The following is a 101,400-nucleotide window of genomic DNA, read 5'->3' as shown; positions in this document are numbered from 1 at the left end:
CTGCGGCACTGACCGCTTGAACCATCATCTCGAAGAATCACAAGACGACCCCGTACACCACGTCCCTGGACTTGACCTCTGGCTCTGAGTCGCCAGGTTGAGAACACGAGGCGAAATCTGCCGAGTGTTCGGACTCCCCTGGTTGGTCGTCCTCTCCAATCATCTCCTGGTCTGTTGGACCAGGATCTGATGTACAGGATCTATTGGGCGGAAGTGCAGCACTTCCGGTAATAACCCCCGAAACTTCCGGTAATCCCGCCTCAGACTTCCGGTAATCCAACTCATTACCGGAACCCCTAGAGTTCCGGTGATCCTGGGAGACTTCCGGTGATCCATTACCGGAAGCCTTAGAGTTCCGGTAATCCCACAGGCTGTACTTGTCAGCGTGGCCAAGGCGTTTGTTGCCTCGCTCGGTCCTAACGATCAGACCCAGCTCTCGGAGCTGGCCAAGGATGTCTCTTACCTGGCGATCACTCTTGCCTATCGTCTCGGCGATCTGCTCCTGCGACGGGTGGGCATTCTGTCCGTCCTCGTTGGTGCGATCGAAGATCACGTCCAACACGTCACGTTGGGTCGCAGTCAGCTTGCGTATCTGCGGTCTGGCTTCCCGAAGCCAAGTCAGCTTGGAGAACTCAGACATCGGCCTGAGCGGCTTTCAGCTCGGCCAGCTCGGTTTGCGCTTCGCGGAACCGATTCCGCCACTTCGCGTTTTCGGCCCTGAGTTGCTGCAGCTCGTTGCGGGTCCTCACCGGGAGCATGTCGACAGCGGGCCGGACTTGCATCCCCTTGCCCTTGAGCTGGACGCGGAGGCGTCCGTTCTCCTGGCGCAGGTCTCGGATGTACTGCTTGACATCCTCGGGGATGTCCCACTCATCCAGCTTCTTGCTTCTGATGTTCATGGTTGGATTCCTTCCTTGGTTGGTTCGTGCCTCCTGGGCACTCCGTTCGCGGCCTGTGTAGGCCACAGACGAACAAACCCCCTACGGGTAGGGGGTAAGTGTGGGGTAGAGCCCTCTCGGGGCTCTCAGGGCCTCTCAGGCCCGTTTGTCAGGCGATCTGCAGCAGCTCTTGGAGCTGCCGAAGCTTCCTGGCATCGCGGCGTATTCCTGCCGCGTATTCACGTTGGCGTTCGCGCCGGCAATGAATGCAACCAGACCAGCGGTCCCGATCCTGGGGGCCGCGCTGGGGATGCTTCGTGCATTTGGCGGGTCCTGGCATGGCGTTGTCCTCTGATTCCCGAGCGCCACAGACGCTCATCGTTGGAAGACCCGCCACTGACGGGTCGATCTACTGAGTTAGGTCAAAAAGGGGGAACCCCCTGGCTGCTGGGGAAGACGCGCACGACCGGAGGTCTGCGCCAGCAACCAAGGGGCGAGAGTCCCTGCTCCGCGTCGGTACTCCGACGCGTCCCTACGCGGCTAAGGAGGTGCCGCGAAAGTTGTCGGACACGGGAGAGAACGTGGAACCGTGCCCGCTCGCTGCTCGACAGGCCAGGAAGGATGCCTGGAGCGGCAAGCAAGGGAGGGGCACGGCTAAGCAGCCAATACCCCTTCATACAGTAGTACGTTAGGGTTCCGCCGAAACCCTAAGTGAGAGCGGTGCCCTGTGAGGGAGATCACGGCGGTAGCGAAGGCAAACCGGGCAGCGAGCAGGGACCCCGTTTCGCCGTACCCCTTCATACGGTAGTAGGTGCGATTTTTCGAAAAAAGCCCACAACTGGACAGTTGTCTATCACGCGCTCGGGCGTGTCCCGCAGTTCAGAGGCTCGTTAGTGATCAGGATCACAGGGGCGTGTCGTTTTTCCTGTGAGCCACAGTCGGCCCGAAGCGGGTATGCCGCCTCGGCCCGCAGCAAACATCCCGTGTTACGGCCTCCACTTACGCGGGTCGCCCGCCAACGCCTCGTAAGTGCCATCGGATCGTTGACACAGGTAGCCCAACTTCACCAGGTGGTCAGCAGCAGGGCGCTGCTCTTCGCCGGGTTGTTTGTCCTGGGCGATCAGTTCGGCGACGGCCTTGTCTTCCGCCGTCGCTGCCGGGTTTCCAGCGACCCACGACACAAAGTCCGCTCTCGGATCTCGACTCTCGGTCACGCGTTCTCCCCATTGCTTCTCGGCCCTTGCGGGTCGCCAACCTCGATCCCGAAACGGTCATCTTCTGGCTTGCTTCGCTCGATCGCGGCTTCCAACAGCTTTTCAAGTAAGGTTCGCGCTTCTCGTTCCAACTCGGGAAGCTCCTCGACGGGGACGTACCCCTCATGGACGAGTGTGCTTCTCTTCTGATAGACAGCGACTGCTCTGCGCTGCAACTCGGCTCGCTCGTCGTCGCTGACTCCGGGCAGGGCAGAAAACAGCTTGCGTATCTGATTCCCGATCGAGTCCCCGCCACGGAAGTCAAGCTCGCTAGAGAGGGCCTGCAGGCTGTAGAACTCTTCCGACGACTTCTGGTATTTGGCCTTCTCCGTCTGAAGTTCCTTCTTCCAGCGGGCCAGGAGATCGAGCGCAACTTGGTGTTTCGGACTTTTCTCGGCGAGAGCCTCCATAGCGATCACCAGCAGGATGAATCTGACACGGGCCTGTTGTTCGGTGAAGTGCGCTGCGTACAGCTCCAACGCAATGCGGTACTTGTCCCCGTACCTCGGATCTGAGTGGAAGTGTGCGACATCCTTCAGGAAGCCGCCGAGCCTTTCCTCATCCAAGGTGTGCCGGTGCTCTACCACTTCAATCTTGAAAGGCAGCGTTAGTTCTGTTTCGTTGTTAGGCAACGTCTCTCGAATCTGAAATGGCATCGCCGGCGTGACGAAATCGCCCAGGCGCAGATTCAGAAGAGCTAGGATTTCGTAGGCTCGCGTGCGTAGGGCTTCAACCAATGCGTCCGGGGGATGTCCGCTGAGTTCGAAACTCAGTCGGATGTCTAGTTCTCCACGACGGGCGGGGCGAGGATCCGCCTGCCCGAGTTGGATTTGCTCCCCGACACGCAGGAGGATGGCATCCCAAACACGGTGCAACCCGGGTTGCTCACCATCCCAGATCCGAGGACCGAGCTGGGTTTCTTCGACCTGATTCAGCTCAGGGCGTGATCTCGGGGCCCAAGCGTCCAGGAAGGTACGCACACGAACAGGAGTTGCGGCACCGTAGTCGATGTCGACGGGTGGAAGTTCGCCAGTCGTTTCGCCGGGCCAGACGTTCCACGTCTTGCATCGAAGAATGCCCTCCCACTTGGAAGTCACTCGGGCAATCTATATCCCGACTGCGGAACCGATGACGACGAAACACCGTCTAATTCCGCATGGACGACGAACGCGACGGGCAGAGCGGAGCTGCTGCCCTCGGGAGCCTCGACCCTGTCGAAGCCGAAGCGATCCGAGCCGAAGGGCTCGACCCCGACGACCCAGCCGTACGAGCGGCGTTGGACCTAGTGCGCTGGGAGCTGGAATTGCTCGCCAGGGCGCGGCCATAATCAGGGCTTATGGCCTGGGAGTGGATCGGCACCAGTGCAGTTGGTATTGCCGGCATCGTCGGTACGTGGTTTACGGGAAAACAAAGTCGGGACCAGGCCCTAGCGACTCTCCGAGAACAGTTGGGCCACGACCGGTTACAGGCACGGGAAGCGAGGGAACAGGAGCGGCTGGAACGCGCCTACCTCGAGCTTCTCAAGATGGCCGAGCGCGTGGGACAGTGGGCCCAGACCGTTTACCCGTTCATTCAGTTCGGCCCTTTGCCGGATACGCCGCTGCCGTCTCTTGAAGTGCAGGCGGATACCGCAGCACTCGTGGCAGCGTTCGGCAGCAACGAGGTCCGCGAGAAGGCGGAAGCTTGGCGCGCCGTAGCGAGGGACATGATCGCACAAGCGGACCTGGTCCCGTGGCAAGATGAGCACCCGGAGTCGCTGCCGCCTGGAGAGCGGATCGCACGGGCAAAGATTCACGAGCTGCGACCGGATGAGAAGCGGGCGCGGGACGCGCTCGGGGCTCAGGTCAGATCCGAGCTGGCCTTCGGCTACCGCAGCACTGGGGAGCTGCGGAGCGGGCAATCGACCCCACGAGAAAGCCCGGAGTTGTGACGGTCTCCGGGGCCTTCGGTCGGCAGGTCGGGGTTACAGCTCTCGGATGTCCGGGTGTGGTGACGGCACATAGCCCCCGTTGGGATGCTCGACCAGCATCCCGTCTCGGACCATGTGTCCAATCAGCTCGTCCACCGACATCCCACACTCGGCGGCAGCGTCCGCTATCGACACCAGTTCGTCGTCCATCTCGTCACCTCTCGTTTGTTGCGAACTGAACTTCATCGCAGGTCATTTCGATCCCGGCTATTCCGTTGTCCCGCATGGCCTCGAACACGGCCAGCCAGTCTGCAGCCGGTCCGGTGGCCTTCAAGTGCTCGGTTAGCTTGAGAACGTCCCCGAGGTCTAGCGAGACCTGGCCCCGTTGGAACTCCAAGCGGACGTTCATGGAACGGAGCCACACGTTGCGTTGTGTTATGTCCTGACGTGCCCACCAGTCTCCGAACAGCTCCCCGGTAGGCTCCCACGTCCAGCCCGCCGGTTTCACGGCCTGAGCGGACAGCTCAGCCTGTCTTTTGGCCAGCTCGGAGATCCTTCGGTTGAGCGTGATCCGCTGGGGCGTCCCTGCTCTGAAGTCACCGGACCCGAGCACCGCCACGAGATCCTCCAGCGTGGCGTCGATCTCGGCCAGCTCTGCGGAGTGGTCCGAGCCTGCGTCCCACACTCGCTCTAAGCGTTCGGACTTCCCGAGCATCCCCAGCAGGATGCGCTCGACCACCTCGTCCGCGTAGTCCATCGGTATCGACGGATTGCCGCATGGCTCTTTGTATTGAGCTGAGGCGCACCGGTATCGGGGCTTTCGTCCAGGGCCACCCTTGAGCCGGTAGGCCGGCCTCCCGCACGTACCGCAGTAGATGATCTGCAGCAGCAGACCGGTGCTGCGCTTGGTCGGTTCCTTCCGGTTCTCCCGCTCGGCCAGCTCGACCGCTAACCGGTCGAACGTCTCCCGAGTGAGTATCGGGTCAGCCCTGATGATCGGAGAGCCATCCTCAGCCCTAACCGGGCTGTCACCGGACATCGCGTAGCCGAGCAGCGTTTCGCTCGTTAGAGAGCGTTTCAGTGGGCTGGAATGCCATGCGTAGCCCCGGACTTCGCGGCCTTGGTGCTGTGCGAACCGGTCACGCGGAGTGAGCACTTTCCGGGCAGTCAGGTCGTGGGCCACTGCCCGGAGCGGTTCACCGGATAGGACCCGCTCCACAACCTCCCGAATCACCTTCACCTGTTCGGGGTCCTGGACTAGCCGCCACTCTCCGGTGGCATCGCTGGGCAGATAGCCCCACGGCGGTATCCCGCCGCGATACTTCCCCGCTCGGATGTTGTACCGAGCTGCAGAAGCGTTCCGTTCCGAGATCGCTGCCAGCTCCATCTCGGCGACCTTTGCCACCAAGAGGGCGACGATGTCGCCGAACGGCGCGGTCAAGTCCAGGAATGCCTCGGATGCACTGACCAGAGCGACGTGATGCTCCTGGCACCAGCGGATTAGGTCCGCGAGGTCAAGCAACCTGCGAACTATCCGGTCCATCCGGTAGACCACCAGAACGTCGAACTCACCGAGGCGGTTCGTCAGCCAATCCCCGAGCTGGGGACGGTTGAATGGGGAAGTAGCCCCCGCCGACACGTCTAGGTCCTCGGCTATGCCGACAACCTCGTAGCCACGACGCCGGCAGAGGTCCCGGCATGTTTCGAGCTGGCGTTCTGGGCTGGTAGTAGCGTCAGTCAATCGGGAGAGTCGAACGATGATGAGAGCCCGGACTGCGGGTCCGGGCCTCTGCGGGGCGTCGGCCAGCTTGGCTGGCCTAGAGGGTCGTCGTTGCACGGGTGTAAAGTTACACTTTCGAGTACTCGACTGTCGACATGCCCGACTCGTCGGCGGCCAGCACGGCGACGCGCGCGGAGATTTCTCGAAACAGGTTCAGCATCAATGAATTCCTCTCTTTTCACAGCAGACCCGATTGCAGCACCTGACCGGCCAGACCGGCCACCACCGGGACGATGCCCAGGCAGACGAACGCCGGGAGGAAGCACAGACCCAACGGTCCGGCGATCAGTACACCGGCCCGCTCGGCGGCCGCGCTCGCCGCGTGTGCGGCATCGTGACGAGACTCCTCGGCCAACTCGGCGACGCCACCGGCAAGCGCCGCACCCGAGGACGCCGATCGCCGAGCCAACCGCAGCAGCGCGTCGATCTGCGGGTCGGCCGAGTCCTGCGGGCCGGACGGAATTGACCATGCGACAGCGGGATCGGCGCCAAGCGCCAGCAGGTCGGCGGCGCGGCGCAGCACCTTGGCGAGCTTCGGCGGCGCGGACGGCGCGGCGGCGGCCGCGGCGCTCGACACCGCCATGCCCGCGGTCAGGCACACGGCCAGCACGTCCAGGCAGGAAGCGACGGCCAGTGGATCCGGGCCGCGCGGCGGCCCGGGGTCGCGCCGCAGCCGACCGCCACGCACCGGCGCCCCGGCGCGACCGCGCACCAGCGCTGGACCGGGACCGATCCACAGCGCCACCGCCAGTAGCACCCCCGCCAGGGTCATGCGCCGCGACGCGATCGGTTCACGACGCGACCCGATCGGCGATGCGGTCCGACCACAGCAGACCCGCGCAGGCCAGCGTCGAGCCGATGAGCAACAACCAGCCGCCCGCGCGCCCGCCCAGCAAAAAGCCCAGGGGCTGGGCCCCGATCAGCTGGCCCAACAGCACACCGACTGCGGGCAGCGCGGCCAGTATCGCCGCGGTCGCGCGGGCGCCGGCCATGCTCGAGGTCACCCGGTCCGAGAACCGTTGCCGCTCAGCGATATCGCGTTGGGCGGCGCGCATCAGGGTGGCTATGCCCAGCCCGTTGTCACTGGCCAGTCGCCAGCACAGCGCCAGGCGCTCCCAATGGCCGGGCAGCGCCGAGGCGCGGCCCGCGGCGGCCAGGCCGGCCGCGACGTCGGCACCCAGGCGGGCCCGCGCCGCCACCGAACGCAGCGACACCGCAACCGCGCCGGCGCTGTCGTCGGCGGCGACGCAGAACGCACGCACCGGATGCGAGCCGGCCCGCAACTCACCGACGAGCACCTCGAGCGCGGTGTGCAGCGCGCGACCCTCGGCCGTCGCGCGCCGGATACGCCGGCTGCGTCGATAGCGCAGCAGCGCGGTCGCCCCGACGACCGCCAGGCACAGCACGGTGGTCGGCGGCAGCGCGATGGCGGCGACGCAGAAGATACCGGCGGCCGTGCAGCCCGCCTCCCGCATCCCGACCGCCGGCGGCCGCCGGTGCCGTGCGGCCGGCAGTCTTCGTCGCGGCGAGGGCGGGGCGACGATGAGTGCGAACGCCAGCAGCAGCGCGCCCGCCAGTGGGCCGTTCATGCCGGCATCCTGCCGCGCAACAGGCGCTGCAGTTGCGGGGCGGCGTCGGTCATGCCGCGATCCGCATGCCACACGGTGACCGCCCGCACCTGGCCTCGATCGTGTTGCAGCGCAGCGATTTCGCCGAGTCGTCGCCGGCCGGCACGGTCGCGCTCGACGTGCAGCAGCACCTGCACGGCGGCGGCGAGCTGGCTGTGCAGTGCGGCCCGATCGAGGCCGCCGAGCGCCCCCAACGCCTCCAAGCGGGCGGGCACCTCGCCGGGATTGTTGGCGTGCACGGTGCCGGCGCCGCCGTCGTGGCCGGTGTTCAGCGCGGCCAGCAAATCCACCACCTCGGCGCCCCTGACCTCGCCGACCACGATGCGGTCGGGCCGCATCCGCAGCGCCTGCCGGACCAGCTGGCGGACCGGAATCTCGCCAACGCCTTCGATGTTGGCGCAGCGCGCGACCAGCTTCACCAGGTGTGGGTGCCGCGGCGCGAGCTCCGAAGCGTCCTCGACGCAGACGATCCGTTCGGCCGGCGATACCGCGCCCAGCATCGCGGCGAGCAGTGTCGTCTTGCCCGCGCCGGTGCCACCGCTGACCAGGAACGCCAACCGGGCGTCGATGATGTCGGTGACCAGGGCGGCCCCCGCGGGCTCGATCGCCCCGGCGGCGATAAGGGCCGACAAGTCCTGGGTGGCCGGCCGCAGGACCCGCAGCGAAAGGCAGGTGCCCCCGGCGGCCACCGGCGGCAACACCGCGTGCAGCCGCACCGCGAGCCCGCCGGCGCCGATGCCGGTCAATTCGCCATCCACCCAGGGCTGCGCGTCGTCCAGACGGCGGCCGGCGGCCAGCGCCAGCCGCTGCGCCAACCGCCGCACCGCCGCCTCGTCGGGGAAGCGAATCTCGCTGCGCCGCAGACCGGTGCCGTCGTCCACCCACACCGCATCCGGGGCGGTGACCAGGACGTCGGTCGTCCCGTCCGCGCAGAGCAGCGGATCGAGGAGGCCGGCGCCGGTCAGCTCGGTCTGCAACACCCGGAGATTGGCCAGCACCTCGGTGTCTCCGAGCATCCCGCCGGACTCGGCCCGGATGGCCGCGGCCACCACCGCCGGTGCGAGCGGGCCGGCCTCGCCGGCCAGCCGCTCGCGGACCCGTTCGATCAGCGAACCGCTCACGCCGCCTTGCCCTTTCGCGTGCCGGCCGGTGGCAGCACGGCGAGCACCTGGCCGGCCGCCACGGCGAGCGCCGAGCGTCGCCCCAGCCGCAGGCCGCCACGGTCGGCCTGTTCGGCGAGGTGCGGCTGCGCTTTGATCGCCGCCAGCAACGGCAATCCGGCGATATCGGCGATCTCGGCCGCTCGCAATCCTCCAGGCGACGGGCCGCGCACCACCAGGCCGACATTGGGATTGACGGAGGCCAACACCGGGGCCAACGCCCCGGTCGCCGCGCACGCGCGCACGTCACAGCGACTGATGACCACGACCAGATCGGCGGCGCTCAGCGCGGCTTGGGTCGCGTCGGTGAAACGACGGGGAAGGTCGCAGATGACGCTGACCGCCCCGCGCCGGCCGGCGTCGATGATGGCGTGCACCGGCGCGGCTTCCAACTCGTAGTCGCGGCGAGTGCCGGACAGCACGCTGACTCCACGGTGGCGTGGCAGTGCATCGCGGACGGCCGACCAGTGGAGCCGTCCGCCCTGCAACGCGAGGTCCGGCCAGCGCAACCCCGGGGCGGATTCGCGGCCCAGCAACAAGTCCAGGCCCCCACCCCACGGGTCGAGGTCCACCAACAGCGCGTCGGCGGCGGCCTGGGCCAGGGCGACCGCGAGCGAGGAAGCGCCCGCTCCACCGCAGCCCCCGATGACGGCGACCGCGTGGCCACGCGACCCGTCGTCGCGCGCGGATTCGGCGGCCTCGGCGAGCGCGCCTACCAACTCCGCTTCCTGCCCGGGCAGCCGCAACACGTGCCCGGCCCCGACCCCGACGGCGGCCGCCCACGTCGCCGTCTCGGGTTGGGCCGGGGTCAGCACGGTCACGTGATCGCGACGCGGCAGCGCCCATCGTTCGCAGCGGGCCGCCGACCGCGCGTCCAGCACGACGGCCGCGGCCGCGGCCCACGTCTTGCGGCTGACCGGAGACGCGTCGCCGGCGTACACCACGCGAACGCCGGCGGCCGCGGCCACCCGGTCCAACTCCGCGCGCAGGTCGGGGTCCGCCACTACCGCCAACACCCCCGCTGCATCGGCTCCGGAAACGCTGGTCACCCGACCACTGTGCGGGGCGGTGACCTTGGCACAACAGTCCCAAATGCGGATTTGTGGATAGAGACGCGAGTGTGCACAAACGCGTCGTGGGGCGACGCCGCCAGCGACGATGGACGTGCTTCCCGCAACGCACCGAGAGCCGCGCCCGGCACCCCGAAGCGCGGAAAACTGACCCTAGAAAAGGGACGACCCCCGCCAGGGGGGGAGGAGGCGAGGGTCGTCGTGCATCAGCCCCGGGGGGTCGGGCTGATACACCCTCGGCTCAGGCCGAGTAATGCTTACTATACACATGACAAGCCGGAGTAACGCAAGAGATCATTTTCCGGAAAAGCAGCTTGAGCCGCGTAAATACCGCTCCACACCGATCCCGAACCCCCTGAGCGGCCATTTCCGGTGCGGGATCGCGGCCGTGCCGCACCGGCGACCTATGCTAGGTCCGTGACCGTCTTCGACCCCACCGCGGAGCAGTCGGCCTCGGAGCAATCGGCGTCAACCACCGCTTCCCATGCCCGCACGGCGGCCTTTTTCGACCTGGATAAGACGATCATCGCCAAGTCCAGCACGCTGGCCTTCAGCAAACCGTTTTTCAACCAGGGCCTGCTCAACCGGCGCGCCGTGCTCAAGTCCAGCTACGCGCAGTTCATCTATCTGCTCTCCGGTGCTGATCATGACCAGATGGATCGGATGCGCGCCCACATGACCAACATGTGCACCGGCTGGGACGTCGAGCAGGTCAAGTCGATCGTCAACGAGACGCTGCACGACATCGTGACTCCGCTGGTGTTCGCCGAAGCCGCCGACCTCATCGCGGCCCACAAGTTGTGCGGGCGTGACGTCGTGGTGGTTTCGGCCTCCGGGGAAGAAATCGTCGCCCCCATCGCCCGCGCGCTCGGCGCCACCCACGCGATGGCCACCCGGATGGTCGTCGAGGACGGTCGGTACACCGGCGAGATCGCCTTCTACTGCTACGGCGAGGGCAAGGTGCAGGCGATCCGCGAGCTCGCCGCGCGCGAGGGCTACCCGCTGGAACACTGCTACGCCTATTCCGATTCGATCACCGACCTGCCGATGCTTGAGGCCGTCGGCCACCCCAGCGTGGTCAATCCCGATCGCGGATTGCGTAGGGAGGCCCTGGAGCGCGGCTGGCCCGTGATCTCGTTCTCCCGGCCGGTGTCCCTGCGCGACCGCATTCCCGCGCCCTCCGGTGCCGCGATCGCCACGACGGCCGCGGTGGGCATCAGCGCCCTGGCCGCCGGCGCGGTGACCTATTCATTGTTGCGCCGCTACGCTCTTTAGCGACCCAGCAACAGGCCCGTCGGGCCATGGGATTTCCTTCGCAATTGGGCCTTGCCGCGCTAAGGGTCTAGTAGTACAAAGGAACCACGGAAGCCCGGTGAGGCCAAGGTCGAGCCGGAAGAGAAGGTTCGTCCTCCCGACCCGGGCGCCCAGCACGGTGCCCGGCACCCACGCAAAGTCATAGCCGCGAAGATGGCAGAAGTGTTGCGGGCCTGCGAGATTGCGAAAATGCGGAAGGTGTCGACGGCCCTTTGGGTGGGGTTGCAACCATAAGCGTCGTGAGATCGCCGAGGCCAACCCACGCAGCCCGAGATGCACGCTTGGTAACCGGGTCCCGTGCTAGCGGGCGGCGGACCGAACATTCGGAACGTCGCCCGCTCTACCTTTTCGTGACCGTTTTCCCGACTTCGGTAACCGGTCAGCTACTTGTTCGACATTGCGTCGGCGATCGACAAAGCCTCCTGCGCACCGGCTTTCGTCGCCCGGCAACACAGAACCAGCCAGGCCCCTACACCCTCGGGCCTGCCGTCGGCGAATCCCTGCGCGGCGTCGCGATACGCGGCGGGTTGACGCATCCAGCTGACCTCGGGCACGCCCAGCCCGTGTGGGTCCAGCCCGCTGGCGATGGTCACCAACCTCGACACCGCGCGGGCCACGACACCGTCGGAGCTGCCGAACGGCTTAAGCGTCAGCAGCTCGCCGTGGGCGACGGCGGCCAGCACCGGCGCCGGCACCTGGGTTCGCCCGTTGACCAAGTCGGCCAACAACTCCAGTCGCGGCCCCACGCCGGCATCGGCGCGCGGGCGGCCCAGCCGCTCGTCGTCGACCTGCTCGGCCGCGGCCAGCACGTGCAGGCGGGCCAGCGCCTGCAGCGGTGCCCGCCGCCAGATGGCCACGACGGGCCCTTCGCCGCCCTCGAGCGCCTGGGCCACCCGGAGCGCGCCCGCGAACACCGGGTCACTGACCTGCCCGGCGTCGGCGAGATCCTCCAGGCGAACGGGACCGCCGTCCAGAACCGAGGACGCGCGCGCCGCCCGCAGCGCCGCCTCGGCGGCCGTCACGCGCCAGCCACGCAGGTTGGCACGGTGCCGGTGGGCACGGCCCAACGCTTCACGGGCGCGGTCACTGGCCTCGGCGACGCCGGGCAGCTCCATCAGGGGGGCCAGCGGATCTGCGGTCACAACCTCACAACCTATCCCCGCCGGCTTCACCGCAGGCGCGGGATCGCATCCAGCAACTGCCGGGTGTATTCGTGCTTGGGGTCGCTGAACAGTTCCTCGGTGGGCGCGTGCTCCACCACGCGGCCCGACCGCATCACCAGAACGTCATCGGCGATCTGCCGGATCACCGCCAGGTCATGGCTGATGAACAGATAGGCCAACCCGAGTTCGGCCTGCAGCTCGGTTAGCAAATCGAGTATCTGCGCCTGAACCAAGACGTCGAGCGCCGACACCGCCTCGTCGCACACCAGCACGTCGGGCCGCAACGCCAGCGCCCGGGCGATGGCCACCCGCTGCCGTTGCCCGCCCGACAGCTCGCGCGGCAACCGGTCCAGCACCGACGATGGCAGCGCCACCTGGTCGACGAGGTCGTGCACCGCTTGTGCGCGTTGCCTGCGGTCACCGACGCGGTGGATGCGCAGCGGCTCCTCGATCGCGCGAAACACCGAGTACATGGGATCCAAGCTGCTGTAAGGGTTTTGGAACACCGGCTGTACGCGGCGGCGGAAGGCCAGCTGCTTGTCCCGGGGCATTGCGTCGTCGATCGGGGTGCCGTCAAAAGCGACGGTGCCCGAGGTCGGTTGGAGCAGGCCCAGCACCATGCGGGCCACAGTCGATTTTCCCGAGCCCGACCCACCGGCAATGGCCAGTGTGCTCGCGCGGCGCAGCCGAAACGACACCGCGTCGACGGCACGCAATTCGCGATGCCGCCACGGCGCCCCATGTGACTCCCGATAGACCTTGGTGAGATCCGAAGCGACGAGGATGTCGTCGGTCCGGGTGGAAGCCGGCCGGCTCCGGCGCGTCAGCGATGGAGCCGCGGCCACCAACCGCCGGGTGTACTCGTGCTGTGGTATGCGCAGGATGGACTGTGCCGCACCGGATTCCACCACGACCCCGCGGTGGACGACGACCACGTGTTCGGCCCGTTCGGCGGCCAGCGCCAGATCGTGGGTGATCAGCAGCAGCGCGGTACCGAGTTCGGCGGTGAGGTGCGCAAGGTGGTCGAGCACCTGCCGCTGCACCGTGACGTCGAGCGCGGAGGTCGGCTCGTCGGCGATGAGCAGCCGTGGCCGCCCCGCCAGCCCGATCGCGATCAGCGCGCGTTGACACATGCCGCCGGACAGCTGATGGGGGTAACGGCCCGCTTGCCGGGCCGGATCCGGCATGCCCGCCGCCGCAAGCAGTTCCACCGCCCGCTGCCGAGTCCGCCGATCGCTCGTGTTGGCGCGCAAGGCTTCCCGGATCTGGAAGCCGACCTTCCACACCGGGTTGAGATTGGTCATCGGGTCCTGCGGGATGTAGCCGATGTGCCGCCCCCTGATCGAGCGAAGCGCTCGACGATCGGCGGTCGAGATGTCCACGCCGTCGAACATGATGCGCCCGCCCGTGATTCGCCCGCCGGGGGGAAGCAGCCCGAGGATCGCGGCGGCGGTGGTGGATTTGCCCGATCCCGATTCGCCCACCACCGCGACGGTCTGGCCGGGCAGCACGCGCAGATCCAGCCCGCACACCGCGGCGTGTTCACCGAACCTGACTTCCAGGCCGTCGACCGACAGCAGCGGCGACACCGCGCCGCTCACGCCCGCCACGCCCTCGAGGCCGGATCGAGGGCGTCGCGCAGCGCGTCGCCCATCATCATGAATGCCAGCACGGTGATGGCCAGCGCGCCGGCGGGGTAGAACAGGATGGGTGAGCCCGCCCGCAGCCGGGTCTGGGCGAGGTTGATGTCGCCGCCCCACGACACCACCGACGGCGGCAATCCCACACCGAGGTAGGACAGCGTGGCCTCGGTGACGATGAACAGTCCCAGAGCGATCGTGGCCACCGCGATCACCGGACCGAGCGCATTGGGCAGCGCGTGTCGCAGCAGGATCTGAAACCTGCTCATTCCCAACGCTTTAGCGGCGAGCACGTAGTCGCTGGCCCGCACCGCGAGCACCGCGCCGCGGGCGATCCTGGCCACCTGCGGCCAGCCGAACAGCGCGAGGATGGCGATCACCGTCCACACCGTACGGTGGTGCAGCACCTGCATGAGGACGATGGCGGCCAGCAGCAGCGGCAGGCCGAAGAAGACGTCGGTGAGCCGAGAGACCACCGCGTCGAGCCAGCCGCCGTAGAAACCGGCCAGGGCACCCAGCGCGCCGCCGACGACGAAGACCAACAGCGTCGCGCCCAGCCCGACCGTCACCGAGGCTCGCGCCCCATAGATGGTGCGCGCGTAGATGTCGTGGCCTTGCAGGTCGGTGCCGAACCAGTGCGCCGCCGAGGGGCCGCGCAAGCTTTGGCTCGGATCGGCATAGCTGGGGTCGGCATGAGTGAACAACGCGGGGAACAGCGCGATCAGGAGAATGACGAGGATCAGCACGGCGGCGATGACGAACTTCGGGCGCCGATGCAGTTTCCGCCAGGTCTCCCCCCAAAAGCCGGAGTGCTCAGCCATAACGGATCCGAGGGTCCAGCGCCGCGTAAAGCAGGTCCACCATCAGGTTGGTGATCAAATAGATGAGCACCAGCACGGTCACGATCGACACCACCGTGGGAGCCTCTTGGCGGGTGACGGCTTGATAGAGCACACCGCCGACACCGTGGATGTTGAAAATGCCCTCCGTCACAATGGCCCCGCCCATCAAGGCCCCGAGGTCCGCGCCCAGGAAGGTCACCACCGGAATCAGCGAGTTGCGCAGGATGTGCACGGTCACCACCCGCGGCCGTGACAATCCCTTGGCGGTGGCGGTGCGCACGTGGTCGGCGTGCGCGTTGGCGGCCACCGCGGATCGGGTCAACCGCACCACGTAGGCGAATGACACCGAGCCCAGCACGATTCCGGGTAACAACAGCCGCGCGAAGCTCGCCCGCTCCCCGACCGTCACCGGCGCGACACCCAACCGCACCCCGAACACGAACTGCGCCAAGAAGCCCAGCACGAAGATGGGAATCGCGATGATGACCAGACCGGTGATCAGCACGCCCGCGTCGAAGAGCCCGCCCTGGCGCAGCCCGGCGATCACGCCGAATCCGACGCCCAGCACCGCCTCGACGACCAGGGCGATCAATGAGAGCCGGAGGGTGACCGGAAAGGCATGTGCGAGAACGTCTCTGACTGGCAACCCGGAATAGGCGCGGCCCAGGTCGCCGTGCAGGACGCCGCCGAGATAGCGCAGGTACTGCACGATGAACGGATCATCCAGGTGATAGCGGGCGCGCAGCGCCGCGGCCACGGCAGGAGTCAGCGGCCGGTCCCCCGCGATGGCGGCCAGCGGGTCGCCGGGCAGCAGGAAGACCATGCCGTAGATCAGCAGCGTCGCACCCAAAAAGACGGGCACCATGACGGCGATCCGGCGTGCGACGTACCAGCCCATGTTCAAGCCTTGACAAGGTTCTCGTAGTCGGGCAGCCCGTTCCAGCTGACCTTGACGGCGCTGACCTGTGGTGACCAGCCGAGCACGGCGATGTAGTACCACAGCGGCACGGCGGGCATGTCGTGCAACAGGATTCGCTGCGCGAGGTTGACCAGCGCGTCGGCCTGCCGCAAGTCGGGTGCCGCCTCGGCGGCGGCCAAGCCGGCATCGAACTCGCGGCTGGAATATCCGACGTCATTGGATCCCGCGCCGGTGGCATACAGCGGGGCGAGGAACTCGATCATCGACGGGTAGTCGCCGATCCAGCCGGCCCGGAACGCGGTGTCCATCGTGCGGTTGGTGATCTGGGTGCGGAACCCGGCGAAGGTGGGCTGCGGAGCGCCGACGGCATCGATGCCCAGCACGTTTTTGATGGTGTTGGCCACCGCGTCCACCCACTCCTGATGGCCGCTATCGGCGTTGTAGGCGATGGCATAGCGCCCGCTCCATGGCGCGATCGCATTGGCTTGGGCCCAAAGTTGGCGTGCCCGCTCGGGATTGAAGTCCAGTGCGTCGCTGCCGGCGATGTTGGGGTCGAATCCCGGCAGCGAGCTGGCGGTGAAGTCGCGCGCCGGGCTGCGGGTGTCGTTGAAGATCTGCCGACAGATCTGCGGGCGGTTGATGGCCGCCGACAACGCCAACCGGCGCAGCCGCCCTTCCTCGCCGCCGAAGTGTGGCAGCCGCAGCGGCGTGTCAAGCGATTGGCTGACGGCGACGGGCCCGCTGGCCCAATTGCCGCCCAGGTCGCGCCGGAATATCGTCAGCGCGCTGGACGGAATGGTGTCCAAGACGTCGAGGTTGCCGGAGAGCAGGTCGGCGTAGGCGGTGTCCAGGTTGGCGTAGAACTCGAACCGCAGCCCCCTGTTGCGTGGCCTGCGGTTGCCGTGGTAAGCGGGGTTGGGCCGCAGGTCAATTCGGACGTTGTGCTCCCATGCGGGCCCGTCGGGACCGTCGGCGAGTTTGTAGGGGCCGTTGCCGATCGGGTGCTGCCCGAAGGCGCTCATGTCCCGAAAGGCCGCCTGGGGCAAGGGATAGAACGCGCTGTGGCCCAGCCGCAGCTTGAAGTCGATGGTGGGTGCCTTCAGCCGGACGGTGAACTCGCGGTCGTTGATCACCTTCAGGCCGGACATGGTGGTGAGGGCCGGCTTGCTGCCACCGGCCGGCCCGGCGACGGCATCGAAGCCCTCGATCGGACTGAAAAAGCTCTGCTGCAGTTGGCCGTTGCTGCTCAACGCCCCGTAGTTCCATGCGTCGACGAACGAATGGGCCGTCACCGGCGAGCCATCGGTGAACGTCCAGCCGGGTTTGAGGACGATGCGGTAGTTGACGTTGTCGGGGGTGTCGACGGATTCGGCGACCTCCGGCCACGGGTTGCCGGCGGCGTCGTAGGACATCAGCCCGGCGAAGAGCCGATCGAGGATGCGGCCACCCAGGCTGTCGTTGGTGCCGGTGGGGATCAGCGGATTCGGCGGTTCCCCGCCGTTGACCACCACCAGATCCGGACTGAGCACACCGCCACCGCATCCGGTCACCGCGGCGATCACGAGCATCGCGGCGGCAACCGGGGCCAGCCAGGCCGACGGGGTCCGCATCGCACGCATGACACCCGACCCTAGGGCCTGACGTCGCGCGACGGTGAAGCGCCGGTACGGTGGATCGTCGGCTCCTGAGTCGCTCAGACCGCGGTGATCGGGTGCACCTGCAGCGCGCAGGCGTCGATCGTCGCCGACACGGTCGCCACATCGGTGGTGTCCGGCGGGTTGACCATCAGGTCGGTATAGGTGGGGCACGGCTTGCCGTCGGCGTCGACGGCGGTGCCCTCGACGATGGCCTGCCCCTGGGTCGATATCGACAAGATGACCGTCGGCGGCTCATTGACGCCGGCCGGCAGCCCGCCGAGGTAGCCGCGCGGCGTGGGCTCCGCGTGAATCAGTGGCCCGCCCGCGCCCGAATCCACCCAGGCGTATCCGGTGAGCGTGCACGGCTCGGCACCGCCCGCGAGGGTGAACACCAACGTCACCGCGCGATGACCCACCGCGCCTTCCGCCGGCGAGGCGGTCACGGCGACCTGCTCCGACCGGCACGGCGTGGCCTGGTCGCCGCTCTCCAACGGCACGGCCGCTGCGGGCCAACCCGGCAAGCCTGCCGCGTAAACCGTTGCGACCGCGGCAAAGTTGGACGCTAGTCGGCGGACACCCCGCCCCTGACCCGGCACACCGGTGATTATCCGGCACGGCGCGCACTTTGACCCCGGATTCGCGCGCACGGCTACCGCTCGCACAGCTACGCCTCACCCGACTAGGCTCGCAGTCGGCCACCGCGCACGGCCGCCGAACGGCGCAGTCTCGACCCAGGAGAGAACTTAGTGACCGCCACCGATTCCGCCGCCCCCTCGTCCTATCCGCCGCCGGCGCAGTTCGCCGAGCAGGCCAACGCGGGCGAGGAACTGTACCGCGAAGCCGAGCAGGACCGGCTGGCCTTCTGGGCCAAGCAGGCCAAGCGGTTGTCGTGGGCGACGCCGTTCACCGAGGTGCTGGACTGGTCGCAGGCACCGGTCGCCAAGTGGTTCGCCGACGGCAAGCTCAACGTGGCCTACAACTGCGTGGACCGCCACGTCGAGGCCGGCCACGGGGATCGGGTCGCCATCCACTGGGAGGGTGAACCCGTCGGCGATCACCGCAGCCTGACCTATGCCGATCTGCAAGCCGAGGTGTGCAAGGCCGCCAACGCGCTGACCGACCTCGGCCTGGTCGCCGGTGACCGGGTCGCGATTTACCTGCCGCTGATTCCCGAAGCGGTGATCGCGATGCTCGCCTGCGCGCGCCTGGGTTTGATGCACAGCGTGGTGTTCGCCGGCTTCACCGCCAAGGCGCTGCAGGCCCGGATCGCCGACGCTTCGGCCAAGCTGCTGATCACCAGCGACGGCCAGTTCCGCCGCGGCAAGCCGGTTTCGTTGAAGGACGCGGCCGACGAGGCCGTCAACGACGACGACAGCCCCATCGAGCACGTACTTGTGGTGCGGCGCACCGGAATTGACGTGTCCTGGAACGACGACCGCGACCTGTGGTGGCACGACGTCGTCGACGCCGCGTCCGCCGAGCACACCCCGGAGCCCTTCGACGCCGAGCGGGCCTTGTTCCTGCTGTACACCTCCGGAACCACCGGCAAGCCCAAGGGCATCGTGCACACCAGCGGCGGCTACCTGACCCATGCCGCCTACACGCACTACTACGTCTTCGACATCAAGGCCGAAACCGACGTGTTCTGGTGCACCGCCGACATCGGCTGGGTTACCGGGCACACCTACGGTGTGTACGGTCCACTGGCCAACGGCGTCACCGAGGTGCTGTATGAGGGCACCCCCGACTCGCCCACCCAGCACCGGCACTTCGAGATCATCGAAAAGTACGGCGTGACAATCTATTACACCGCCCCAACGCTGATTCGCACGTTCATGAAGTGGGGACGCGAGATTCCCGATGTGCACGACCTGTCCAGTCTGCGGCTGCTGGGCTCGGTCGGCGAACCGATCAACCCCGAAGCGTGGCGCTGGTACCGCAAGGTCATCGGCGCCGGCCGCCTTCCGATCGTCGACACCTGGTGGCAGACCGAGACCGGCGCCACGATGATCTCCCCGCTGCCGGGAATCGCTGCGGCCAAACCGGGTTCGGCGATGAGGGCGCTGCCGGGCATCTCGGCAAAGATCGTCGACGACCACGGCGAGCAATTGGTCCCGGGCATCCACAAGGGTGAGCACGTCACCGGCTACCTGGTGCTGGACCAGCCGTGGCCGTCCATGCTGCGCGGCATCTGGGGGGACGCCGAGCGATACGTCGAGACCTACTGGTCCCGGTTCGCCGAGCAGGGCTGGTATTTCGCCGGCGACAGCGCCTATTACGACCGCGACGGCGCCATCTGGGTGGTCGGCCGCATCGATGACGTCATGAACGTCTCGGGGCACCGGCTGTCCACGGCCGAGGTGGAGTCCGCGCTCGTCGGCCACGCCTCGGTCGCCGAGGCGGCGGTGGTCGGGGCGACCGATTCGACCACCGGCCAGGCCATCTGCGCGTTCGTCGTCCTACGCTCCGATTCCCAAGTGCACGACGGGATCGTCGACGAATTGCGCGCCGAGGTCGCCCGGGAGATCTCACCCATCGCCCGCCCGCGCGAGGTGCACGTGGTACCCGAGCTACCCAAGACGCGCAGCGGCAAGATCATGCGCAGGCTGTTGCGGGACATCGCCCAAAACCGCGAACTGGGCGACACCTCGACGTTGCTCGATCCCGGCGTGTTCGACGCGATCAGGGCGGCGAAGTAGTCGCCGCGGTTCAGCCCGGCAGCGGGCTGAACCCCGCGCCGGGCCGGTGTTTGCTGTTGATATCGGCCAGGATCGCGTTGAACGACTGGACCACAGCCGGCGTGTGCAGCGGAATGTACTTGATGACGCAGGTCGGCAGGTTGTCGCTGAAGGCGCCGTGAATCATGCCGACCAGCTGATTGTTGACGGTGACCGGCGCGCCGGAGTCGCCCGGTTGACCGCAGACCTGCATGACGATGGTGCCCGGCGCCTGACCCATGCCCCAGGTGACGCCGCAAGAATTGCCGGTCGTGCGGCCCTGTTTGCAGGCGATCTCGCCGAAGGCGGGGTCCGGACCGATGCCACTGATCAAGAAGCCGTTGAAGTTGGCCACCGGCGTCACCTTGGCCGGGTCGAACTTGATGACCGCGTAGTCGAGGTTGTCATTGCCGGCGACCATGGTGCCCAGCACGCCGGCGTTTTCGGCGCCCTCGGCGGTGACCTGGGCCCCCGGGCCGCCGCAGTGCGCGGAGGTGAAGCCGATCAGCTCGCCGGCGGCGTCGCCGCCGATGGTGGTCAGGGTGCACAAGGTGTCGCCGTTGATGACGATGCCCGCCCCACCGCCTAAAGGGATCCGGACGTCAGCGGCGGCCGAACGGGCATACGAACCCATCGCGGCCACGAGCAGGGCAACCATCGCCACTAAGAAGCATCGGTGCGCCCTCCGCACGGCCCTACTCCTATCGGTCGGCCGGACATCGCGACCGGCTTGGCCGAGTGTAATCGGCCGCGATCCGATGTTCGCCTTCCGGAAGCGCATCGCGCCGGCACGGCGTCGCGACCGCCTGGTGTCCGAACGGAACTGGTTTCGGGATCGTCGAACCCGCACCGCAACACCGGGCCGGGATCGTCTGGCTTCGTCTATTCGGGGGCCGCATGGCAACATAAACCGCGACGACAGCGAGCCGGGCAACGACGAAAGAGGACCGTCTGTGAGCAAAGCCGATGGCAAGAACGGTGTGCCCAGCACCCTGACCACGATTCCGTTGACCGACCCGCATGCCAAATCCGCCGAGCCGTCGATCGGTGACCTGATCAAAGACGCGACCACCCAGGTGTCCACGCTGGTGCGCGCCGAAGTCGAACTGGCGCGCGCCGAGATTACCCGCGACGTCAAAAAGGGGTTGACCGGGAGCGTCTTCTTCATCGCCGCGCTGGTGGTGCTGTTCTACTCCACCTTCTTTTTCTTCTTCTTCGTCGCCGAGCTGCTCGACACCTGGCTATGGCGCTGGGCGGCATACCTGATCGTGTTCGGGGTGATGGTGGTCGTGGGCGCCGTGCTGGCTTTGCTGGGCTTCCTCAAGGTCCGCCGGATACGGGGACCGCGCCAGACGATCGAATCGGTCAAGGAGACACGCACCGCCCTCACGCCGGGCCACGACAAGGCCCCCGGCGCCAAGCAGCTCCCCGAGTCGCACGGCAAACACGCGAAGCCCGGAAACGGCGCCGCCGCCGATCCGTCGGGTTGGTAGATGGCGCCGCCGGATCCGTCGGTGACCCGCATCGACGGGCCATGGCGCCATCTCGATGTGCACGCCAACGGCATCCGCTTCCACGTTGTCGAGGCCCGCGACGATGCCGACGGCTCGCCGGCCACGTCGCGCCCGCTGGTGATGTTGCTGCACGGTTTCGGATCGTTCTGGTGGTCGTGGCGTCATCAGCTGCGCGGACTGCGCGGGGCGCGCGTGGTGGCCGTCGACCTGCGGGGCTACGGGGGCAGCGATAAGCCACCCCGCGGCTACGACGGCTGGACGATGGCCGGCGACGCGGCCGGACTCATTCGGGCGCTGGGGCACTCTTCGGCGACCCTGGTGGGCCACGCCGACGGAGGACTGGGCTGCTGGGCCGCCGCGTTGCTGCATCCGCGGCTGGTGTCGGCGATCGCGCTGATCAGTTCGCCGCACCCGGCGGCGTTGCGGCGATCGACGTTGACGCGACGCGACCAGGGTTACGCGCTACTGCCGACGCTGCTGCAATACCAAGTACCGCTGTGGCCCGAGCGCCTGTTGACCCGCGACGACGGCGCCGAGATCGAGCGCTTGGTCCGCAGCCGCAGCTGTGGCAAATGGCTTGCCTCCGAAGACTTTTCGGAGACCATCGGCCATCTGCGCACGGCGATCCAGATCCCGGCGGCCGCGCACAGCGCGTGCGAGTACCAGCGGTGGGCCGTCCGCAGCCAGCTGCGCGACGAAGGCCGGCGTTTCATGAGGTCGATGAGCCAGCAGCTCAGCGTGCCGCTGTTACACCTGCGCGGTGACGCCGATCCCTACGTGCTGGCCGACCCGGTGGACCGAACGCAACGCTACGCGCCACAGGGACGCTACGTATCCATCTCCGGCGCAGCGCATTTCAGCCACGAAGAGGCGCCCGAGGAAATCAACAAGCACTTGACGAGGTTCCTCGAACAGGTGCACCTGACCCGGGCGAGGTGACCTGGCGGCTCAGCCGACGCAGGACCCCCGCGGCGGCTCAGCTGACGCAGGACCCGGTGCCCACCAGTTGGGTGTCACCGACCCTGGCAAGTTGACCGGCCACCTCGTCGGCGGTCAGCACGAAGCCGGTGTCAGGGTCATCGACCGCCGCGCCGAACACCACCCCGAGCACATGCCCATCGAGATCGATCAGCGGACCGCCCGAATTGCCTTGTTCCACACTGGCTCTGATCGTGTAGACATCACGGGTGACCGGCGCCGGATCACGGTAGATGTCGGGGCCGCTCAGCTTGATCAGCTCGCGAACCCTGGCCGGGGTCGCGGTGAAGTTTCCGCCACCGGGATAACCCAGGACTACGACGCTGGCACCGGTTTTCGCCTCACCCTGGGCGAAAGCCAACGGTGGCGGGGGCAGATTGGGGACGGCCAGGATCGCGATGTCGACCGACGGATCGTAGGACACCACGGTGGCGTCCAGCGGATTGCCGCTGGCGTAGATCTGAACGCTGTTGGAGCCGGCCACCACGTGCGCGTTGGTCATCACTCGATCGGGCGCGATCACAAATCCGCTGCCCTCCAACACTTTCTGGCAACTGGGGGCCAGGCTGCGCACCTTGACCACGCTGGGGGCGGAGGCCTGGACCACCGGGTTGCCGGCCAGCTCGGGATCGGGAGAAGCCACCGGGATGACGGGGGTGCGGCTGAACGGCTCCAGCACCGCGGGCAGACCAGAAGTGTTCAGCAGCGCCGAAAGCCGCTTGGGCACCGTCTTGAGCCAGGGCGGCGCTACGTCGTTGACCTGAGCCAACACTCGAGAGCCGCGAACCGCCGCGGCCAGTTCCGGCTGGTCCTTGGACTGGGTCAGCGGCGTGGCCAGCAACCACGCGGCGGTCAGGACCACGACCAGCTGGACCGCCACCCCGATGACCGAGTCGACCGTACGGATGGAACGGCTGCGGATCGCGCCGCGGACGGCGCGTCCCAGCACCACTCCGGCGACCTCACCGACGACCACCAGCGCGAGGATCAAGAACAGCGCGGCAAACAATTTCGCGCGCGGCGCGGCGATGTGGCTGACCAGATGGGGCGCCAGCAGCACCCCGGCGATGGCGCCCAGTAACACCCCCACGAACGACAGCAACGAGCCCAATGCGCCCGACCGCCAGCCCGAGACCGCCGCGATGAACGCGACCGCCAGGACGGCGACGTCCAACCACTGCGACGGGGTCATCGAATTCATCGCAGCCCGCCCCCCTCGCCGACCAGCGCCATCGCCGCGTCCAACTCGCGCTCGTCGGTGGTGTCCCACGGCTGGGCCCAGCCCGCCACGTCGAGTAGCGCAGAAATCACCTGGCCAGTGAATCCCCATACCAGCATCTCGTTGAGCAGAAACGCCGGGCCGGCCCACCGACGCCCGAGATCGCCGCGGTACACCATCAGCCGGTTGGCCGGATTGACGAAGGCGCGCAATGGAACTCGCGCCACGATCGCCGTTTCGGCCTCGTTGACGACGGCCACCGGACCTGGATCCGGCGAGTACGCCAGCACCGGGACGACGTGGAACTGCGAGGGCGCGATGAACATCTTTTCCATCGTCGCCAGGGGATGCAGCCTGCTGACGTCGATTCCCGTTTCCTCGTGGGCCTCGCGCAGCGCGGTGTCCACCGGGCCGGCGTCGGTCGGATCGGACGCGCCGCCGGGAAACGCCGCCTGGCCGGCGTGGTGGCGCAGCGTCGACGCCCGCACGGTCACCAGCAGGTCGGCGTCGTCGGGGAAACCACCATCGGGCGGGCCCGATTCCGAACCGGAGAACAACACCAGCACAGCGGCGTCGCGGCCGCCACCGCGCAGGGTCGTCACCGCGGACACGGCCTTGCTGGTGATCATCGCCACCACGTCGGCCGGCAGCCGGCGCCGAGCCGCGTCGGGAACGTCATCGACATTGCCGACCAGCGGACGCAGCCAGGACGGGCTGGCGTCGGGCCGCAGCGAAACGGCCCCGCGCGCGGGAGCGGGGTCCCCATTCCGCAGGGGCGAACCCCCAGCACTCACGGCCCCTCCAGTCGGTTCAATTTTTCCGCTTATCCCCTGTCGTTGCCGATCGCAGCCGCGATCTCATCGGCAGTGGTGAAAGCTCGTGGCAGCGTCTGGGCAACGCTACCGTCCGGCCGCAGGACCACCGTCGCGGGCATCACATTAACCACCCGCAGCGCGGCCGCGACCCGGCGACGACCGTCCTGCAGGGTCGGCAGGCGCACCCCGAGCTCGGCCAGCCGCAGCAAGGCCGCCGTCTCGTTTTCGTCTTGATGCACCGTCACCACCGTCACGTCCGAACCTTCCCGACGTTGATACTCGGCCATCGCGGGCAGTTCGGCGGCGCACGGCGCGCACCAATACGCCCACAAGTTGAGGACCACCCGACGCCCGGCCACCGCGCGGCCGACGTTGACAGCCGAACCGTCGGCGGCACACTCCGCCGTAACGCCGCGCAGCGCCTCGGGACCGGGGCCATTTCCGGCCCCGGGGCACGGCGACAGGTTGGCACGCTGCCGCGGACCCGACAATGCGGCGGGCGTGTCGGCGTCGCGGTGTTCCCGGTCGGCCACCGCCGGGTTGCTCGCGGGCGCGGCAGTCGTGTCGGAGTCATCGCGCAGCTGGGCGAGCAGCGCCGCGATCAGCGCCACCACCACCGCCAGAATCGCGATGTGCCAGCGGGCCTTCCGGCTCAACGTCGGCCTCCAGATAGCAATGCGGTCCCCGCGCGTCGGTCGCGGACCGGCTTACAGCCCGGCCAGGGCGAGCAGGTGCTCGGTTTCCGGACCCTTCACCAGGGGCGCGGCCAGCACCGCTTCGGTGGGTCCCAGGCCGAAGGAGGGGCAGTCTTTGGCGATCAGGCAGACGCCGCACGCAGGTTTGCGCGCGTGGCACACCCGGCGGCCGTGGAAGATCACCCGGTGGCTCAGCGTGGTCCACTCGTCGCGTTCGATGAGCTCGCCCACGGCGTGCTCGATTTTGACCGGGTCCTTGTCGGCGGTCCATCGCCACCGGTGCACCAGTCGCGCGAAATGGGTGTCGACGGTGATGCCGGGGATCCCGAAGGCGTTGCCCAGGATGACGTTGGCGGTCTTGCGTCCCACCCCCGGCAGGGTGACCAGTTCGGCCATGGTCGACGGCACCTCGCCGCCGAACCGTTCGATTAGGGTCTGCCCCAGGCCGATCAGCGAGGACGCCTTGTTGCGGAAGAAACCGGTCGGGCGGATCAGGTTTTCCAGTTCGGCGCGGTCGGCTTGCGCGTAGTCCAGCGCCGAGGGGTACCGCTTGAACAGCGCCGGGGTCGTGAGGTTGACCCGCTTATCGGTGCTCTGCGCCGACAGGATGGTCGCGACGGTCAGTTCCAGCGGCGTGGTGAAATCCAGCTCGCAGTGCGCGTCCGGAAAGGCTTGCGCCAGGGTACGATTCATCCGCCGAGCCCGTCGCACCCGGCCGACCCGGGTTTCCTGCGACCACCGTCCGGCATCGATGCCGCCGGAGGGGGCCGGAGCCGATTTCGAATGCCCGGACGACTTTGCCGCTGTCACCTACGACAGAGTACTGATTTCGTGATCTGGCCGAGACCCCGTGTTGATTCAAGGCCATGTTTACTCTTCGTGTGTCGTGGTTGCTGGTGGCCGGCGTTCCGGCGCTGCTGATGCTGGCGGCGCTGGGTCTTGGGCGGCTCGAATCGGAGCTCGCCCCGGATGCGACGGCAGTGGCCGACGTCGACGGATTCCCCGAACTTGCCGGCGCTGTGGACGTGCACACGCTGGCATCCGAAGGCATGCCGGAGGCGCTGGAATACCTGCATCGGCGCGAGCTTGCGCAGCTGCCCGGGGCCCCGGCGAACGGCCGCAACGGCGGCCCTAGGCACGCCGCGCCGTCGTTCGCCGTCGGCTTCATCGACCGCGACGAGCTGACGTTACCGACCCGGATACACGGCCAATCGCACGTCAATCCGCAGTTTGGGGCACCTCGACACGACAATCCTGTGTAGCGTTGGCACGTTGGACACAACGGCGTACCTCTAGACTCATCACCCGAGCGAGGGGTTAGCCTGCCCGTATCACATTAATTTGTTCTGAAAGTTGAAGAGGCAACGTGGACGAGATCCTGGCAAGGGCAGGAATCTTCCAAGGGGTTGAACCCGGCGCAGTCACAGCACTGACCAAGCAGCTGCAACCCGTCGACTTCCCCCGTGGACACACGGTCTTCGCCGAGGGGGAACCCGGCGACCGGCTGTACATCATCGTTTCGGGGAAGGTGAAGATCGGTCGCCGTTCGCCCGATGGGCGCGAGAACCTGCTGACGATCATGGGCCCGTCGGACATGTTCGGCGAGCTGTCGATCTTCGACCCGGGGCCCCGGACGTCCAGCGCCACGACAATCACCGAGGTGCGGGCGGTATCGATGGACCGCGACGCGCTGCGCGCCTGGATCGCCGACCGTCCCGAGATCGCCGAGCAGCTGCTGCGGGTGCTGGCCCGCCGCCTGCGCCGCACCAACAACAACCTGGCCGACCTCATCTTCACCGATGTGCCCGGCCGGGTGGCCAAGCAGCTGCTTCAGCTCGCCCAGCGTTTCGGCACCCAGGAGGGTGGCGCGATGCGGGTCACCCACGACCTGACGCAGGAAGAGATCGCGCAGCTGGTGGGCGCCTCCCGGGAGACGGTGAACAAGGCGCTGGCCGACTTCGCCCACCGCGGCTGGATCCGCTTGGAGGGCAAGAGCGTGCTGATCTCGGACTCCGAAAGGCTCGCACGCCGAGCTCGCTAATCCGCCCGGCCTACCCGTGCGGCCGTAGAACGGCGGGGGCGCCGCTACGCCGATGACTCCGAGCGCAGGAAATCGAGCTGTACCTGCACCGACCACTCTGCGGCATCCCAGAGCTTCTCGTCGACATCGACATAGACGTGTTCGACGATTCGGCGAGCGCTGGCGTCCTCCCCCAGCTCGCGCAGCGCCGAACGTACCTGATCCAATCGCTCCCGCCGGTGCGCGAGATAGCCCTCGGCGACGTTCTCCAGATTGGTCAGCTCGGGGCCGTGCCCGGGCAGCACCGCCCTTCGGCCCAGGCCGCGCAGGCGCCGCAGGGATTCCAGGTAGTCCGTCAGGTTGCCGTCCTCCTTGTCGAGGACGGCGGTGCCGCGGCCCAGCACGGTATCGGCGGTCAACACGGCATCGTCGAGCAGGAACGACAGCGAATCGGCGGTGTGGCCGGGGGTCGCCATGACCGTGATCTTGAGGCCGGCGGCCTCGATCACGTCGCCGTCGGTCAGCTCGCCGCCGAGGCCGCGCAGAAAACCGCTACCCGCCGAGCGCACGGTCGCCCCGGTCAGCTCGACCAGCTTGTCTATGCCGTCGGTGTGATCGCTGTGCCGGTGGCTGATCAGGACCAGGGCGATACGGCCCAGCGCGGCGACCCGCGCGATGTGCTCGTCGTCGTCGGGCCCGGGGTCGACGATGACCAGCTCGTCGCTGCGCGGGCCGCGCAGCACCCAGGTGTTGGTGCCCTCCAGCGTCAGCAGGCCGGGGTTGTCGGCCAGCAGCACCGACGCGGTGTCGGTGACCGCCCGCAGCTTGGCGTACGCGGGGTGGGTCAGCGACTCGGCGGCCTTGGTCACGAGGGTCAGCCAACCTCGACGATCAGCTCCACTTCCACCGGTGCACCCAGTGGCAGCTCGGAGACGCCGACCGCCGAACGCGCATGCGCGCCCCGCTCGCCGAACACCTCCGCGAGCAGTTCGGAGGCCCCGTTGATGACGTTGGGCTGGCCGTTGAACCCCGGGGCCGACGCAACGAACCCGACGACCTTCACCACCCGGGTCACCGCGTCGATGCCCACCAGGGAGTTGACGGCCGCCAGTGCGTTGAGCGCACAGATGCGGGCCAGCGCCTTGCCCTCGTCGGGGCCTACGTCGGCGCCGACCTTTCCGGTGCCCAACAGCTTTCCGGCCTGCATCGGCAGCTGGCCCGCGGTGTAGATCAGGTCGCCGGTACGCACGGCCGGCACGTAGGCGGCCAGCGGGGCAACCACCTCCGGAAGCTCGAGGCCGAGCTCCCCGAGTCGGGCCGAAGCACTCATCGCAGACGACCTTTACTTGGGGCGCTTCAGGTACGCGACGTGCTGCTCGCCAGTCGGCCCTGGCAGCACGGACACCAACTCCCAGCCGTCGGCACCCCACTGGTCGAGGATCTGTTTGGTGGCATGCGTCAGCAGCGGGACCGTGACGTACTCCCATGCGGTCGGTTGGCTCATGCCGCGAGCTTATCGGGTCGGGCTAGCATGCGAAGGTGGCAACCACATCGAGCGGCGGAGCTGCCGTCGGCTGGCCTGCGCGCTTGACTAAGGCCCGTTTACATTTCGTGACCGGCAAAGGCGGTACGGGCAAGTCGACCATCGCGGCCGCGCTGGCACTGACGCTGGCCGCCGGGGGCCGCAAGGTCTTGCTCGTGGAAGTCGAGGGGCGCCAAGGGATTGCGCAACTCTTCGACGTCCCGCCCCTGCCGTATCAGGAGGTGAAGATCGCGACCGCCGAACGCGGCGGTCAGGTCAACGCCCTGGCGATCGACATCGAGGCCGCCTTCCTGGAATACCTCGAGATGTTCTATAACCTGGGCATTGCGGGTCGCGCGATGCGCCGCATCGGCGCGATCGAGTTCGCGACGACGATCGCACCCGGGCTGCGTGACGTGCTGCTGACCGGAAAGATCAAAGAGACGGTGATCCGCGTCGGCAAGAATCGGCTGCCGATATATGACGCGATCGTCGTGGACGCCCCACCGACCGGACGGATCGCGCGCTTCCTGGACGTCACCAAAGCCGTGTCCGATTTGGCCAAGGGCGGTCCCGTGCATTCGCAGGCCGAGGGCGTGGTGAAACTGCTGCATTCCGAGCAGACGGCCATTCACTTAGTCACCCTGTTGGAGGCATTGCCGGTCCAGGAAACGCTGGAAGCCATCGAGGAACTTGCCGAGATGCAACTGCCGATCGGCAGCGTGATCGTGAACCGCAACATTCCGTCCTATTTGCAGCCGGCCGACCTGGCCAAGGCCGCCGAGGGCGACGTCGATGCGGACTCGGTGCGCGCCGGGTTGGATAAGTCCGGAATCAGCTTGAACGACCAGGAGTTCGCCGGCCTGCTGACCGAGACCATCGAGCACGCGACGGTGGTCGCCACGCGCGCCGACATCGCACAACAGCTCGACGCGTTGCATGTGGCGCGGCTCGAACTACCGGCCATTTCCGACGGCGTCGACCTCGGTAGCCTCTACGAGCTTTCGGAATCGCTTGCGCAGCAGGGGGTTCGATGAGCACCACACCCAAACGGCTTGATATGGCCGCCATCCTGGCCGACACCACCAACCGGGTGGTGGTGTGCTGCGGCGCGGGCGGGGTGGGCAAGACCACCACCGCGGCCGCGATGGCGCTGCGGGCCGCCGAATACGGGCGCAACGTCTGCGTTTTGACGATTGATCCGGCCAAGCGGCTGGCTCAGGCGCTGGGCGTCAGCGACCTCGGCAACACGCCGCAACGCGTTCCGCTGGCGGCGGAGGTTCCCGGCGAGCTGCACGCGATGATGCTCGACATGCGTCGCACCTTCGACGAAATGGTGGTGCAGTACTCGGGACCCGGTCGCGCGCAGGCGATTTTGGATAATCAGTTCTATCAGACCGTCGCCAGTTCGCTTGCCGGCACGCAGGAGTACATGGCGATGGAAAAGCTGGGCCAGCTGCTGGCCGAGGATCGCTGGGACCTGGTGGTCGTCGATACCCCGCCGTCGCGCAACGCCCTGGACTTCTTGGACGCGCCGAAGCGGCTGGGCAGCTTCATGGACAGCCGGCTGTGGCGCCTGTTGCTGGCGCCGGGCCGCGGCATCGGACGGTTGGTCACCGGCGCAATGGGTTTGGCGATGAAGGCGATGTCCACGATCCTGGGTTCGCAGATGCTCGGCGATGCCGCCGCCTTCGTGCAGTCCCTGGACGCCACCTTCGGCGGCTTCCGCGAAAAGGCCGATCGCACCTACGCGCTGCTGAAAAGACGTGGGACGCAGTTCGTCGTGGTGTCGGCGGCCGAGCCCGACGCGCTGCGGGAGGCGGCGTTCTTCGTCGACCGCCTGTCGCAGGAGGGGATGCCGCTCGCGGGGCTGGTGTTGAACCGGACGCACCCGCCGCTGTGCTCGCTACCGGCCGAGCGCGCGATCGACGGCAGCGAAATGCTGGACCAGGATGGCGATTCCGAGTCCGCGTCGCTCGCGTCAGCGGTGTTGAAGATTCACGCCGACCGCGCCCAGACCGCCAAGCGGGAGATCAGGCTGCTTTCCCGGTTCACCGGGGCCAACCCGCACGTGCCGGTGATCGGCGTCCCGTCGCTGCCGTTCGATGTTTCCGACTTGGAGGCGCTGCGGGCGCTCGCCGATCAGATCACTTCGGTCGGTGACGATGCGGGCCGGGCAGCGGCCCGCTGAGAAACCGGCCCATCTGGCCACGTCGGTGACGATGCGGGCCGGGCAGCGGCCCGCTGAGGAGCCGGCCCGGTCCGTCGTAACAGAAACGTAATGACGAGCGCCAGACTGTCGGCCCTACCTGCACCGATTGACCGGCGGCCCGTCGGGCCGTTGCAGATCAGCCGACGCTGCGGGTCCGCCTCTTGTCGAAGAAGTCCGCCCAGGAAACCACCTCGGGGTGCTGCTTGAGCAGGGCGCGTCGCTGCCGCTCGGTCATGCCGCCCCAAACCCCGAACTCGACCTTGTTATCAAGCGCGTCTGCCCCGCATTCCTGCATCACCGGGCAGTGCCGGCAGATCACTGCCGCTTTACGCTGGGCCGCTCCGCGGACGAACAACTCGTCGGGATCGGCGGTCCGGCATAACGCCTTCGAAACCCAAGCGATCCTTTCTTCGGCGTCGACGCTGCGGAGTATCCCTTGTGCGGCTGCGATGTTTGTCCTACGCGCCGCCGGCCGTATTGGTGACACGGACTGTTCCCTTCCCTACCGGCCGCCCGTCACGGCCGCCCTCCTCAGGTGCAGATCCTGGCCTAGCGATCTACGCCACACCATGTACTTCGGTGTTACCTGAATCTCACCGTGTGTCTAAGTTAGGTGGTCAGGTGCCAATTGCGCAACAGTCCGATAACGCTTTTTTTGGGACGGGCGTGCCGTCTCGTGCCAAATCGAGAGGCACAGAAGTGGCCTCCCCCGCTCTGCGGCGCGTCAAACATGTGACGCAAGTGCAAATCTGTGGCCGCCGCCGGTCCCGAGAAGACGCAGATTTTCGGAGAACGCGCAGCGTGGCGCCGTGACTGGAGGCCGCTACTGTAGTAGCCATGTCAGACCGCCCCCCGGCCATGCTCACGATCCTCAAGCTTGCGGGGCTCTGTTTGTTGGCCAGCGTCGTCGCCACGGCTCTGCTATTCCCGTTCGCCGGAGGAATGGGACTGGTGTCCAATCGCGCCTCGGAAGTGGTGGCCAACGGCTCGGCCCAGCTGCTCGAGGGCGAGGTGCCCGCCGTGTCGACGATGGTCGACGCCAAAGGCAACACCATCGCCTGGCTGTATTCGCAGCGCCGGTTCGAGGTGCCCAGCGACAAGATCGCCAACACGATGAAGTTGGCGATCGTCTCCATTGAGGACAAGCGGTTCGCCGACCACAACGGCGTCGACTGGAAAGGCACCCTGACCGGGCTGGCCGGCTACGCCCGCGGCGACGTCGACACCCGCGGTGGCTCGACCATTGAGCAGCAGTACATCAAGAACTACCAACTGCTGGTCACCGCGAAAACCGACGCCGAGAAGCGCGCGGCGGTGGAAACCACACCGGCCCGCAAGCTGCGCGAGATTCGTATGGCGCTGACGCTGGACAAAACCTTCACCAAGCCCGAGATCCTGACCCGTTATCTGAACCTGGTGTCGTTCGGCAACGGTTCGTTCGGCGTGCAGGACGCCGCGCAGACCTACTTCGGCATCAACGCGTCCGACCTGAACTGGCAGCAGGCGGCGCTGCTGGCGGGCATGGTGCAGTCGACCAGCGCGCTCAACCCGTACATCAACCCCGAAGGCGCGCTGGCGCGGCGAAACCTGGTGCTGGACACCATGATCCAGAACATCCCGCAGGAGGAGGAAGCGCTGCGTGCCGCCAAGGCCGCGCCGCTGGGGATTCTGCCGCAACCCAATGAGTTGCCCCGCGGCTGCATCGCGGCGGGCGATCGCGCCTATTTCTGCGACTATGTCCAGGAGTACCTGTCGCGGGCCGGGATCAGTAAGGAACAGGTGGCCCGGGGCGGTTACCTGATCAAGACCACGCTGGACCCGGATGTGCAGATCCCGGTCAAGGCGGCTATCGACAAATTCGCCAGCCCGACCCTGCCGGGGATCTCGAGCGTGATGAGCGTGATCCAGCCCGGCAAGACGTCGCACAAGGTGATGGCCATGGCCAGCAACCGCACCTACGGGCTCGACGTCGACGCCGGTCAAACCATGCGCCCGCAGCCCTTCTCGCTGGTCGGCGACGGCGCGGGATCCGTCTTCAAGATCTTCACCACGGCCGCGGCGCTGGACATGGGCATGGGCATCAACGCCACCCTCGAGGTGCCGGGCCGGTTCCAGGCCAAGGGCATGGGTAGCGGCGGGGCCAAGGGCTGCCCCAAGGACAACTGGTGCGTGGTCAACGCCGGTAACTACCGCGGGTCGATGAACGTCACCGACGCGTTGGCCACTTCGCCCAACACCGCGTTCGCCAAGCTGATCCAGCAGGTCGGCGTGACCCGCACGGTCGACATGGCCATCAAGCTCGGGCTGCGGTCCTACGCCGACCCGGGCACGGCGCGCGACTACAACCCCGACAGCAACGAGAGCCTGGCCGACTTCGTCAAACGGCAGAACATCGGCTCGTTCACGCTGGGCCCCATCGAGGTGAACGCGCTGGAGCTGTCCAACGTCGCGGCCACCCTGGCCTCGGGCGGCACCTGGTGCCCGCCCAACCCGATCGACAAGCTGGTCGACCGCAAGGGCAACGAGGTCGCCGTCACCACCCAGACCTGCGACCAGGTGGTGCCCGACGGCCTGGCGAACACGCTGGCGAACGCGATGAGCAAGGACGCCCTGGGTGGCGGCACGGCGGCCGGCTCGGCCAGCGCGGCGGGCTGGGACCTGCCGGTGTCGGGTAAAACGGGCACCACCGAGGCGCACCGCTCGTCGGGCTTCGTCGGCTTCACCAACCACTACGCGGCGGCCAACTACATCTACGACGACTCCACCACCCCCACCGATCTGTGCTCCGCCCCACTGCGCCACTGCGCCGAGGGCGACCTGTACGGCGGTAACGAGCCAGCGCGCACGTGGTTCACCGCGATGAAACCGATCGCCACCAATTTCGGGCCGGTGCAGTTGCCGCCCACCGACCCGCGCTACGTCGACGGCGCACCCGGGTCACGGGTGCCCAGCGTCGCCGGGCTGGACATCGACGCGGCACGCCAGCGCATCAAGGAGGCGGGCTTCCAGGTCGCCGATCAGAACAACTTCGTCAACAGCAGCGCGAAGCAGGGCGAAGTGGTCGGCACGACGCCCAGCGGCGCGACGATTCCGGGCTCGATCATCACCATCCAGGTCAGCAACGGCATCCCGCCGGCCCCGCCACCGCCACCGGAAGGTGCACCGCCACCGGTCGGTTCGCAGGTCGTCGAGATCCCTGGCCTGCCGCCGATCACCATTCCACTGCTGGCGCCGCCGCCACCGGCGCCCGGTCAGCCGCCGCCGTAGCCTCGATTGCCGCGGGAGTTACGCTGCCAGTCCGCGACCGGCAGTAGGCTGCCACCATGGCTGATGTTTTGCCCGTCCTGATGCGTGCCGGCGCCGCCACCCTTGCTTCCAGCGTCGCCGGCCTCGGCTATGCCGCGGTCATCGAGCGCAACGCGTTCGTCCTGCGCGAGATCACCATGCCCGTGCTGTCCCCGGGCTCGACTCCGCTGCGGGTGCTGCACATCAGCGACCTCCACATGACGCCCGGCCAGCGCCGCAAACAGGCGTGGCTGCGCGAGCTGGCCGGCTGGGAACCGGACTTGGTGGTCAACACCGGCGACAACCTGGCCCACCCCAAGGCGGTGCCGTCGGTGATCCAGGCCCTGAATGACCTGCTGTCGCGGCCGGGTGTCTTCGTGTTCGGCAGCAACGACTACTTCGCGCCGAAGTTGAAGAACCCGCTGAACTACGTGACCAACCCGTCGCACCGGGTCCGCGGTGAACCGCTGCCCTGGCAGGATCTGCGGGCGGCGTTCACCGAGCGCGGCTGGCTCGACCTCACCCACACCCGGCGCGAGTTCGAAGTGGCGGGCCTGCACGTCGCCGCCGCGGGCGTGGACGACCCCCACCTCGACCGGGACCGCTACGAAACCATCGCCGGCCCGGCCAGTCCGGCGGCGAATCTGCGGCTGGGACTGACCCATTCCCCCGAGCCCAGGGTGCTCGACCGCTTCGCCGACGACGGCTATCAGCTGGTGATGGCCGGACACACGCACGGAGGTCAGGTGTGCCTGCCGTTCTACGGCGCGCTGGTGACCAACTGCGGTCTGGACCGCTCGCGCGCCAAGGGGCCGTCCCGCTGGGGCGCGAACATGCAGTTGCATGTGTCCGCCGGTGTGGGCACCTCGCCGTTCGCGCCGGTGCGATTCTGCTGCCGCCCGGAAGCGACGCTATTGACATTGATCGCCAGCCCGATGGGTGATCGCGACGCGGCCAGTGACCTGAGCCGTTCGCAGCCAACAGCATCGGTGCGTTGACCGGCCGGACCCGGATCGTGGTCCGCGGCCGCTCACGTTGCTGGGCCGACAACGCGACGCGGCTGATCCAGGCCGACGCCCGGCGTAGCGCCGACACCCATCTGCTTCGGTATCCGCTGCCGGCGGCGTGGAGCACCGGCGGCCCCGGCGCCCAGGTCGCGCTGTACCTCAAAGAACACCACCGTGGTCGCGGCGTCGTCGGGTTCGACGGCGGTGTCGGAGGCCTATTAGGGCCGCAGCGGTTCGGTGGTCACATTGCTCGCCGACAGCGGCGACCGGTACCGCGACACCTATTTCAACCACGAGTGGGTGCGGGCGCAGGGATTGGATCCGACGGGACCGGCCGAGACGCTGGCCGCGTTCGAGCGATCGTGCGCCTGGACGTGACCTGGCGCACCGCGGTTTGGCCAGCCGACGGCACGGTGCGATAGGCTGTCGGAGCTTCAAGCGGGGTGTGGCGCAGCTTGGTAGCGCGCTTCGTTCGGGACGAAGAGGCCGTGGGTTCAAATCCCGCCACCCCGACCAGTTAGATTCGATCGCTCGTCAGCCGTTGCGGCCGGTCGTTCGAAGCATCCCTGCACCCGCCGTCAGGGGGCATCTTCGCCCGGCCCGTGTCGGGCGCAGGCACCCAAATTTGGGCCGATGCTACGGTCTTGACGATCGGACCGCCTTCAACACCCTGATCAAACTCTCGCAGAGCATGAACACCCCACTGCGGGACATCGCGCGCCGGTGATCGAGGACGCGACCCGGCGCTGACGCTACCGCGGTGGCCCGAACGAGCTGTGGCGCAGAGTTTGTCGCTAGGCTTCCCTCTCCGGTTCGAGCCGCTGCGGCTTGGCGCGGGAGGCGACTCCGGGTGTGCGCCGCGGACCCCGCACCGGCACGGCCGCGATTCGGGTCCAGCTCTGCAATTGGGTGCGCCCCACCAGGCGGCAGTGATGGGTGACGGCCAAACGGTGAGCCGCCTTGGTGAAGGTCTGGTTGGTCACCACGACCGTCCGGTTGCAGCCATGGTGCAGCGCCCCGGACACGACCTGCTGGACCGCGGCCACGCCCACCGCCTTCGCCAACCGCTTGCATTGGACGGCCATGCGGACGCCGTCCTTCTTGGCGATCAGGTCCACGCCGTAGTCGCCGGTGCTCGCCGTGGGCGTGACGCTGTAGCCGGCGATGCGAAGCTGTGCCGCAACGAATTCCTCGAACTCGACGCCCGACATCCGGTCGATGGTCCGCAGCCCGGCTTTCGCGCATTTGAGGTCGCGGCGTCGCTGCGCCCCGGCCTGGTGACGATCCCGTTGCACCGAAAGCCACCACAGGATGGCCACCGCGGCGGCGAGGCCACCCAGGCCGGCCGCGCATCCCGCCGGCAGGCTACCGGTGGCCCGCTGTGTGAAATACCAAGGGAGCGCTAGCCCCAGCACGAGGAGCGACCCGAGCACCTTCTCCATTGTCCGCTGAACCTAGTGGATGCCACCGACAATTCGGCGCAGGTAAGCGGTCGGGCCGCGGCGCGCGACCCACCCAGCGCGGGAAGCCTTCCGCCAAAGCCAGTGTCAGGCGCAGTCGGCGCACACCGGAAGGCCGGAGCTGGATGCACGCATCCGGCTGCGGTGCTGCACCAAAAAGCAGCTCGAGCAGGTGAACTCGTCGGCCCGCTGGGGAATCACGGTCACCGACAGCTCTTCCCCGGACAGATCGGCGCCGGGCAGCTCGAAGAAGTGCACATCGTTGGGGTCGTCGTCGACGACGGTGCCGGCGGCCCCCTGCAGGGTCGGCGCCAGTTCGCGTAGCGAGGACTTGTCCTGGGTGTCTGCGTCGGATATGCGGCGTGCGTCGTAGTCAGTGGTGGTCGCCATCGAGGTTCCTTCCTGCTCTGGAACGGGTTGACGCACTTTCCTGTACTCACCCGTGGCGCAGGCTGTACCCCGTTCCGGGGTGTAGTACACCACTGCGGTCGAAGAATTGCCGGCTTGACCCGCACGCACCGCGGCGAGGTGCCTCGGCCCGCCATGCGACGGGCACAGCGCGGCCGCTCAGCTGCTGGGCGGTAGCGCCGGCCGGTCGGAATGCGCGGCGTGCCAGCGCAGTTCGGCGGCGCGGACCTTGCGGTGGGTGCGCAGCAGCCAGGCCGCGCTCAGCGCGCCCAGTACGACGGCCACGATCAGCGCGACGGCGCCGCCGACCAGATGGCCGGCCGCCATGGCGAACAGGCCGACGGTCAGGGCGATCACCGCGACGGCCGAACCGGCGAGGCCGGGGGCGTTGGCACCATTCTTGAGGGATTCGCCGGCGTGCGCGCGGGTGGTACGGGAAAGGTCGACCGGGGTGTTCTTGCGGTAATCCAATGTCATCCTCATCGAAAGCGATTGCGTGCCAGCGTATTCGAAATACGTGCGGTCGTAGTCGGCTCCGCTGGCAGGCGCAGCGAAGCCAGCCCCCGCGCAGCGGATCATCACCTCGGGTACCCGTCGCCTGAGGGACCAAACGAAACAGGGGCCGTGTCAGCCACGCCCGGCATGGGTATGCCGGGCACATGATTAAACGATCGCACGCGGGCGGGTGCCCCGGCGCCGACGCCGGGAGCCTGCCCTGACGGCGCGCGGCGGCACCCCCGCCGTCCTGTTCGACGTAGATGGAACCCTGGTGGATTCCAACTACTTGCATGTGCATGCCTGGCAACGTGCGTTCGACGCCGAGGGCATGGCGGTGGCCTCCTGGCAAATCCACCGCTGCATCGGGATGGACGGATCCAGGCTGGTGCGAAAGCTCTCCGACGACGCGCCGGCCGACGTGCAGGAGCGCCTCAGCGACAAGCACAGCCAGTATTACCGCGAGATCACGCCGCTGCTGCAACCGCTGCCCGGCGCCCGCGACCTGCTGCGTCGCGTCGCCGAGCTGGGCTTGCAGGTGGTGCTGGCCAGTTCGGCGCCCGAAGACGAGCTGAAGATCCTACGCAAGGCGCTCGACTGCGACGACGTCATCTCCGAGACCACGTCGTCACGCGACGTGGACACCGCCAAGCCCGAACCGGGCATCGTGCGGGTGGCCCTGGACCGGGCCGGTGTGGCTGCCGAACGCGCCGTGTTCGTCGGGGACGCGGTGTGGGACGCGCACGCCGCGGCCGGCGCGAGATTGCCGTGCATCGGGCTGCTGAGCGGCGGCATCGCCCGCGCGGAGCTGCAGGAGGCGGGGGCCGAACCCATCTTCGCCGATCCATGCGACCTGCTCAAACACCTGGAATCCACCCCGATCGCAGCGCTCGCGCCCGGCCGCTGACCGACGCGTTGGCGTCAGTCGCCGTACGTCCGCAGCATCAGCGGCAGCACCCACCAGAACACGGCGAACAGCGGCAGGGCGCACGCCCCGGCTATCAGGCCCACGGTTCGCCCGGCCACCGCGGCGAAAATGATCGTGGTCAGGCCGATCAGCGCCAGACCGAGCAGGGTCAGCCCGGCATAGGCACACCGGTGTGCGGCCGAGACGAGGACTTGGAGCCGATGACGCCGGAAAAGCATCCGGTGCATGGCGACCGGAGAGATCAGCAAAACGGTCGCGCACACCGCGCAGACCACGGTGGCCAGATAGAGCACGCGCATCGGCGGGGTCAACACGTCGAAGCGCTGCTGGAACGGCAGTGTGAGCAGGAAGCCGGTCAGCAGCTGCACCCCGGTCTGCACCACCCGCAGCTCCTGCAGCAGGCTGTTCCAATTGCGGTCCAGCCGTTGAACTTCGGTTTCGCCTCGCTCATGGCGGTCCCACCGCTGGTCGGATTGCGGATGGTCGACGTCCATAGCCCTGATCATCGCACCCGGGCGGCGTGCGATGACCGCTTCGGGACTCGCGGCACGCGCGCGAAAACCGAACTACGTCGAAATCGATGCGACGCGAAGTCGGACCCGGCGATTTGCGCCAAAGATGTTGTCAGGCAAGCGATGGGTGAGGGCGGTTTGGCGCGCGAGCGAATCCGGCCGCCGCCGGAAATCGCTAGCCGTTGAGTTTGCCGTCCCGCACCCCGGTCAACGCATCATCGAGTGTCGGGTACAGCGGGAAGGTCTTGTCCAGACCGGTAAGGTGAATGGGCCTGCGGGTCGCCGGCCCGCGTGCGACCACGCCGAACCCGGTCTGCCTGCCCAATTTCTCGTAGGTGGCGGCCAGGATCTTCAGCCCGACCGAGCCCAGGAACTCCACCGCTGAGAGATCGATGACCAGCGCCGTCGGACTATCGGCGACGACAGCGCTAATGGCTTGTTCCAGGGCGGGCGCTGTGACCAAATCGATTTCGCCGCTGACACTGACCACGGACACCCCGTCGTGGTCTTCAACCAACGTGGTAATCGAATCAGGAGCTGACAATGGCAATCCTTTGTCCTGGGCCGTGGCGTGGCTCAACCCTAGCCTGCCGTAGCGAACTGCGAGAAGAATATGCCCTCTCCACGTGGCCCGCGACAACCCAGGCTAGTCTCGCAAAAAGAACTGCAGACCGCAGGGCGCGACGTGGCACTCGGGAGGCCAGATGTCAGATTCGCCGTCGGATTTCAACAGTACCGGGGCCGCAGCGCAGACCGTGGGCATATCCAGCGAGGGCCTGCTGCCACAGCTAGTCCAGCATCTGCGGCAGAATCGGACCGTCCTGCGCGAGGAGTGGGCCCGCCGCATCACCGAGGCCGAGCTGCTTACCGCGATGACGCCGGAGGAGCTCTTCTCCGAGGCGACGGCCGTCTATGACAACTACGTCGAGGTGCTCGAGACCGGTAGTGTCGAGGCGCTGCAGGCCTACGCGCGTGACCTGTCGGAACGCATCATTCCGCGAGGTGTGGAGACCGACGAGGTGCTCGGCATCGTCCTGCTGCTGCGCGACGTGCTCGCCCGCTCGCTGTTCGAGAAGTACCAGACCGAGTTCGAAATGCTTAATCGCGTGCTGGACGCCTACGAACCGGCGGCCAACCGCATCGCCAACACCGTGGGCGTGTCGTTCGTGCAGGAACGCGAGCGCATCATCCGCCAGCAGCAGGAGGCCATCCGCGAGCTGTCCACGCCGGTGCTGCAGGTCCGCGAGCAACTGCTGATCCTGCCGATCATCGGCGTGCTGGACAGCCAGCGCGCCCGTCAGGTCACCGAACAGTTGCTGCGGGCCATCCGCGCGAACCGCGCCAAAGTGGTCGTCATCGACATCACCGGTGTGCCGACCATCGACTCGACGGTGGCCAACCACCTGGTGCAGACCGTCGACGCGTCCGGGTTGATGGGGGCCAGCGTGATCATCACCGGGCTGTCCTCCGAGATCGCGCTGACGCTGGTGACCATCGGGCTGGACCTGTCGAAAATGAACGCCGTCGGCGACCTGCAGGGCGGCATCGAGGAAGCCGAACGCCTGCTGGGCTACGAGGTCACCCGCACCGGCGAACAGACCGGATAACGAAGATCGACGCGAGCGCCCCATGCCAGTACCGATCCTGAAACAGGGCTCGATTCTCATCGCGTCGGTACAAGCCGCCCTCACCGACTCCGACGCCGAACGTTTGCGCTACGACCTGATGGAACAGGTCAGCCAGTTCCGCGCCCAGGGCATCATCGTCGACGTCACCGCCATCGATGTGATGGATTCGTTTGCCGCCCGCTCGCTGCGGACGATCGCGCACATGACCAGGCTGCGCGGGGCGGACACCGTGATCGTGGGCCTGCAGCCGGAGGTGGCGTTCGCGATGGTGCAGTTGGGCCTGGAGTTCGACGACATGAATACCGCGCTGGATCTCGAGGAGGGCCTCGCCCTGCTGAATCGCCAAGGTGGCGTGGGGAAGTCAACGATCGGGCCCGACGGTGGCGGCTGATATCGTCGTCACCATCGACCACCCCGACGACATAGTGGAAGCCCGCAAAGCCGGACACCAACTCGCCCTCGATCTGGGATTCTCGCTCACCGACGTCACGATGATCGCCACGGCGATCTCGGAGATCGCACGGAACATCACCAGTTACGCCGGCCGCGGCGCCGTTCGGGTCGCCATCGCCGATCGGGACGGACGCAAGGCCTTGGTGGTGCGCGCCGAAGATCAGGGCCCCGGCATCGCCGACATCGAGCGGGCAATGGAAGACGGTTACACGACCGGGCGGGGTCTGGGCATGGGCCTGCCAGGCGCCCGTCGGCTGATGGACCGGTTGGTCGTCGAGTCCACCCTGGGCCAGGGAACCGTCATCGAAATGTGGAAGTGGGTTCCCCCTCGTGCATGAGAACGGGCGCTTCGGACCCATCGAATGGGCAAGGGCGGGTAGGCCTTTGCCCAGCGAGTACACCTCCGGTGACCGGGGCATCGCGCTCGACATCGACGGTGCGGCCGCGCTGTTCGGGGTGGTGGACGGCCTCGGTCACGGACCGGCCGCCGCCGAAGCCGCGCTGCGCGCCGTCGACGCCGTCACTCGCGCCCGGGCCGAGCGGGTCGAGGTCTTGATCCAGCTGTGCCATCGCGTGCTGGTCGGCACCAGAGGAGTCGCAATGACGTTGGCGCGGGTGGATTTTGCGGACAGCACACTCACCTGGGCCGGCGTCGGCAACGTCACCGCCGATCTGGTGACCAAGGCGCCGACCGGTGTCCAGGTCCGGTCCAGTGCGCGACTCGCCGGCGGCATCGTCGGCTATCGAATACCGGAAATCAGGCCGGCGCAAGCGGTTTCGATCCGCCCCGGCGACTTGGTCGTGATGAGCACCGACGGGATCGCCGAACACTACCTGGACCACATCGACTTTTCGGCCTCGGCTGTCGCCATCGCCGAAGGGCTTCTGGGCAAGGACGCGAAGGAAACCGACGATGCGATGGTGCTGGCGGCGCGTCACAGGGGAGTTACGAGTTGAGCGGCCACAACGACTTCTACGACCAGTACGAGGCCGCGTTACGCACCTATTTGGACTCGCACGACGAGGCCAGCCTGTCGATCGGCAACGAGCTCGGGCGCAGGGCCCTGCAGGAGCGGATCAGCCTGCTCGACATCGTCGAGCAGCACGTGCGACTGGTCTTCGAAATCTCCCAGGACGTGCGCATGGACGCGCCGATCGCGCTGGAGTTTTTGCTGCAGTTGCTGGTTCCGCTTGACGTCGCGACGCGCGGCTTCATCGACGGCAACAGACGCTACGCCGAACAGCGGGCCCGCGCCGAAGGGCTGGCCGACCGCGACAAATTCCGTACCGCACTGGTGAATTCGCTTCAGGAAGGCTTCTTCGTCGCCGATCACGAGGGCTCGGTGATCGAGATGAACAGTGCCTTCATTGAGATCCTGGGGTTTCCCAACGAGGGTCTGCCGTACAAGTGGCCGCACCCCTGGCTGGTCGACACCAAGGCTCCGGCCGAACAGATAACCCGGGTGCTGAGCCACGGCAGGGCCGATTACGAAACACCGATTCGCCACGCCGACGGGCACCTGGCGTGGGTGAGGGTGAGCATCAGCGCGCTCAAGGAAACCGGCAGCGACCGGGACGTCTATGTGGGAACGATCCGTGACGTCACCGCCGAGCGGGCCTTCGCCGCCCGGGAAAGCGCGGTGCTGCGCCTGGCCACCGCGGTGGCGGTGGCTAAGAGCGTGGACGAGTTGCTGTCGATCACCCTCGACGAGTGCAGCGCGGCCATCGACGTGCAGCGGGTGATCGCGGTCTCGTGGCCAAACGGTGAAGGCGACCCGAGCGTGCAGGTGGCGGGCGAGCCGCCCGTCTCGTCATGGCGCACGCTGGATCCGTGGTTGCGCCACACCTTTCAAGATGCGCGGCACCAACTGCCGCTGACGGCGAAAACGATTGAGGCGCCTGACAAGCCAGGTAAGGCGCAGGGGCTGGTCGCGGTGCTGTCCGGCACCGGTGACCTGGCGCTGTGGCTGGAGCTGCGGACGCCCCGGTTGGTCAGCGGGGAGGACCGGCTGCTGGTCACCGTGCTGATCAGCCACCTGAGTCTGGCCATGCAGCACGTGCGTCAGTTCGAGAGCGCGCGTGAGACGTCGCTGACCTTGCAGCGTGCCATGTTGCCGCCGGTTCAGCCGCCGCCGGGCTTCGCCGTTCGCTACGAGCCCGCGGTGCCGCCCCTGGAGATCGGCGGTGACTGGTATGACGTGCTACCGATCGGCGAGCACCACATCGGCATCGTCGTCGGCGACTGCGTGGGCCGCGGCCTGCCGGCCGCCGCGATCATGGGGCAGCTGCGCAGCTCCGCGCGGGCGCTACTGATTAACGGCGCCGAACCCGCGGTGCTGCTCGATCAGCTTGACTCGGCGGCATCGCTCATCCCGAACGCGTACTGCACCACGGTGTTCCTGGCGATTCTGGACACCGAGACCGGGGTGCTGCAGTACAGCAACGCCGGACACATGCCGGCCGTGCTGGCCGGGCCGGAGCCCGGCGCGACGACGCTGTTGACCGATGGCGCATCGGTGCCGCTCGCGGTCCGCCGCATCGAGCCGCGCCCCCAGACCACCCAGGTGCTGCCCGCCGGCTCCACGCTCATGCTGTTCACCGACGGGCTCGTCGAACGCAAGCACGAGTCGATTGACGACGGAATCGCCCGCGCTGCAGACGTTCTGGCACAGACCATGCCATCACCCCTGGACACCGTTGCCGATGAGGTGCTTCGCAAGCTGGCTCCGGCAACGGGGTATGACGACGACGTTGCGATGGTGATCTACCGCCACCAGCACAGGCCGCTGCGGATCGAAACCGTCGCCACCGCAGACCAATTGAGGCGTATCCGACGTCGGCTGGCGGACTGGCTGCGCGCCGGAGGCATCACCGAAGAACCGGCCGCCGACATCTTGCTGGTGGTCAACGAGGCGTGCACCAACTGCGTCGAACACGCTTACCGTGGCTTTGCCGCCGGAACCATGTTGCTCGAAGTCACCCTCGTCAACGACGAAGTGCGCACCCGGATCACCGATTACGGATCGTGGAAGACGCCGGCCGCCAACCCGGGTAACGGCGGTCGCGGCTTGCCGCTGATGCGGATGCTCAGCGATTCCATGGAGCTGGACACCACCGCCGCCGGCACCACGGCCGACATCACCTTCCGATTGCCGGCGCGCCGTTTGCCGGCCCCGGGTAGCGGGTAGACATCGGCGTGACCCACGCATCGACCATGACCGAACCCGTCCTGCCTGAAGCACACGGGCCGCTGTCAACAGCCGTGCGTTGCGCGCTGACAGGCCCACCCTCCGGGGATCACCTGGCGCGCATCGGCGCGTCCGTGCGCGATTCAGATCCTTACGGCCTGGATCTGCATCTGGCGCTGTCCATGTGCTATGAGCTGCACTACCGCGGTCTCGCCGGCGTCGACCCCGCCTGGGAATGGAACCCCGCGCTGCTGGGGCTGCGCGCCGATCTGGAACGCGTGTTTTTAGCCGGCGTCCGCCGCGATGTCGGGCACATCGACCCCGATCAGACGGCGGCGGCCGAGATGGAAGCGCTGACTATCGAACCCAGCGACGGCACCGGCCCGTCCTACTACCTGCGCGACACAGGGACCTGGCAGCAGATGTGCGAATACTTCGTGCACCGCTCGCTGTATCACCTCAAGGAGGGCGATCCGCACGCCTTTGCCATTCCGCGTCTAAGGGGTGTGGCCAAGGCGGCATTCGTGGCAATCGAATTCGACGAATACGGCGCCGGACAGGGCGCGCGGCTGCACCAGCAGCTGTTCGCCGACTTGTTGTCGGCGGCCGGACTGGACGCGACGTATTGGGGTTACATCGACGCGGTGCCCGCCGAATCGTTGGCGGTGGTCAATCTCATGTCGTTGTTCGGCTTGCATCGCTCGATGCGCGGCGCCGCGATCGGGCACTTCGCCTCGACGGAGATCACCTCGCCGCCGGGATCACAGCGCATGGTGAAGGCCTTGCGCCGCCTGCAGGCGCCCGCGGCCTGCGTCGAGTTCTACAGCGAGCACGTCGAGGCCGACGCGGTGCACGAGCACGTCGTGCGCATCGATGTGGTTGGCGACCTCGTCGCCCAGGAGCCGCGACTCGAGCGCGACGTCATCTTCGGTATCCGTGCCCACGCCGCAGTGGAAGACCGCCTGGCCGAACGGATTATGGCGTCGTGGCGCCAGAATCAGACGTCGCTGCGGAGGCCGCTGGAGCACCCGGGGTTTTGAGGCGTCGACACCTGCGATGGCTGGTGTCGCACAACGGGTAACGGTCGCTGCGCCGGCAGGTGCAGATGGCCACCATGAACCGGTCGGACTCGACGACCTCGCCATTGGGCATTTCGATGCGCACCGGGCCCGAGACCAGCACGGGCCCATTGGGCACCACCTGTACCCGGGTAGCGGTCATCGTTTCTCCGCGCGGATCACGATCAACTCTTCTTCGCGCCGGCCGCGCGGGATCAGGCCGACGTCCTCCAACCATTGCGCCCGCGACGACATCACCGGACCAAAGGGTATCCATTTGGAGGCGATCACTTTCGCGTCCATCCCGGCCCACTTCAGCGCATTCAGCGACTGCTGCACACCGGACAGCGCCGAATGGACCAACAGCAGGGATCCGCCGTCGCGCAGCAGCTTTGGCGCGGTCTCGCACAGCGGGTCGAGAATCGTCCGGCCATCCACGCCGGCATTCCAGGCCCAGGACGGTCCGGCGGCCGGGCAAATCTCTTCCGTCTCGGCGCCGGGCGGAGTGGGCACATAGGGCGGGTTCGACACCACAACATCGAACGGCGCGTCGTCCGCCGCCGCGCTCCACGAGCCCTCGCGGATGTCGACCTGCACGCCGGCCAGCGCGGCGTTTTCCCGGGCACAACGCACCGCCTGCGGGCAGATGTCGAAGGCGGTGGCACTGGCGCAGCCCATTGCGGCGGCCGCGATCGCTACGTACCCGCTGCCGGTACAGAGATCGAGCACACGACGCCCCGGGATCAGGCCGGAATCGTGCATAACATCCACCAGCAAACGGGAGTCCTCTTGCGGCTGATACACGTTGGGAACCGGTGAAACAACGGGCTCGGGATACGTGGTCGTCACTGTTGGCCTTTCGAGAACCCTATAAGGATAGCCGCTGGTCACGGCTTGGCGGGATAATGCCCGCAAACCGGCGCATTCAAACGGAACGGCCGAAAAGTCGAGGTCAGCCGGTGCTCCCCTGCGCGAACTGCTTGAGGATGGTCGCGCAGAAGGCGGGGAGATCCGATGGGGAGCGGCTGGTGATCAGGTTGCCGTCGACCACTACCTCCTCGTCGACGACGCGAGCACCCGCGTTGCGCAGATCGGTGCGGATGCTGGCGTACGAGGTCAGCGTCCGGCCCACTGCCACACCGGCTTCCACCAGCGTCCAGGGGCCATGACAGACGGCCGCCACCGGCTTCCCCGATCCGACGAAATCACGGACGAAGGACACCGCCGAGCTGTCCATGCGCAGTTTGTCCGGGTTCACGGTGCCGCCCGGCAGCACCAGACCATCGAAGTCGTCCACAGACGCCTCGGATACCTTGCGGTCGACGGCAAAGGTTCCCGCCGGTTCCAGATCGTGGTTACGCGCCTGGATTTCGCCGTCCGACAGGGACAGCAACTGGATGTGGGCGCCCGCCTCCCGCAGCGCCGCACGTGGCTGCTCGAGCTCGACTTTTTCCACGCCGTCAGCCGCCAAAATCGCAATTTTCTTGCCTTGCAACTCGTTCGACATCGTCCGTCCCTTCGTGCGATCACCGATTTCTTTCGGCTCAAAGAGCTCGTAGCGCTGGTGCGCCGCCTCGAGCCCCGTTGCCGGTCGTCCGCAACGCCGTGTACAGGTCCAGTCCGGCGATACCGGAGAGCAGTGCCGCCGAGATGGCGCCCTGACGCCGCCGTCCCGGGCCGCGGGCGGCCACGCCCGCGATCAACAGGGCCAGGTCCAGGACGTCTCCGGCCACCCTGGTCCACACCAGCTTGGCGGGCCCGCCCAGCAACGCGGCGCCATGGCCGCATTCGCGGACCCCGAGCGCGCGGATCACCCGGCGCGACCGGCCGGTGTCATCCACGCCCGCCATTGCGGCGACTTTCCCCGGGGCGACCAGTTCGCTCACCCCCAGCCCGAAACTGGCGCCGCTGAGGGTCCTGATGAGGGCATTCGTGGTGCTATCGATCTGATCGCTCAACTTTCATTCCCCCTTGCTTTGCCGGAAGGCGGGCAGCTAGGCCACCGGCGGTGCCGCAGCGATTTGCGGGGCCAACGCCGCCGGAACCGCCCGTAAACGTCCCAGCTCTTCCGACGTCCCGACGCGCGTTGGCCGGCTGCCGCACGACTGCGACGCGAATACCCGGGCGGAAAGCGGCCAAACCTGCGATCAGTTTGCTGCGTCGCGCAGCGCCGCCAGCAAAGGCTCGGCAGCCTCTGCGAGGAACCGCTCCTGGGCTTCCCCGCCGATCTGCACGAGCGCGATGTCGGTGAACCCTGCTTCCCAGTAAGGCCGGACGCCCTCGACGATGGCATCGAGGTCAGGGCCGCAGGGAATGGTCTCGGCGACGTCTTCGGGCCGCACATACTGGGTCGCCCCGGCGAAGCCGGCCGGCGTCGGCAGATCGGCGTTGACCTTCCATCCGCCGGCAAACCAGCGGAACTGGTCGTGCGCTCGCTTCACCGCGGTGTCTCGGTCGGGATCCCAGGACACCGGTATCTGGCCGATCACGCGCCCGCCGCCGGCCAGGTTGGCCGCTTGGCGGGCGCCGTGCCAGGCGTCGACCAGTTCGTTCTTGGGCTCCGTCGCGATCAGGTGGTCGGCCAGCTTGGCGAACTTGTCGACGGCCTTGGTGCCGCCGATCGCGACCCCGATGCCGACCGGTACGTCGGGCACGTCCCACAGCCGGGCCGAATCGACCTGGAAATAGTCACCGGTGAAATCCACCAGTTGGCCGCCGAACAAGTCCCGGATGATCTTGATGGCCTCGCGCAGCATGTCCTGCCGGCGCGTGACGGCCGGCCAACCCTTGCCGACGACGTGTTCGTTGAGGTTTTCACCGCTGCCCAGCCCCAGGGTGAACCGGCCGTCGGACAGGATCTGCACGGTGGCCGCCTGCTGGGCGACGGTGGCGGGGTGATAGCGCATCGTCGGGCACGTCACGTAGGTGTAGAGGTCGACCCGCTCGGTGGCCTGCGCCACCGCACCCAGCACCGCCCAGGCGTTGGGCGCGTGTCCTTGCGTGGCGAGCCAAGGCGAGAAGTGATCACTACACACGTGAAAGTCGAAACCGCGATCTTCAGCCGAAACCGCATACCGCACAAGGTCTTTGGGTCCACTCTGCTCGGTCATCAAAGTGTAGCCGAAATTCGTCATGCGTGACGGGGTACCCGGCTACACGGGTCGCAAACGACGCCTCGGTGCCACCCCTTTGCGCCCCCGCCCTCAGTCCGCGGTGGTGATCGAGTCCCCGGTCACGCCGGCTGCCCGCCGCGCCGCGAGCCGGCGCTTCTGCGGCTCGATCGTGTAACGGGGATCGCCGGCCGATTCCTTGCCGGCCTCGAAGAATCCGAACCTCAGCATGGCCGATGCCGTCAGCAACGCGAGTCCGGACAGGGCGGCGACGCCGCGGCGCCGCCCGCCCAGCAGCGCGCCCAAACCGCCTGCGGCGGCGAGCCATTCGCTTGCCGTCAAGAGCCGGCCGGGCGTGCCATGATGCAGCGGTTCCCTGGTCACCGGGTCCATCCGGTGCTCCATGACCCGGGTGGAGATCAGGTCGCCGACGGCGCCGACGACGGCGAGCTTGCGGGCGGGCCCGGCCTCGGCCACTCCAGTGGTGATCATCGCCAACCCTGAGGCGGCCAGGCTCGCCGAACTGACGAACACGAACGGCAGGTCCCGATACGCGGCGTTCCACGTCGGGGTCGCGGTGTCGGTGAGCAGCACCGCGGTGTAGACCGCGAGCGGCGCCGCGAACACCGCGGCTTCCAGTCCGGCCGGTGCCTCCACGGCGCGCAGCACGGGCCGCAACGGGCCCAACGGGATTCGCTCGCCGGTCATCCGGTCGACCTCGGCGGCCGAGGCAACTCCGATGCCGGCCGAAAACAGGCTGAGAATCCAGGAGCCGATGCTCATCGGCGAGGTCAGCTTGACCGTCCGCAGCATGTTGACGAATCGCTCGGGCCGGCCCAGATCTTTCACCAGGGCGACCGCACCCAGCGCCACCGCGATCAGCGCGGACAGTCTTGTGTTGCGGCGCAACGTGTTTCGCCCGCTCAGCTGGGCACCGGCCGCCAGCAGGCCGGACCCACCGGCGACGCCCCCTAAGAACAGGTACGCCGCCACTTCGTGTCCCCACGGCGCGGGCTTGACCACCGGCCGCCCGTAATACGAGGTGAACTCGGCGTCGGGGACCATCGGCATCTCGCGCGAGCCGTCCGCGCCGCCGCGCCGGGCCGCGCGCCTGCCTTTGCGGCGCTTGCCGCCCTTGGGCTCCGGCGGACGAAAGCTGTCGAATTCCGAGGTGCTCACCGGCTCCTCCAGAATGCCAGCGCGGCCGCCCCGACCATGCCGGCTGCGGCCAGGCCGGCGCGCTTGAACATGGCCGGCAGGTCGGCCGTGCACACCCGCGGATCGGGCGGCAAACCGTAAACCTCCGGTTCGTCGAGGAGCAGGAACACCGAACCGGTGCCGCCGACGCCGTCATCCTGGTTGGCACCGTAAAGCCTTGCCTCGGTGCGTCCCTCGGCATGCAACTGGGCGACCCGCTCGCGCGCCTGGGCCACCAGCTCGTCGTGATCGCCGAACTTGATCGACGTCGTCGGACAGGTCTGGGCGCACGCCGGGATCTGGTCCTCGACCAGGCGGTCGTAGCAGAGTGTGCATTTCTGGGCGACCCCGGTGACGAAGTCTTCCTTCGGCCGGCCCGGGCGTTCCACCGGCGTCGCGTAGGTTCCGTCACTGCGCCGTTCGACCACGCCGAACGGGCAGCCCGCCACGCACGTGCCGCAGCCGTTGCAGACGTCGTGCTGCACCACCACCGTGCCGAACTCGGTGCGGAACAGCGCGCCCGTCGGGCAGACATCCAGGCAGCCGGCGTGCGTGCAGTGCTTGCACACGTCCGACGACATCAGCCAGCGGAACTCCGGTGTGTGCAGCGGCTGCGAAACAGGCTCGGTATCGGCGCTTTTCGCGGCCCCGGGCAGGGCGGGCATGCCGAGGTCGATCAGCGCGCGGCCGGATTCGCGCGCCTCTTCGATGCGCTCACGACCCTGCTCGATGAAGGCCACGTGCCGCCAGGTGCTCGCACCCAGCGCGCCGGTGTTGTCGTACGACGATCCCAGCAGTTCCAGGTCGCCGTCGCGCGGGTTGCGGTTCCATTCCTTGCAGGCGACCTCGCAGGCCTTGCAGCCGATGCAGATCGAGGTGTCGGTGAAAAAGCCTTTGCGCGGCTTGGCATCCGACCAACCGGCCGCCGCGGCCGGGTCAGTCGGCCCGGTCAGCTGACCCATCGCCCCTCCTGGTGTCCTGCCGTCCAACGATGTCCCAGACCGCATCGTCGACCCGCACATTGTCGGTCTCGGTGGTGGCGCCCGAGCGTGACTGGTAGTCGGCGATCAGCCGCAACAGTTCCTCACCCTGCGGGCGGCGGCCCGGACGGATGTCACACGATCCGGCCTTGGACTCCTGGATCTGCACGTTGGGATCGAGCGTCACACCGAGCAGGTCGTTGGCCGCGTCCCCGCTGACCACCGCGTCGCTGCCGACGCCCCAGTGGTAGGGCAAGCCGATCTGGTGCACGGTGTGACCGTTGATGATCAGCGGGCTCACCCGCTGGGTGACCAGCACCCGGGCCTCGATCGCGGCACGCGGCGAGATGATGGTGGCCCACCCGTAGGGCTCGAGGCCGCGCTCGGCGGCCAGTTCCGGGGACACCTCGCAGAACATCTCCGGTTGCAGCTCGGACAGGTAGGGCAGCCAGCGGCTCATGCCGCCCGCGGTGTGGTGCTCGGTGAGCCGGTAGGTGGTGAAGACGTACGGGTAGACGTCGGCGCCCGGGTCACCGGCGCTGGGTGCGCTCAGATTGTCCTTGCGCGGGAACACGATTCGCGCCGGATTGCGCTGCTGCGGGTAAAGCGCGTTGGTGACCGGTGACTCCTGCGGCTCGTAATGCGTGGGCAACGGCCCATCGAGCACACCCTTCGGCGCGAACAGCCAGCCCTTGCCGTCGGCCTGCATGATGAACGGGTCGTCCCCGGCCAGCGCGTCGGGTCCGCCGAGATCGGGGTCGGGGCGGCTGCCGGGAGCCCGGTCGGCGACGAAGTCCGGCACGTCGTAGCCGACCCAGCGGCCCTGCGCCTCGTCCCACCAGACGTAGCGCTTGCGATCGCTCCACGGCTTGCCGTCCGGGTCGGCCGACGCGCGGTTGTAGAGCACCCGCCGGTCGGCGGGCCACGCCCAGCCCCATTCCGACTGGCTCGGCGACTCACCGCCGTGCGGCACCCGGCGGGCGGCCTGGTTGGTGGCGTTCGCGTACACCCCGGTGTAGATCCAGCAGCCGGCGGCGGTCGATCCGTCGGCGCGCAGCTCGGTGTACGACGTCAAGGGGGCGGCGCCGTCGACGCGATAGCCGTTGACCTCGGCCAGCACCGCTTCCCCATCAGGTTCGCCGTGCTCATCGGTCGGATAGTCCCACGTCAGGTCCAGCAGCGGACGGTCACGCTCGTCGGTCGAACCGGCCAGCCGTTCCCGGATCCGCTTGCCGAGCTCGTAGAAGAACTGCAGTTCGCTCTGGCACTGGCCCGGCGGCTCGACGGCCTTGTGCCGCCACTGCACCAGCCGCTGCGTCTGGGTGAACGACCCCGCCTTCTCCACATGCGTCGCGGCGGGCAGGAAGAACACCTCGGTGTCGATCTCCTCCGTTTTCAATTCGCCGGAAGCGATCTCGGGTCCGTCCTTCCACCAGGTGGCCGATTCGATGAGGTTGAGATCGCGGACCACCAGCCACTTGAGATGCGACATGCCCATGCGCTGCATGCGGCCGTGGGCCGAACCGACCGCGGGGTTCTGGCCCAGCAGAAAGTAGCCCTCGACCTCGTCGTCGAGCATGCCCATCACGGTCTGATAGGTGCCGTGCGGGCCGGACAACCGCGGCAGATAGTCATAGGCCCAGTCGTTGTCGGCGGTCGCCGCGTCCCCCCACCACGCCTTGAGCAGGCTGACGGTGTAGGCGTCGGCGTTGGCCCAGAAGCCTTTTTGCTGCTTGGATCCGACCGCGTCGAGGTAGTCGGCCAGGGTGTCGTGCATGCCCGCCTTAGGCATCGGCAGGTAACCGGGCAGCAGGTTGAACAGCGTGGGGATGTCGGTGGAGCCTTGGATGGTGGCGTGACCGCGCAGCGCCATGATGCCGCTGCCCGGGCGGCCGACGTTGCCCGTCAGCAGCTGCAAAATCGTTGCGGTGCGGATGAATTGGGCGCCCAGCGTGTGCTGGGTCCAGCCGACGGCGTAGGCGAAGCAGGTGGTGCGCTCGCGTCCGGAGTTCTCCACGATCGAGTGGGCCAGGTAGTCGAAGTCTTCGCGGCTGATGCCGCAGACATCGGTGACCATTTCCGGGGTGTAGCGGGCATAGTGGCGCTTGAGGATCTGAAAGACCGTCCGCGGGTGCTGCAGGGTTTCGTCGCGCTGCACCCGGGCGTGCGCGAGCGGCGGGCCGCCGCTGCCGTGCTCATGACCGGCGCCGCTCTCCGCCGCGGTGGCGCCGTGGGTGTGGCCCCCGCCGGGGGACTCGATCTGGCCGTCATCCCGCTCTTCGTAGGCCCAGCTCGAGGTGTCGTACTGCCCGGTCTCGGGATCGAAGCCGGAGAACAGGCCGCCGAGATCCTCGGTGTCCCTGAAGCTTTCGTTGATCAGGGTGGCGGCGTTGGTGTACGCGACGACGTACTCTTTGAACCATAGATCGTTTGTCAGGATGTGGTTGATCAGAGCGCCGAGCAGCACCACGTCCGAACCGGCGCGGATCGGGATGTGCCGGTCGCACACCGCCGAGGTGCGGGTGAAGCGCGGGTCGACATGGATCACCCGGGCACCACGCGCCCTGGCCTCTTCCACCCACTGGAACCCGACGGGGTGGCACTCGGCCATGTTGGAGCCCTGGATGACGATGCAGTCGGCGTTGGCCATGTCTTGCAGTGATTGGGTGGCGCCGCCGCGCCCGAAGGAGGCTCCCAGACCGGGAACCGTGGCGCTGTGTCAAATACGAGCTTGGTTCTCGATCTGAATGGCGCCCGCGGCGGTGAAGAGCTTCTTTATGAGGTAGTTCTCTTCGTTGTCCAGGGTCGCGCCGCCGAGTGCGGCGATGCCCATGGTGCGGCGCAGCAGGTTGCCCTTCTTGTCGATGTCCTGCCAGCTGTTGCGGCGTGATTCCACAAAGCGGTCGGCGATCATGTCGATGGCGGTGTCGAGCTCCAGGGGTTGCCACTCGGTGGCCCGGGGCGGACGGTAAAGCACCTGCAGCTGCCGCCCGGGCGAATTCACCAGCTGCTCGCTGGCAGAACCCTTGGGGCACAAGCGGCCTCGCGAGATCGGCGAATCGGGGTCACCCTCGATCGCCACGACGCGCTCGTCCTTGACATACACCCGCTGCCCGCAGCCGACGGCGCAGTACGGGCAGACGCTTTGCACCACGCGGTCGGACGTGGTGGTCCGCGGCGCCAGCGCGCGGGTGTGTTTGGAGGTCACCGCCGAGCCGCGGCCGAGTTTGTCCGGTGACCGCAACTGGCGCAGGACGGGCCATTCCAGGAACACTTCGCGCAGGGCTTTTTTCGGGGCCATGTGTTTACCCTAGTGCGATCGCAAGCGCGGCGAAGCCGGGCGCGGCGGGTCGCCACCGTTTGACCCAGTGCGATCGCAAGCGCGGCGAAGCCGGGCGCGGCGGGTCGCCACCGTTTGACCCAGTGGCGATCGCAAGCGCGGCGAAGCCGGGCGCGGCGGGTCGCCATATGTGCTAGGGCGATCGGCCCGATCAGCGCACCACGATAGTGTGCTCGCCGCGCGGTGTCAGCTCGCCGATGACGGGCGCTCCCGGAATCTCTCCGGCGATCAGCAGCCCACCGGAGGTCTGCGCGTCGGCGAGCAACAAGGCGTCGTCCTCCCCGACGGCGGACAGGTCGACGTGCGGCGCCACCCACTCGAGGTTTCGCCGGGTTCCGCCGGAGAGGTAGCCGGCGGCCAGCGCCGCACGCGCGCCGTCCAGGTAGGGCACCGCCGCCGAATCGATCACCGCCGTGACGCCGCTGGCTCGCGCCAGCTTGTGCAGATGTCCGAGCAACCCGAAACCGGTGACATCGGTGGCACATTCGACGCCGGCCGCCAGTGCCGCGGCGGCCGCATCGGCGTTGAGCGTGGTCATCACGGCCACGGCCTCGTCGAAGCGCTCTCCGGTGGCCTTGTGCCGGTTGTTCAGCACGCCGACACCGAGCGGCTTGGTCAGCGACAGCGGCGTCCCGGGCTTACCGGAGTCGTTGCGCAGCAAGCGGTTTGGATCGGCGATTCCGGTGACCGCCAGCCCGTACTTGGGTTCTGGGTCATCGACGCTGTGGCCGCCGGCCAGGTGGCAGCCGGCCAGTCCGCACACGTCCAGCCCGCCGCGCAGCGTCTCGGCGGCCAGCTCGAACGGCAGCACCTCGCGCGGCCAGCCCAGCAGGTTCACCGCGACCACCGGGCACCCGCCCATCGCGTAGACGTCGGACAGCGCGTTGGTGGCCGCGATGCGGCCCCAGTCGTAGGCGTCGTCCACCACCGGGGTGAAGAAGTCCGTGGTCGCGATCAGCGCGGTGCCGTCCTGGATGCGCACCACCGCCGCGTCATCGCCGTTGTCCAGGCCCACCAACAGCTGTCCGAACGGGTCCCGCGGCGGGTTGGAACCCAGCCCGCGGACCACGTCCTCGAGCTCACCGGGCGGGATTTTGCAGGCGCAGCCGCCGCCGTGGGCGTATTGAGTCAATCGATACGTCACGGCGTCCATGGTGCCCGTGCGCCGAAGGCTGCCACAATTGGCGCCATGGCTCGAGGAGGCGTGTCCGGTCTGGTGACCGGCGCGGTCTTCAAAACCGTCGAACGGCAGTCGCTGTCGTTGGCGGGTTCAATTCCCGTCCGCCTCCGCCATCTCCTTTCGGGGCCGCGATGACCGATCCGCGCCGCCGGGTGCCCGGCACCGACACGCTGCTGGCCGATCCGCGGCTGGCCGCGGCGCAGCGGGTGCTGGGCCGCGCGCTGGTGAAGTCGGTGATCACCGCGGCGCAGCGGCGGGCCCGCGCCGGAGAGATCGCACCCGAGCAGGTCGCCGAGCACGCCATCGCTGCGCTTCCCGCCACCGCCTCGAGCCTGCGGCCGGTCATCAACGCCACCGGAGTGGTGGTGCACACCAATCTGGGCCGCGCGCCGCTGTCGCGGGCCGCGCTGGACGCGGTGATCGCCGCCGGCGGGACCACCGACGTCGAGTTCGATTTGGCGACGGGCCGGCGCGCGCGCCGGGGCCGGGGGGCGCTGGCCGCGCTGGCGGGCGCGGTCCCGACCGCCGGCGGCGTGCACGTCGTCAACAACAACGCCGCCGCGCTGCTGTTGACCGCCATGACGCTGGCTCCCGGCAAGGAGATCGTGCTCAGCCGCGGCGAACTGGTGGAAATCGGTGACGGCTTCCGCATCCCCGAACTGCTGGAATCCACCGGGTCGCGGCTGCGCGAGGTCGGCACCACCAACCGCACCAGCCTGCGCGACTACGCCGAGGCGCTGGGGCCGCAGACCGGTTTCGTGCTCAAGGTGCATCCGTCCAACTTCCACGTCACCGGGTTCACCTCGGCCACCGATGTCGCGACGCTGGCGCCGGAACTGCGCAGGCTCGACGTCCCCCTGGTGGTCGACATCGGCTCCGGCCTGTTGTCGCCGCATCCGGTGTTGCCCGACGAGCCGGACGCGGCGTCGATGCTGGCCGACGGCGCCGACCTGGTCACCGCGAGCGGGGACAAACTGCTCGGCGGGCCCCAGGCCGGGTTGCTCTTCGGCCGCTCCGAGCTGATCGAGCGGATTCGGCGCCACCCGGCCGCGCGGGCCCTGCGGGTGGACAAGCTGACGTTGGCCGCGCTGGAAGCGACGCTGCTGGGGCCGCCCCCGCCGGTGGCCCAGGCGCTGGCCGCCGACGTCAACCGACTGCGCGCCCGGGCCGAGGCGCTGGCCGCCGGGCTGCCCGGGGCGGTGGCGGTGGACTGCGTCGCTGCCGTCGGCGGCGGCGGGGCGCCCGGGGTCGAATTGCCCAGCGCCGCGGTCAGCCTGCCCGAGTCCTATGCCGCCGCGCTGCGGCTCGGCGCCCCGGCCGTGGTGGGCCGTCTGGAGAGCGGCCGGTGTCTGCTCGACCTGTGCACGGTGGCGCCCGAGGACGACGAGCTGCTGGCCGCGGCGGTACGGGCGTGTTCGTCCTAGCCACCGCCGGACACGTCGATCACGGCAAATCGACTCTGCTGCAACGGATTACCGGCATGTGGCCGGATCGGCTGGCCGAAGAGCAGCGTCGTGGCCTGACCATCGATCTGGGTTTCGCATGGACAGAGCTCGGCGGCCGTCAGCTCGCGTTCGTCGACGTGCCGGGCCACGAGCGGTTCGTGGCCAACATGCTGGCCGGCGTCGGCGCCGTCCCCGCGGTGGTGTTCGTCGTCGCGGCCACCGAGGGGTGGATGCCGCAGTCGGAGGAACATCTGGCGGCGCTGGACGCGCTCGGGGTCCGGCACGGGCTGCTGGTGATCAGCAAGGCCGACCTCGCCGATCCGGGCCCGGCCGTCGCGCAGGCGTCCGAAAGGCTCGCCGCCACCTCACTTGCCGGTGCTGCCGTGGCTATCGGCACCGACCTCGACCGGGTGCGCTCCGAACTGCTGGCGCTGACCGACCGGCTGCCGGCGCCGGATCCCGCGGCCGACGTGCGGCTGTGGGTCGACCGCAGCTTCACGGTCCGGGGCGCGGGCACGGTGGTCACCGGCACGCTGGCCGCCGGCACGGTGCGAGTGGGCGATGAACTCGAGCACGCCGGGCGCCGCGTCACCGTCCGCGCGCTGCAATCGTTGGGCCGCAACCATGCCGAGGTCGGCGCGGTGGCGCGGGTCGCGCTGAATCTGCGGGGCGTCGACCGGCACGACATCGGCCGTGGGGACACCGTGCGCACGCCGGGCGCCTGGCTGGAGACCGCGGAGATCGACGTGGCCCTGCGATCGGTGGACACGCTGGGTCGCCAGCTCATGCTGCACGTCGGGTCGGCGGCCGTGCCGGTGCAGGTGCGCCGGCTGGGGCCCGCCGCCGCGCGCCTGCGGCTGTCCAGGCCGCTGCCGTTGCGGGTGAGGGACGTCGGGTTGCTGCGCGACCCCGGGCAGCACCGGATCGCTGCGGGCATCGAGGTGCTCGACGTCCGGCCTCCCGCGCTGCGACGGCGCGGTGCGGCGCGGGTTCGAGCCGCGGAGCTGGCCACGGGCCAGGTCCGCGGCGCGCCGGACGTCGCGCGCGCGGCCGACCTGCGCGCCATGGGTCTGGCGCCGCGCGGGCAGCGGGTGGGCGAGTGGGTGGTGGACCCGCGGTGGTGGGCGGCGCGGCGCGAGGACGCCACCGCGGCGGTGCGGCGCTGGGTGGGCGATCACGACATCGCGGCGGGCATGCCGCTCGAGACGTTGCGACAACGGGTCGGGTTGCCCGCCGCCGAGCTGCTGCCGGAGTTGTTGCACGGCACCGGCCTCGAGGTGGCCGACGGGGTGGTCCGCCCCCCGGGGTCGGGCCTGCCGGCGCGTGTCGATAAGGCCGTGCGCACGGTCGAGGAGTGGCTGGCCGCCGAGCCGTTTCGGGCGCCCGAGGCCGACGAGCTGGCCGAGCTGAAGCTGGGCCCCCGCGAGCTGGCCGCGGCGGTGCGGGCCGGGCGGCTGACGCGGATCGCCGACGGGGTGGTGCTGGGGCCCGACGCGCTGGACCGTGCCGCCGCCGTGCTGGCGGGGCTGCCGCAACCGTTCACCGTCAGCGAAGCGCGGCGGGCGCTGAACACCACCCGGCGGGTGGCGGTACCGCTGCTGGAAACGCTCGACGCCCGGCGCGCGACGCGCCGCCGCGATGACGGAACCCGGGTCGTTGTCTGATCCGGTGTTACAGCCGCTCCTTGACGGCGGCCGAGAGGCGGGCGCCGTCGGCCTTACCGGCGGCGATCGCGGTCGCGGCCTTCATCACCATGCCCATCTGCTTCATCCCGGGCCGCTCGCCGATTTTCTCGGCGACCTGCGCGATCGCGGTGTCGGCAACGTCGGCCACCTCCGCCTCGGTGAGCGGGGTGGGCAGGTACTCGTCGATGATCCGGCCCTCGGCGTGCTCGTTGGCGGCGAGCTCTGCGCGCCCGTTCTGGGTGTAGATCTCCGCGGATTCGCTTCGCTTGCGGGATTCCTTGGCCAGGACCTTGATGACCTCCTCGTCGGTGAGGTCTTTGGCCTGCTTACCGGAGACTTCCTCGGTTTGGATGGCAGCTAACAGCATGCGCAGGGTGGCCGTTCGCAACCTGTCCTGGGCCTTCATCGCCGCGGTCAGGTCCGCCCGGATCCGGGATTTGAGTTCCGCCATGTGTCAGACGCTACGCGCCGGGTGGGGGGGCGACATTGTGAAAAGCCACGGCCGCCGACAGGATGGAGCCCATGACGAACGACGCGCCCGGCTGCAGAAGCCGCGGGGTTCGGTGAGCGCGCCGCCGCCTGGTAACCCGGTCGGTCCGCCACCGGCATACGGCCCACAACCTGCATACGGTCCAGCCGCGTACGGCCCGCCACCGGCATACGGCCCGCCACCGGCATACGGCCCGCCACCGGCATACGGCCCGCCGCCCGGCTACCCGTCCCCGTCGGGCTACTGGTCCCCACCCGGTTACGGCGCTGCGCCCGGATACGGGCCGCCAACGGGCTACGGCGTCGGACCGGGCTACGGATCGCCGCCCCCGTTCGGCACGCCGGGCTACGGAGCCGCCAAACCCGGGATCATCCCGCTGCGGCCGCTGACCCTCGGCGACATCTTCAACGGCGCGGTCGGGTATGTCCGAGCGAACCCGAAGGCGACGTTGGGTCTGACTGCCATCGTCGTGGTGATCATGCAGATCATCACCAAGGTCGCGTTCTTCGGGCCGCTGGCCGCCGCCGACAGGTTCGGCACCGATCAGCCCGGCGAACTGAGCTCGGGGGTCCTGGGCGCCTGGACGGCGTCGGTGGGCGGCGGCATCCTGGTCGGCTGGCTGGGCGGCATGTTGCTGTCCGGCATGCTCACCGTCATCGTCGGGCGCGCGGTGTTCGGGTCACCGATCACCATCGGCGAAACCTGGGCCAAAATCCGCGGGCGTCTGCCGGCCCTGCTCGGCCTGGCCCTACTGGAAGCCGTCGTGGTGGCGGCCCTTGCCGGACTGGTCGCGGTGATCATCGGTGTGCTCGCGGCGATCGGCAACGCCGCGGCGGCCGTGGTGTTGGGCATCCCGTCGGCGCTGGCCGTGCTCGCGCTCCTGGCGTACCTGTACACGGTGGTGCTGTTCGCCCCGGTGCTGATCGTGCTGGAGCGGTTGCCCGTCATGGACGCAATCACCCGGTCCTTCAAACTCATTCGCAACGGCTTCTGGCGGGTGCTGGGCATCCGGTTCCTCACCTTCCTGGTGGCATCCGTCGTCGCCAACGCCGTCGCGGCGCCCTTCAGCATCGTCGGCCAGATTTTTCAGATCACCTCGTCCAGCACGGCGTTCGTGGTCAGCACCGCGATCCTGTCGGTGGGGGCCGCGATCGGCGAGATCATCACCACACCCTTCAACGCGGGAGTCATCGTGCTGCTGTACACCGACCGCCGGATGCGCGCCGAGGCATTCGATTTGGTGCTGCAGAGCGGAGCCGCGCAGGGGTCCTACGCGGCCGCGTCCACCGACAATCTCTGGCTGACCCGGCCCCTATAAGGGCCGAAAGGATTGCCCGAGGATGCCTTCCATCGACATCGACCGCGATGCCGCACACCGCGTCGCGCAGGACGAACTCAACAAACCCATCTATTCGAAGGGCTCCGCACGCGAACACATCGTCGACTGGCTCAACGACCTGATCTACCGGCTGCTGCAGGAGACCTCCACGATACCGGGCGGATGGCTTACCGCCACAGCGCTTTTCACCCTGCTCGCCATCGCGGTGGTCGTCGGAGTCTACGTGCTGCGGCGCACCATGCGCACGCGCCGCGGCGGTGACTACTCGTTATTCGAAGCCGCCCAACTGACCGCGGCCCAGCATCGCGTCACCGCCGAAAATTACGCGGCGCAGGGCGACTGGGCCGCGGCGATTCGTCACCGGCTGCGCGCCGTCGCCCGCCAGCTCGAAGAGACCCGGGTGCTGACACCGGCACCGAGCCGCACGGCCAACGAGCTGGCCCGCGACGCCGCCGCGGCGCTGCCCCATCTGTCCGGCGAATTGACGCAAGCGGCAACGGCTTTCAACGATGTCACGTACGGTGAACAACCCGGCACCCAGGCGGCCTACCAGATGATCGCCGAGCTGGACGACCACCTGCGGTCCCGCTGGCAGGGCGGACCGCTGGCACCCGGCCGCGCGGAAGCACCCGAGTCGTGGGCGGCGGTGCACTGATGGCGACGACCATCGGCGCCCCTGCCGAAACCACGCCGCGGCGTTGGCGCACCTGGCGGTGGGTGCTCGTCGCGGTGCTGGTGCTCGCGGTCATCGCCGGCGTCGATGCCTATGTGACCGCGCCGCGGCCCGGCGCACGCATGGACCCGCAGGCAACCGGATCCGACGGAGCCCACGCGCTGGTGGAGTTGCTGCGCAACGCCGGTGTCGACGTCGTCGTCGCCAACAACATCGCCGACGTCTAAGACGCGGCGCGACCCGATGCGCTGATCCTGGTGGCCCAGAGCCAATACCTCACCGACACGCTGCTGGACCGGCTGGCTGACGTCCATGCGGATCTGCTACTGGTGGAACCGACGACGCGCACCCGCGAGGCGCTGCTGCCGGACATCCGGACCTCCGGGGCCAACGGTTTCGACCTCGACCCGAATTGCACGCTGCGCGAGGCGGTTCGCGCCGGCTCGGTGCGGTTCGGACGCAGCACCACCTACGAGCCCAAAGACGGCCGCGCGATGACCCGCTGCTACGACGGCGCGCTGATTCGCTTCCGCGAGAAGGGGCGGACCATCACAGCGGTCGGCAACACCGACTTCATGACCAACGGCGGCCTGCTGCGAGCGGGCAACGCCGCCCTCGCGATGAACCTCGCCGGCGACCGGCCCCGGCTCATCTGGTACGCGCCGCACCAGGTCGAGGGTGAATCCTCAGCCAGGGCATCGCTTTTCGAGCTGATTCCACCCAATGCCATCTGGATCGTCGGGCAGCTGGCGCTGGTGGTGCTGCTGGTCGCACTGTGGAAGGGCCGACGGCCTGGCCCCCTGGTGGCCGAGGAGCTGCCCGTGGTGGTCCGCGCGTCGGAGACCGTCGAGGGCCGCGGCCGGCTGTACCGGTCCCGGCGGGCACGCGATCGCGCGGCCACCGCATTGCGCACCGCCGCGGTGGCGCGGCTGCTGCCGCGGCTCGGCCTGGGCGCGGGCGCTTCGCCCGCGGCGGTGATCACCACGGCGGCCCAGCGCATCGGATCCGATCCGGCCTTCGTCACCTACCATCTGTTCGGTCCGCCCCCGACGACCGACAACGACCTGTTACAACTGGCCCGTGCGCTCGACGAAATCGAAAGGCAGGTCGCACACCCGTGACACAACCCTCTACCGCCCAGTCCCCCACCGCTGAATCGGCACGCGAGGCACTGCTGGCGTTGCGTGGCGAGCTCGCCAAGGCCGTCGTCGGGCAGGAGGGCGTGATCAGCGGCCTGGTGATCGCGCTGCTGTGCCGCGGCCACGTGTTGCTGGAAGGCGTTCCGGGAGTGGCCAAGACGCTATTGGTCCGGGCGCTGTCCGCGGCGCTGCAGCTGGAATTCAAGCGGGTACAGTTCACCCCCGACCTGATGCCCGGCGACGTGACGGGTTCACTGGTGTACGACGCGCGCACCGCCGCGTTCGTGTTCAGGCCCGGGCCGGTGTTCACCAACCTGCTGCTGGCCGACGAGATCAACCGGACGCCGCCCAAAACCCAGGCCGCGCTGCTCGAGGCGATGGAAGAGCGACAGGTCAGCGTGGATGGTCAACCGCAGCCGCTGCCGGACCCGTTCATCGTGGCCGCGACCCAGAACCCGGTCGAATACGAGGGCACCTACCAGCTGCCCGAGGCCCAGCTGGACCGCTTTTTGCTCAAACTGAATGTGACGCTGCCGCCGCGGGACGCCGAGATCGCCATCCTGCACCGGCACGCGCACGGCTTCGATCCGCGTGACCTGTCGGCGATCAGCCCGGTGGCCGGACCCGCGGACCTGGCGGCCGGCCGCGACGCCGTGCAGCACGTGCTGATTGGCGACGAGGTGCTCGGCTACATCGTCGACATCGTCGGGGCCACCCGCTCCTCCCCGGCGCTGCAACTGGGCGTGTCCCCCCGCGGGGCGACCGCCCTGCTGGCGACGGCGCGCTCCTGGTCCTGGCTGTCCGGCCGCAACTACGTCACTCCCGACGACGTGAAGGCGATGGCCCGCCCGACGCTGCGGCACCGGGTGATGCTGCGACCCGAGGCCGAACTTGAAGGGGCCACACCCGACGGTGTGCTCGACGGGATCCTGGCGTCGGTTCCGGTGCCCCGCTAGTGGTCCTGACCGGACGCACCGGGCTGGTCGCACTGATCTGCGTCCTGCCGATCGCGCTGTCTCCTTGGCCGGCACCGACTTTCGCGGCCCTGCTGATCGCGCTGACGATCGCCGTGGTCGTCGACATCGCATTGGCGGCCAGCCCCGCCACGTTGCGCTACGCCCGTTCCCCGGATCGCTCCGCCCGGCTCGGGCAGCAGGTGGAGAGCGGACTGTTGATTTACAACGACGGCCCGCGCAGGTTCCGCGGCCAGGTCCGCGACACCTGGCCGCCCAGCGCCCAGGCGCGGCCGCGCATCCACCCACTCACCATCCCCGCAGGGCAGGACCAGCACGTCGCGACCCGGCTGCAACCGGTCCGCCGCGGCGATCAGCGCGCGACGGTGGTGACCGCCCGTTCGATCGGACCGCTGGGCCTGGCGGCACGGCAACGTTCGCGCCCGGTACCCGGCCAGTTGCGGGTGCTGCCCCCGTTTCTGGCCCGCAAGCACCTGCCGTCGCGGCTCGCCAAGCTGCGCGAGATCGACGGCCTGCTGCCCACGCTGGTCCGCGGGCAGGGCACCGAATTCGATTCGCTGCGAGAGTATGTCGTCGGTGACGACGTCCGCTCGATCGACTGGCGCGCCACCGCGCGCCGTGCCGACGTGGTGGTGCGCACCTGGCGCCCCGAACGCGACCGGCGGGTGGTGATCGTGCTCGACACGGGCCGTACGGCGGCAGGGCGTGTCGGGGTGGATCCGACCGCTGCCGATCCGGCGGGCTGGCCGCGGCTGGATTGGTCGATGGACGCCGCCCTGCTGTTGGCGGCCCTCGCGTCGCGGGCCGGGGACCATGTCGACTTCCTCGCCCACGACCGGGTGAGCCGGGCCGGTGTGTTCGGCGCCTCGCGCACCGAACTGCTTGCCCAGTTGGTCGACGCGATGGCGCCCCTGCAGCCGACGCTGGTCGAATCCGATTGGCGGGCAATGGTTTCCGCTATAGCGCTGCGCGCCCGCCGGCGTTCTCTGGTGGTGCTGCTGACCGACCTCAACGCGGCCGCCCTCGACGAGGGCCTGCTACCCGTGCTGCCGCAGCTGTCGGCCAAGCATCACCTGCTGCTGGCCGCGGTCTCCGACCCGCGCGTCGACCAAATGGCCGCCGGCCGTTCGGATGCCGCGGCGGTCTACGACGCAGCGGCGGCCGAACGATCCCGCAACGACCGCGGTGCGATCGCCACGCGGCTGCGCCGCAGCGGGGTGGAAGTCGTCGACGCGACGCCCACCGAACTGGCACCGGCGCTGGCCGATCACTACCTGGCGATGAAGGCGACCGGGCGGCTCTAACCCGCCGGCGTCGCCGGCTCAGCGAGTCGGAACGAAGTCCGGCGCCTCTGCCATATCCCCGCTTTCCCCGGCCCGCACGCCGCGGCGGCCGAAGTAGACGATGTAGGACAGAAACGCCACCTCGGCGAGGACGCCGATGCCCACCCGCACGAACGTCGGCAACGGCGAGGGCGTCACCAGCGCCTCGATCAACCCGGAAACCAGCAGCACCGCGACCAGACCCACGGCGACCGAGACGACGGCGCGCCCCTGCTCGGCGAGCACCTGCCCCCGGGGCCGGTCGCCGGGGGCGATCACCGACCAGCCCAGCCGCATTCCCGTTGCCCCCGAAAGGAATACCGCCGTGAGCTCGAGCAATCCATGGGGGGCAAGCAAACCCAGGAGCAGGCCTCCCTTGCCGGCCGGAAACATCAGGCCGGCAATGACGCCCAGATTGGCGGCGTTCTGGAACAGCACGAACGGGATCGGCAGCCCCAGCACCACGGACATCGCGATGCATTGGGCGGAAACCCAGGAGTTGTTCACCCAAATCTGCAGCGCAAACGCGGCGGCGGGGTGTTCGCTGTAATAGGACTCGACATCGTGGTTGACCAATTGCTCGATGTCATCAGGTGTTCCGAGCGCGGATTGAACCTCGGGGCTGCCGGCGACCCATAGCGCCACGATGAGGACGACGGCGAGAAACGCCACCGCCGTGGCCACCCACCACCGCCCGCCGCGGTACGCCACGACCGGGAACGACACCGTCCAGAACCGGGTGAACGCGCTGCTCAGTGGCGCGTGGGCACCCGTCACCGCGGAACGGGCCCGCGCGACCAGGCTGGAGAGCCGGCCGATCAGCAAGGAATCCGAGGAGGCCGAGCGCAACATCGACAGATGGGTGGAGACCCGCTGGTAGAGCTCGACTAGTTCGTCGATTTCCGCACCGGACAATGACCGGCGCCGCCCGATCAATCGGTCCAGGCGATCCCAGGTAGGGCGATGGGCCAGCACGAATGCATCGACGTCCACCCTGGGCAGCCTAATCGCACTGCCGGCATGACAAAGCGCGGCCGGCCGTCAGTGCCCAACCTGTACCGTTCGAAGTTATGTCGGAGGTGGTGACCGGGGACGCCGTGGTGCTCGATGTGCAGATCGCGCAGCTGCCTGTGCGGGCGTTGAGCGCGCTGATCGACATCGCGGTCATGTTCATCGGATACCTGCTCGGCCTGATGCTGTGGGCCGCCACCCTGACTCAATTCGATACCGCGCTCAGTAGTGCGATCCTGCTGATTTTTACGGTGCTGGTGATTGTGGGCTATCCCTTGGTCCTCGAAACGGCTACCCGGGGACGCTCGGTGGGCAAGATCGCGATGGGTCTGCGGGTAGTGTCCGACGACGGAGGCCCAGAACGCTTCCGCCAGGCCTTGTTTCGCGCCCTGGCGGCCCTGGTGGAAATCTGGATGCTGTTCGGCAGCCCGGCCGTCATCTGCAGCATCCTGTCCCCCAAGGCCAAACGCATCGGCGATTTCTTTGCCGGCACGGTGGTGGTCAACGAACGCGGGCCCCGCCTCGGGCCCCCGCCGATGATGCCGCCGTCGTTGGCGTGGTGGGCATCGTCGCTGCAGCTGTCGGGGCTATCCGTCGGCCAGGTCGAGGTTGCGCGCCAATTCCTTTCCAGGGCAACACAGCTCGACCGTCAGCTGCGCCTGCAGATGGCCTACCGGATCGCCGGCGACGTGGTGGCCCGCATCGCGCCGCCGCCACCGCCCGGCGCCCCGCCGGAACTCGTGCTCGCCGCGGTCCTGGCCGAGCGGCACCGGCGCGAACTGGCCCGGCTGCGTCCGCCCATGCCCGCGCCGGGTCATATGGCGCCATGGCCACCGACCGGCCCCGCGTACGGCCCCCCGGGCTGGCCTGGCGCGCCGCCGCAGCAAGTCACCAAATGGCCGGACCCCCACCCGAATCCCCCCGGGCCGGGAGACTCCGGGACACCGGGCGGTTTCTCGGTGCCGCACTAGCCGGCCACGCTCGCCGCCATGAGGGCGACGTCGGCAATCAGCAACGCCCATCCGCACAGCGGGACCGCGACGCCCCAGCGGCGTTTGGCGGTGAAAAACGAGACGATGATGACCAGGACCGCTACCGCGGGCGCGCCGTAGAAGGCCACGCCCAAATTGATCCCGTCGTGGCCCAGATAGGGACAGCCGTGACCGCTGCACCCATCGGTGCTCATGACGGCGCCGAGCGCGAAGAGCATCACCAACGCGGCGCCGGGCACCGTCGCCAGCGCCAAACCCCAATTGACCCAAGGCCGGGCGGTGGAGCGCGGCGCGCCGTCGGGCCGCCCGTACGGGGACGGGCCCGCGGTCCCGCCACCCACCGTGAGGTCGTTGTCGGGGTCCATCTCGATAGCTGGTACCCGTGTCTGCCACATGCAAACCGCGTCCCACCGCGTTCGCGCGCGGGCGCCCCCCCGATCTCCGCAGCTCAGCGCCTAAGCAGACTCGCTTCGCAACGTATCAGTGTTGCATCGCGATAGGTTCCGATATATCGTATTGCTCGAAGCGTGCACACGGTGCGCGACCCACGAACGTTAGGACACCCAATGAGCAACCCATTCACTTCCCCCGAAGGTCCCTTCGCCGGGCGGCCCGGATTCGGCTTTGGCTCCGGCCCGGTCGACCCGCGCGCCCTGCACGAAGCGCGCCGGCAGGCCCGGCGGGACTTTCGCGAGCATCTGCGCGATCACGCCGGCGGCCACGGCGGCCCGCTCGGCTTCGGCCCCGGCTTCGGAGCGGGCTTTGGTCCCGGTTTCGGCCCGGGCCTCGGCTTCGGCCCCGGCGGCCGGCGCGGCGGATGGCGCCATGGCGGCCCGGGTCGCGGCAAACGCGGCGACGTGCGAGCCGCCATCCTGCGGCTGCTGGCCGAGCGGCCGATGCATGGCTACGAAATGATTCAGCTGATCGCCGAGCGCAGCAACGGGCTGTGGAAGCCGAGCCCCGGCTCGGTGTATCCGACGCTGCAGCTGCTCGACGACGAAGGCTTGATCACCGCGAGCGAAACCGAAGGCAGCAAGAAGCTTTTCGAGCTGACCGAGCAGGGACGCGCGGCGGCCGAGAAGATCGAGACCCCGCCGTGGGACGAGATCACCGAAGGCGCCGACCCGGGACACATGAATCTGCGGGCGGCAGTAGGCCAGTTGTTCGGCGCGATCGGGCAATCCGCCTACACCGCGTCCTCCGATCAGCAGCAGCGCGTCATCGACATCCTGAACACTGCGCGGCGTGAGATCTACGGCATCCTCGGCGAAGACTGAGTGCAAAGAAAGCGGGCCCTGGATCGGGTCGCGTCACGTGACGTCGACCCAATCCAGGGCCCGCTGCACGGCTTTGCGCCAGCCCGCGTAACCCGCGGCGCGCTGCTCGTCGTTCCACGCCGGCTCCCACCGCCTGCCCTCTTGCCAGTTGGCCCGCAGGTCGACCGGGTCGGCCCAGAACCCCACCGCCAAACCGGCCGCGTAGGCCGCGCCGAGCGCGGTCGTCTCGGCGACCACCGGCCGTACCACGTCCACCCCGAGCACATCGGCCTGAATCTGCATGCACAGGTCGTTGCCGGTGATGCCGCCGTCAACCTTCAAAACCTCAAGGTGCACACCGGAATCCGCCGCCATGGCGTCCACCACGTCGCGACTCTGATAGCAGATCGCCTCCAGCGTTGCGCGCGCCAGATGCGCGTTGGTGTTGAACCGCGACAGCCCGACGATCGCGCCGCGCGCATCGGATCGCCAGTACGGCGCAAACAATCCGGAGAACGCGGGCACGAAATAGACCCCGCCGTTGTCGTCGACCTGGCGTGCCAGCGATTCGCTTTGGGCGGCACCGCTGATGATGCCCAACTGATCACGCAGCCACTGCACCGCCGCCCCGGTCACGGCGATCGAACCCTCGAGCGCGTACACGGGTTTGGCGTCGCCGAACTGATAGCAGACGGTGGTCAGCAGCCCGTTGTCGGACCGCACGATCGTCTCTCCGGTGTTGAGCAGCAGGAAATTCCCGGTGCCGTAGGTGTTTTTGGCTTCCCCTTCGGACAGGCACACCTGGCCCACCATCGCCGCGTGCTGATCGCCGAGCATTGCGGCGATCGGCACCTCACCGCCGGCCGGCCCGGTCTCGGTCGTCACGCCATAGGGCTGCGGCGACGACGACGGCCCGATCCTCGGCAACATCGCGCGCGGTATGGAAAAGAACGACAGCAGCTCGTCGTCCCAGTCGAGGGTCTCCAGGTTCATCAGCATGGTCCGGCTGGCGTTGGTCACATCGGTGGCGTGCACGCCGCCGCGCGGCCCCCCGGTGAGGTTCCACAACACCCAGGTGTCGGCCGTCCCGAACAGCGCGTCGCCGCTTTCGGCGGCCTCGCGCACCCCGTCGACGTTCTGCAGAATCCATTGCAGCTTGGCCGCGGAGAAGTAGGTGGCCGGGGGCAGGCCGGCCTTGCGGCGGATCACGTCGCCGCGGCCGTCGCGTTGCGCCGCCGAGGCAATCCGGTCGGTACGGGTATCCTGCCAGACGATCGCGTTGTAATAGGGCCGCCCGGTCTTGCGGTTCCACACCAGCGTCGTCTCGCGTTGATTCGTAATACCGAGTGCGGCAATGTCTTTGGTACTCAGGTTGGCCCGGTTCAACACCGACGTCAGCACCGAGGAGGTGCGCTCCCAGATTTCCACCGGGTCGTGCTCCACCCAGCCGGCGCGGGGCAGGATCTGCTCGTGCTCGAGTTGATGGCGGGCCACCTCGGCACCCTCGTGATCAAAGATCATGCAGCGAGTGCTGGTGGTGCCCTGGTCGATGGCGGCGACGAATTCGGCGAACTCGGCCAACTGCCCTCCTTCACACGTGAGCCCGGCACACTCTTGCGTCGAGGTCCATCATGGTCTACCGGCCGGACGGACGAGACCGCAACCGCGACTCGTGGGAGCTTGCGTTGCGGGCGGTAACCCTGTTGCATCTGCGGTGTGGGCGAAGAGGTCAAGCGCACCACGTACGACAGCGCTCAACGGCGGGAATACCGGCGCAAGGTACAGCTGTGCGTGGATGTCTTCGAGACGATGCTCGCCCGGTCGTGCTTCGAGTCCGGGCAGCCACTCACCGGCATGGAGATCGAGTGCAACCTCGTCGACGCCGACTACCAGCCGGCCATGTCGAATCGGCCCGTGCTGGACGCCATCGGCGATCCGGCCTATCAGACCGAATTGGGCGCTTACAACATCGAATTCAACGTTCCCCCGCATGCGCTGCCCGGGCACTCCGGGCTCGATCTCGAGGCCGAGGTGCGGGCCAGCCTGAACGACGCCCAGGCCAAGGCCGGCGCGGCGGGCGGCGCCCACATCGTCATGATCGGCATCCTGCCCACGTTGATGCCCGAACACCTCGACCACGGCTGGATGAGCGAATCCACGCGATATGCCGCGCTGAACGACTCGATCTTCACCGCGCGCGGCGAAGACATTCCCATCGAGATTGCCGGCCCGGAACCCCTGAGCTGGCACACGGCCACGATCGCTCCCGAATCAGCCTGCACCAGCATGCAATTGCATCTGCAGTTGGCGCCGGAGACGTTCGACTCCAACTGGAATGCGGCGCAGAGCGTGGCCGGGCCGCAGCTGGCGTTGGGCGCCAATTCACCGTTCTTCTTCGGGCACCTGCTGTGGGCGGAGACCCGCATCGAGCTGTTCACCCAGTCCACCGACACCAGGCCCGAGGAGTTGAAAACCCAAGGCGTGCGCCCGCGGGTGTGGTTCGGCGAACAGTGGATCGACTCGATCCTGGACCTCTACCGAGAGAACATCCGCTACTTTCCGTCCCTGCTGCCCGAAGTTTCCGATGAGGATCCGGTGGCCGAGCTGGCCGCCGGACGCATCCCGCAGCTTGCCGAATTGCGCCTGCACAACGGGACGGTCTACCGCTGGAACCGCCCGGTCTACGACGTGGTCGACGGCCGTCCCCATCTGCGACTGGAGAACCGGGTGTTGCCGGCCGGACCGACCGTCGTCGACATGCTGGCGAACTCGGCCTTCTTCTACGGGGTGCTGCGCGGCCTGGCCGAAGCGGACGACCCGTTGTGGCGCCACATGGATTTCGGTGTGGCCGAAGCCAATTTCCTGGCGTCGGCGCGCTACGGCATCGACGCGCGGTTGCATTGGCCCCGGGTGGGCGAGGTGAGCGCACGCGACCTGGTGCTCGACACACTGCTGCCGATCGCCGACGAGGGCTTGCGGCGCTGGGGCGTCGATCCCGACGTGCGCGACCGGTTCCTCGGGGTGATCGAGGGCCGGGCGCGGACGGGGCGCAACGGTGCCAGCTGGCAGGTGTCCACCGTGCGGGCGCTGGAGGACGGCGGCATGAGCAGGCCCGCGGCGCTGGCCGAGATGCTGCGCCGGTACTGCGAACACATGCACGCCAACGAGCCGGTGCACACCTGGGAGTAGCTTGCTATTCATGTCGTCTGATCACGTGATGGATTGGGACAGCGCGTATCGCGAGCAGGCCCACTTCGAGGGTCCGCCACCCTGGAACATCGGTGAGCCACAACCCGAACTGGCGGCGCTGGTCGCGGCCGGCAAATTCCGCAGCGACGTGCTCGATGCCGGCTGCGGGGTCGCCGAGCTGTCACTGGCGCTGGCCGCCCAGGGGTACACGGTGGTCGGTGTCGACCTCACGCCGACCGCCGTCGCGGCGGCCACCGAGTCCGCCCAGGAGCGCGGCTTGACCACGGCCAGTTTCGTGCAGGCCGACATCACGTCGTTCTCCGGCTACGACGGGCGGTTCTCCACCGTGGTGGACAGCACGCTGTTCCACTCGCTGCCGGTGGAGGGCCGCGACGGCTACCTGAGGTCGGTACACCGGGCCGCCGCGCCCGGGGCGAGCCTGTTCATCCTGGTCTTCGCCAAGGGCGCCTTCCCGGCCGAGATGGAACCGAAGCCTAACGAGGTCGACGAGGGCGAACTGCGCGCCGCGGTGAGTAAGTACTGGGAGATCGATGAGATTCGCCCCTCCTTCATCCTGTCCAACGTCGTCAACATCCCCGGCGCGCCCTTTGAATTTCCGCCGCACGATCGCGACGAGCAGGGCCGGCTCAAGATGCCGGCCTACCTGCTGACGGCGCACAAAGCGGGCTAGCCGGTCGCGGTCGCCGCGGTGGCGGCGATGAGCGCCTCGGCGAACGTCTGAAGGTCGTCGGCCGTGGTGTCCACGTGCGGTGAGATCCGCAGCACGGGTTGGGTGAGCTCCAGCGGCGCCCGCTGCACGCCGGCGCAGGTGGTCAGGATCCGTCGCTCGGCCAGCAGCCATGCCCGCACCGCCTGCGGGTCGGCGCCGTCGTTGGGCGCCAAAGTGGTGATGGCACTGGGCTCTTCGACCTCTTCGACCACCGTCCAGCCGTCCACATCAGCCAGCATCGTGCGGCTCATGACCCCCACCTCGGCCAGCCGCGCATGCACCGCCCGCGGCCCGTAGGCCAGATGCTCGCCCAGCGCCAGCGAAAACCCCACGCGCGCTGCAATATTCGCTTCGCCAAATTCCAGTTGTTCGGCCACCGTCGGCGGGCCGTCCTTGCTGGCCCACTCCGGCGCGGCCAGCCGGGGGTGCAGGCGTTCCATCAGTTCGCCGCGCACCCCGAGGATCCCGACACCGCGCGGACCGGCGATCCATTTGCGCGACGACGAGTAGGTCGCATCGGCATCCACCGCACAGTCCACCTGGCCCAGTGCCTGCGCCGCGTCGACCACGAGCGGCAGCCCCAATTCGCGGCACAGTTGGGCGACCATCGAAACCGGTTGAACCACACCGCGATGGCTGGCCACGGCGGTCAGATGCACCAGGTCCGGTGGGTCGCTGTCCAGCGCCAGCGCCGCGTCGTCAAGCGCGACCCGGCCGTCTTCCAGCGTCGGCAGCAGCTGCCGGTCGAACCCGTGAGCGGCCAGCATCGCCAGGTTGGGCCCGTATTCGCCGGGCAGGCACGCCACCGTCCGTCGCTCGGCCGGCCAGCCGCCCAGCAGCAGATCCAGGGCGTTCAGCGAACCGGTGGTGAAAACCACCTCGGCGTCCGGCATTCCGGTCAGCGCGGCGAAGGCGGCGCGCCCGGCGTCGAGCACCGGTGTGGCGGCCTCCGCCGCGACGTAGCCGCCGACTTCGGATTCGTTGCGGGCATGCTGCGCGGTGGCCTCGATCACCGCCAGGCTCTGCCGTGAACAGGCCGCGTTGTCCAGGTGCAGTCCGGCCACCGGCGGGCGGGCTGACCGCCACCGGTCGGCCAGCGCGTTGCTGCCGGTCACTTCACGGCCAACGACAACCCGAAGTCGCCCGCCTCGTCGGTCCACCACCGGGTGCGACGCAAGCCCGCGGCGGCCAATTCGTCAGTCACCTTGTCGGAGCGGAACTTACACGACACCTCGGTGAGCATCTCCTCGCCGGCCTCGAAGTCGACGGTCAGGTCGAGCGCGCCGACCCGCACCCGCTGGGGACGGTCGGACCGCAACCACATCTCGATGCGTTCCTCCGCCGTGTTCCACCGGGCCACGTGCCGGTAGGCGTCGACGTCGAAATCCGCGTCGAGTTCCCGGTTGACGACCGCGAGCACATTGCGGTTGAACGCCGCCGTCACGCCGGTGGCATCGTCGTAGGCGCGCACCAGCCGCTCGGAGTCCTTGACCAGGTCCGTGCCCAGCAGCAGGCTGTCGCCGGGCCGCATCTGCGCGGACAGCGCGGCGAGGAACCCCGCGCGGGGGACCGGCGTGAGATTGCCGATCGTCGACCCGAGGAACACGAACAGCCGTCGCCCGCCTTCGGGGATCTCCGTCAGGTGCTCTTCGAAATCGCCACAAACGGCCTTGATTTCGACCCCGGCGTATTCCCGCGCGATGGCCGCGGCGGCCGTCGACAGAATGCTGGCGTCGACGTCGAACGGGACGAACCTGCGCAGCGAACCCCGTGCGCGCAGGGCGTCGAGCAACAGCCGGGTCTTTTCCGATGTCCCGCTGCCCAGTTCCACCAGCGTGTCGGCCTCGCTGGCCGAGGCCGCTTCGGCCGCCCGCGCGCGCAGGATCTCCGCCTCGGCGCGGGTGGGGTAATACTCGGGCAACCGCGTGATTTGATCGAACAGCTCGCTGCCCACGGAATCGTAGAACCATTTGGGCGGCAATGACTTCGGCGTCTTCTGCAGGCCTTCGAGCACATCACGGCGCAGCGCGTGGTACGCCGAGTCGGCGGCCAGGTGGTTCGACAGCGACAGCCTCATCAAGATCCTCTCGACTGGTCCAGCGGCGTCATCGTGACGCCGTCGGCAGTGACTTCGACAAGGTGGCGGTCCGGGACGTCCTCCCAGTCGGAGTCGTTGTCATAGGGTTCGCTGGCCAGCACCACGCCGTCGGCGCGGCGCAGGATGGACAGCGTGTCGCCCCACGCCGTCGCCACCATGCGAGAGCCGTTGGCGGCCAGGATGTTCAGCCGGGCGCCCGGATCGGCTTCCGCGATCTCGACGATGGTCTGTCCCAGCGCGTCGAGGCCGCGCTCGAAGATCACCGCCGCCAATATGGCGCTGTCACAGACCGATTCGGCCGCTGACGTGGTCGGCAACACGGACCGGTCGACTATTCCGTTGTGCGACAACAACCACCGCTCATCGGTGAACGGCGCGGTCGCGCTGGCCTCGATCGGCATCCCGACGGTGGCCGAGCGCACGGCGGCCACCACGCAGTGGCTGCGCAACGCCGGCGCGATGGAATCGAACGACACGTCACCCCACAGCGGCGCCTGGCTGCGCCACCGGCGCGGCACCCCTGGTGGGGGTTCGGCGGAGGTGTCGAAAAACCCCACCCCCCAACCGTCGGCGTTGAGCAGGCAGTGCTTCTGGCGGCGCGGCGCATAAGACTGCACCCGCAGCCCGAACGGCGGGTCGAGCACCAACGAGGACACGGTGACGTCGGTCCCCAGCCATCCCAGGTGCCGGCACATCAGGGGGAATCCCCGGCGCCGGGGACGTCCCACGCCAACCGAACGCCGGAGAAGATCTGGCGCCGGTAGGGATGATCCCAATTGCGGAAGCTCGGCCGCATGATGCCCGGTTCGACCGCCCACGAGCCGCCGCGCAGCACCCGGTAGTCGCCGCCGAAGAACGGCTGTGAATAGCGTTCGTAGAGCATCGGGACGAATCCCGGCCACGGCCGCAGCGGGGAACTGGTCCACTCCCAGACATCGCCGAGCAGCTGCTCGGCCCCGTACGCCGAGCCGCCGGCGGGATAGGCGCCCACCGGCGCGGGCCGCAACGCCCCGCCGCCCAGGTTGGCCAGGTCGTCGTCCGGTGTGCGCTCACCCCAGGGGTAGCGGCGCCGGGTGTCGGTGGAGGGATCCCAGGTGCAGGCTTTCTCCCACTCGATCTCCGTGGGTAGCCGGGCGCCGGCCCAGGCGGCGTAGGCCTCGGCCTCGAAATAGCTGACGTGCTGGACGGGTTCGTCGGCCGGGATCTCTTCGACGTGGCCGAAACGGGTGCGGGTGAGACCGTCGGAACTCCAGAACTGCGGCGCGGTAAGCCCCGCACCCTGCCGGTGCTGCCAGCCGCGCTCCGACCACCAGCGCGGCTGGTGATAGCCGCCGTCGTCGACGAACTGCCGCCATTCACCGTTGGTGACCGGGACCCGGCCGATCCGGAACGCGGGCAGGTCGACGACGTGGGCCGGGCGCTCGTTGTCCAGTGAGTACGGTTCGCTTGCGGCGTCCACACCGAGGACGAATTCACCGGCGGGCACCAGCACCGACGTGCCGGCCACGCCGGCACGCCCCGCCGGCAGCGTCGACGTTGCCCGCAGAAGCGGTGCGCCGCTGCGCAAGTTCAACGCCTGCAGCATGGTCTCGTCGTGCTGGTTTTCGTGGCTGACCACCATGGCGTAAACGAAGGCCGCCTCGTCGCCGGCGGGGTCGTCGGGCAGCTCATCCAGCGCGTCGAGCACGGCGGACCGCACGGTGCGGCAGTATGCCCGCGCCTGGTCCGGCGACAGCAGCGGCAGATCGACCCGGCTGGCGCGCGAATGTACGAAGGCGTCGTACAGCCCCTCGACGGGCGGCGGCAACATCCCCGGCCGCGCCGCGTCACCACCGCGCAGCAGCCACAGCTCTTCTTGCTGACCGATGTGCGCCAGGTCCCAGACCAGCGGGCTCATCAACGGGTCGTATTGCCGGCAGAGTTCGGCGTCGTCTAAGTCGACCAGACGCAACGTCCGCGCCCGCGCCCGCGCCAGGTCGTCGGCGATCGCCTCGCGGCATGACGACCGCAAGCGCGGCGCAGCCGGGCGCAGCGGGTCGGAATCATCAGGCGATGACGACCGCAAGCGCGGCGCAGCCGGGCGCAGCGGGTCGGAATCATCAGGCGACGACGACCGCAAGCGCGGCGCAGCCGGGCGCGGCGGGTCGGAATCATCAGGAGATGTCACTGCTCCCCTTGCGCCAGTCGCCCCACGGTGGGGGCGAGGCCATGCTCGATCACCCGGTCGGCGAAATCGTCACCGGGACAGCGGCCCCGCTCGACCAGGCGGACCAACCGCTGCATCGAATCGCCCAGTTCCCCGGGCGCTTTCGCGGCGGCGATGGTCACGCAGGCGTTGGCCGCCCGGTACAGCCGTCGATCCCGCAGGCCCACCCGGGCCGCGGTGTCCCAGGCGGTCGCCACCGGTTCGACGGCCTCGGCCGCGACGTCGGCGGCGGCGGGGTCATCGAGCAGGGTCGCCAGGGTGAAGGCCACGGCGGGCCACAGGGCGTCCGGCACGCTGTCCAGGTAGCGGATCTCCAGCCACTGCCTGGGCCGCACCGGCGGAAACAGCGTGGTGAGGTGGTATTCCAGGTCGGCCACGCTGGGGCGGCGGCCCCCGAGCAGCACCCGGCCGTCGACCCAGTCGGCAAAGGGCACCCAATGCGTGACGGCTTCGGCGTCGGGATTGTGCACGAGCATCACCGGGGCCTTGAGCGCATACCGCGCCCAGTCGGTGCCCGGGTCGTCGCCGCTGGCCCCCAGGATGGGCCCGCAACGCGCCGAATCCATCCGGCCCCACACCCGCTGCCGGCTGGACACCCAGCCCGTGAAGTCGCCGACCAGCATCGGCGAGTTGGCGGTGATCGCGATCATCATGGGCCCCAAGGCATGCGCCAGGCGCACCCGCGCCGCCCAGCCGTCCCGCGGCCCGGCGTCCACGTTGACCTGGATCGAGGCGGTGGACGTCATCATCGCCGCGCCCGCCTCCCCGGAGCGGCTGGTGGCGAAGAACTGTTCCATAGCGCGGTAGCGGGCACCCGGATTGATGCGCTGGGGCGGCCGCAGTGGGTCGGCGCCGAGGAAGACCAGGCCCAGCCCGGCCTCAGCAAACGCCGGCTGCAGCACGGCCTGGTCCCGGCGCATGGCGTCGATGGCGGGTGCCACGCCGTCGGCCGGCGGCCCCGACAGTTCGACGGCGCCGCCGGGCTCCACGGTGACCCTGCTGCCGCCCGGCATTGCGGGCAGCGCGGCGAGCACGTCGGCGATCTCGTCCCAGCTCGGCCTGCGGTGGGGGTCGGCCGGATCGTGGCAGTGCGCCTCCAATTCCAGACCCACCCGGCCCAGCGGGGCATCCACCAGACACCCTTCGGCGATGTATTGCGCTACGGCCGCGGAGTCGGCCGGCTCGGCGATGTTCAGCTCGGGGGCGGAGTGGGCACCGGCCACCCCCGACCCCGGTTGCGAAGCCGCGGCAGCGATCGGCGCGAACGTCATATCACGATCCCTTCGGGCCCGCGCAAGCCTGAACATGCACCTGCGGACCGCTTCCCTGCGCAGCTAATCGAACGATAATCGGCACTGCTTCGTCTAGTGCTTCATCTATCAGACGCCCCCGACATATTCCCTTCTGCGCACTTTGAGGTGCTCGGGGAAGACTGTTACCCAATCGCTCGATTATTGACCCAGCGCGTTCTGCATCGCCCCAGCTAGCACGTTGACCGCGGGCCCGGCATTGCCGGATTGGCACACTTTCGCCTGCAGCAACACGTTTTCGCGCAGCCTGGTTTGATCGAAGCACCGGCGATCGGTGCCCGCCTCCTGCTTGGTCCAGTTCTCGTCGGCCGGGCCGGCCGGCCCGCCGTCGAACGACCACACCTGCGTGCTGCCGTTGTCCAGGTGGATCGCGGTGGTCTGCCCCGAACAGCCCACGGTGCGATCCACCACGCGATGAAACGCGCGGCCCGCCGCGTCATTGGTGGCGAACACCCCGATGGCCTGCTTGACCAGATGCGTCTGGTCGGTGGCCGAGGTCTGGGTGACGGCCCCGTTGAACGACGCCAAATCGGGATCGTTGTACACCTCGGGCAAGCCGATGTCGGCCCAGTTGTTGCACTCGGGAAGGTCCACCCAGTCGCCTTGCCCGGGCTGGGTGAACACCGACTCCCACCCCATGGGTCCGCCGACGATGTTGCCGACCGACCCCTTGCCCAGGACGGCGTAATTGACCACGCCGGGCTCCGACGGGTGCGCGGCCGCGACCGGTACCGCGATTGTGCCCGCGAAGGCCAACCCGACGACGACCGCGGCCCCGCGCGCCTGGGCAACCTGGGCAACCCGCTTGGTCATGCAGCGATCATGCCAGGCGCGCGGACGTGCGGTCAGCCCCCGTTGCCCCGCACGCCTTCCTCGACCTTTTTGCCGAGGTCGGGGTCGACGTTGCGCCAGTACTCGAACACCCGCGACAGCACCGGTTCCTTGACGCCTTGGGAGACATGGCCAATGATGTTGTGCGCCAAGCGTTCCCTGGCCGCGTCATCGAGGACTTCGCGGACCATGGTGCCGGCCTGACCCCAGTCGTCGTCCTCGGCGTGCAGCGTGTACGCCGAGCGGACCATGTCTCCGTCGGCGTGCCAGCGCACCTCGGCGGCGCGGGCCGGGTCGGCGTGCGGACCGCCGTAGGAATTGGGCGCGTACACGGGGTCGGAGACGTTGTTGATCCGCATGGCGCCGTCTTTGGAGTAGCTGTTCACCTCGACCCTGGGGGTGTTGACCGGGATCTGCCGGTAGTTGGTTCCCAGCCGGGCGCGATGCGCGTCCGAGTACGAGAAGCCGCGCGCCTGCAGCATTTTGTCAGGGCTTAACCCGGTGCCGGGCACGGTGTTGTTCGGCTCGAAGGCCGCCTGCTCGATCTCGGCGTGGTAGTCGGTGACGTTGCGGTTCAGCGTCATCTTGCCGACGTCGATCAACGGGTAGTCGCCGTGCGGCCACACCTTGGTCAGATCGAACGGGTTGAAGCGATAGTCCTTGGCTTCCTCGTACGGCATGATCTGCATCTTCAGCGTCCAGCTCGGGTAGTCCCCGCGCTCGATCGAGTCGAACAGGTCGCGCTGGTGGTAATCGCCATCCTCACCGGCCAACCGGTCGGCGTCCTCCTGGGTCAGGAACTCGATGCCCTGATCGGTGATGAAGTGGTACTTCACCCAGAAGATCTCACCCGCGGCATTGATCCAGCTGTAGGTGTGGCTGCTGTAGCCGTTCATGTTGCGCCAGGTCTTGGGGATGCCGCGGTCGCCCATCAGCCAGGTCACCTGGTGCGCCGATTCCGGGGAAAGGCTCCAGAAATCCCACTGCATGTTGTGGTCGCGCAAATTGCTTGCCTGCAGGCGTTTCTGGGACCGGATGAAGTGCTGGAACTTCAACGGGTCGCGCATGAAGAAAACGGGTGTGTTGTTGCCGACGAGGTCGAAATTGCCTTCGCTGGTGTAGAACTTCAGGGCGAAGCCCCGCGGATCCCGCCAGGTGTCGGGGCTGCCCCGCTCGCCGGCGACCGTGGAAAACCGTGCCAGCATGTCCGTTTTGGCGCCCGGCTGGAATACCGCGGCCCTGGTGTATTGGCTGACGTCGTTGGTCACCTCGAAATGACCAAACGCACCACCGCCTTTGGCGTGTGGCTGGCGCTCCGGGATGCGCTCGCGGTTGAACATCGCCATCTGCTCGATCAGGTAGTGGTCCTGCAGCAGAATCGGGCCGTCTGGGCCGATCGTCAGCGACTGATCGTCGCTCGGCGCAGCGATACCGGCGTCATTGGTCGTGAAACGCTCCGTCATCACTCTCCTCGTCACCGGGCGGGAGGCCACAGGAACCCAGCCCGCACCGCCATACCGAATGCGCTTATTCATCAAGCACTTTCAGCATGGCGGTGGGCGGTCGGGCCTTCGGCCTGCATTCGTGTACTTCCCTTTTCTTGATCACGCCAAGAAACGCGGGCAACACCGTCGGTCGCCCACTAAGGGTCAGTACCCATTCGGGGCCGGACTTAGGCCGTGACTTGAACGGGCGCCGTCAGGGGCGCGGTGCGGGAGCACCGGGGCGCGGTGCGGGGGCACCGGGGGGCTGGCTGACAGCCGGAGGTTGTCCCGGGCCGCTGACGCCAGGGCCGGCGACCGGTCCGCCGGGCCCGCCCGGGCCGCCGGGGGGCATCGGAACGATCAGGCCGGGACCCCCGGGGCCGGGGCCCCACGGCCCGTTGTCGGGCCCGCCCGGGCCACCGGGTCCGCCGTACCACGGCCCGTAGCCGCCGCCCGGACCGCCGTACTGCCCTGGCCCGTTGCCCGGCCCGGGACCCCACGGTCCGTTGCCCGGTCCGGGTCCACCGGGGTGGAACATGCCGTGGTGATGGTGCTGGCAGTGGTAGTGCTGCTTCCAGATGAAGGCACCGACGAAGAACAGCGACGAGAGGATGAACACCACGCCGGCGACGATCACCACCCAGGCCGCCGCCGTGTAGAGCCGCGGCGGCTTCACCCGCTCGGGGGGCGGCGGTGGTGGTGGCGCTGTGACCGGTGCGGCTGGGGTCGGCTCGTGGGTCGGCTCGACTCGTTCTTCGGGTGTCTCGCTCATGCCTTGCCATATTGCCGCTCGCACCCCGTCCCTACCAGGGCCCGGCGCCAAAATTGTGGTGAATCGAGACGCGGCGGTTAGGCGCCGGTGACCGCAAAAGACAGGTGGCCCGGCGCTCGCGCAAGGCGCCGGGCCACTGGTTGGTAATGGGTTTTCAGTTGGTCAGCACGATGACGCTCGGGGTCTGTCCCAGCGCGGCCGCCGAGTGCAGGACCGACGGCGGCAGCTGGCCCGGGGCCATACCGCTGGGACGCACGCCCGGCGGCGCCGGCGCAGTGCTGGTTGCCCCAGGACCGGTCTGGCCGCCCTGGCCGCCCTGGCCACCCGGTGCGCCCGGTGCGCCCGGTCCGCCGAAGTTGCCGGGGCCGCCGGGGCCACGGTGGTGCACCATCGCGTGGTGGTGCTTGTGGTGGTGGTGCCCGTGATGGCCGCCGCGGTGGCCGAGGATGAACCCGGTGAAGAAGATGACCGCGACGATGAACACGATGCCGGCGACGATGGCGACCCACGCGGCGAGTTGGAAGACCCGCGGGGCCCGGTAGGCCGCCGCCGCTTCCGCGGCGACCGGTGCAGTTGCGGTGGAATGACGCACGGTGGGGGATTCAGATGTTTCACTCATGAGACAAATGATGAAGCCGTTAACAGTAGTGGCGGCTATGCGCTACTTATGTACCAGCTGTGAACTAAATCGCCCGCTCAGCGGGTGAAAACTCGCTGCTCGGGCCGCAGCGGGTTGACCGCGAACTGAATCACCCGGTATGGCGCGGCCACCCGCGCGCGGGTGTCCCACTGGCTGACGAAGATTCGCAGCTCGTCGAGCGTCGAGCCGGGAGAGATGTAGCCGCCATAGGGTTGCGCGAGGCGGTTGTCGTAGGGCGGCGGCAGGCTTTCCGCCGGGTCCGGCCACTCGTCGTGCTGCACCACCGTCGTGACCGGCGCGTCGCCCAGGCCCGTCGGGTCGTTGGCCACCCGGACCTCCATGTTGCCGCTGACGGCGTTGAAATAGGACAGCACCGCCTTGCCGTCGATTTGCCGGATGCACATCTCGCCCACCGCGTCCGGCCACAACGGCGTCGGCGGTTTGCCCCAGCCCCCTTGCGGACCGGCCGCCCAGCCCTGCCAGCGGGACCGGTCGGTGAACGTTTGCGGAGTGGCCCGGTAGAGCACGACCGGATCCCTGCGGGTGAAACTGTCGGCGACGATGTACACCCAGCCGCTGGGCGACTCCGGCGTGGGGATCGGGTCGTAGTAGCCGCTGATCTGTGTCTGCGAGCCACCCTGATACGACGCGGGCCGCTTGGACCCGGGAATCGTCTGCCAGCCCGCGCGCGCCGGTTCGGCGGTCACCAGCCGCGAGCTCTGCGGTTCGAGGTTTTTGGTCGTCGTCACCATCAGGTAGTTGCGCCGGTTGATCTGCACCACCCCGGCGGGCAGCTGCGAGGCTCCCGGCGGCGCGGGGTCGGCCAGCAGCGGATTGCTGATGCCGGTGACCCCGGTGTAGCGCACCCCGCCGGGGTCGTCGACGGAGGACGTGTCGACGCGCAACGCGACGGGGGCGTACCAACCACCAAAGCCGACGCCCTGGCCGGCGAAGCTGTCGCCGCACACCTGAAGCAACTCGGCGGGGAACTCGACGAACTCACACAGGTCGGTCGCGCCGATGCCGTAATCCCCGGTCGGGGTGCCGGTACCGGCGGTGGGGCCGATCCGTAGCACCTGGCCGGGGGCCAGCGGCTGCAGCACCGGGTCGGGCGCCGGGGCGGGCGGATCGGCATGTGCTATCCAAAAGCATTGCGGCACAAGCAAAGATGCCGCAAGAAGCGAGAACCGCGTCGCGGAACTCACTCGCGGACTCACAACTGCGCGGCGAGTAACTCGGCGATCTGAATGGTGTTCAGCGCCGCCCCCTTGCGCAGGTTGTCACCGGAGATGAACAGCGCCAGGCCGCGGCCGTCGGGCACCCCGGGATCGCGCCTGATCCGGCCGACCAGCGATTCGTCGACACCGGCGGCCGCCAACGGGGTCGGCACGTCGACCACCTTCACCCCGGGCGCGCCGTCGAGCAGTTCACGGGCCCGCTCCGGCGACAGCGGGCGTTCGAATTCGGCGTTGATGGACAGCGAGTGTCCGGTGAACACCGGTACCCGCACGCAGGTGCCGCTGACGGCCAGCTCGGGGATGCCGAGGATCTTGCGGCTCTCGTGGCGCAGCTTCTGGTCCTCGTCGGTCTCACCGGAGTCGTCGTCCACGAGGGAGCCCGCCAACGGGATGACGTTGAAGGCGATCGGCGCGGCATAGGTTTCGGGCGCCGGGAACGCTACGGCGTTGCCGTCGTGCACCAGCCGCTCGGCGCCGTCGATGACCGCGCGAGCCTGGGTGGCCAGCTCCTCCACCCCGGCGATCCCGCTGCCGGATACCGCCTGATAGCTCGACACCACCAGGCGTTGCAGTTCGGCTTCCTCGTGCAGCACCTTGAGCACCGGCATGGCGGCCATGGTGGTGCAGTTCGGGTTGGCGATGATGCCCTTCGGCCGGTTGCCGGCATCGCGAACGAAGTTCACCTCGGACACCACCAGCGGCACGTCCGGGTCCTTGCGCCAGGCCGACGAGTTGTCGATCACCGTCACCCCGGCCGCGGCGAACCGGGGGGCCTGCACCAGCGACATCGTCTTACCGGCGGAAAACAGCGCGATGTCCAGCCCGCTCGGGTCGGCCGTCGCTGCGTCTTCGACCTCGATCTCCTGACCGCGGAATTCCAGCTTGCGCCCCTGCGAGCGCGCCGAGGCGAAAAACCGCACCGACGTCGCGGGGAAGTCCCGCTCGTCGAGCAACCGGCGCATCACCTGGCCGACCTGGCCGGTGGCGCCCACAACGCCGATGGCAACCATCTATCTACCCGTCCCCGCGTACACCGTCGCCGACTCTTCGCCGCCGAGTCCGAACGCCTCGTGCAACGCCACGACGGCCTTGTCTAGTTCGGTGTCGCGGCACAGCACCGAGATCCGGATCTCCGAGGTGGAGATCAGCTCGATATTGACCCCCACCTCTGCCAGGGCCTCACAGAAGGTGGCGGTGACGCCCGGGTGGCTGCGCATGCCCGCTCCGATCAGCGACACCTTGCCGATGTGGTCGTCGTAAAGCAGTTGGCTGAACCCGATCTCGTCCTTGAGCGCATCAAGCTTGGCCACCGCGGTGGGTCCGCTGTCCCGCGAGCAGGTAAAGGTGATGTCGGTCTTGCCGTCCTCGACCTTGGAGACGTTCTGCAGCACCATGTCGATGTTCACGTCGGCATCGGCCAGCGCCCGGAAGACGCGGGCGGCATATCCGGGGATGTCGGGAATGGCGACGACGGTCACCTTGGCCTCGCTGCGGTCGTGCGCGACTCCGGTCAGGATGGGGTCTTCCATGGCTATGTCCTTGATCGATCCGACGACGACGGTGCCCGGGTTCTCCGAATACGAAGACCGGACGTGCACCGGAATGTTGTAGCGGCGCGCATATTCGACGCAGCGCAGCATCAAGATTTTGGCGCCGCAAGCCGCCATCTCGAGCATCTCTTCGAAGGTGACCGTCTCCAGCTTGCGGGCGTTGTGCACGATCCTCGGGTCGGCGGAAAAGATGCCGTCGACGTCGGTGTAGATCTCGCACACGTCGGCGCGCAGCGCCGCGGCCAGCGCCACCGCGGTGGTGTCCGAACCGCCGCGGCCCAGCGTGGTCACGTCCCGGGTGTCCTGGCTGACGCCTTGGAAACCGGCCACCAGCACGATGCGCCCTTCGTCCAGCGCGGTCTGCAGCCGCCCCGGCGTGACGTCGATGATCTTGGCGTTGCCGTGGGTGCCCGTGGTGATCACGCCGGCCTGCGAACCGGTGAACGAGCGCGCCTGCGCCCCCAGCGATTCGATCGCCATCGCGACCAGCGCGTTGGAGATTCGCTCACCGGCGGTCAGCAACATGTCGAGTTCCCGCGGCGGCGGCGCCGGACACACCTGCTGGGCGAGATCCATCAGGTCGTCGGTGGTGTCGCCCATCGCGGAGACGACGACGACCACGTCGTTGCCTTGCTTCTTGGTCGCGACAATGCGCTCGGCCACGCGGCGGATCCGATCGGCGTTCGCCACTGAGGATCCGCCGTACTTCTGCACGACGAGCGCCACGCTTTTCCCCACCTCTCCGGCCCTGCGCACCCAATTCCGGGTATAAGTCCACAACAGAATACGTGCCACGCATGGCGGTTTACGTCGCGATACCCGGTCCCCCGCCCCGAACATTCGCTTCGGTCTCGGCGGCATTTTTGCCAAGCCGCGAAAAGCGGTAAAGTGCAGGACGTGCAGCGGGTGCTCCTCCTCGGCCGCCGCGACGGGGTCTAATCCAGACCGGCTTCCCGTCGCGGGTGTTCGCGATGCGCCGGTCTGAGGTTCCCCTTCTGATACCCCGGAGCAATCACCGTGACTTCCAATCCCGACGCCTTCAGCTCGGCACGCACCATCGTCTCGCCCGCGGGCCCGCCAGCGCCCGGACAACCCGCCTGGAACCCGCAGCGCGGCTCGTCGATGCCGGTCAACCGGTACCGGCCCTTCGCCGAAGAGGTCGAGCCGATCCGGCTGCCCAACCGCACCTGGCCCGACCGGGTCATCGACAGCGCGCCGCTGTGGTGCGCGGTGGACCTGCGCGACGGCAACCAGGCGCTCATCGACCCGATGAGCCCGGCACGTAAGCGCCGCATGTTCGATCTGCTGGTTCGCATGGGCTACAAGGAAATCGAAGTGGGATTCCCGTCGGCCAGCCAGACCGACTTCGACTTCGTCCGCGAAATCATCGCCGACGGCGCGATCCCCGACGACGTCACCATCCAGGTGCTGACCCAGTGCCGGCCGGAACTGATCGAGCGCACCTTCGAGGCTTGCGACGGCGCGCCGCAGGCCATCGTGCACTTTTATAACTCGACGTCGATTCTGCAGCGTCGCGTCGTGTTCCGCGCAGACCGCGCCGCGGTGCAGGCCATAGCGACCGAAGGCGCCCGCAAGTGCGTCGAGGAGGCCGCCAAGCACCCCGGCACGCGGTGGCGGTTCGAGTACTCGCCGGAGTCCTACACCGGCACCGAGCTGGAATACGCCAAACAGGTGTGCGACGCCGTCGGCGAGATCATCGCGCCGACCCCGGACAACCCGATCGTCTTCAACTTGCCCGCGACCGTCGAGATGGCCACGCCCAACGTCTACGCCGATTCGATCGAGTGGATGAGCCGCAACCTGGCCAACCGCGAATCGGTCATCCTGAGCCTGCATCCGCACAACGACCGCGGAACCGCCGTCGCCGCAGCCGAATTGGGCTACCAGGCCGGCGCCGACCGCATCGAGGGCTGCCTGTTCGGCAACGGCGAGCGCACCGGGAACGTGTGCCTGGTGACGCTGGGGCTCAACCTGTTCTCCCGCGGCGTGGATCCGCAGATCGATTTCTCGAACATCGACGAGATCCGCCGCACCGTGGAGTACTGCAACCAGCTTCCGGTGCACGAACGGCACCCCTACGGCGGCGACCTGGTTTACACCGCGTTCTCCGGCAGTCACCAGGACGCCATCAACAAGGGCCTGGACCAGATGAAGATCGACGCGGACGCCGCGGACACCGACGTCGAGGACATGCTCTGGCAGGTGCCCTATCTGCCGATCGACCCCAAAGACGTCGGACGCACCTATGAGGCCGTGATCCGGGTCAACTCGCAGTCGGGCAAGGGCGGCGTGGCCTACATCATGAAAGCCGATCACGGCCTTGCCCTGCCGCGACGGCTGCAGATCGAGTTCTCCCAAGTGGTGCAGAAGATCAGCGAAGGGGAAGGCGGCGAGGTCAGCCCCAAGGAGATGTGGGACGCCTTCTCCGAGGAGTATCTGGCCCCCGTGCTGCCGCTGGAGCGGATCAAGCAGCACGTCGACGCGTCGGAGGACGACAGCGGGATCACCCGCATCACCGCCACTGTCAAGATCAACGGGGTCGAGACCGAGATCAGCGGGCAGGGCAATGGCCCGCTGGCAGCATTCGTTCACGCGCTGGGCGGTGTCGGGTTCGACGTGGCCGTCCTCGACTACTCCGAGCACGCCATGAGCGCCGGCGACGACGCACAGGCCGCGGCCTATGTGGAGGCAGCGGTGTCGATCGCGAGCGCGGCGCAGCCGGGCGAAGCGGGTGGGCACCCATCAGGCCCGGTGTCGATCGCGAGCGCGGCGCAGCCGGGCGAAGCGGGTGGGCACCCATCAGGCCCGGTGTCGATCGCGAGCGCGGCGCAGCCGGGCGAAGCGGGTGGGCACCCATCAGGCCCGGTGTCGATCGCGAGCGCGGCGCAGCCGGGCGAAGCGGGTCGGCACCCATCAGGCCCGGTGTCGATCGCGAGCGCGGCGCAGCCGGGCGAAGCGGGTGGGCACCCATCAGGTCCGGTGGATGGACGCACGGTGTGGGGAGTCGGCATCGCGCCGTCCATCACTTCGGCGTCTCTGCGTGCGGTCGTATCGGCGATAAACCGCGCCGCTCGCGGCTGATCAGAACAGCGCGAGCTGCTGGTCCAGCATTCGGACGTCGGTGAATTCGTCCATGCTGGTGCCGCCGATCACGGCGCCGATGCAGGCCATGAACTCCGCGTCGGAGAGCACCGGCACCCCCAACTGCCGCGCGAGGTAGCCCTTGCCCTGCTCGGGGGCGGGGTCGTTGCAGACCACCAGCGAGGTCTCCCGGTCGACGGTGTCGCTGTAGGCCAACCCGGCATGCAGGATCCGTTCCACGAGTTCCTCGTGGGTGCGGCCGACCTCGGCGGCCAACGCCACGCGCATGCCCTGCACCAGCGGCCGGCCGCCGACGTAGGGGCCCGGATTCAGATACGGGCAAGGCATCCGCGATGCCAGCACCTTCAGCGGGCGCAGTTCGTCATGGGTGACGCGGCCGTTTGGCCAGCGGCGCCGGGTCACCGGGTGGATCGGCAACCAGATGTCGCCCGCGCGGGCCAGCTTGAGCGCCGAATCCAGCACGCCGGTCAGCACTAACGCGTCGTCGAAGGCGTCGTGCGGCCGCTCCTGGGTGACGCCCCAATGCGCGGCGAGCGTCTCCAAGCGCAGGTTCTCGACGCCGAGGTCCAGGCGCCGGGCCAGCTCGACCGTGCACATGACGCTGTCGACGGGCAGTTCGGTCTCGGCGAGTTCCGCCTCGGCGGCAAGGAACGCATAGTCGAACGCCACATTGTGGGCCACCAGGGTGCGCCCGCGCAGCACCTCGACCACGTCACCGACGATGTCGGCGAATTGCGGCTGATCTTCCAGCATGGTCGCAGTCAGACCGTGCACGTGGGTGGGGCCCGGGTCCACCCCGGGGTTGAGCAGGCTAACCACCGATTGCTCGACGTTGCCGTCGGCGTCCAGGCCCAGCGCCGCCACGCTGATGATCCGCGCCTGGCCCGGACGGAAACCCGAGGTCTCGACGTCGACGACGGCCCAGCCCCCGTCCGGCTCGCTGGCCGGCCGACCCCAGGACACCCCGCTCATGAACTGAGGATGGCACGGCCGACCGACATCACCTGGTCGTTGCGCGCCGTGTCGGCCCGAAAAACGATGAGGGCGACCCGCTGCACCCGGCGACAAGCGCCGCGCTTGCGATCGCCCTTAAACTTCCCGGGTGGTTACCACCCGTGCCCGTCTGGCCCTCGCCGCAGGAGCGAGCGCGCGCTGGGCGTCGCGGGTGACCGGACGCGGGGCCGGTGCGATGATCGGCGGCCTGATCGCGATGACGCTCGACCGCTCGGTGCTCGGGCAACTCGCCTCGGGACGGCGGACGGTCATCGTCACCGGGACCAACGGCAAATCCACCACCACCCGGATGACGTCGGCCGCGCTGGCGACGCTTGGTCCGGTGGCCACCAACGCCGAGGGCGCCAACATGGACGCCGGCCTGGTCGCCGCGCTGGCCGCCAAACGGGATGCGCCGCTGGCGGCCCTGGAAGTCGACGAGATGCACGTCCCGCATGTTTCCGACGCCGTCGACCCCAGCGTCGTCGTGCTGCTCAACCTGTCGCGCGACCAGCTGGACCGGGTCGGCGAGATCAACGTCATCGAACGCACCCTGCGCGCGGGCCTGGTCCGGCACCCGGGGGCGGTCGTCGTGGCCAACTGCGACGACGTGCTGATGACGTCGGCCGCCTACGACAGCCCGAACGTGGTGTGGGTGGCCGCGGGTGGGTCGTGGTCGAACGACTCGGTCAGCTGCCCGCGCAGCGGCGAGGTCATCGTCCGCGACCGCGGTCATTGGTATTCCACGGGTGTGGACTTCAAACGCCCCAGCCCGCAGTGGTGGTTCGACGACGACACCCTCTACGGGCCCGACGGCCTGTCGCTGCCCATGCGGTTGGCGCTGCCCGGCGCGGTCAACCGGGGCAACGCCGCCCAGGCCGTCGCGGCCGCGGTCGCGTTGGGCGCCGACCCGGTGTCGGCGGTCGCGGCCGTCTCGGCGGTCGACGAGGTCGCGGGGCGGTATCGGACCGTGCGCGTCGGCGCGCACGAGGTGCGCATCCTGCTGGCCAAGAACCCCGCCGGCTGGCAGGAAGCGCTGTCGATGGTGGACAAGAGCGCCGCCGGAGTGGTCATCTCGGTCAACGGCCAGGTGCCCGACGGGGAGGACCTGTCGTGGCTCTGGGACGTGCGGTTCGAGCACGTAGACGGGACCTTCAAAGGGAGGGTGGTGGCCGCCGGCGAGCGCGGCACCGACCTGGCGGTGCGGCTGGGCTATGCGGGCGTCGAGCACACCTTGGTGCACGACACCGTGGCCGCGATCGCATCGTGCCCGCCCGGACGGGTGGAGGTCGTCGCCAACTACACCGCGTTCCTCCAGCTGCAACGAGCATTGGCGCGCCATGGCTGACTCGGTGGTGCGGATCGGGCTGGTGCTGCCCGACGTGATGGGCACCTACGGCGACGGCGGCAACGCGCTGGTGCTGCGGCAACGGCTCCGGCTGCGCGGCATCGCCGCCGAGATCGTCGAGATCGCGCTGGACGACCCGGTGCCGGAGTCGCTGGACCTCTACACGCTGGGCGGCGCGGAGGACTACGCGCAGCGCCTGGCCACCCGGCACCTGATCAGATACCCGGGCCTACAGCGCGCCGCGGACCGGGGCGCTCCGGTGCTGGCGATCTGCGCGGCCGTTCAGGTGCTGGGGCACTGGTATGAAACGTCGGCCGGGGAACGCGTCGACGGCGTGGGCATGCTGGACGCGACGACGTCGCCGCAAGGGGCGCGCACCATCGGCGAGCTGGTGACCAACCCGCTGCTGGCGGGCCTAACCGAGCGCCTCACCGGCTTCGAGAACCACCGTGGCGGCACCACGCTGGGTCCGGCGGCGGCGCCGCTGGGCGCGGTGGTCAAGGGCGCGGGCAACCGGTCCGGCGACGGCTTCGACGGCGCGGTGCAGGGCAGCGTGATCGCGACCTACATGCACGGGCCCTGCCTGGCCCGCAACCCGCAACTGGCCGACCTGCTGCTGGGCACGGTGGTCGGCGAACTGCCGCCGCTGCCGATGCCGGAAGTGGACCTGCTGCGCCGTGAACGGCTGGCGGCGCGTTAGGCATGCGGGCAGCGATGACGGAAACCAGGCGGGGACGGGCGGTCGGCGCCGCGCTGCTCAGCGCGGCCGCGTTCATCGCGTCGTCACCACCGGCTAACGCGAACCCGGAAGTCCTGAACGGCCGTTACAACGTGCTCTACGCGGACAGCGACAAACCAACCGCCTGGCTTTTCGTTCCGTGCGGATCGGACTGCACCCGAGCGACTTCGCAAGACGGCGGGACGTTCGTCATCAGCTGGGACTTCTACCTCGCCAATGGACGATGGACACACAGCGGCACGTCCCGGGTGCCGTGCCCCAACGGCGCGTCGGCCCCGGCGACCGTCAACTACAGCTTCGATGCCGTGTCGCTTGCCGGCGAGGGACAGACGACGACGTCCGACGCCTGCAACGGCGAGCCCGGCAAGACCTTCACCAGGCCATTCCAATTGAGCAAGGCGTGAAGAACGTCAGACCATGGCCCGGCGCCCGGCCAGCGCGCGACCGAGCGTCAGCTCGTCGGCGAACTCCAGGTCACCACCCATCGGCAGCCCCGACGCGATACGCGTCACGGTCAGGCCGGGGATGTCGCGCAGCATCCGCACCAGGTAGGTAGCCGTCGCCTCACCCTCGGTGTTCGGGTCGGTGGCGATGATCACCTCGGTGATGTCGACGTCGTCGACCCGCTCGCCGATCCGGCTCAACAACTCGCGGATCCGCAGCTGCTCGGGCCCTACCCCGGACAGCGGATCGAGCGCACCGCCCAGCACGTGGTAGCGGCCGCGGAATTCGCGGGTCCGCTCGACGGCCTGCACGTCCTTGGGTTCCTCGACGACACACACCTGCGAGCCGTCCCGGCGGGGATCCGCGCAGATCCGGCATCGCTCGTTGTCGGAAACGTTGCCGCACACCGCACAGAACCGCACGCCGTCGCGGACCTTCGCCAACACCGCGGTCAGCCGGTCGATGTCCGGCGGCTCGACCGACAACAGGTGGAAGGCGATGCGCTGGGCACTCTTGGGCCCGATGCCCGGCAGCCTGCCGAGCTCGTCGATCAAATCCTGGACGGGTCCTTCGAACATGACCGTGGCGGAGAGCCTAAAGCCCCTGCGCCGGCGCGGGCGGTTGCCCCGGCGGCGGACCGAAGCCGCCGGCCAGCGACCCCAACCGCTCCTGGGCCATCCGGGTGACCTGCTTGGAAGCGTCCCCCATCGCACCGACGATCAAGTCCTGCAGGGTCTCGATGTCCGACGGGTCGACGACCGACGGGTCGATCTTCACCGCGATCACCTCGCCGCTGCCCTTGACGACGACCTTCACCAAACCCCCACCGGCCTGACCATGCACCTCGGCGTTCGCCAATTGTTGCTGGGCTTCCATGAGCTTTTGCTGCATCTGCTGCGCCTGGGCGAGCAGCGCCGACATGTCGCCTCCGGGTTGCATGACAATCCCCTCGCATCTTGGTCTCGAGTTGGTTTCGCTCGTGAGTCTCCGGCGATTCGAAACCCCCAGCGTAGACCGCGCGGCGTTAGCTTTGCGCCGTGGACCTACGACTGAGCAGACGTGTCGGGATCAAATTGGCGGTCGGTGTGCTGGTTGCCGCTTCGACGGCGATCATGCCGACCGCGACGGCGGTCCCGTCCAACATCGCCGGCATGGTGGTTTTCATCGACCCGGGCCACAACGGCTCCAACGACGGCTCCATCAACCGCCAGGTGCCCACCGGCCGCGGCGGCACCAAGGACTGCCAGACCAGTGGGACCGCGACCAACAGCGGGTATATGGAGCACACCTTCACCTGGGACACCGCGCTGCGCGTGCGCGCCGAGCTGAGCGCCCTGGGCGTGCGGACCGCGCTGTCCCGCGCCAATGACACCGGCCTGGGGCCGTGCGTCGACGAACGCGCGAACGCGGCCAACGCGCTGCATCCCAACGCGGTCCTGTCCATCCACGCCGACGGCGGTCCGCCGTCCGGCCGGGGATTCCACGTCAACTACTCGGCCCCGCCGCTCAACCAGGTGCAGGCGGGCCCGTCGGTGCAGTACGCGCGGATCATGCGCGACCAGATGCAGGGCTCGGGCATCCCGCCGGCCAACTACATCGGCCAGAACGGGCTCTACGGCCGCTCGGACCTGACCGGCCTGAATCTGGCGCAGTACCCGTCGATCCTCGTCGAGTGCGGCAACATGAAGAATCCTGCCGACTCGGCGCTGATGGAATCCGCCGAGGGCCGGCAGAAGTACGCCGCTGCACTGGTCCGCGGCGTCGCGGGGTTCCTGGCCTCGCAGGCCCAGGCGCGCTGAGGCCGCCGTCGAGGTGTGGATACCTCGGCCGAATGCGATGTACAGCAATACGTTTGCCGCCGCGGCCGTGTCGCTCTGTCGCGTCCCCGCTGGAGAAGTCGAGGTACTCGAGTCCACCCACTCCATTTCGCGAGCGTTACTACCCGAAATTATCGGGGCTCGCCTAATCGTCCAGCGCGAAATCGCGTAGGACGCAATGAAAGACCCCTTGGTTGCAGCTACCCAATCGAGTAGTACCTGATGCCGATCGAGCGGCGACACACGAATTCGCGAGCGCCGCGCATCGACGGGTCCCCGTTTAGCCGAACTCGCGCGCGATGCCGCGCCGGGGAGGGGCGCCGCGCAACAGCCGCTCGCTTTTCGGCGAGCTCATCGCGACAGCTTGGTCACGTTCTGAGCTCGTACCCGGCCGACCTGATTCGCTTCGGCGTACAGATCATTGGCGCGTTCCTGTTCTGCCGCAAGCTTTTCCAGTGCCGCGATGGCGCGCCTGAGGAGGTCGATAGATTCCTCGACAGACTCTTTCATTTCGTTGAAACCGGGTATGAATCCCATGTGGGGTCCCTCCTATCGGGATCTTCCCTCGCTTGCGAGCCGGAACTTCACGCCGTCTTCTCCGATTAGCGTTGGTCCGTCCGGCCATCGTAGGCGAGCAACCCAGCCCGCGCCTCGGTAACGGGTTCGCGATCCACGCGCATTCGAACTACCCGTCACCTCAGGCGGCCAGATCACGCCGTGCGTAGCCATAAACTCCGAGCGCGGCAAGGACAGCGTCGACGAGCAGGAAAACGGCGGTGACCGCCCACTTGGGCGATGCGTCGGGCACGGCGGCGAGGTGCGTCCACGGCGACAAATTGGCCGCCCAGCCAGGGGCGTCCGTGGACTTCATGATGACGTCCATCAGAAACCCGCCCACAACCGGCACTGCGCCGAATGCGGCGACAGCGGAAGGGAGCCACCCGACGCCCACCGCGGCCGCCCCGGCCGCGAGCAACGCCACCGGAACGGAATTCAGCGCACCCGCAAGCGAAGCGCTCAATTGCAGTGGAGCGCCGGTTAGCTCGGCGCCACCCCAGATGCCGATTGCGGCCGAGCAATGCAGGGCCACCACCCCGCCAACCGTCACCATGATCTCAGTCGACATCAGATGTACACGCGAAACGGGCTGGGCGAAAAGCAAGTTCAGTCGGCCCGCCTTCTCGTCAGCGACCAAGGCGGCGAGACGCACAGCGGCGTACAGTCCGGCAGGAACGGCGAGCACGCCGAACAGAACCGCGGCGCCGACATTCACCAGTTCATGGCCGCCCATGCCGGCGGGCGCGGCGAGTTCAGCGATGCGCGGATTGGTCTGAAACAACTCGAGAATCGACGGGAGCAATACGCCGACCAGGAAGAAGTACCCGGCGATTCCCGTCGCCCAGCCGAGCGTGGTCCGGACGGTCCGACGAACGGCGAACCCGCCGATCGACTGCAACGAGCGCGTGCGTGGAGAACGGGCGACACGTAGCGTCACCACCCCGTCGCCCAAATCGCGGTGGCTTGCCGTGAAGAGGGCCGCACCGGCCAGCATTATCGGCAACGCGCCCAGCACGATCAGCGGGACGATGCGGTTCTCGGCGTATGGCGCCGACCGGGCGGCAAGCCCGAACGGCGTCATCCACGCCGACCAGGCTAATCGATGCGAGCCATCGGAGATCATGCGCAGAAGCAGGCTTACACCCAAAGCTGCGGTCGTAAGCCCCGTGGCGCCGGGTCGGCTCGGCATGACTTGCGCGGCGAGCAGCGCCGCCGCGGCGAAAGTTGCAGCGACACAGGACGTTCCCACCGCATAGATCACGGCACCGGTCGGTTGAGTGCGTGCCGCCAAAAGGCCGGCCGCTATCGCCGCACCGATCAGCGCCGCACAGCCAACAAGAGCGGCCAGGCAACGGGTGACCACATCGACCATTCGCAGACGTCCGGCGAGGAGCAGATCCCACCGCCGGCCATCCTCCTCACCGCGCGTAATGCGTGTGGCGGCAAGCACGAGCCATCCGCTGGCGAGCACCGAAACGGCTGTGCCGGTTCGCCATACGGTGAAACCTCCGGGATTGTCGAGAGCGACCGGCGGACCCGACAACACTCTTATGGCGGGATTCTCGGCGAGCAAACGCAGGTCTGATTGATTCAACAACGCGCCGATCGGCTGGTACTGGAAGGCGACCAACGCCGACATGACTCCGCAGATCAGCGCGACCAGCACGGCACCGCGCCGAAGCTGGCGCACGGCGAGCCGGCTCACGGCCCGCTCCGGCGTGAGTTGCGGTCCTGCGGCCAACGACGGACCGGGCAGCGTGGCCGTTGTCATCGCTCGGAATCCCCGTAGTAGTCGAGAAAAATCTCCTCGAGTGTCGGTTCGTGCATCGCGAGCGCGGTGATGTCAGCCGCCGCGAGCGCCCTAAGCGCGGCCGCTGGCGGTCCAATGAGATTGAACCGCAATCGTTCACCGTCCAGCTGTTCGACATCAGAGACGGTCGCAACATCCCGCAGGGAAGGCTGGCCGCCGCGATAAGACACCTCGACCACAGTCCGATGCAACGGGCGCAGATCGGCGATGCTGTCGACTTCGACGAGTCGCCCGGCACGCAGAATCGCTACCCGGTCGCACACGGCTTCTACCTCGGCCAGCTGATGAGAGCTGAGGAACACCGTCTGGCCTCGCTCGCGCGCTTCGGCGACACAACCGCGAAATTCCCTTTCCATCAACGGGTCCACGCCGCTTGTCGGCTCATCGAGCACCAGAAGCGGCGCTCGAGTCGCGAATGCAGCGACGAGTGCCACCTTCTGGCGGTTGCCGGTCGAATAGGTTCTGGCCGGCTTGTCGAGCTCGAGATCGAACCGATCGACCAACTCGTCGCGGTAGGCCGCGTCCACCCCGGGACCCAGAGATCCAAGCAGCGCAAGGATTTCCGCGCCCGTCAGTCGCGGCCACAACGCAACATCAGCGGGCACGTAGGCGATGTGACGATGGGACCGGCGGACGTCATGCGCAGGGCAACCGAATATCCTCGCGGTGCCCGCGGTCGGGCGGATCAATCCGAGCAGCAGGCGAATCGTCGTCGACTTGCCGGCACCGTTGGGGCCCAGGAATCCGAACACCTCGCCGGGCGCGACCTCCATGCTCAGATTTTCGACGGCCGCGACGCCGCCGAACCGCTTGGTCAGCCCGTCGACCCGGATAGCAGGGCCGACCGCGGTGCGCGCCGAGGATTCCATGACCCGAAGGGTAAGTCACCCGGCGTGAAGAGCCTTTCGGTTCGACCGGAAATCGGCTTTGCTGATCTGCGGCAGCTGAGCCGAGACGGTGTTCGCTAGCACGGCTAACAAGCACCGACCGTTCATCTGCTGAGCAAGATCCAATCCATCATGTAGTGATAAGCTACGAGCCAAAATAGCACGTCAGGTCGCGGCTAGGAGAAGCCTTGGTCGGCCGGTTGTTGCGCCGCGCGCACGAGTTACTGAGCTGCACCGACAGTCCCATCACGGACTTTGCCATACCCGGTGTCGAGTTGCCGGTCCGGCACCTGAACTTCAGCACTACTCTATCTGGACCTCCCGACCACTCGACTTCTATGTGGATTCTGACGAGGCCCGCTTGATGGGCCATACGCTCCCCGACATGACAGCCAGTCGGAGGGTCTGGATGGTGGCTTCACTGGTCGAAAAGTTTGGGCGATTGACTGGAAGTGGGCCGCCCTGCCGATAAGTAGGCACTTAGCAGGTGGGGTAGTCGGATGGAACTCGATGACCTGGTTTTACCGCTAACGCGGGGACAGCTAGATATCTGGATTGCGCAGAAAACGGGCAGCTTCGGGGCGAAGTGGCAGCTGGGCGAGCTGATCCGAATCCAGGGCGTGATCGAGCCAAATTTGCTTCAGCGGTCGATTGTCCAAGCAATGCGCGAGGCCGAACCGCTTCGAGCTGGGTTTCTCGAGCTGGATGGCAAGGTTTTCCAAAAACCGGTTGATTACCCGGACATTGAGCTCGCTCGCTATGACCTGACCGGCTCGCAGGATCCCGCACAGGACGCCCATCGGCTGGCCTCATCGATCCAACGCACCGTGATGCCCCTCACCGGGCCGCTGTTCAAATTTGCGTTAATGCAGACACGAGTAGATGAATTTTATTGGTTCGTGTGCTGCCACCATATTGTGGTAGACGGCATCGGTATCACTCTCGTCTGTCACCGAATCGCGGAAATCTATAATGCAATTACTGCCGGCGCATCACCATCACCCGCTTTTTTCGGGTCGTTGAAGGATCTCATCGAATGCGAATTAGAGTATGAATCATCGACCGATTATCTGAATGATCGGGCTTACTGGCTCCGGAACATCCCGCCGGAAAGCGAAGCGCGTTATCGGTTGCCACCCGCCGCCGAGGACGGCAGCGATCCGGATGAGCCGTCTGAGCCCGTTCAGTTGGACCCCTCAGCCGTGGCCGGCATCCAGGTGCTGTCCAAGGCGATCGGGGTGCGTCGATCTTCGGTGATCACCACAGCGTGTGCGCTTCTGGTGCGCGCGTTCGACACCGAAAGCCCGGAGGTGGTGCTCGACTTTCCGGTAAGCAGGCGAGTCCGTCCAGAAACCCAAGCGATGGCCGGAATGATTTCCGGCTTTGTGCCACTGACGTTGAAGACTCCGCCTGGACTTTCAATCGCGGAGTTCTGTAAGAACGTCGACACGTGTATGCGCGAAGCGTTAAAGCATCAACGGTTCCCCGTGCATTCAGTGGATCACAATGCGCGTCTTCGCGGCTCTGGACAGGCGTCGAACCGGGTTGTCATCAATTTCATCCCGGGCACACATCAGGCGGATCTCGCCGGCGCTCCGGCATCCGGAACTTTGACCCACGCCGGACCCGTCGAATTCGCGCTGATCTTTTTCACCGATGGTGATCAGCTCTTCCTCAGCACGGCGGGTCCCGGACAAGTGTTTTCCAACTACGACGCCCGCGATCTGGCCCAGCGGTTGGGGCGGGTGTTGGTGGCGATGGTTGCTGATGTGGGGCGCCAGGTGTCGTCGGTGGATGTGGTTGGTGAGGGCGAGCTTGCCCGGCTCGGGGTGTGGGGAAATCGGGCGGGGTTGACCTGGTTGCCGGCGGCGGTGTCGATCCCGGCGGTGTTCGCCGAGCAGGTGTCGCGCAACCCGCAGGCCATCGCGGTCACCTTCGGAGGCCAGTCGATGACCTATCGGGAACTGGATGCGGCCGCGAACCGGTTGGCGCATTTGTTGGCGCACCACGGCGCCGGCCCAGGTGAGTGTGTGGCGCTGCTGATGTCCCGCTCGGCCGAAGCGATCGTGGCGATCCTGGCCGTGCTCAAAACCGGGGCCGCCTACCTGGCGATCGACCCCGCCGTGCCCGCCGCGCGGCTGCGGTTCATGCTCACCGACGCCGCACCGGCGGCCGTGCTCACTACCGCCGAGCTGCGCCCGCGCCTGGACGGCGTCACCGTGGCGGTCATCGACGTCGACGATGCTGCTCGTGACGACCGGCCCGAGAGCGGGCGGCCCGCACCCGGGGCAGACGCGATCGCCTATCTGATCTACACCTCGGGCACCACCGGCGTGCCCAAAGGCGTGGCGATTACCCACCGCAACGTGACCCAGCTGATGAACTCACTGGACGCCGGTTTGCCCGCGGCCGGGGTGTGGTCGCAGAGTCACTCGCTGGCCTTTGACGTCTCGGTGTGGGAGGTCTTCGGTGCACTGCTACGCGGGGGCCGGGTGGTGGTGGTGCCGGAGCCGGTGGCCGGCTCTCCAGACGACTTTCATGAGCTCCTGGTCGCTGAGCGGATCAGCGTGTTGACCCAAACCCCCTCGGCGGCGGCGATGCTGTCCCCACATGGGCTGGATTCCACGACGCTGGTCACCGTCGGGGAATCCTGTCCCCTCGAGGTCGTCGAGCGCTGGGCGCCGGGCCGGGTGATGCTCAACGCCTACGGCCCCACCGAAACCACCATGTGCGTGACCATCAGCACCCCCCTGGCGCCGGGCGTCCCGGTCGTCGCGATCGGCTCCCCCGTCCCCGGGGCCGCATTGATGGTGCTGGACGGCTGGTTGCGCCCAGTGCCGGTCGGGGTGGTCGGCGAGTTGTATGTGGCCGGTGCCGGCGTCGGGCTCGGATACCTCGGTCGGGCCGGGTTGACCGGATCGCGGTTCATCGCGTGTCCCTTCGGGGTGCCCGGAGCGCGAATGTATCGCACCGGGGATCTGGTGCGCTGGGGTTCCGATGGGCAGCTGCAATATCTCGGGCGCGCCGATGAGCAGGTCAAAATCCGCGGCTATCGCATCGAACTCGGCGAAATACAGGCCGCCCTAAGCGCACTCGACGACGTCGACCACGCCGTGGTGATCGCCCGCGAGGACCGCCCGGGCGACAAGCGCCTGGTCGGCTACATCACCGGCACCGCGGACCCGGCCGAGGCGCGCGCCGCGCTGGCCGAGCGGCTCCCGGCCTATATGGTGCCGGCCGCGGTGGTGGTCATCGAGGCGCTGCCACTGACCCCCAACGGCAAACTCGACACCCGCGCCCTGCCCGCACCGGAGTCCCAGGATGTCGATGGTTACCGCGCCCCGGGCAGCGCCATCGAGGAGATCGTGGCCGGCATCTACGCCCAGGTGTTGGGGCTTGACCGGGTCGGCGTCGATGACTCGTTTTTCGACCTGGGCGGGGATTCGCTGTTGGCGATGCGCTTGTCCGCGGCGATCAACACGGCACTGGATGCCGACGTTTCGGTGCCCACCGTGTTCGACGCGCCCACCGTTGCCCGGTTGGTAGGCCGTATCGGCGTGGGTTGTCGGCGGCTGCAGCCCTTGGTGGCAGCAGAGCGGCCGGCGGTGGTGCCGTTGTCGTATGCCCAGCAGCGGTTGTGGTTTGTGGACCAGTTGCAGGGGCCTTCCCCGGTGTACAACCTCGCCGCGGCGTTGCGGTTGAACGGGCTCCTCGATGCCGACGAATTGCGCGCAGCGATGGCGGATGTGGTGGACCGTCATGAGAGCCTGCGCACGCTGCTTGCCGCGCCCGAGGGCATCCCCCAGCAGCTGGTGCTGCCGCCCGAGCGAGCCGACTTGGGTTGGAATCTCGTCGATGCCACCAGCTGGTCGGCGGGTCGGTTGGATGAGGCCATCGGCGCGGCAGCGCGTCGCGGTTTTGACCTGGGCACCGAAATTCCCTTGCGGGCAACACTTTTCCGCCTCGCCGAAGACGAGCATGTGCTGGTGGCCGTGGTCCACCACATCGCCGCTGACGGCTGGTCAATCGGCCCGCTGATCAGGGATCTGGGTGTGGCCTACTCCAGCCGGTCTGCCGGGCAGCCCCCCGGCTGGGCGCCGCTGCCGGTGCAGTACGTCGATTACACACTGTGGCAACGAGCGCAGCTGGGAGACCTCGACGACAGCGGCAGCCCCATCGCCGCGCAACTGGACTACTGGGAGCAGGCCCTGGCCGGGCTGCCCGAGCGGCTGCAGTTGCCCACCGATCGGCCCTACCCGCCGGTGGCCGATCAGCGCGGGTCCAACGTCATCGTGAATTTTCCGGCCGAGCTGCAGCAGCAGGTTGCACGACTGGGCCGCGAGCACAATACGACCAGTTTCATGGTGATTCAGGCAGCCGTGGCGGTGCTGTTGTCGAAGATCAGCGCCAGTTCCGATGTCGCGGTGGGGTTTCCGATCGCCGGACGCCGCGACCCCGCGCTGGACGAACTGGTGGGCTTTTTCATCAACACCTTGGTGCTGCGCGTCGACATGTCGGAGGACCCCACCACCGCCGAACTGCTGGACCAGGTGCGCAGACGCAGCCTGGCCGCCTATGAACACCAAGACGTGCCCTTCGAAGTGCTTGTGGAGCGGCTCAATCCGTCAAGGTCGATGGCTCACCACCCGCTGATTCAGGTGATGGTCGGCTGGCAGTTCGCCGGCGATAGCGATCCCGCGGCGGAGCTGGTGTTGGAGGGTCTACAGGTCACTTCGCTGCCGGTGAACACCCGCACCGCGCGGATGGATCTGGCGTTTTCGTTGGCCGAACGCTTCACCGAGGCCGGTGAGCCCGGCGGGATCGGTGGAACGGTGGAGTTTCGCACCGATGTGTTCGACGCGGACAGCGTCCACGCGTTGATCGGGCGCTTGGAGCGGGTGCTGAAGGCGATGACCGCCGAACCCGCACAAAGGATTTCGTCGATCGATGTACTAGACGAGGGTGAGCACACCCGCCTCGATGAACTCGGCAACCGTGCGGTACTGACCCAACCCGCCTCCGAAGCGTCGATTCCGGCTGTGTTCGCCGAGCAGGTGACCCGCGCCCCCGACGCTGTGGCGCTGACCTTCGAAGGTCGCTCCCTGACCTACCGCGAGCTTGATGAAACCGCCAACCGGTTGGCGCATCTGTTGGCGGCGCACGGCGCCGGACCGGGTCAGTCTGTGGCACTACTGTTTTCGCGATCGGCTGATGCGATCGTGGCGATTTTGGCCGTCCTGAAGACCGGGGCGGCGTATCTGCCGATGGATCCGGCGCTGCCGGCTGCTCGGGTCGAGTTCATGGTCGCCGATGCCGGACCGATCGCTGCGATCACCACGGCGGGCCTGCGCTCCCGGTTCGACAAGTGCGAGCTGGCCGTCATCGATTTCGACGACCCTCGCGTCGACGCCCAACCCAATACCGCCTTGCCGGAGCCGGCCCCCGATGACCTGGCGCACATCGTTTACACCTCTGGCACAACCGGTGTGCCCAAAGGCGTGACCGTCACGCACCACAACGTCACTCAGATGTTCGATGCACTGGATATCGGGGTGGAGTTAGCACCCCACCAGGTGTGGACGCAGTTCCACTCCTACGCCTTCGATTTCTCGATCTGGGAGATCTGGGGGGCGTTGTTGTTCGGTGGGCGCCTGGTGGTGGTGCCTGACTCGGTGGCGCGCTCCCCGGAGGACTTCCACGCGTTGCTGGTCGACCAGCAAGTCACCGTGTTGACCCAGACCCCGTCGGCGGTGGGAATGTTTTCGCCGCAAGGGTTGGGGCCGACGGCGTTGGTGATCGGCGCGGAACCCTGCCCCGTCGAGTTGGTGAACCGGTGGGCACCGGGACGCGTGATGGTCAACGTGTACGGCCCGACCGAGACGACGATGTGGGCGTCGAAGAGTGCACCTCTGGCGGCGGGGTCGGGGCCGCCGCCGATCGGCTCGCCAATTACTTGGGCGGCCTTCTTTGTGCTCGATGCTTGGTTGAACCCGGTGCCCGCCGGGGTGATCGGCGAACTGTATCTGGCCGGGCGCGGGGTGGGCGTCGGGTATCTCGGCCGGCCAGGGTTGACCGGGTCGCGCTTCGTGGCGTGCCCGTTCGGCGGGCCGGGGTCGCGGATGTATCGCAGCGGGGATTTGGTGCGTTGGGGTCGTGATGGGCAGTTGCAGTATCTGGGGCGTGCCGATGAGCA

Annotated in this window: 95 protein-coding genes, 2 tRNA genes and 3 pseudogenes; 38 read left to right on the top strand and 62 right to left on the bottom strand. The window is 68.1% G+C overall.

All coding sequences use genetic code 11. The annotated features are described in order from the left end of the window. Nucleotides 1-37 precede the first annotated feature (37 nt). From BST14_RS08095 to BST14_RS08080, 4 genes are all read right to left on the bottom strand, one after another. The gene (locus BST14_RS08095; protein ID WP_083063988.1) at nt 38-640 is read right to left on the bottom strand and encodes a helix-turn-helix domain-containing protein; all 603 of its coding nucleotides are present in this window, start codon (nt 638-640) and stop codon (nt 38-40) included. Beyond that, nucleotides 633-899, bottom strand: coding sequence for a hypothetical protein (locus BST14_RS08090; protein ID WP_083063987.1), 267 nt, complete (start codon nt 897-899; stop codon nt 633-635). The genes BST14_RS08095 and BST14_RS08090 overlap by 8 nt, the downstream gene beginning before the upstream one ends. 965 nt (nt 900-1,864) lie before the next feature. Next, nucleotides 1,865-2,092 carry a hypothetical protein gene (locus BST14_RS08085; RefSeq protein ID WP_142279305.1) on the bottom strand — a complete coding sequence of 76 codons (228 nt, stop codon included), beginning with the start codon at nt 2,090-2,092 and terminating at the stop codon, nt 1,865-1,867. Continuing rightward, nucleotides 2,089-3,228 carry a hypothetical protein gene (locus tag BST14_RS08080; RefSeq protein ID WP_142279304.1) on the bottom strand — a complete coding sequence of 380 codons (1,140 nt, stop codon included), beginning with the start codon at nt 3,226-3,228 and terminating at the stop codon, nt 2,089-2,091. The genes BST14_RS08085 and BST14_RS08080 overlap by 4 nt, the downstream gene beginning before the upstream one ends. Before the next feature lie 239 nt (nt 3,229-3,467). On the opposite strand from BST14_RS08080, the gene BST14_RS08075 reads away from it, so the two are divergent. Next, nucleotides 3,468-4,061 carry a hypothetical protein gene (locus tag BST14_RS08075; RefSeq protein WP_083063984.1) on the top strand — a complete coding sequence of 198 codons (594 nt, stop codon included), beginning with the start codon at nt 3,468-3,470 and terminating at the stop codon, nt 4,059-4,061. Between the two features lie 33 nt (nt 4,062-4,094). Here BST14_RS08075 and BST14_RS30030 read toward each other — a convergent pair whose 3' ends face one another. The 7 genes and pseudogenes from BST14_RS30030 to ssd form a co-directional block, all read right to left on the bottom strand. Next, nucleotides 4,095-4,250: a hypothetical protein gene (locus BST14_RS30030; RefSeq protein ID WP_158085856.1), complete on the bottom strand. Its 156-nt coding sequence runs from the start codon at nt 4,248-4,250 to the stop codon at nt 4,095-4,097. A 4-nt stretch (nt 4,251-4,254) separates the two neighbouring features. After that, a complete protein-coding gene (locus BST14_RS08070) occupies nt 4,255-5,847 on the bottom strand; it encodes a recombinase family protein (RefSeq protein WP_083063999.1) in 1,593 nt (530 codons plus the stop codon). Between the two features lie 49 nt (nt 5,848-5,896). Then, nucleotides 5,897-5,980 (bottom strand): annotated as a pseudogene (locus BST14_RS29430) (DUF4244 domain-containing protein); the annotation flags it as partial. Between the two features lie 18 nt (nt 5,981-5,998). Continuing rightward, a complete protein-coding gene (locus BST14_RS08065) occupies nt 5,999-6,592 on the bottom strand; it encodes a type II secretion system F family protein (protein WP_169926059.1) in 594 nt (197 codons plus the stop codon). Between the two features lie 19 nt (nt 6,593-6,611). Then, a complete protein-coding gene (locus tag BST14_RS08060) occupies nt 6,612-7,409 on the bottom strand; it encodes a type II secretion system F family protein (RefSeq protein WP_083063983.1) in 798 nt (265 codons plus the stop codon). After that, nucleotides 7,406-8,569, bottom strand: coding sequence for a TadA family conjugal transfer-associated ATPase (locus tag BST14_RS08055; RefSeq protein ID WP_083063982.1), 1,164 nt, complete (start codon nt 8,567-8,569; stop codon nt 7,406-7,408). The genes BST14_RS08060 and BST14_RS08055 overlap by 4 nt, the downstream gene beginning before the upstream one ends. Beyond that, on the bottom strand, nt 8,566-9,624 hold the full coding sequence (gene ssd, locus BST14_RS08050; protein ID WP_083063981.1) for a septum site-determining protein Ssd: 1,059 nt from the start codon (nt 9,622-9,624) through the stop codon (nt 8,566-8,568). Before ssd ends, BST14_RS08055 begins: the two co-directional genes overlap by 4 nt. 471 nt (nt 9,625-10,095) lie before the next feature. On the opposite strand from ssd, the gene BST14_RS08040 reads away from it, so the two are divergent. Further along, entirely contained in the window at nt 10,096-10,953 is an 858-nt protein-coding gene (locus BST14_RS08040) for an HAD-IB family hydrolase (protein WP_083063979.1), read from the top strand. Nucleotides 10,954-11,375: 422 nt separating this feature from the next. On the opposite strand, the gene BST14_RS08030 is transcribed toward BST14_RS08040, so the two are convergent. The 6 genes from BST14_RS08030 to BST14_RS08005 all read right to left on the bottom strand — a co-directional run bounded on the left by BST14_RS08030 (nt 11,376) and on the right by BST14_RS08005 (nt 17,789). Further along, complete coding sequence (locus tag BST14_RS08030) at nt 11,376-12,134, bottom strand: Fic family protein (RefSeq protein ID WP_083063978.1); 759 nt, start codon at nt 12,132-12,134, stop codon at nt 11,376-11,378. A 26-nt stretch (nt 12,135-12,160) separates the two neighbouring features. Then, the gene (locus BST14_RS08025) at nt 12,161-13,756 is read right to left on the bottom strand and encodes a dipeptide ABC transporter ATP-binding protein (RefSeq protein WP_083063997.1); all 1,596 of its coding nucleotides are present in this window, start codon (nt 13,754-13,756) and stop codon (nt 12,161-12,163) included. Then, nucleotides 13,753-14,616 carry an ABC transporter permease gene (locus BST14_RS08020; RefSeq protein ID WP_083063977.1) on the bottom strand — a complete coding sequence of 288 codons (864 nt, stop codon included), beginning with the start codon at nt 14,614-14,616 and terminating at the stop codon, nt 13,753-13,755. The genes BST14_RS08025 and BST14_RS08020 overlap by 4 nt, the downstream gene beginning before the upstream one ends. Further along, nucleotides 14,609-15,535: an ABC transporter permease gene (locus BST14_RS08015; RefSeq protein WP_083063976.1), complete on the bottom strand. Its 927-nt coding sequence runs from the start codon at nt 15,533-15,535 to the stop codon at nt 14,609-14,611. Before BST14_RS08015 ends, BST14_RS08020 begins: the two co-directional genes overlap by 8 nt. 2 nt (nt 15,536-15,537) lie before the next feature. After that, entirely contained in the window at nt 15,538-17,166 is a 1,629-nt protein-coding gene (locus tag BST14_RS08010; RefSeq protein ID WP_211280676.1) for a peptide ABC transporter substrate-binding protein, read from the bottom strand. An 83-nt stretch (nt 17,167-17,249) separates the two neighbouring features. Then, nucleotides 17,250-17,789, bottom strand: coding sequence for a DUF4232 domain-containing protein (locus tag BST14_RS08005; RefSeq protein WP_083063974.1), 540 nt, complete (start codon nt 17,787-17,789; stop codon nt 17,250-17,252). Nucleotides 17,790-17,939: 150 nt separating this feature from the next. Between BST14_RS08005 and acs the strand changes: the two genes are divergently transcribed. After that, nucleotides 17,940-19,892 (top strand): acetate--CoA ligase, encoded by a 1,953-nt coding sequence (gene acs, locus BST14_RS08000; RefSeq protein WP_083063973.1) that lies wholly within the window; start codon nt 17,940-17,942, stop codon nt 19,890-19,892. Between the two features lie 10 nt (nt 19,893-19,902). Here the strand turns inward: acs and BST14_RS07995 are convergent, their stop codons facing one another. Next, nucleotides 19,903-20,601 (bottom strand): chymotrypsin family serine protease, encoded by a 699-nt coding sequence (locus BST14_RS07995; protein WP_142279303.1) that lies wholly within the window; start codon nt 20,599-20,601, stop codon nt 19,903-19,905. Between the two features lie 262 nt (nt 20,602-20,863). Between BST14_RS07995 and BST14_RS07990 the strand changes: the two genes are divergently transcribed. Further along, nucleotides 20,864-21,403 carry a phage holin family protein gene (locus tag BST14_RS07990; protein WP_083063996.1) on the top strand — a complete coding sequence of 180 codons (540 nt, stop codon included), beginning with the start codon at nt 20,864-20,866 and terminating at the stop codon, nt 21,401-21,403. Continuing rightward, nucleotides 21,404-22,363, top strand: coding sequence for an alpha/beta fold hydrolase (locus BST14_RS07985; protein ID WP_083063971.1), 960 nt, complete (start codon nt 21,404-21,406; stop codon nt 22,361-22,363). Between the two features lie 37 nt (nt 22,364-22,400). Here the strand turns inward: BST14_RS07985 and marP are convergent, their stop codons facing one another. Genes marP through nth form a run of 4 tightly spaced genes read right to left on the bottom strand, consistent with a single transcriptional unit; the run spans nt 22,401 to nt 25,824 of the window. Further along, nucleotides 22,401-23,594: an acid resistance serine protease MarP gene (gene marP, locus BST14_RS07980; protein ID WP_142279302.1), complete on the bottom strand. Its 1,194-nt coding sequence runs from the start codon at nt 23,592-23,594 to the stop codon at nt 22,401-22,403. A gap of 5 nt (nt 23,595-23,599) precedes the next feature. After that, nucleotides 23,600-24,415 carry an NUDIX hydrolase gene (locus BST14_RS07975; protein WP_083063969.1) on the bottom strand — a complete coding sequence of 272 codons (816 nt, stop codon included), beginning with the start codon at nt 24,413-24,415 and terminating at the stop codon, nt 23,600-23,602. A gap of 29 nt (nt 24,416-24,444) precedes the next feature. Then, nucleotides 24,445-25,092 (bottom strand): TlpA family protein disulfide reductase, encoded by a 648-nt coding sequence (locus tag BST14_RS07970; RefSeq protein ID WP_211280672.1) that lies wholly within the window; start codon nt 25,090-25,092, stop codon nt 24,445-24,447. A 51-nt stretch (nt 25,093-25,143) separates the two neighbouring features. Then, complete coding sequence (gene nth / locus BST14_RS07965; RefSeq protein ID WP_083063967.1) at nt 25,144-25,824, bottom strand: endonuclease III; 681 nt, start codon at nt 25,822-25,824, stop codon at nt 25,144-25,146. A gap of 173 nt (nt 25,825-25,997) precedes the next feature. Between nth and BST14_RS07960 the strand changes: the two genes are divergently transcribed. Then, on the top strand, nt 25,998-26,393 hold the full coding sequence (locus tag BST14_RS07960; RefSeq protein WP_245845335.1) for a hypothetical protein: 396 nt from the start codon (nt 25,998-26,000) through the stop codon (nt 26,391-26,393). A 104-nt stretch (nt 26,394-26,497) separates the two neighbouring features. Then, complete coding sequence (gene crp, locus BST14_RS07955) at nt 26,498-27,172, top strand: cAMP-activated global transcriptional regulator CRP (protein ID WP_036465140.1); 675 nt, start codon at nt 26,498-26,500, stop codon at nt 27,170-27,172. 44 nt (nt 27,173-27,216) lie between these two features. Here the strand turns inward: crp and BST14_RS07950 are convergent, their stop codons facing one another. Genes BST14_RS07950 through sp36 form a run of 3 tightly spaced genes read right to left on the bottom strand, consistent with a single transcriptional unit; the run spans nt 27,217 to nt 28,655 of the window. Then, a complete protein-coding gene (locus BST14_RS07950; protein ID WP_083063965.1) occupies nt 27,217-28,020 on the bottom strand; it encodes an MBL fold metallo-hydrolase in 804 nt (267 codons plus the stop codon). A gap of 5 nt (nt 28,021-28,025) precedes the next feature. Continuing rightward, nucleotides 28,026-28,481, bottom strand: a complete 456-nt coding sequence (locus BST14_RS07945) for a RidA family protein (protein ID WP_083063964.1) — start codon at nt 28,479-28,481, stop codon at nt 28,026-28,028. 12 nt (nt 28,482-28,493) lie between these two features. Then, nucleotides 28,494-28,655 (bottom strand): Sp36 family protein, encoded by a 162-nt coding sequence (sp36, locus tag BST14_RS29425; protein ID WP_007166633.1) that lies wholly within the window; start codon nt 28,653-28,655, stop codon nt 28,494-28,496. A 35-nt stretch (nt 28,656-28,690) separates the two neighbouring features. Between sp36 and bagA the strand changes: the two genes are divergently transcribed. Together bagA and bagB are read left to right on the top strand one after the other, a co-directional pair. Next, nucleotides 28,691-29,710 carry an ATPase BagA gene (gene bagA, locus BST14_RS07940; protein WP_083063963.1) on the top strand — a complete coding sequence of 340 codons (1,020 nt, stop codon included), beginning with the start codon at nt 28,691-28,693 and terminating at the stop codon, nt 29,708-29,710. Then, nucleotides 29,707-30,864 carry an ATPase BagB gene (bagB, locus tag BST14_RS07935; protein WP_083063962.1) on the top strand — a complete coding sequence of 386 codons (1,158 nt, stop codon included), beginning with the start codon at nt 29,707-29,709 and terminating at the stop codon, nt 30,862-30,864. Before bagA ends, bagB begins: the two co-directional genes overlap by 4 nt. A 157-nt stretch (nt 30,865-31,021) precedes the next feature. Here bagB and BST14_RS07930 read toward each other — a convergent pair whose 3' ends face one another. Then, nucleotides 31,022-31,372 (bottom strand): WhiB family transcriptional regulator, encoded by a 351-nt coding sequence (locus tag BST14_RS07930; RefSeq protein ID WP_083063961.1) that lies wholly within the window; start codon nt 31,370-31,372, stop codon nt 31,022-31,024. 350 nt (nt 31,373-31,722) lie between these two features. Here BST14_RS07930 and ponA2 point away from each other — a divergent pair, with 350 nt between their 5' ends. From ponA2 to BST14_RS07910, 4 genes and pseudogenes are all read left to right on the top strand, one after another. Further along, on the top strand, nt 31,723-34,152 hold the full coding sequence (gene ponA2 / locus BST14_RS07925) for a transglycosylase/D,D-transpeptidase PonA2 (protein WP_083063960.1): 2,430 nt from the start codon (nt 31,723-31,725) through the stop codon (nt 34,150-34,152). 56 nt (nt 34,153-34,208) lie between these two features. Then, nucleotides 34,209-35,168, top strand: coding sequence for a metallophosphoesterase (locus tag BST14_RS07920; RefSeq protein WP_083063959.1), 960 nt, complete (start codon nt 34,209-34,211; stop codon nt 35,166-35,168). Nucleotides 35,169-35,399: 231 nt separating this feature from the next. Further along, nucleotides 35,400-35,555: pseudogene (locus tag BST14_RS32605) on the top strand (PLP-dependent cysteine synthase family protein); the annotation flags it as partial. Between the two features lie 61 nt (nt 35,556-35,616). Further along, nucleotides 35,617-35,693: transfer RNA gene (locus BST14_RS07910), tRNA-Pro, on the top strand. 278 nt (nt 35,694-35,971) lie between these two features. Here the strand turns inward: BST14_RS07910 and BST14_RS07905 are convergent. From BST14_RS07905 to BST14_RS07895, 3 genes are all read right to left on the bottom strand, one after another. Further along, nucleotides 35,972-36,619, bottom strand: coding sequence for a restriction endonuclease (locus BST14_RS07905; RefSeq protein WP_083063958.1), 648 nt, complete (start codon nt 36,617-36,619; stop codon nt 35,972-35,974). Nucleotides 36,620-36,724: 105 nt separating this feature from the next. Then, nucleotides 36,725-37,027 carry a DUF4193 domain-containing protein gene (locus BST14_RS07900; RefSeq protein WP_083063957.1) on the bottom strand — a complete coding sequence of 101 codons (303 nt, stop codon included), beginning with the start codon at nt 37,025-37,027 and terminating at the stop codon, nt 36,725-36,727. Nucleotides 37,028-37,204: 177 nt separating this feature from the next. Then, entirely contained in the window at nt 37,205-37,522 is a 318-nt protein-coding gene (locus BST14_RS07895; protein ID WP_083063995.1) for a hypothetical protein, read from the bottom strand. Nucleotides 37,523-37,760: 238 nt separating this feature from the next. Here BST14_RS07895 and BST14_RS07890 point away from each other — a divergent pair, with 238 nt between their 5' ends. Next, a complete protein-coding gene (locus tag BST14_RS07890) occupies nt 37,761-38,447 on the top strand; it encodes an HAD family hydrolase (protein ID WP_083063994.1) in 687 nt (228 codons plus the stop codon). Nucleotides 38,448-38,461: 14 nt separating this feature from the next. Here the strand turns inward: BST14_RS07890 and BST14_RS07885 are convergent, their stop codons facing one another. Continuing rightward, the gene (locus tag BST14_RS07885; protein ID WP_083063956.1) at nt 38,462-38,962 is read right to left on the bottom strand and encodes a DUF6328 family protein; all 501 of its coding nucleotides are present in this window, start codon (nt 38,960-38,962) and stop codon (nt 38,462-38,464) included. A 193-nt stretch (nt 38,963-39,155) separates the two neighbouring features. Then, nucleotides 39,156-39,524, bottom strand: coding sequence for an STAS domain-containing protein (locus tag BST14_RS07880; protein ID WP_245845333.1), 369 nt, complete (start codon nt 39,522-39,524; stop codon nt 39,156-39,158). Between the two features lie 160 nt (nt 39,525-39,684). On the opposite strand from BST14_RS07880, the gene BST14_RS07875 reads away from it, so the two are divergent. Genes BST14_RS07875 through BST14_RS07850 form a run of 6 tightly spaced genes read left to right on the top strand, consistent with a single transcriptional unit; the run spans nt 39,685 to nt 45,289 of the window. Beyond that, complete coding sequence (locus BST14_RS07875) at nt 39,685-40,587, top strand: STAS domain-containing protein (RefSeq protein WP_083063954.1); 903 nt, start codon at nt 39,685-39,687, stop codon at nt 40,585-40,587. 22 nt (nt 40,588-40,609) lie between these two features. Beyond that, nucleotides 40,610-40,999, top strand: a complete 390-nt coding sequence (locus BST14_RS07870) for an STAS domain-containing protein (protein WP_083063953.1) — start codon at nt 40,610-40,612, stop codon at nt 40,997-40,999. Next, nucleotides 40,989-41,399: an anti-sigma regulatory factor gene (locus BST14_RS07865; protein ID WP_083063952.1), complete on the top strand. Its 411-nt coding sequence runs from the start codon at nt 40,989-40,991 to the stop codon at nt 41,397-41,399. The genes BST14_RS07870 and BST14_RS07865 overlap by 11 nt, the downstream gene beginning before the upstream one ends. After that, entirely contained in the window at nt 41,392-42,018 is a 627-nt protein-coding gene (locus BST14_RS07860; protein ID WP_083063951.1) for a SpoIIE family protein phosphatase, read from the top strand. Before BST14_RS07865 ends, BST14_RS07860 begins: the two co-directional genes overlap by 8 nt. Beyond that, the gene (locus tag BST14_RS07855) at nt 42,015-44,249 is read left to right on the top strand and encodes a SpoIIE family protein phosphatase (protein ID WP_083063950.1); all 2,235 of its coding nucleotides are present in this window, start codon (nt 42,015-42,017) and stop codon (nt 44,247-44,249) included. The genes BST14_RS07860 and BST14_RS07855 overlap by 4 nt, the downstream gene beginning before the upstream one ends. A gap of 26 nt (nt 44,250-44,275) precedes the next feature. Beyond that, the gene (locus BST14_RS07850) at nt 44,276-45,289 is read left to right on the top strand and encodes an iron-containing redox enzyme family protein (RefSeq protein WP_083063949.1); all 1,014 of its coding nucleotides are present in this window, start codon (nt 44,276-44,278) and stop codon (nt 45,287-45,289) included. Here the strand turns inward: BST14_RS07850 and BST14_RS07845 are convergent. The 9 genes from BST14_RS07845 to selD form a co-directional block, all read right to left on the bottom strand. Continuing rightward, on the bottom strand, nt 45,225-45,470 hold the full coding sequence (locus tag BST14_RS07845) for a CDGSH iron-sulfur domain-containing protein (RefSeq protein ID WP_083063948.1): 246 nt from the start codon (nt 45,468-45,470) through the stop codon (nt 45,225-45,227). The two genes, BST14_RS07850 and BST14_RS07845, sit on opposite strands and share 65 nt — an antisense overlap. After that, complete coding sequence (locus tag BST14_RS07840; RefSeq protein ID WP_083063947.1) at nt 45,467-46,156, bottom strand: HemK2/MTQ2 family protein methyltransferase; 690 nt, start codon at nt 46,154-46,156, stop codon at nt 45,467-45,469. Before BST14_RS07840 ends, BST14_RS07845 begins: the two co-directional genes overlap by 4 nt. A 103-nt stretch (nt 46,157-46,259) precedes the next feature. Further along, complete coding sequence (locus BST14_RS07835; protein WP_083063946.1) at nt 46,260-46,814, bottom strand: type 1 glutamine amidotransferase domain-containing protein; 555 nt, start codon at nt 46,812-46,814, stop codon at nt 46,260-46,262. A 37-nt stretch (nt 46,815-46,851) separates the two neighbouring features. Next, nucleotides 46,852-47,265 carry a malate dehydrogenase gene (locus tag BST14_RS07830; RefSeq protein WP_083063945.1) on the bottom strand — a complete coding sequence of 138 codons (414 nt, stop codon included), beginning with the start codon at nt 47,263-47,265 and terminating at the stop codon, nt 46,852-46,854. 189 nt (nt 47,266-47,454) lie between these two features. After that, nucleotides 47,455-48,441: an LLM class F420-dependent oxidoreductase gene (locus BST14_RS07825; protein WP_083063944.1), complete on the bottom strand. Its 987-nt coding sequence runs from the start codon at nt 48,439-48,441 to the stop codon at nt 47,455-47,457. A gap of 69 nt (nt 48,442-48,510) precedes the next feature. Further along, complete coding sequence (gene nrfD, locus BST14_RS07820; protein WP_169926058.1) at nt 48,511-49,596, bottom strand: NrfD/PsrC family molybdoenzyme membrane anchor subunit; 1,086 nt, start codon at nt 49,594-49,596, stop codon at nt 48,511-48,513. After that, the gene (locus BST14_RS07815) at nt 49,593-50,576 is read right to left on the bottom strand and encodes a 4Fe-4S dicluster domain-containing protein (RefSeq protein WP_083063943.1); all 984 of its coding nucleotides are present in this window, start codon (nt 50,574-50,576) and stop codon (nt 49,593-49,595) included. Before BST14_RS07815 ends, nrfD begins: the two co-directional genes overlap by 4 nt. Further along, nucleotides 50,551-53,895 carry a formate dehydrogenase gene (gene fdh / locus BST14_RS07810; RefSeq protein ID WP_245845332.1) on the bottom strand — a complete coding sequence of 1,115 codons (3,345 nt, stop codon included), beginning with the start codon at nt 53,893-53,895 and terminating at the stop codon, nt 50,551-50,553. The genes BST14_RS07815 and fdh overlap by 26 nt, the downstream gene beginning before the upstream one ends. Nucleotides 53,896-54,085: 190 nt before the next feature. Then, on the bottom strand, nt 54,086-55,087 hold the full coding sequence (gene selD / locus BST14_RS07795; protein ID WP_438502139.1) for a selenide, water dikinase SelD: 1,002 nt from the start codon (nt 55,085-55,087) through the stop codon (nt 54,086-54,088). Nucleotides 55,088-55,132: 45 nt separating this feature from the next. Between selD and BST14_RS07790 the strand changes: the two genes are divergently transcribed. The 3 genes from BST14_RS07790 (at nt 55,133) to BST14_RS07780 (ending at nt 58,223) form a co-directional block, all read left to right on the top strand. After that, nucleotides 55,133-55,227 (top strand) — tRNA-Sec (locus BST14_RS07790). 18 nt (nt 55,228-55,245) lie between these two features. Further along, the gene (gene selA, locus BST14_RS07785; protein ID WP_083063939.1) at nt 55,246-56,538 is read left to right on the top strand and encodes an L-seryl-tRNA(Sec) selenium transferase; all 1,293 of its coding nucleotides are present in this window, start codon (nt 55,246-55,248) and stop codon (nt 56,536-56,538) included. Continuing rightward, the gene (locus tag BST14_RS07780; protein WP_083063938.1) at nt 56,526-58,223 is read left to right on the top strand and encodes a SelB domain-containing protein; all 1,698 of its coding nucleotides are present in this window, start codon (nt 56,526-56,528) and stop codon (nt 58,221-58,223) included. Before selA ends, BST14_RS07780 begins: the two co-directional genes overlap by 13 nt. A gap of 7 nt (nt 58,224-58,230) precedes the next feature. On the opposite strand, the gene BST14_RS07775 is transcribed toward BST14_RS07780, so the two are convergent. Beyond that, nucleotides 58,231-58,695, bottom strand: a complete 465-nt coding sequence (locus BST14_RS07775) for a GatB/YqeY domain-containing protein (RefSeq protein ID WP_083063937.1) — start codon at nt 58,693-58,695, stop codon at nt 58,231-58,233. On the opposite strand from BST14_RS07775, the gene BST14_RS07770 reads away from it, so the two are divergent. The 5 genes and pseudogenes from BST14_RS07770 (at nt 58,694) to BST14_RS07750 (ending at nt 64,163) form a co-directional block, all read left to right on the top strand. Next, on the top strand, nt 58,694-60,052 hold the full coding sequence (locus BST14_RS07770; protein ID WP_211280671.1) for a DUF7847 domain-containing protein: 1,359 nt from the start codon (nt 58,694-58,696) through the stop codon (nt 60,050-60,052). The two genes, BST14_RS07775 and BST14_RS07770, sit on opposite strands and share 2 nt — an antisense overlap. Nucleotides 60,053-60,074: 22 nt before the next feature. Then, nucleotides 60,075-60,728, top strand: a complete 654-nt coding sequence (locus BST14_RS07765) for a DUF4129 domain-containing protein (RefSeq protein ID WP_083063935.1) — start codon at nt 60,075-60,077, stop codon at nt 60,726-60,728. Further along, nucleotides 60,728-61,867 (top strand): annotated as a pseudogene (locus BST14_RS07760) (DUF4350 domain-containing protein). Before BST14_RS07765 ends, BST14_RS07760 begins: the two are co-directional and overlap by 1 nt. Next, the gene (locus BST14_RS07755) at nt 61,864-62,841 is read left to right on the top strand and encodes an AAA family ATPase (protein WP_083063934.1); all 978 of its coding nucleotides are present in this window, start codon (nt 61,864-61,866) and stop codon (nt 62,839-62,841) included. The pseudogene BST14_RS07760 and the gene BST14_RS07755 overlap by 4 nt, the downstream one beginning before the upstream one ends. Beyond that, nucleotides 62,841-64,163 carry a DUF58 domain-containing protein gene (locus BST14_RS07750; protein ID WP_083063933.1) on the top strand — a complete coding sequence of 441 codons (1,323 nt, stop codon included), beginning with the start codon at nt 62,841-62,843 and terminating at the stop codon, nt 64,161-64,163. Before BST14_RS07755 ends, BST14_RS07750 begins: the two co-directional genes overlap by 1 nt. A gap of 18 nt (nt 64,164-64,181) precedes the next feature. On the opposite strand, the gene BST14_RS07745 is transcribed toward BST14_RS07750, so the two are convergent. Continuing rightward, on the bottom strand, nt 64,182-65,174 hold the full coding sequence (locus tag BST14_RS07745) for a stage II sporulation protein M (protein WP_083063932.1): 993 nt from the start codon (nt 65,172-65,174) through the stop codon (nt 64,182-64,184). A 77-nt stretch (nt 65,175-65,251) separates the two neighbouring features. Here BST14_RS07745 and BST14_RS07740 point away from each other — a divergent pair, with 77 nt between their 5' ends. Next, nucleotides 65,252-66,163: an RDD family protein gene (locus BST14_RS07740; protein WP_083063931.1), complete on the top strand. Its 912-nt coding sequence runs from the start codon at nt 65,252-65,254 to the stop codon at nt 66,161-66,163. Here the strand turns inward: BST14_RS07740 and BST14_RS07735 are convergent. Further along, nucleotides 66,160-66,549: a hypothetical protein gene (locus BST14_RS07735; protein ID WP_083063930.1), complete on the bottom strand. Its 390-nt coding sequence runs from the start codon at nt 66,547-66,549 to the stop codon at nt 66,160-66,162. The two genes, BST14_RS07740 and BST14_RS07735, sit on opposite strands and share 4 nt — an antisense overlap. 201 nt (nt 66,550-66,750) lie before the next feature. On the opposite strand from BST14_RS07735, the gene BST14_RS07730 reads away from it, so the two are divergent. Then, the gene (locus tag BST14_RS07730) at nt 66,751-67,461 is read left to right on the top strand and encodes a PadR family transcriptional regulator (protein ID WP_083063929.1); all 711 of its coding nucleotides are present in this window, start codon (nt 66,751-66,753) and stop codon (nt 67,459-67,461) included. Nucleotides 67,462-67,494: 33 nt separating this feature from the next. On the opposite strand, the gene glpK is transcribed toward BST14_RS07730, so the two are convergent. After that, entirely contained in the window at nt 67,495-69,021 is a 1,527-nt protein-coding gene (gene glpK / locus BST14_RS07725; RefSeq protein WP_083063928.1) for a glycerol kinase GlpK, read from the bottom strand. 135 nt (nt 69,022-69,156) lie between these two features. On the opposite strand from glpK, the gene BST14_RS07720 reads away from it, so the two are divergent. Then, a complete protein-coding gene (locus BST14_RS07720; protein ID WP_083063927.1) occupies nt 69,157-70,629 on the top strand; it encodes a glutamate-cysteine ligase family protein in 1,473 nt (490 codons plus the stop codon). Nucleotides 70,630-70,639: 10 nt separating this feature from the next. After that, nucleotides 70,640-71,320 carry a class I SAM-dependent methyltransferase gene (locus tag BST14_RS07715; protein WP_083063991.1) on the top strand — a complete coding sequence of 227 codons (681 nt, stop codon included), beginning with the start codon at nt 70,640-70,642 and terminating at the stop codon, nt 71,318-71,320. Here BST14_RS07715 and egtE read toward each other — a convergent pair. The 12 genes from egtE to BST14_RS07650 form a co-directional block, all read right to left on the bottom strand. Further along, nucleotides 71,317-72,474: an ergothioneine biosynthesis PLP-dependent enzyme EgtE gene (gene egtE / locus BST14_RS07710; protein WP_083063926.1), complete on the bottom strand. Its 1,158-nt coding sequence runs from the start codon at nt 72,472-72,474 to the stop codon at nt 71,317-71,319. The two genes, BST14_RS07715 and egtE, sit on opposite strands and share 4 nt — an antisense overlap. Further along, the gene (gene egtD / locus BST14_RS07705; RefSeq protein ID WP_083063925.1) at nt 72,471-73,436 is read right to left on the bottom strand and encodes an L-histidine N(alpha)-methyltransferase; all 966 of its coding nucleotides are present in this window, start codon (nt 73,434-73,436) and stop codon (nt 72,471-72,473) included. The genes egtE and egtD overlap by 4 nt, the downstream gene beginning before the upstream one ends. Then, nucleotides 73,436-74,152 carry an ergothioneine biosynthesis protein EgtC gene (egtC, locus tag BST14_RS07700; RefSeq protein WP_083063924.1) on the bottom strand — a complete coding sequence of 239 codons (717 nt, stop codon included), beginning with the start codon at nt 74,150-74,152 and terminating at the stop codon, nt 73,436-73,438. Before egtC ends, egtD begins: the two co-directional genes overlap by 1 nt. Then, on the bottom strand, nt 74,152-75,468 hold the full coding sequence (egtB, locus tag BST14_RS07695; protein ID WP_083063923.1) for an ergothioneine biosynthesis protein EgtB: 1,317 nt from the start codon (nt 75,466-75,468) through the stop codon (nt 74,152-74,154). The genes egtC and egtB overlap by 1 nt, the downstream gene beginning before the upstream one ends. Before the next feature lie 152 nt (nt 75,469-75,620). Beyond that, nucleotides 75,621-76,934 carry an ergothioneine biosynthesis glutamate--cysteine ligase EgtA gene (gene egtA, locus BST14_RS07685; RefSeq protein WP_083063921.1) on the bottom strand — a complete coding sequence of 438 codons (1,314 nt, stop codon included), beginning with the start codon at nt 76,932-76,934 and terminating at the stop codon, nt 75,621-75,623. A gap of 180 nt (nt 76,935-77,114) precedes the next feature. Next, complete coding sequence (locus BST14_RS07680; protein ID WP_083063920.1) at nt 77,115-77,786, bottom strand: sensor domain-containing protein; 672 nt, start codon at nt 77,784-77,786, stop codon at nt 77,115-77,117. Nucleotides 77,787-77,818: 32 nt separating this feature from the next. Continuing rightward, nucleotides 77,819-79,267: a catalase gene (locus BST14_RS07675; protein ID WP_083063919.1), complete on the bottom strand. Its 1,449-nt coding sequence runs from the start codon at nt 79,265-79,267 to the stop codon at nt 77,819-77,821. A gap of 235 nt (nt 79,268-79,502) precedes the next feature. Continuing rightward, nucleotides 79,503-80,060, bottom strand: a complete 558-nt coding sequence (locus BST14_RS07670; RefSeq protein ID WP_083063918.1) for a hypothetical protein — start codon at nt 80,058-80,060, stop codon at nt 79,503-79,505. Nucleotides 80,061-80,214: 154 nt separating this feature from the next. Further along, nucleotides 80,215-80,652, bottom strand: a complete 438-nt coding sequence (locus BST14_RS07665) for a hypothetical protein (RefSeq protein WP_211280673.1) — start codon at nt 80,650-80,652, stop codon at nt 80,215-80,217. A 104-nt stretch (nt 80,653-80,756) separates the two neighbouring features. Further along, nucleotides 80,757-81,905 carry a DUF4185 domain-containing protein gene (locus tag BST14_RS07660; RefSeq protein WP_083063916.1) on the bottom strand — a complete coding sequence of 383 codons (1,149 nt, stop codon included), beginning with the start codon at nt 81,903-81,905 and terminating at the stop codon, nt 80,757-80,759. 8 nt (nt 81,906-81,913) lie between these two features. After that, the gene (locus tag BST14_RS07655; protein ID WP_083063915.1) at nt 81,914-82,948 is read right to left on the bottom strand and encodes an aspartate-semialdehyde dehydrogenase; all 1,035 of its coding nucleotides are present in this window, start codon (nt 82,946-82,948) and stop codon (nt 81,914-81,916) included. Further along, a complete protein-coding gene (locus BST14_RS07650) occupies nt 82,949-84,214 on the bottom strand; it encodes an aspartate kinase (RefSeq protein ID WP_083063990.1) in 1,266 nt (421 codons plus the stop codon). Nucleotides 84,215-84,505: 291 nt separating this feature from the next. Between BST14_RS07650 and leuA the strand changes: the two genes are divergently transcribed. After that, nucleotides 84,506-86,590 carry a 2-isopropylmalate synthase gene (leuA, locus tag BST14_RS07645; RefSeq protein WP_438502137.1) on the top strand — a complete coding sequence of 695 codons (2,085 nt, stop codon included), beginning with the start codon at nt 84,506-84,508 and terminating at the stop codon, nt 86,588-86,590. Here leuA and BST14_RS07640 read toward each other — a convergent pair whose 3' ends face one another. Continuing rightward, nucleotides 86,591-87,583 (bottom strand): DEDDh family exonuclease, encoded by a 993-nt coding sequence (locus BST14_RS07640; RefSeq protein ID WP_083063913.1) that lies wholly within the window; start codon nt 87,581-87,583, stop codon nt 86,591-86,593. 130 nt (nt 87,584-87,713) lie between these two features. On the opposite strand from BST14_RS07640, the gene BST14_RS07630 reads away from it, so the two are divergent. The 3 genes from BST14_RS07630 to BST14_RS07620 are packed head-to-tail and all read left to right on the top strand — an operon-like array spanning nt 87,714 to nt 90,095. Beyond that, the gene (locus tag BST14_RS07630) at nt 87,714-88,952 is read left to right on the top strand and encodes a Mur ligase family protein (RefSeq protein ID WP_083063912.1); all 1,239 of its coding nucleotides are present in this window, start codon (nt 87,714-87,716) and stop codon (nt 88,950-88,952) included. A 4-nt stretch (nt 88,953-88,956) separates the two neighbouring features. After that, entirely contained in the window at nt 88,957-89,652 is a 696-nt protein-coding gene (locus tag BST14_RS07625) for a type 1 glutamine amidotransferase (RefSeq protein ID WP_142279306.1), read from the top strand. A 14-nt stretch (nt 89,653-89,666) separates the two neighbouring features. After that, on the top strand, nt 89,667-90,095 hold the full coding sequence (locus BST14_RS07620) for a hypothetical protein (protein ID WP_083063989.1): 429 nt from the start codon (nt 89,667-89,669) through the stop codon (nt 90,093-90,095). Nucleotides 90,096-90,101: 6 nt separating this feature from the next. On the opposite strand, the gene recR is transcribed toward BST14_RS07620, so the two are convergent. Both recR and BST14_RS07610 read right to left on the bottom strand, forming a co-directional pair. Then, nucleotides 90,102-90,713 (bottom strand): recombination mediator RecR, encoded by a 612-nt coding sequence (gene recR / locus BST14_RS07615; RefSeq protein WP_083063910.1) that lies wholly within the window; start codon nt 90,711-90,713, stop codon nt 90,102-90,104. Nucleotides 90,714-90,729: 16 nt separating this feature from the next. Continuing rightward, nucleotides 90,730-91,074 (bottom strand): YbaB/EbfC family nucleoid-associated protein, encoded by a 345-nt coding sequence (locus tag BST14_RS07610; protein ID WP_083063909.1) that lies wholly within the window; start codon nt 91,072-91,074, stop codon nt 90,730-90,732. A gap of 98 nt (nt 91,075-91,172) precedes the next feature. Here BST14_RS07610 and BST14_RS07605 point away from each other — a divergent pair, with 98 nt between their 5' ends. Then, complete coding sequence (locus BST14_RS07605) at nt 91,173-91,934, top strand: Rv3717 family N-acetylmuramoyl-L-alanine amidase (protein WP_211280670.1); 762 nt, start codon at nt 91,173-91,175, stop codon at nt 91,932-91,934. A 369-nt stretch (nt 91,935-92,303) separates the two neighbouring features. Here the strand turns inward: BST14_RS07605 and BST14_RS07600 are convergent, their stop codons facing one another. The 3 genes from BST14_RS07600 to BST14_RS07590 form a co-directional block, all read right to left on the bottom strand. After that, nucleotides 92,304-92,489 (bottom strand): hypothetical protein, encoded by a 186-nt coding sequence (locus tag BST14_RS07600; protein WP_083063907.1) that lies wholly within the window; start codon nt 92,487-92,489, stop codon nt 92,304-92,306. A gap of 160 nt (nt 92,490-92,649) precedes the next feature. Then, nucleotides 92,650-94,176, bottom strand: coding sequence for an efflux permease Rv1217c-related protein (locus BST14_RS07595; protein ID WP_245845331.1), 1,527 nt, complete (start codon nt 94,174-94,176; stop codon nt 92,650-92,652). A gap of 101 nt (nt 94,177-94,277) precedes the next feature. After that, on the bottom strand, nt 94,278-95,189 hold the full coding sequence (locus BST14_RS07590) for an ABC transporter ATP-binding protein (RefSeq protein WP_083063905.1): 912 nt from the start codon (nt 95,187-95,189) through the stop codon (nt 94,278-94,280). A 518-nt stretch (nt 95,190-95,707) separates the two neighbouring features. Between BST14_RS07590 and BST14_RS07585 the strand changes: the two genes are divergently transcribed. Then, nucleotides 95,708-101,400: non-ribosomal peptide synthetase (locus BST14_RS07585; protein WP_083063904.1), on the top strand; the 5,693-nt coding region annotated here is incomplete at its 3' end.

The organism is Mycobacterium arosiense ATCC BAA-1401 = DSM 45069, from assembly GCF_002086125.1.
Classification (GTDB): Bacteria; Actinomycetota; Actinomycetes; order Mycobacteriales; family Mycobacteriaceae; genus Mycobacterium; species Mycobacterium arosiense.
The sequence above is the reverse complement of the archived record's forward strand: the minus strand, read 5'-3'. Positions and strand labels throughout refer to the sequence as shown.

Excerpts from the sequence above, each read along its gene's own strand:
- BST14_RS08095 (WP_083063988.1), bottom strand. The coding sequence starts at position 640 with ATGTCTGAGTTCTCCAAGCTGACTTGGCTTCGGGAAGCCAGACCGCAG.
- BST14_RS08090 (WP_083063987.1), bottom strand. The coding sequence starts at position 899 with ATGAACATCAGAAGCAAGAAGCTGGATGAGTGGGACATCCCCGAGGAT.
- BST14_RS08075 (WP_083063984.1), top strand. The coding sequence starts at position 3,468 with ATGGCCTGGGAGTGGATCGGCACCAGTGCAGTTGGTATTGCCGGCATC.
- BST14_RS30030 (WP_158085856.1), bottom strand. The coding sequence starts at position 4,250 with ATGGACGACGAACTGGTGTCGATAGCGGACGCTGCCGCCGAGTGTGGG.
- BST14_RS08065 (WP_169926059.1), bottom strand. The coding sequence starts at position 6,592 with ATGACCCTGGCGGGGGTGCTACTGGCGGTGGCGCTGTGGATCGGTCCC.
- BST14_RS08060 (WP_083063983.1), bottom strand. The coding sequence starts at position 7,409 with ATGAACGGCCCACTGGCGGGCGCGCTGCTGCTGGCGTTCGCACTCATC.
- BST14_RS08020 (WP_083063977.1), bottom strand. The coding sequence starts at position 14,616 with ATGGCTGAGCACTCCGGCTTTTGGGGGGAGACCTGGCGGAAACTGCAT.
- BST14_RS08015 (WP_083063976.1), bottom strand. The coding sequence starts at position 15,535 with ATGGGCTGGTACGTCGCACGCCGGATCGCCGTCATGGTGCCCGTCTTT.
- BST14_RS08010 (WP_211280676.1), bottom strand. The coding sequence starts at position 17,166 with ATGCGGACCCCGTCGGCCTGGCTGGCCCCGGTTGCCGCCGCGATGCTC.
- BST14_RS07985 (WP_083063971.1), top strand. The coding sequence starts at position 21,404 with ATGGCGCCGCCGGATCCGTCGGTGACCCGCATCGACGGGCCATGGCGC.
- marP (WP_142279302.1), bottom strand. The coding sequence starts at position 23,594 with ATGACCCCGTCGCAGTGGTTGGACGTCGCCGTCCTGGCGGTCGCGTTC.
- nth (WP_083063967.1), bottom strand. The coding sequence starts at position 25,824 with ATGAATCGTACCCTGGCGCAAGCCTTTCCGGACGCGCACTGCGAGCTG.
- BST14_RS07960 (WP_245845335.1), top strand. The coding sequence starts at position 25,998 with ATGTTTACTCTTCGTGTGTCGTGGTTGCTGGTGGCCGGCGTTCCGGCG.
- BST14_RS07945 (WP_083063964.1), bottom strand. The coding sequence starts at position 28,481 with ATGAGTGCTTCGGCCCGACTCGGGGAGCTCGGCCTCGAGCTTCCGGAG.
- sp36 (WP_007166633.1), bottom strand. The coding sequence starts at position 28,655 with ATGAGCCAACCGACCGCATGGGAGTACGTCACGGTCCCGCTGCTGACG.
- bagB (WP_083063962.1), top strand. The coding sequence starts at position 29,707 with ATGAGCACCACACCCAAACGGCTTGATATGGCCGCCATCCTGGCCGAC.
- ponA2 (WP_083063960.1), top strand. The coding sequence starts at position 31,723 with ATGTCAGACCGCCCCCCGGCCATGCTCACGATCCTCAAGCTTGCGGGG.
- BST14_RS07920 (WP_083063959.1), top strand. The coding sequence starts at position 34,209 with ATGGCTGATGTTTTGCCCGTCCTGATGCGTGCCGGCGCCGCCACCCTT.
- BST14_RS07905 (WP_083063958.1), bottom strand. The coding sequence starts at position 36,619 with ATGGAGAAGGTGCTCGGGTCGCTCCTCGTGCTGGGGCTAGCGCTCCCT.
- BST14_RS07900 (WP_083063957.1), bottom strand. The coding sequence starts at position 37,027 with ATGGCGACCACCACTGACTACGACGCACGCCGCATATCCGACGCAGAC.
- BST14_RS07895 (WP_083063995.1), bottom strand. The coding sequence starts at position 37,522 with ATGACATTGGATTACCGCAAGAACACCCCGGTCGACCTTTCCCGTACC.
- BST14_RS07885 (WP_083063956.1), bottom strand. The coding sequence starts at position 38,962 with ATGGACGTCGACCATCCGCAATCCGACCAGCGGTGGGACCGCCATGAG.
- BST14_RS07875 (WP_083063954.1), top strand. The coding sequence starts at position 39,685 with ATGTCAGATTCGCCGTCGGATTTCAACAGTACCGGGGCCGCAGCGCAG.
- BST14_RS07870 (WP_083063953.1), top strand. The coding sequence starts at position 40,610 with ATGCCAGTACCGATCCTGAAACAGGGCTCGATTCTCATCGCGTCGGTA.
- BST14_RS07850 (WP_083063949.1), top strand. The coding sequence starts at position 44,276 with ATGACCGAACCCGTCCTGCCTGAAGCACACGGGCCGCTGTCAACAGCC.
- BST14_RS07845 (WP_083063948.1), bottom strand. The coding sequence starts at position 45,470 with ATGACCGCTACCCGGGTACAGGTGGTGCCCAATGGGCCCGTGCTGGTC.
- BST14_RS07835 (WP_083063946.1), bottom strand. The coding sequence starts at position 46,814 with ATGTCGAACGAGTTGCAAGGCAAGAAAATTGCGATTTTGGCGGCTGAC.
- BST14_RS07825 (WP_083063944.1), bottom strand. The coding sequence starts at position 48,441 with ATGACGAATTTCGGCTACACTTTGATGACCGAGCAGAGTGGACCCAAA.
- BST14_RS07815 (WP_083063943.1), bottom strand. The coding sequence starts at position 50,576 with ATGGGTCAGCTGACCGGGCCGACTGACCCGGCCGCGGCGGCCGGTTGG.
- selD (WP_438502139.1), bottom strand. The coding sequence starts at position 55,087 with ATGGACGCCGTGACGTATCGATTGACTCAATACGCCCACGGCGGCGGC.
- selA (WP_083063939.1), top strand. The coding sequence starts at position 55,246 with ATGACCGATCCGCGCCGCCGGGTGCCCGGCACCGACACGCTGCTGGCC.
- BST14_RS07770 (WP_211280671.1), top strand. The coding sequence starts at position 58,694 with ATGTGTCAGACGCTACGCGCCGGGTGGGGGGGCGACATTGTGAAAAGC.
- BST14_RS07775 (WP_083063937.1), bottom strand. The coding sequence starts at position 58,695 with ATGGCGGAACTCAAATCCCGGATCCGGGCGGACCTGACCGCGGCGATG.
- BST14_RS07765 (WP_083063935.1), top strand. The coding sequence starts at position 60,075 with ATGCCTTCCATCGACATCGACCGCGATGCCGCACACCGCGTCGCGCAG.
- BST14_RS07740 (WP_083063931.1), top strand. The coding sequence starts at position 65,252 with ATGTCGGAGGTGGTGACCGGGGACGCCGTGGTGCTCGATGTGCAGATC.
- BST14_RS07735 (WP_083063930.1), bottom strand. The coding sequence starts at position 66,549 with ATGGACCCCGACAACGACCTCACGGTGGGTGGCGGGACCGCGGGCCCG.
- BST14_RS07730 (WP_083063929.1), top strand. The coding sequence starts at position 66,751 with ATGAGCAACCCATTCACTTCCCCCGAAGGTCCCTTCGCCGGGCGGCCC.
- BST14_RS07715 (WP_083063991.1), top strand. The coding sequence starts at position 70,640 with ATGTCGTCTGATCACGTGATGGATTGGGACAGCGCGTATCGCGAGCAG.
- egtD (WP_083063925.1), bottom strand. The coding sequence starts at position 73,436 with ATGAGGCTGTCGCTGTCGAACCACCTGGCCGCCGACTCGGCGTACCAC.
- egtC (WP_083063924.1), bottom strand. The coding sequence starts at position 74,152 with ATGTGCCGGCACCTGGGATGGCTGGGGACCGACGTCACCGTGTCCTCG.
- egtA (WP_083063921.1), bottom strand. The coding sequence starts at position 76,934 with ATGACGTTCGCGCCGATCGCTGCCGCGGCTTCGCAACCGGGGTCGGGG.
- BST14_RS07680 (WP_083063920.1), bottom strand. The coding sequence starts at position 77,786 with ATGACCAAGCGGGTTGCCCAGGTTGCCCAGGCGCGCGGGGCCGCGGTC.
- BST14_RS07675 (WP_083063919.1), bottom strand. The coding sequence starts at position 79,267 with ATGACGGAGCGTTTCACGACCAATGACGCCGGTATCGCTGCGCCGAGC.
- BST14_RS07670 (WP_083063918.1), bottom strand. The coding sequence starts at position 80,060 with ATGAGCGAGACACCCGAAGAACGAGTCGAGCCGACCCACGAGCCGACC.
- BST14_RS07655 (WP_083063915.1), bottom strand. The coding sequence starts at position 82,948 with ATGGTTGCCATCGGCGTTGTGGGCGCCACCGGCCAGGTCGGCCAGGTG.
- BST14_RS07640 (WP_083063913.1), bottom strand. The coding sequence starts at position 87,583 with ATGAGCGGGGTGTCCTGGGGTCGGCCGGCCAGCGAGCCGGACGGGGGC.
- BST14_RS07620 (WP_083063989.1), top strand. The coding sequence starts at position 89,667 with ATGACGGAAACCAGGCGGGGACGGGCGGTCGGCGCCGCGCTGCTCAGC.
- recR (WP_083063910.1), bottom strand. The coding sequence starts at position 90,713 with ATGTTCGAAGGACCCGTCCAGGATTTGATCGACGAGCTCGGCAGGCTG.
- BST14_RS07610 (WP_083063909.1), bottom strand. The coding sequence starts at position 91,074 with ATGCAACCCGGAGGCGACATGTCGGCGCTGCTCGCCCAGGCGCAGCAG.
- BST14_RS07600 (WP_083063907.1), bottom strand. The coding sequence starts at position 92,489 with ATGGGATTCATACCCGGTTTCAACGAAATGAAAGAGTCTGTCGAGGAA.
- BST14_RS07590 (WP_083063905.1), bottom strand. The coding sequence starts at position 95,189 with ATGGAATCCTCGGCGCGCACCGCGGTCGGCCCTGCTATCCGGGTCGAC.